The sequence below is a fragment of the Bifidobacterium phasiani genome (assembly GCF_019331775.1).
GTDB lineage: Bacteria > Actinomycetota > Actinomycetes > Actinomycetales > Bifidobacteriaceae > Bifidobacterium > Bifidobacterium phasiani.
Window position 1 is genome coordinate 57,672 of the sequence record NZ_JAHBBD010000003.1, and the last position, 115,343, is coordinate 173,014.

The window sequence follows — 115,343 nt, forward strand, 5'->3', positions numbered from 1 at the left end:
TCATCGTCTGCGGACTGATCTACGACCCGCTCACCATATGGGCCGACAGCGTCGAGAACGTCTCCAGCCTGCTGGTGCGGGCGTTGTACTACATCTGCTGTTCGGTGATGTTCGTCGCGATCCTGCGCTGCTGCACCAGACTGACATGGTTGGAGTCGCTGGTGACCGTGGTGGCCGGATACGCGGTCCAGCATCTTGCCGTCGATGTGTACGCGCTGATCGACGACACCGGCTGGGCGCAACGCAACCCGGACGGGCCGCTTGAGCGGTTCATGACGAAATTCCTCGGGGTGTTCATCATCGTGTATGCGCTGACCTACGCGTGCATCGGACGACGGCGCGTGGTCGACGACGGCAAGATCAGAAACCGACTCGTCTGGGTTCTCGTGTGCGCCGGCATTCTGCTGTTCGTCATCACGTTCAGCATGCTGGTCGTCGAGGACCGTTCCCTGGAAACGCGTCTCGTCGGACACATCTACGATGCGATCTGCGTGGCGCTGATGTTGGCCGTGCTGATGCTGGTCGCCGCCAACGACCGGCTGTACGGCGATCTGGCGGCGTTGCGGCAGACCGAGCAGCTGGCCCGCCAGCACTATGAGATCGCCCGCGAGAACATCGATCTGATCAACATCCGCTGCCATGACATCCGCAAATCCATCTCCCGGATGGCGGACAACCGCGCCGACACGACGACCGGGGACCTGCTGCGCCAGGTCGAGGGCAACATCCGCATCTACGACTCGATCTTCCACACGGGCAACGAATACCTGGACGTGCTGCTGACGGAGAAAGGGCTGTACTGCTCCGGCAACGCCATCACCTTCACATGCGTCGCGGACGGCCGCAGGCTTGGATTCATGGACGACACCGACGTGTTCGAGCTGTTCTCCAACATTCTCGACAACGCCATCGAAAGCGCCGCTCGGATGCAGGAACCCGGCAAACGCGTCGTGAACCTCGGCGTCGAGGCCAACGGCGGGCTGCTGGTCATCCGATCGGAGAACTACTACCCGGACACGGACGTCCCGAAATTCAGCGACGGCATGCCGGTCACCACGAAGACCGACCACCGCCAGCACGGGTTCGGCACGCGATCCATCGCATGGCAGGCCAGGAAATACAACGGCGAAGCCTCGTTCCAGGCCTCGGACGGCGTGTACACGGTAACGGTGGTGGTGCCGATTCCCTAACGCCGCGCAGTGACCTCTCGTGCCGCCACGGCGACCGCTCGTGCCAACGACGACGTGTGTGACCGCCGGGTCCCCGTATGGTCGGGGTGCAGGTTCGGCAAGGCGGCTGCTTGGAATGACGTTGTTCCCTGCGGGCGTCGACGCCGAAACACCAACGAGAGTTAGGAGATAGGCATGCTGGATATCAACATGTCCGACGTCCTCACCGTGCTCGGCTCGATCGCCCCGTATCTGGCGGCCATCGGTGTGGTGCTGGTGCTGGCGCTGATTGTGACATTCGCGGTGAACCGCAGGACCATCAAAGATGCCGCGGCCCGCAAACTCATTCATTCCGAATCGTGGCTCGTCTTTCTCGTCGCCGCCGTCGTGGCCGTGGCGATGATGCTGTTCGGCCCGCTCGCCACACTGCTGAACAACGCGACGGCGGACCGCCACATGCTCACCGACGACACCGTGGCCGCAGCCAACGAACTCGCCGAGGAGGTGCAGTCCGAGGCCGTCACGATGCTGAAAAACAACGACGGCAACCTGCCGCTCAAGGACACCAAGGTCAACGTGTTCGGCTGGGGTTCGACCAACCCGGTCTACGGCGGCACAGGCTCCGGCTCTATGTCCGCGCAGTATCCGACCGTGTCGCTGCTCGACGGCATGGCGCAGGCCGGTCTGGAAACCAACGAGGAGCTGTCCAAGCTGTACACCGACTACCGCGAGGACCGCCCCGAAGTCGGCATGTTCGCCGTCGACTGGACGCTGCCGGAGGTTCCGGCCGCCGACTACCCGCAGTCGCTGATCGACGACGCCAAGGCGTTCTCCGATGAGGCCGTCATCGTGATCACCCGCGTCGGCGGCGAAGGCGCCGACCTGCCGACCAACATGAAGGCCGAAGGCATCACCTACAACGACAACTCCACCGAATACGCCGACTTCGAAGCCGGGGAGCATTTCCTGCAGCTGTCGCAGACCGAGCAGGACATGGTCGACCTGGTGACCTCGAACTTCGACAACGTCACGCTGATCTACAACGGCGCGAACGCCTTCCAGTTCGATTTCCTGAACGACTACCCGCAGATCAAGTCGGTGCTGTGGTGCCCGCCGGCCGGCCAGACCGGATTCGCCGCGCTGGGCGACATCCTCGCCGGCACCACGAACCCGTCCGGCAAGACCTCGGACACCTTCGTGTACGACCTGACCTCGACCCCGACCTTCAACAACTTCGGCGACTTCGCCTATGACAACGTGGACGAGTTCACCATCACCAGCACGTTCGGCGGCGTCAGCTCCGATGTTTCACCGCATTTCGTGAACTACGTGGAGGGCATCTACGTGGGCTACAAGTTCTACGAGACCGCGGACGACGAGGGGCTGATCGACTATGACGCGACCGTGCAGTACCCGTTCGGCTACGGCCTGTCCTACACGACCTTCGACCAGGAGATGGGCGACGTGACCTACGCGGACGGCACCGTGAGCTTCGACGTGACCGTGACGAACACGGGCGACGTGGCGGGCAAGGACGTCGTCGAGGTCTATTACAACCCGCCGTATACCAACGGCGGCATCGAGAAGGCGTCCGCGAACTTGGTCGCGTTCGACAAGACGGACCTGCTGGAGCCGGGCGAGTCGCAGACCGTGACCATCGAGTTCGAGGACGACGACATGGCGTCCTACGACTACGAGGACGCGCAGGCGTGGGTGCTGGAGGCCGGCGACTACCAGGTCTCGATCAACGCCGACTCGCATACCGAAATCGCCTCGGCCACCGTGACCGTGCCCGAGACCATCACCTACGACACCGAGGACAACACGCACAACGGCGACCGGATCGTGGCCACGAACGTGTTCGACGACGCCAACGGCGGCCTGACCTACCTGTCTCGCGCCGACGGCTTCGCGAACTACGAGGAGGCCACCGCGGCCCCCGCCTCGATGTCGATGAGCGACGAGGCCAAGACCGAGTTCATCAACAACGGCAACTACGACCCCACCGCGCACAACGACGACTCGGACGAGATGCCGACCACCGGCGCCGACAACGGCGTCCGCCTGGCCGACCTGACCGGCAAGGACTACGACGACCCGCTGTGGGACGACCTGCTCGACGAGCTGACCGTCGAGGACATGGACAACCTGATCGCCAACGGCGGTTTCGGCAACGCGGCCGTCGATTCGATCGGCAAGGTCCAGCTCACCGACGCCGACGGTCCGGCCGCACTGAACAACAACTTCACCGGCGTCGGCTCGATCGGCTTCCCGAGCTCGACCGCGTTCGCCTGCACGTGGAACGTCGACCTCGCCCGCGCGTTCGGCGACATGATCGGCCAGATGGCGCATGACATGTACATCACCGGCTGGTATGCCCCGGCGGTGAACATCCATCGCTCGGCGTTCGCCGGCCGCAACTTCGAGTACTTCTCCGAGGACGCCACGCTCTCCGCGAGAATGGTCGCCGAAGAGGTCGCCGGCGCCCAGGACAGCGGCGTGTACGCCTTCGTCAAGCACTTCGCCCTGAACGACCAGGAGACGAACCGCAACAACATGCTGTGCACCTGGTCGAACGAGCAGGCGATCCGCGAGATCTACCTCAGGCCCTTCGAGTCCGCCGTCAAGGACGGCGGAGCCACCGCGATGATGAGCGGCTTCGATTACATCGGGCCGGTCTACGCCGGCGCCGACCCGAGCCTGCTCACCAACGTGCTCCGCGGCGAATGGGGCTTCGACGGCATGGTCGTCACCGACTACTTCGGCTGCTTTGAAACCTTCCAAAACGCCGATCAGATCATCCGAGCCGGAGGCAACATCATGCTGGCCACGCTGGACGTGACCAACCATGTCTCCGACACGGCCTCCGCCACCTCGGTGACGGCAATGAGGGAAGCCGTGCACGGCATCCTGTACTCCACCGCCAACAGCTGGCTGTACGCGGACGGCGAGCCGGACAGCAGCGCGCCGATCTGGCAGACCATCACCTATGTGGTGATCGGCCTGGCCGCAGTCGTGTTCGTCGTGCTCGAGACACTGGCCATCAAGCGCTACCTCGACCGCAGGAAGGCCGCCAAAGTGACCGTCAGCGGCAAGTAGCCGGCCCGGGGCGCACTGCCCAGCGCCCGCAGCCAAACCTGCACGCCCGCCAGGTACCCTTCTCCACCCGGCGAGCGTGCAACCCTCCTCATGGGGTGCGCGGAGCATCGTTCCGCGCACCCCATACCTTTATGAGTCCCGCGGGTCACGCCATACCCTCATGTCCCTCGGGTCATGCGGCGCGCGGCTCAGCACACGAATCCGGCGAGCGCCTTCATGAACGCATGGCGCCGCCGGCGCGACACCAGCACGTGGTCGCCGCCCTGCACCAGGCAGTCGTCCCGGTCCAGCGACCGCACGTAGCGCATGTTGACCAGGTACGCCGGCGAGCATAGGAAGAATCCCATCCCCTCCAGACGCTCGCGTAGGTCCTTCAACGCGCCGACAAACTCGTAGCGCGCGCCCAGCGCGTGCACGACGATCTTGTGCTTGCGGCTCTCCAGGTACGTCACCTCGTTCAGCGGCACGCGCGCGACGTTCGCCCCCACCGGCATCGTCAGCATCGCCGAGGAGTCGCGGCGACGCTTCTGCTGGATGCACAGATCCAGCTCACGCTCCAGCGCGAAGTACGAGACCGGCTTGACCAAGTAGCCCAGCGCCCCCACCTCGTACCCGTGGATCGCCAGCTGACCCATGTTCGTGGCGAATACGATGGTCACCTCGCCGTCCAGCGCGCGCACGGCCCGGGCGGTGTCGAACCCGTCGTCGCCGCCCAGCGCCACGTCCATCACGATGAGGTCGAACTGGGTGCGGAACCCGTCGAGCAGCGACCGCCCGTCGGCGTACTCGCTGATGTCGAACGCCATCTCATGGTTCAGGGCATACCGGTCGAAGCACGCCCTCAACATACGGCGGCTCTCCGCATCGTCATCGACCAACGCCACCGACATCACATCCGACATATCGCCACCGATCCTTTCCGGCGGCGGTACGGTCGTTGTCAATCGGTCGCCGCGGTGAAGCACATCGTAAGCGGGAAACCCGGTCCGCCGATAATGCACCACTCCGAGCACTTATGCACGCAACGCATACATGGTCGATCGGGGCGCACAATCGTCGGTGAGCAGCGCGCAGGTGCCACGGCAGACGTCACAGCAGGCCCACGGACGACGTCACAGCTATCCCCACGACCGGCATCACGGCAGACGTCACAGCAGACCGCGGCCGGCGCTACAGCGGCGCAGCATGATGGTGTCGCCAATCTTGCCGGCGTCACGGCAGACGTCGCGGTCAACCGCGGACGATGGACCTCTTCCGGCGTCGTTTCCGTAGCACTATCGGCCACAGCGGTGCTACCGAAACGACGCTGGGAATCCCCCAGCGTCAAGTAAAACGCACCCGCGCCTTTGTTTATCAGCCAAAACCGACGCTACACAGGAGCCGTAGCATGACACCTCAACCCCACTCCGCCCGGGTGGCCTTGCTTGCGTGCAAACGTTATGTGTCGCATCTTCATCCGGCCAACACCTTCCACCTGTCCATACCTCCACTCGGCCGCATCCCCACCTGACGTCGTTTCGGTAGCACCACCGGCCACAGCGGTGCTACCGAAACGACGCTGAGGAATCCCCAACGTCGGGTAAAACGCACCCGTGAGGCTGTTTATCAACCAAAACCGATGATACAAGCAGACCGCGGCACGACACCGCCCCACCTCCGCCCAGGCGGTCATGCTCTTACGCAGGTATCTGCCGGTGCCTCCGACCAGGTGGCCTTGTTTCACGCAGGTGTATATCACACCTCCGCTCAAAGTACGACCATGCCCGCGTTACGCACGGTCGAATCCCAGCTGCCGCCGGTCGCGACCACCGATGCATGGGCGCAACGGCCGCGATCGTCGCTCACGCCCAACGACCGGACGGGACCTCGTTCCACAACAGCATGCCGCCGGCAAGCGGAACACCCGCATCCACAAGCTTCGCCGTCAACGGCAGCCGCGCAGCGACCTCCTTGAAATCTGTGCGGATGATCTGCGTGACGCCGGCACGCCGCAGTACCGCCTCGCGCTCACGCTCCTCCGACACCACCGAACGGACGCTCTTGCCTTGGGTCATCGTCGGATCGACGTACTTGCCCTGCCCGTCGAACTCAAGGACGACGATACGACCGTCCGAGGTATGCCATACGAAGTCGGCGCGGTGCCGGATGCGCGCGTCACCGGGATCGACGAACTCATGCTGCAGCTGCGGCGCCTTGAACCCCTCCTCGATGATCGTCGCACGGCACAGCGACTCCCCTCCGTTCTCGCTTAGCGGACTGGCGTAGTGCAGCAGACGCAGCACGTGGCCGCAGTCGGCCTGCGTGCGGTCGCAGATCGCCACGACCTCATCGACAGTCACCAGCCGCCGACGTAGCGCGCTGTCGAACATCGGCAGCACGTCGACGAACCGATGCCGCAATCCGCAATCCACCAACGTCCGCGCCACGGATGCGACGCGAACGCCGTTGCGAACCGTCACCTTCCGCATGTCCTCCGTGGGGACGAACGAACGACGCAGCCTGGCATGCGTATGCATCGCCGAACCGCCGTCGCCGACGATGTAGACGACGCCGTCGTCGTGCAGGCTCCACGGATGCTCCAGCTCCCACACCGCCGCGGCGCTCGACCCGCCGAACGTCCACTGCGGATACCGCACCGCAAGCGCGCGAATGACATGCAGCACCCGCTCCGTGCCGTTCAGCCCACCCCAGTACCCGGCACGTGCGTACAAGGCACGGTACGGCGTCACCAGTTCGCCGGCACGGACCCGGCGGCGCATCGCCGCGCATTCGGCCTCGGTGGTGCCCTGAAAGCAACGGCGGCTGCGTTCCGCGGCGTCCGCCAGGCGTTCCACCGCTCTGTGTCGTTTCATACGTCATGACCGTATCGCCACACCCGCCGCCGCGCATCATCGGCCGGCCAATGTGGTCGAAGGCTTCCGCTGCACGACGGTTGTCCACATTCTTTGTGGACCGTTTGCCGTCGACTGGATCGAATGTGGACAATCCCGGCAGGTCGGTTGCGACGGCTTGGCGTCGGTTCGGTAGCACTGCCGGCTTTGGCCGTCCACGCGTCGTTTCCGTAGCACTATCGGCCACAGCAGTGCTACCGAAACGACGCTGAGGAATCTTCAGTGTCAGGTAAAACGCACCCGTAACGCTGTTTATCAACCAAAACCGACGCTGAGAGCCCAGTCCCCATGCGCGCACGTATGCAGAGACCTCGACCAGAGCGTCATGCTGACCCGCACCAGCCCCACGTACGCACGTATAAGCATCACACCCATGCGTGCAGCAGCCCGTCACGCACGCCATCCACCACCATCCGCCACATATGTGACCCGCTACCCACCGCACACATCATTCGCCATCACTGCCGTCACCAGTCATCCGCTCCGCACGTGCACGCCGCGGCGGGGGCAGGAACAGGAGCAGGACGTGATGGATACCGTCAGGGCATCCGCTCCGCACGCACACACGGCAGCGCACCTCGAACACGCTCGTCAGCCGCCCGTCGACCCCAAATCCACACGCCCACGTCACGGCGCAGCCCACCTGCCGACGTCCGCCCCACACGTCCGCGCCGAACAACGACAAGGCGGCACCCGCCGAAGCGGGTGCCGCCTTGAAATATCCTTCCTCCCGCCGGGACCGGCGGGCGGGCCTACGGCACCCGGGGACCGGCCCCCGGGCGCCTCACCTCATCAAGGTGATGCAGGCCCGCAGGGAAGGCTCACTTGCCGGCCTTGGCGGCCTTCTTGCGATCGAGGAAGCGCTTGATCGCGATGACCTCGAGCACGAGGAACACGATCGCCGCGACAGCCCAGACCACGTAGGTGATGGTCTGCCAGATCGGGGTGGCCACCTCGGGCTCGCCGTCCTCATACAGCCAGCTGTTCGCGGCCGTGTAGAGGATGTTGTGGCAGGCCGTGCGCATCGCCTGCAGCGAAGTCGCCGACTCGTCGGTGATGTGGTTGGTGATGTCGGTGGTCGCCAGCATCACGTCGGTGCCGCCGCGGATCGCGCGATCCGCCTGCATGTAGCCGTAGCCGCCGAAGTAGTCGGTCAGGACCATGCCGCGGAAGCCCCACTCGTCACGCAGGATCGTGTTGAGCAGGCCGGAGTGCGAGCCGGCCCATTCGATGCCGATGTAGTTGAAGGAGCTCATGACGGCGCCCGCGCCGCCCTCCTTCACCGAGGCCTCGAACGGCTTGAGGTAGATCTCGCGGATCGACTGCTCGGTCGCCCAGGTGCACAGCATGCTCAGACGGTTGGTCTCCTGGTCGTTGAGCGCGAAGTGCTTCATGAACGCGTACACGCCCTTCGACTGCGCGCCGGAGACCTGCTGCGAGGCCATGGCCGCGGAGAGCACGCCGTCCTCCGAGAAGTACTCGAAGTTACGGCCGGCGAACGCCGAGCGGTGGATGTTCATGGCCGGGGCGTACCAGCCGGCGACGTGCATGTCGTGGGCCATGTCGCCGATGCCCTCGCCGAAGCGGAGCGCCAGGTCCTTGTTCCAGGTGCAGGCCACCGAGGTGGACGACGGGAAGCCGATCGAGCCGACGCCGGTGAAGTTGTTGTTCAGCGAGGCCGGGCCGTCGACGTCGGTCAGCGAAATCTTGCCGATCGAATCGACCGCTCGGGTGCCGTAGCCGCCGTTGGCGATCAGGTCGTCCATCTCGTCGAAGGTCAGCTGGTCAAGCAGGTCGTCCCACTGCGGGTCGTCGTAGTCCTTGCCGGTCAGGTCGGCCAGGCGGACGCCGTTGTTGGCGCCGGTGGTCGGCATCTCGTCCGAGTCGTCGTTCGTCTCGGCCGGATCGTAGTTCGACTGGTTGCGGAACTGGGCCTTGTACTCGTCGGACAGCGTGAAGTTCGTCGGAGCAGCGGTGGCCTCCTCGTAGTTGGCGAAGCCGTCCGCACGGGACAGGAACGTCACGTCGCCCTCGGTGTCGAACACGTTGGTCGCGACGGTCTGGTCGCCGTTGTGGGTGTTGTCCTCCGTGTTGTAGACGATGTCCTCGTCCACGGTCACGGTCGCCTCGTCAATCACGGTGTGCGAATCCGAGTTGATCGAGACCTGGTAGTCGCCGGCCTCGAGCACCCACGCCTGGGCGTCGTTCTCGTCGTAGGACGCCATGTCGTCGTCATCGAAGGAGATCGACACGGTCTCGGACGCGCCCGGCTCCAGCAGGTCGGTCTTCTCGAAGGCGACCAGGTTGGCGGACGCCTTCTCGATGCCGCCGTTGGTGTAGGGCGGGTTGTAGTACACCTCGACGACGTCCTTGCCCGCCACGTCACCGGTGTTGGTCACCGTCACGTCGAACGACACCGTGCCGTCCGCGTAGGTCACGTCGCCCATCTCCTGCTCGAAGGTGGTGTAGCTCAGGCCGTAGCCGAACGGGTACTGCACGGCCTCGTCATAGTTGATCAGGCCCTCGTCATCGGCGGTCTCGTAGAACTTGTAGCCGACGTAGATGCCCTCGACGTAGTTCACGAACGCCGGGGAGGTCTCGCCCTCCTCGAAGTTCTCGGTCGGGAACTCGGTCATGTTCTCGTACTTGAAGTCGCCGCGGTTGTTGAACGACGGGGTCGAGGTCAGGTCGTACACGAAGGTGTCCGAGGTCTTGCCGGATGGGTTCGTGGTGCCGGCGAGGATGTCGCCCAGCGCCGAGAAGCCGGTCTGGCCGGCCGGCGGGCACCACAGCACGGACTTGATCTGCGGATAGTCGTTCACGAAGCCCAGCTCGAAAGCGTTCGCGCCGTTGTAGATCAGCGTGACGTTGTCGAAGTTCGAGGTCACCAGGTCGATCATGTCCTGCTCGGTCTGCGACAGCTGCAGGAAGTGGTCGCCGTCCTCGAAGTCCGCATACTCGGTGGAGTTGTCGTTGTAGGTGATGCCTTCGGCCTTCATGTTGGTCGGCAGGTCGGCGCCCTCGCCGCCGACGCGGCCGATGACGATGACGGCCTCATCGGAGAACGCCTTGGCGTCGTCGATCAGCGACTGCGGGTAGTCGGCGGCCGGAACCTCCGGCAGGGTCCAGTCCTGATCGGCCATCGCCACGACCGGCCGGTCGGCACGATAATCGGTGTACAGCTTGGACAGGTCCTCGTTGGTGGTCAGACCGGCCTCGGCCATGCCCTGCAGGATCGAGGTGGTCTCGTAGTTCGAGTTCATCGAGCCCGAACCGGTGCCGCCGTAGACCGGGTTGGTCGACGCCCAGCCGAACACGTTCACGTTCGTGTCGGCTAGCGGCAGGTTGCCGTCGTCGTTCTTCAGCATCGTGACGGCCTCGGACTGGATCTCCTTGGCCAGATCGTTCGCGTCGGAGATCGTCTGCTCCGAAAGCTCGTACTTGGTCGCGGTGGCGTTGTTGAGCAGCGTGGCCAGCGGGCCGAACAGCATCATCGACACGGCCACGACCGCGGCCACCAGGAACACCAGCCACGACTCGGAATGGATGAGCTTGCGCGTCGCCTGATCCTTGACCGTGCTCTTGTTCACGGCCACGGTCACGATGATCGCCAGCACCAGTACGACGCCGATGGCGATCAGCTGAGGCAGCACAGACATCACGACGTTCATCACGTCGCTCCAATTAATGCCCAGCATGAGCTATTTCCTCCTCCTTGTGTTCTCTTATTGGGAACAGCGGCACAACCGCGCCGACCGGAACGCATCCGGTCGCCGACGGCCCGCGAAACAGGACTGCCCTGCCCTTCTCGTGCGCCAGATGATGACTATTCGCTCCCCGTTGAGGATTGCAATGTCAGCACCTCGTTATGCCGATAATCCATCATCGCCAATTTTATCGGCCTTTCGTCGGCATGGCTCACAGCCTGTCGTTTCAAGCGCATAATTTGCACCGCGACATGCGGGGACCACCCCCGTCGCCGCCGCGCCCGCGCCCCGTTCCCCGGCACGACGCATCCCCTCCTGGACGCATGACGAACGGACCGCCGGGCGCCCGCGATCCGCGGCCGGCGACCGGCGCCCGCACTCCGTGCCCGGGGGCCGCGCCACAGGTCCGGGCGCCATGTCCCGCCCCGGGGGCGGAGGGCATGCCGTCCGGCTAGGATGGTGGGCATGAGCGAACTGAACTTGGAGCCGGGTCAGCTGGTGGGGGGCTATACGCTGATCTCACGGCTCGGCGCGGGTGCGATGGGCTCCGTCTGGCGCGTGCGCGACGACGGCGGCCAGGTCTATGCGATGAAGGTCCTGCGCGACTCGCTGTCCGAGGACGACATCGACCCGGCGAACCCGGACGACCCGGCGGTGCGCGAACGGCTGACGGCCCGCGAGCGCCTGCGCCGCGAGGCGATGGCGCTGCGCAAGGTGCGGCACCCGGGCGTCTGCCAGATCGTGGACATGGAATTGGACGACTCGCTGGCGTTCATCGTCACCGAGCTGATCGAGGGCAAGAACCTGCGCGACGACGTGGCCGCGAACGGCCGCTATGTGGCCGACGACCTGGAGCGCCTGGCGCGCAAGCTGATCGAGGCGGTGCGCGCCGTGCATGCGGCCGGCATCGTCCACCGCGACATCAAGCCGACGAACGTGATGGTGTCGGCCTCCGGCCCGGTGCTGGTGGACTTCGGCATCGCGATGGGCGAGGGCGAGAGCCACGTGACGCGCACCGGCCTGGTGATGGGCACGCCCGGCTTCATCGCCCCGGAGATCATCGACGGTGCGGAGTCGGACGAGCAGACCGACTGGTGGTCGCTGGCCTCGGTGCTCGCGTTCGCGGCGACCGGGGCGCCGGTGTTCGGTTCGAAGCCGATGATGGCGGTGCTGGAGCGCGCCGCCGCGGGCAACGCCAACCTCAACGGGCTGCCGGCCGGCACGATGGCGGCGTTCCGCGCCGCGCTCGACCCCGACCGTTCCAAGCGCTGCACGCCCGAGCAGCTGCTGCAGGCCATCGAGCTGGACGCGATGAACCCGTTCGCCTGGGAGGCGGCCCCGGGCGAGACCGGCGAGACGGAGGTGGTGCGCCCTTTTGACGGCGCCACCCCGGCCTCCGGGGGCCGGCCGGCCCTGGCACGGCTGGCGGGCACGGCCTACGCCACGACCGACGGCGACGATCCGCGCAACGTTCCGTCCCGCGACCGCTCCCTGCCGTGGGACGACGAGGAGCCCGGCATCGACAACCCGCGCACGCTGTGGCGGCCCGCGGCGACCGGCGAGGGCGCCATGCCGGCGACGATCGGCGCAATCGGCGCCGGCGGCACCGCCATCCTGCCTACGGGCGCGGCATCCGACGGCGGCACCGCCATATTGCCCGCGACAGCGATGAACGACGGCGGCACCACGGTATTGCCGGCATCCCCCGCCGCGACGGGCGGCAACGTCACCGGCGGCGGTGCCGGCACCGCCATCCTGCCTACGGCAGCGACGACGACCGACGACCGAACCGCCGTGATGGCAGCCGACGCCGATTCCGGCGAGCCGGCCACCCGCGTCATCGCCAGCACGCCGATCCACGCCGAGTCGCCCCTCGCCGAACCGGGCCGCCTCGACGCCGGCGGCGCGACCACCGTCATGCCGGCGACGGCCGTGCCGCAGGCCACATCCGTGCTGCCGGCCGGTGGCATGCCGCAGTCCACCACCGTGCCGCCGTCAGGCGCCGAGGACGCACGCACGACCGCGATGCCCGCATCGCCGGCCACAACACCCGCACAGCCGGCACCCGCCTACACTCCCATGCAAGCGCCCATGCAAACGACCGCCGCGCCGGCCCAGACGCCCGGCGCCCTCGGCACGGCGGCCTCCATGCAGGCACCCGCGCAACCCGGGCAACAGCCGCAGCCGCCGCAGCCCGCCATCGACCCGACCTGGCTCAAACACCGCGCCTACTATGACAAGGGCATGCCGCCCTGCCTGCTGCTCACGGCGCCGATCGCGCTGCTCGCCGCCTCCGCGCCGCTGATCGCCATGCTGCTCATGGCGGCACTGCTCTGGCTGATGCTCACCGCCGGACTCAGCACCGAGGCGCAGCTGCGGCGCGAGTCCCGGCACGGCGGCGAACGGCGCGGCGGCGACGTGCTGTGGCGGCTGGCGTCGCTGCCCTGGCATGCGCTCAAAGGTCTGGCGCTGACGCTGCCCCGCATGGCGGCGGCGCTGGTCGTGTTCCTGTGCGGCACCGCGCTGGCCATTCCGGTGGCGCAGCTGCCGACCGGCACGTTCGTGCTGCCGCTGGGGGCCGGCGGCTTCTCGCTGACGCTGCCCTCGGACGCGCCTGCCTCGGCGACCGGCGCGACGCTGGCGCTGTTCACGGCATGCGGCTGGCTGTTCGCGGCGATGGCCATATCCCCCGACACCGTGCGCATCGGCGCGGGCGCGCTCAGCGGGCTGGCGGACCTGGCGCTGCGGCGCGCCCCGCGAACGCCCGCTCCCGGCTACGCCCCGGGGGCGGCGCAGCCGCCGTATGCCGACGGCGAAACGGCGCCCCGGCTCACCCCGCACGCCGCCGTGGCGGCCGCGCTCTGGGCGGCGACGACGGTGGCCGCCTGCGCGCTGCTGGCGGCCGGGACCTTCGTCGACTGGTCGCCGCTGTTCGCCCTGTGACGGCGGCGCGGGGCGTTCACGTGAATTTCATGTACGGGCGGCCCCCGTGCGCGGCCCGTCCACTAGTATGGGCGGAAGCATACGAAACGAAAGGACGCCGATGGCGCAGAACAACAACAAGGCCGTCAAGAAGCAGACCCGGGCCGACCGGAGGGCCGCCGAGGCCGCCGCGCTGCGCGAGCAGGAGGAACGGGCGGCGAAGGAGCGCAGGCAGCAGACGATCATCGGCGCCATCGTCGCGGTGATCGTGGTCGTGCTGGTGGCGGTCGCCGGCGTCGCGATCTGGCGTTCGGTGCATCCGTCCGAGGACGGCGGCACCTCGTCCAACATCACCATCGACGAGGCGTACACGCAGCTGCAGCAGGTGGCGACCAAGCCGTCGCGCGCGGACGAGCAGGGCGGGATCGTCATCTCGAACGGCGGATACGGCACCAAAGCCGAGGGCGCGCCGACCGTCGCGATCTACATGGACTTCCTGTGCCCGGGCTGCGGCAGCCTGCACCGCGAGCTCGACGATACGCTGGTCGAGATGATGCAGGCCGGCCAGATCAACATCGAGCTGCACTTCATGGCGTTCATGGACCGCTACTCGACCGACGACTATTCGAGCCGCGCCGCCAACGCCGCGCTGTACATCACCGAGCACGACGACGACCCCGCGCATCTGCTCGCGTTCCTGCAGCGCATGTACGCCGAGGACTTCCAGCCCGAGGAGGGCTCCGCCTACGAGTCGGTGAGCGACGACCAGATCCGCGAGCAGGCGATCGCCGCCGGGGTCTCCGAGGACGTGGCCGACGGCATGTTCGGCGGCGAGTACTACGACTGGCTGGACGCCGTCGACCGGTACACCCCGATGCGCAGCGAGCTGTTCAACCAGTCCGGCAGCCTCAAGGGCTCGATGAGCACGCCGACGGTGACGATCAACGGCCACTTCTGGGACCTCAACGACCTGACGCTCGCCGACATGACCATGTACGACGGCCTGCTGATGTCGCTCGGCCTCGATGACGCCGACGTCGGCGTCGCCGGGGTCATGCCCTCGATCGGCGCGGACGGCGAGCCGATCTCGGTGACCACCGGCTCCTGACGCCACGGCACGGCGATGCCCCGGGCACGGCGATGCCCCGGGCACGGCGACGCGACGGGCATCGCCGGCGGCGGTCCATGGCACAGGGCCGCCGCCGCGCCGGGTGCGGCGTCCAAGGCGCCGCCGACGCCCCGCCTCAGGCGCGCGACACGCGGAAATGCGACCGTTTTGCGATGCGCGGTGTTCCGCGCCCGCATTTGACGGTTCGAGGGATACTGCTAAGCTAATCACTTGTTCGCAAGGCTTTTCAAGCGTTGCGGAATCCGCCTCCTTAGCTCAGATGGCCAGAGCGGCCGCCTTGTAAGCGGCAGGTCGTCGGTTCGATCCCGACAGGAGGCTCGAGACAGGAAAAAAACGTTGTACCATAGTTTTGTGCGGATGTTTTCCTGCACAGTGGTCTTACCTTGAGTAAGTATCCAGAAGCCTTCCCCCCCAACTACGGGCTTCTGGTGGACGGGCGGAGCGTCCCCCCAACCAGCTCTGCCCGCACTAGGGGGCGGGAACATCCCCTTCTCTCCCGCCCCCTTTTTCTTTATTCCCGCAACGATGCGTCCGCGCCCGCCCCGGGGCCGCCGTTGCGCGGCCATGCCGGACGGAGGGCCCCGCGCCGCGGCCCCGGGCCGCCCGACCGGGCAGGCTCCGGCCAAGCCCGTGCGTTCGGCCGAGCCCGCGTCGACGGACCGCCGCCCGGCCACGCGCCGGCGGTTGTGACGAATTGGCCGACAATACCCCCTACGTCGGCGACTCCCAAGGCTGCGACGATACAATGCAAGCCTGGACTGTCTTTTGCAAGGAGTGGCGGTATGGCAAGGCGTTGGACGCCGCACCGGTTCGTGGTCATGCGCCGTGTGCGCGTGGCCGTCTGCGCGGTCGCGGTGACGTTGGCTTCGGTGCTGGGGTGCGGGTTCGTCACCCGCAAGTCCATCGCGCTCGACATCAACGGGCAGACCACGACGGTGACCACCTACGCCACGACCGTCGCCCGCCTGCTGGAGGAGCAGGGGGTCACGGTGCGCAGCCACGACCAGATCACCACGACCTCCGGCGAGCTGCGCAACCACGACGTCGTCACCGTGCGCAGCGCCTACCAGACCACCATCACCATCAACGGCGAGGAGGTGCCGTTCTGGACGGTGGCCACCAGCGCCGAACAGCTGATCGGCTTCTTCGAGGCCAACGCGGACGCCGCCACCAAGGTCACCGTCGACATCGGCAACGTGTACAACCAGCTCACCGGCGGGCTGGTCATCAACGAGGACGGGCCGGTCACGGTCATCGCCGACGGGCAGAGCTCGGCCGCGCCCGACGGCAGGCTCCCCGCCGCCTCGATCCTCGATTCCAAGGGCATCACGCTGAACAAGGAGGACCGCGTCAGCGTCGAGAAGGACGGCGGCGAGACGATCCTGCGCGTGCGGCGCGTCACCCACGGCGAGCAGACACGCACCGAGGCCGTGCCGTTCTCCACGCAGACCGTCATCGACCCGTCGCTGGAGCCCGGCGAGACCGTCATCCGGCAGAACGGCGAGAACGGCGAGATTCAGCGGGTGTACGACGTCACCTACGTGGACGGCGAGCCGGAGAGCGAGACGCTGCTCTCGGAGACCACCACGAAGATCGCCATCGACCGGATCGTCGCCGTCGGCCCCGAGGTGGTCGAGGATCCGCAGGACACCAGCGGCGGCCAGGCGGACGCCGGCACGAACACCACGCCCGACGACCCGGCCTCCGACGGCCAGGACGATGCGTCGTCCTCCGGTTCGTCCGGCGCCGACGGGTCGGATGCCGGCTCGGGCACGGGGTCGGGATCGGACGGGTCGAGCGGCTCGAACGGCGGCGGCTCGGGCGACGCCGGATCCGGCGATACCGGCGGTTCGAACGGCAGCGGTTCGACCGACTCCGGCGGGTCGGGTTCGTCCGGCTCCGGGGACCCGGGGTCGTCGGACTCGGGAAACTCCGGGAATTCAGGGAACTCCGGGAACTCGGGAAGCTCGACGGCCCGGCTGTGGCACCCGACCGTCGCCCAGGCGCAGGCGTACGCCGCCGGCGCCGCCGCGCAGTACGGCTGGACCGGCGCCGAATGGGACGCGCTGGTCTGGCTGTGGAACCACGAATCCGGGTGGCTCTGGTACGCCGACAACCCCTGGTCGGACGCCTACGGCATCCCGCAGGCGCTGCCCGGCTCGAAGATGGGCGTCGGCTGGCAGGACGACGGCGCCGTGCAGATCGACTGGGGCCTGAGCTACATCGCGCAGCGGTACGGCAGCCCCACGCGGGCGGTCGCGTGGTGGCAGCAACATAATTGGTACTGATATCTCGTCCGGCGGCACCGTCGGGCGGTCCCGTCCAGGCAGAGAGGGGAACGAGGAAGGTGACGTACCAGAACGACGCAGCGGCGGGCGCGGGCGCCCCGCCGGCCGGCCGGCTGCTCGGCGCCGCCGACATCCGGCGCATCGCCGACGAGGCCGGCGTGAGCCCCACCAAGAAGTTCGGCCAGAACTTCGTCATCGACCCGGGCACGGTGCGCCGCATCGTCCGCGAGGCGGGCGTGCGGGCCGGCGACCACGTCATGGAGGTCGGCCCCGGCCTGGGTTCGCTGACGCTGGCGATCCTGGAGACCGGCGCGCGCGTCACCGCCGTGGAGATCGACCCGCCGCTGGCCCGGCGCCTGCCCGACACCGTCGCCGAGTTCATGCCGCAGGCGGCCGACCGGCTGCACGTCGTGGTCCGTGACGCGCTCGACGTCACCCCCGACAACCTCACCGACTTCGCCGGCGACGAGCGGTTCTCGCTGGTCGCCAACCTGCCGTACAACGTGGCGACCCCGATCCTGCTGACGCTGCTGGAGCGGTTCGACGCGCTCGACACCTTCCTGGTCATGGTGCAGAAGGAGGTCGCCGACCGGCTCGCGGCGACGCCCGGCAGCAAGATCTACGGCACGCCGAGCGTGAAGCTCGCCTGGTACGGCGAGGCGCAGCGGGTCGGCACGATCGGCCGCAACGTGTTCTGGCCGGCGCCGAACGTGGATTCGGCGCTGGTGCTGTTCCGCCGCTACCGCGAGCCGCGTTTCGAGGCGCGGGACCGCCGCGACGTGTTCGCGCTGATCGACGCGGCGTTCGGCCAGCGGCGCAAGACGCTGCACGCCGCGCTGCGGCGCATGGTCCCCGACGCGGCGTTCGCCGCCGCCGGCATCGACCCGGGCCGGCGCGGCGAGACGCTGACCGTCGGCGAATTCGCGGCGCTGGCCCGCGCGGCCAAGGAGGTGCGGGCATGACCCCGGTGTCCGTCAGCGTCGACTGCCCGGCGAAGACCAACCTCACGCTCCATGTCGGCCGGCCGCGCGCCGAATGGGGCGGGCGGCACGAGCTCGACACGTACTACTGCGCGGTCGGCGTCTACGACACGGTCACGGCCACCGCCAAGGCGCCGGGGGCCGGGTTCTCGCTGGACCTCTCCGGCACGCATCTGGGCGACCTGGCCGCCTCCGGCACGGACATGCGGCGCAACCACGCGGTGCTGGCGCTGTTCGCGCTGGCCGAGGCGTGCGGGCGCGAGCCGGACGTGTCGCTGACGATCGACAAGCGCATCCCCGTCGGCGCCGGGCTGGGCGGCGGCTCCGCGGACGCGGCCGCCACGCTGCTGGCGCTGAACGCGCTGTGGGGGCTGGACTGGCCGATGGACCGGCTGCGCACGGTCGCGGCCACGCTGGGCGCGGACATGCCGTTCTGCCTGACCGGCGGGTACGCGCACGGCACCGGGTTCGGCGAGCGGATCGAGACGCTGCCCCCGGACGGCGACGAGGCGCGCCGCCTGCGCGAGGCGGGCTTCCGCGGCACGGTGCTGATCGGCGCGTACCAGGCGGAGCTGCGCACGCCCGAGGTGTACGCGACGTTCGACGAGCTGGGCCCGGGCGAGGGCGACGAGAACCATCTGCAGCAGGCCGCGATCTCGCTGCACCCGCGCAGCGGCGACGCGATCGAGGCCGCGCTCGGGGCCGGCGCGGCCCATGCGTTCGTCTCCGGGTCGGGGCCGTCGGTGGTGGCGTTCGTGCCCGACGACGCGACGGCGAGGGCGGTCGTGGAGCGCTGGCGCGGCGGGGCCGCGGTGGACCGGATCATCGCGGCGCAGGCCCCGGCCGTCCCGCGGGTGTCCGTGCAGGGCTGAGGCGTGGGCGCCGGTCCGCGCCGGCGGGCGTCGTGCCGCGGCCCGGACCGCGGGCCCGGCGCGTCAGCATGTACCGGTAAGGTTGGTACCAGTCGTTTCTACGAAGGACGGGGACATGGCACAACCATACGATGAGCGCGAAGCCCGCAAGCAGTACGTACGCCAGCGTCAGCGCACGGTGTTCACCGTCACGGGCGCCGTGTTGGCCGTCGCGATGATCATCTCGCTCCTGTTCTTCTTCCACGTGTTCGGGCTGGGCCGCGTGGACACCCCGGCCACCGAGCCGAACTACGGCGTCGTCGCGCCGTGCGCGGTCGCCGGCGACGACGGCACCCCGGCCACGACGGTGGACAACCGCAGCGTCACCGTGCGCGTGCTCAACGGCACCTCGCACTCCGGCTTCGGCCAGGCCGTCGCCGACGCGCTGCAGAACCGCGAGTTCCTGCTGCAGGGCGACGCGGGCAACTACTCCAGCCAGAACGTCGAGCGCACCACGATCTACTTCGGACGCAACGCCATCAACGCGGCGTACACGGTGAACGCCAACTTCACCGACGCGGTCATGGTGATGGACGACCGCGAGGACACGCTGATCGACATCGTGCTCGGCGCCACGTTCCAGGATCTGACGGACACCGAGGACGTGCCGGCGGCCGGCTCGGCGATCGAGGACTTCGCGAACTGCCAGGCGGCCGACGCGATGACCGACCTGCCCGCGGCCATCGAGCACTGAGCGGATCCGCGGCACCGAGCAGACCTGCGGTACCAAGCAGATCCGTGGCACCAAGCGGAGCCCGGGTCATCGAGTATCAAGCGGAAGCGGACCCGAGTCGTCGAACGGCAGCGGTCCGACGCATTGCACGGCAGCGGTCCCACGCGTTGGACGGTCCGCCGGCACCGATGCGGGGCCGGCGCCGGCGGGCCGTGCGTCAGTCCTCCAGCGAACCGTACCAGCGCATCAGCTCGGCCACCGCCACGTCGTGGTCGACGGGACCGTGGTCGAGGCGGTACTCGAGCATGTGCCTGTAGGCGCGGCCGACCATCGGGCCGGGCTCGATGCCGAGCAGCTCCATGATCTCGTTGCCGTCGACGTCGGGGCGGATCGCCTCGAAGTCCTCCTTCTCCTTCAGGTCGCGCACGCGCTGCTCCATCTCGTCCATCGCCGACGAGAACACCATCGCCTTGCGCCGGTTCTGCGTGGTCGCGTCGGCGCGGGTCAGGCGGTTCAGCCGCTCGTACAGATGACCGGCGTCCTTGACGTACCGGCGCACCGCCGAATCGGTCCACGGCTCGTCCACGTAGCCGTGGAAGCGCAGGTGCAGGTTCACCAGCTCGGACACGTCGTCGACGATGTGGTGGTCGAAGTGCAGCGCCCGCAGCCGCTTGCGCGTCAGCTTGGCGCCCACCGCGTCGTGGTGGTGGAAGCTGACCTTGCCGCCGGGCTCGAAGCGGCGCGTCTTCGGCTTGCCGATGTCGTGCATGATCGCGGCCAGGCGCAGCGTCAGGTCGGGCGCAGGCACCGGGCCGTCCGGGCCGGTCTCCAGGGCCACGGCGCGGTCGAGCACGATCATCGTGTGCTCGAACACGTCCTTGTGTCGGTGGTGCTCGTCGATCTCCAGCTGCAGCGCGGGGATCTCCGGGAACACGATGTCGGCGAGGCCGGACTCCACCAGCGCCTCGACGCCGGCGCGCGGGCGGTCCGACAGCAGCAGTTTGGTCAGCTCGTCGCGCACGCGCTCGGCCGACACGATCCCGATGCGCTCGACCATGTCGCTGATCGCCTCGGCCGTCGCCGGCTCGATGCGGAAGCCCAGCTGCGCGACGAAGCGGACCGCGCGCATCATGCGCAGCGGGTCGTCATCGAAGGACTGGCGCGGGTCGACCGGGGTGCGCAGCACGCCCTTGGCCAGGTCGTTCGCGCCGCCGAACGGGTCGACGAACTCCAGCTCCGGCACGCGCAGCGCCATCGCGTTCACCGTGAAGTCGCGGCGGGACAGGTCGCCCTCCAGGCTGTCGCCGTAGTTCACCTCGGGCTTGCGGGAGTCCGGGTCGTACACGTCGGAACGGTAGGTGGTGACCTCCACCTGCACCTCGGTGCCGTCGTCGCGGCGGCGCATCGCGCCCAGCGTGCCGAACTTGCGGCCCATGTCCCAGAAGCCGTCGCGCCCCCATCGGCGCAGGATCGGCTCGAACTGCTCGGGACGCGCCGACGTGCAGAAATCCAGGTCGTGCGACGTGCGATGCAGCAGCATGTCGCGGACGGGACCGCCCACCAGCGCCAGCTCATACCCCTGAGCGGCGAACAAACGCCCCAGTTCAACGGCCTCCGGCCATACTTCGAAGTTCACGTGCACCCTTTCGGCAGACAGCAACAACGCGCTACCAGCATACCCGCCGGCCCGCCTATGGCGCCGCCGCGCCGCGACACCAGTTCACCCCCAGCGTGGCCGTCACCCCACCTGCACACAGACTTGAGTAAGGTGGGTTACATGATTACGCCCGCGGACCTTGCACGCATGCTCGCCCATGCCGCGGCCGATCATACCCAAAATCGGATGGAGCCCGACAAGCTGCTGTACACCTCCGAGTCGTCGCAGCGGCCCGCCGAGGCGCAGGACGCACCGCGAACGCCCCGCGTGCCCACGCCGGCGATGATGCCGCAGCGGCGCAGCGGCGACGGCCCCACCACGTTCGCGTCGCTGGACGCGCAGGAGCTGCCCGTCGTCCGCGAATACTCCGCCGGCGGGCTGATCTTCGACGAGCACGGCCGCGTGGCGATCATCGCAAGGCATTCCCGCAGCGGCCATCTGGAGTGGTGCCTGCCGAAGGGGCATATCGAGAAGGGCGAGACCCCGCAGCAGACCGCGGTGCGCGAGGTCCACGAGGAGACCGGCATCCTGGGCGAGGTCATCGAGTCGATCGCCACGATCGACTATTGGTTCACGGGCACGAACCAGCGCGTGCACAAGCTCGTCCACCATTTCGCGCTCCGCCGCATCTCCGGCGAGCTCACCGTCGAGGGCGACCCCGACCACGAGGCCGAGGACGCGATCTGGGTGGATTTCAAGGATCTTGACGACGTGCTCAGCTATCCTAACGAACGCAAAATCGCATGGCTCTACGCAAGGAAACGGAACCGGCAGGCATGACGCTACACCGAAGCACACGCAGCACACGTCGTTCGCCGCGCCGGCCAATCGCATGGTCGGCGCTTCTTGCCATGCTGCTCGCGCTGCTGTTCGCCGGGCTCGGGGCGCCGGTCCCGTTGGCGTCGGCGGACGAGCCGGCGGACGGCGCCGTGTCGATCGCCATCGACGAGTCGACTGCGGTGGTGACCGACGATTCGGGCTTCCGCATCGCGCTGAGCGTCACCAACGGCACCGACGCGCCACTGGAGGCCGGCACGATGACGCTGGCCACGAACACCGGCCATGTGTTCATGTCGCGCACCGACATCCAGGACTGGGCCCAGGGCGACAGCGGCATCCCGGCCGTCGACGTGCTCGGCACGGCCGAGGTGCCGCGGATCGACGCGGGCGCGACGGCCAGCGTGGCCATCGACGTGCCCGCCGACGACGCCGTGCTGCAGTCGTTCACGTCATGGGGCCCCAAGCCGCTGCTGCTCTCCCTGTCCTCGGGCGGCGCCGTCGTCGCGCGGGCGCACACGTTCCTGACCCGCTCGCAGGACGGGCTGAACGGCGAGCAGACGCCCGCGATGGGCATCACCGTGGCCATGCCGCTGACCGGCACCGCCAGAAGCGTCGACGAGGACGCCGTCGACGGCCTGCTGGACGGCGACGAGCAGACGACCTCATACACCGCGGCCGGCGACACGCAGACCGCGCAGCGGCAGGCGGCGCTGCTGGAGGCCCACCCCGGGCTGCAGGCCGTCGCCGACCCCGCGTACCTCGCCTCGCTGAGCACGCCGCTTCAGGCCGACGCCGTCATGCAACCGGCGGACTTCGACATCACCGCATACGCCGCGATCGACGACGCCGACGCCTATGCCGCGGCCGGCGTGGGCACCGAGGACTGGAGCGCCGATGCGGCGGCGACGCTCGCGGCGTCCGCATCCACGAACACGTCCACAAACGCGAACGCGGGCGACGCCGCCGCCGATGCCGCGGACCTCACGGCCGTCGCCTGGCAGGGCGCAGGGCGCTGGACCTCGCAGGCATTGACCGTGGCCCGGCAGCAGGGCTACGAGGTCGTCATCGCCGACGGCGGCTTCAACGACGACGGCAGCGGCACCGTGCACACCGGCAAGATCGAGGTCGACACCGACGCCGGCACCGTCACCGTGCTGTCCGCGCAGGACGTGCTCACCGGGCTGGCGCGGGGGCGGGCCACCAGCGAGTCCGCCGACGGCGAGCGGACCGAGGCGGGCCGGCTGGCGCGGTTCGTCGCCCAGAGCGCGTTCTACCAGATGGAGCAGCCGTACACCGCACGCAACCTGCTGGTCTGTCTGGACGCCGACACCGACCCGAAGACCGCGGACGCGCTGATGCGGCTCATCGAGCAGTCCTCCTGGCTGCAGATCACGGACCTGGGCACGCTGCTGGACGCCGACGCCTACGCCACCGGCACCGACGCCGACCTGCTGGTGCCGGACGACGCCGGACTGGCCGCGGAGCGCTCGGACGCGCTGCGCCAGGCGCTGGACTCGCTCGCCGCCGTCGACGCCACCGTCACGCGGCTGTCCTCCTCGATCCTGGTGGACGAGGGTTCGGCGGCCGCGGCGCAGAGCGAGCAGAACGCCGCCATCCCCGACCAGCGGCACGAGGACCTGTCCGGCTGGATCGACGCGCTGCATACGGCGTGCGGGGAGTTCGCGCTGCATGCGCTGGCCGATGACGACGCGCTGCGCGAACGGATGCTGGCGGGCGCGCAGGACCTGTCGAGCCGCCTGCTCGGCGCCGTGACGATCATGCCGCTGGAGACGATGACGGTGCTCAGCGAGACCGCGACGATGCCGGTGTCGGTGCGCAACGACCTGCCGTACGCCATCGCCGTGGACGTGTCCTCGATCACCGACTCCTCGCAGATCGTCACCTCGCGTCAGGCGGGCGTGACGGTCCCCTCCGGCGGCGAGGCGCAGGTCACGTTCACCATCCGCGTGGTCGCCTCGGGCAGCGCCACCGCCCATCTTTCCCTGCAGGACCGCGACGGCGCGACCTTCGGCGCCGGCCGGTCCACCACCATCACCAGCAGCCTGCGGATCAGCGACATGAGCGGCTTCGTCATCATCGTCATCGCCGTCGCGCTCGGCCTGCTCGGTCTGTGGCGCCAGTTCCACCGCAAGAAGGACCCGGACGAATGAGCTCTTCCGTAGGACGCAATTCGCTGATCATGGCCTCCGGCACCGCGGCATCGCGACTGACCGGGCAGATACGCACCATCCTGCTGGCCGCCGCCCTGGGCACCACGGGCATCGCCGCCAACGCCTACCAGGCCGGTTCGATGATCCCGCAGGTCCTGTACACGCTGGTCTCCGGCGGCATCTTCAACGCCGTGCTCGTGCCGCAGATCGTGCGCACGCTCAAGGAGAAGGACGCGCAGGACCGGCTCAACAAGCTCATCACCGTCGCGATCGCGATGCTGCTCGGCGTCACCGCGCTCATGGCGGCCGCCACCCCGCTGCTCACCGGCCTGTACGTCGATGGCGGCGAGGAGATGATGGCGCTGACCAGCGCGTTCACGCTGTGGTGCATGCCGCAGATCCTGTTCTACGGCCTGTACACCGTCATCGGACAGATCCTGGCCGCGCTGGACCATTTCGGCACCTACGCCTGGAGCTCGGTGGGCGCCAACGTCATCAGCTGCGCCGGGTTCGCCGCGTTCATCGCACTGTTCGGGCGCGCGGACCAGCAGCCGCTCGACTTCTGGACGCCGGACAAGATCATGCTCACCGCCGGCGCGTGGACGCTCGGCGTGGCCTTCCAGGCGCTGATCCTCTTCGTGCCGCTGCTGCGCGCCGGGTTCCGCTACCGGCCCTCCTGGGGGCTGCGCGGCATCGGCCTGCGGTCGATGGGACCGGTCGCCGTGTGGAGCATCGGCGTGGTGATCGTCAACCAGGTGGCGAACATCATCAACACGCGCATCACCACCAGCGCGCCGGACCAGGCGAGCCTGCTGTACGGGGCCAGCCAGTTCGACGTCGCCGGCAACGCCACCTACCAGAACGCCTACACGCTGTTCATGCTGCCTTACTCGCTGATCGCGGTGTCCGTGTCCACGGCCATGTTCCCGCGCATCTCGCAGGCAATCGCCGAGCGGCGCATCGGGGACGCGCGCACGCAGCTCAGCGCCGCGCTGCGCAACGTCGGGCTGCTGATGTTCTTCTTCTCGGTCGCGTTCCTGGTGATGCCGATGCCGATCACGCTGGCGCTGCTGCCGTCGGTCAGCGTCAAGGAGGCGATCCTGATCGCCGGGCCGCTGATGGGGCTGGGCTGCGGGCTGCCGCTGACCGCGGCCTATCTGATCATCCAACGCACGTTCTACGCCTTCGAGGACGGCCGGCACCCGTTCGTGTTCGCGGTGATGGCGTCCGGCGTCCAGGTGCTCGCCGTCACCCTCGCCTCGCATCTGCTGCCGCCCGAGTATTGGGTGGCCTCGCTGGGCGCCTCGATCACCATCGGCAACATGGTGTCGTTCCCGCTGCTGATCCGGATGCTGCGCCGGCGTTTCGGCGGGCGCATCGACGGCCGGCGCCTCGCCGCGACCTACGGCAAGGGGCTGCTAGCCGCCGCCGTGGCCGTGGCGGCGGGCCTCGCCGCCCTGAGGCCGATCTACGCGCTGGTCGGCGCGCAGGTGGGCTCCGACGACGGCACGATGAACTGGCTGCAGGCCGTGGGCGCCTGCGTGCTGGCGACGATCGTGATCACCGTGGCATATGTGGGGATGTTGTGGTTGTTACGCACCGACGAACTGACCTCGCTGGTGCGCATGGTGTCCGGCCGGCTGCACCGGGGAGGGGCCGCCGCGGCGGAACCGGACGCCGCGGGCGTATCGGACGCGGAACCGTCCGATACGCCGTCGTCGCTGGACGCCACCGAAACAAACGCTGAAAACGTAGGCGATTCCCCCACCGTCGTGCTGCCCGCCGTCGGCGCGGATCCGGCGGACGGCGACGGCGACGCGGGCACCGCAGCAGCGGAGCCGACGGACGGCGACCACGCGGCGGACCCCCTCGGAACGGGGTCGCCGCGGCCGGAAAGCCCTGCGGTTACGACCATCCCCACGGCTAGAATGGCACCAGCGCCACAGCCAGCGTTGATGCCATCGCATACGGGAGCCGAAGGAAGCATGAGACCTCAGTTGGGAGACACCGTCCTCAATCGTTACGTTCTGGTGTCGTCGTTGCGCCAGGAACGCGGCATCCAGGCATGGAAGGCCAGCGACCGCGCTTTGGCGCACGACTGCCAACTGTTCATCATCAACGACAAGCTGGCCGTGCCGCAGGTCAACGGCACCGCCTCCACGCTGGTGATGTCGCACAACTCGTACTGCCCGCGCGTGCTGCAGATGCGCCAGCATGGCGACGTCGCGGTCGTCATCACGCAGCTCGACGCCGGCGTGAGCCTCGCCGACTACCTGCGCGGACGCACCCGCAACGTGCTGTCGTACGACGCGATCCGGTCCATCATGGGCGAGACGGTCGGCGCCGTCATCGCGATGCAGCAGGAAGCGCTCCACCACCACGCGGTCGGGCTCGACACCATCCGCGTGACCACGAACGGCGTCCAGATAGCGGACATGCCGGTGAGCTCGATGCTCGCCGAGCCCGTGCCCGCGCCGCCGGACCTCAGCCCCGAACGCCATACGGTGTTCCAACTTGCCTATGTGCTGTATGCGCTGCTGACCCGCCCCCGCGATCCGCATGCGGCGTCGATGCCGGAGGATCTCGCCGGGCTGCCGGCGGATACGCCGCACGATCTGCGCGTCATCTGCCGGCGCGGACTCGACCTGCCGGACGGCGGCGTGCACGAGCCGCCGCTGGAGTCGCTGTCGGAATGCAACATGCTGCTCGACGACTGGTCGCCGCTCAACAAGCTCGGCGAGCACGACATCGTGCTGCCCAGTGTGGACGGCGAGGCCTCGATCGCCGAGGCGCCGATCATCTCCACCGCGGCCGAGGATGCGCTGGAGATCCCCGCCGATCTGGCCGTCGGTCCGCATCCGAACGGCTTCTCGTTCTCGATGTTCGGCGCCGCGGGCGACGATGAGGCCGCCGGCACGGCCGGCGACGCGCCGCACGGTCATGCCGGTCTGGCCGCAGGGGCAGCCGGGGCCGTCGGCATCGCCGGAGGCGTGGCGGCGGGCGCCGGGGCCGCGGGAGCCATGGGGGCGGTAGGGGCCGCCAAGACCGGGAACCAGCGGAAGTCCCTGTGGAGCAAGGGCAGGGAGTTGCTCAACGAGGGCATCGACGACGGCCACGACGACACGATGACCGATCAGGCCGACCTGTTCGACCCGTTCCCCGACGCCCAGGCCACCGCCGACGGCTCGCGTGCGACGCTGCCGATCAACGTCGCGTCCGTCCGGCTCGGCACACCCGACGCCGACGACGACGGCGACAACCAGTTCGAACAAACCAGCCGCATTCCGGTCATCGGCGCGGACGGCAACATCGTCGAGCCCGGCGCGGAGTCGCAGCGTGCGCTCGACGAGGAACGCGCGGCCATCGAGGCGGCCGAGCGGGCCGGCACCAACGTGGTGCCGCCGAGCTTCAATCCCGAGCAGAAGCCGAAACGGGCCGACGACGAGCTCGACAGCGTCGCCGACCAGTCGCTGTTCGGCCGGTTCACCACGAAGACCGTGGCCATCGTCGCCGTCGTCGTGCTGATCGTCGCAGCCGCCGGCATCGCGGTCTACAGCCTGACCAACGACAACGACAGCCCCGGCGTCTCGCAGAGCGGGAACGGCCTATGGCCCGAGATCGACGTCGACAGCGTGCCGTTCGGCGACGGCAACGGCGATCAGAACGACACCGCGCAAGACGACGGGCAGTCGGACGGAACCCAGTCGGATGGGCGGAACGACGGCCAGACGGACGGTCAGAACCAGGCCGACGATACGACCGACGACGCATCCGATGACCAGAACGACGCCGATGGCGCCCAGGACGACGCGGCGAACGACGAGCCGCATGAGGTCGTGACGGCGGACAAGAAGGCCGGCGCGGTGCCGGCGCCGGTCCACACGAACACGACGCCGTATCAGGTGGCGTCGCAGACCTTCCTGCAGTCGCCCGGCGGGCAGGACGGCTTCGCGTATGTCATCCGGCTGACCGAACCGCAGGACGTGTACCGCATGACGGTCTCGATCACCACGTCGGGCGGGCAGGGCTACGTCATCGCCAATACGACCAACGATCCGTCGGCCGGCCAGCAGGTGGCGCAGTTCGCCTTCGCCGAGGGCGGCACCACGAACGTGACGTTCAGCGAGGCGGTCGACACCGATACCATCATGCTGTGGATTCCGCGCGACAGCCTGCCCGGCGGGCAGATCTACGTCAACCAGATCCAGCTGTTCTGATGCGGGCTGCCGGGCAGGATACTGTGCGGCCTATCGAGCAGAGTGGTATGCCACGGTCCGTCGGGTTCGCGTCGGAGTCCGTCTCGTTGGATTGATTTCCGGCGGGTTGCCCCACCTGATGGCGGGTTGCCGTCTGACGGGTGGTGCGGTCTGTTCGGAGGAGGCATGGTCCGTTCGGGAAGGTTGCGGTCCGTTTGGAGAGCAGTCCATCCGGGTCATGGTCTGTTCGGCGGATTGTCGCTGTCCGAGTGGTCACTGCCGGTTTGAAAGGTCGTTCATCGATAACGTCGTAGTTCATTCGGAATATCGCAGTCCGTATGGAACGTCATAGTCCGACCGGAGTAGCTGATATCCGACCAACGGCGATGCGCGTGTGAGTTACCTAGGGCTGCCGTTATCTCGACCGGGATGGCTGGTTGCGATATTGGCCGGACAGGTTTGCGGCCGGTCGGGTGGGTTGCGGGGGGTGCAGCCCACCAGTTGGATGCGACCTACCCGGTGGGCTGTAATTTACCGACTGGCTTCGATCGGTGCGACCACCGCAGCCGCAGAACAGGGAACGCCTGACATCGTTCCTTGTTCTGAGCGAACACGGACATCGCGGGATTTGGCTATTGTGTAGTGCATGACAGATTTGCGTGACGTGATAATCATCGGTTCGGGCCCCGCCGGATACACCGCGGCCATCTACCTCGGGCGTGCCGGCTATCGCCCGCTGGTGATCGCGGGCGCCCTGACCCCCGGTGGCCAGTTGGTGAACACCACCGAGGTCGAGAACTTCCCCGGGTTCCCGGACGGCATTCTGGGACCGGATCTTATGGACGCCATGCAGCGGCAGGCCGAGAAGTTCGGCGCCGAGCTCGTGTGGGACGACGTCGTCAGCGTCGACCTGTCGGGCGACGAGAAGATCGTCACCTGCGATCAGGGTGACGTCTTCCGGGCCCGCGCCGTGGTGATCACCACCGGCTCGCAGGTGCGCAAGCTCGGCGTCCCCGGCGAGGAGGAATTCTCCGGCCGCGGCGTCTCGTACTGCGCGACCTGCGACGGGTTCTTCTTCCGCGGCAAGCCGATCGTGGTGGTCGGCGGCGGCGACAGCGCGTTCGAGGAGGCCAACTTCCTGACGCGGTTCGGCTCGTCGGTCACGCTGATTCATCGGCGCAGCGAGTTCCGCGCGTCGAAGATCATGGTCGAACGCGCCCAGGCCAACGACAAGATTCAGTTCATGCTGGATTCCGTGGTGGAGCGGGTCAATGGCTCTTCGGACAACGGCGCCGAGTCCGTGGTCGTGCGCAATGTACGCACCGGCGAAACCAGCGAGATTCCCGCTAACGGCATCTTCGTCGCCATCGGGCATACGCCGGCGACCGCGTTCCTCGGCTCCGCCGTCGAGCTCGATGAGGATGGCTACATCATCGTCGACGGCGCGTCGACACGTACGTCGACGCCCGGTGTGTTCGCGGCCGGTGATGTGGTCGACCGACAGTACCGTCAGGCGATTTCGGCCGCCGGCATGGGCTGCCGCGCCGCGCTCGACGCGCAGGAGTATCTGACGAAGCGGTCGTAACGCAACGGGCCGGCACTTGTATCGCGCCATTAACGATGACTGCGGCGCGCTATGCGCCGCCACAGGTGTGACGCATATCCGCCGGCCACCGACGAACGACCTCATCCATGACGTGACGGGGGCGGCCACCATATATCGGTGGCCGCCCCCGTCATATGTTTCACGTGGAACATCACCCCGGTCACCCATCGCAGAGCGACCAGCGCGATAATCTCACACCCACTGCGACGAATCGCTCGGGGTGTCCGGCATCAACAGCCCCAGAATGCGATCCATGTCTTCGGGCGACGAGAAGACGATTTCGATGCGCCCGTGCTTCGGCGTGCCCTTGATCGAGACCTTGGTGTCGAATCGATTCTCAAGATTCTGCTGAATCGGCGAACCGCTCCACGGGTTTGAAGTCTTGGCACGAGCCTTCTTCTGCTTCTCCCCTTCGTTGGCCTGCATCGCGACGATTTCCTCGGTGCTGCGCACCGAGAGCCCCTCGGCGATGATGCGATTGGCCAGCTTCTCCATATCCTCTTCGGACGACAGACCAAGCAACGCGCGCGCATGTCCGGCGGACAGCACTCCCGAAGCCACCTTCTTCTGCACGCCGGCGGGGAGGTTCAGCAGACGCAGCGTATTGGCGATCTGCGGACGGGACTTGGACACCGAGCGGGAAAGCTCAGCCTGCGTCAGTCCGAATTCCTCGATCATCTGCTGATACGCGGCAGCTTCTTCCAAGGGGTTGAGTGCCACGCGATGCAGATTCTCCAGCAACGCGTCGCGCAGCATATCGTCATCGGCGGTGGTTTTCACGATGGCCGGAATCGTCTCCATCCCAGCCAGCCTGGATGCACGCCAACGACGTTCACCCATAATCAGCTCATACTCACTCGCCTTCGCCGCCTCGTCGGACGGCTCCCCCGCGGACTGATTCGCAGGACGCTTGCGCACCACAATCGGCTGCAGTACACCGACCTCGCGAATCGAGTCGGACAGCTCACGCAGCTCATCCTCGTCGAAAATCGTACGCGGCTGATGCAGATTCGGCCCGATCTGATCAAGCTTGAGCTCAACCAGATACCCACCGGCGACCGGTTTCAGCTCATCCGACTGTGGCTCCACTGTTTCACGTGAAACAGTCGACTGATCATGCCGGGTATCCGACTCGGCCGGCTGCACCGGCTCCGCAGCCGGCACCGCCATAGTGGTGCCGAAGAACAAATCACTGGGATGGGCGATTTCGCTCAGTGCCGGCATGGCCGCGCGACGGGACGATTTACTCTTGGTTTCACGTGAAACATGAGTACCGTTGGATGACTCCGCGGTAGCGGCATGATGCTCGGCTGCATTGTCGCCTTGCTGGGCATCCGTATTGACGGTATCGACGGTCGTCTTGGACTGATGTCGCTTCGACGTATCGCTTGCCTTGGCGGCATGGGTCGCCCCGCTCCCCTGCGTGCGCGTCGCCGCCGAGGACTGCTTGGCGGACGCCTTGTCCGCAGCGGCATCAAGCGCGGGCTGCTCGGTCTCCTGCTCGGCCGGATCGCCCGGCAACGCAGGGAACAGTGCTCCAAGACCTTTTCCGAGTCGTGACTTCGTTGCCATAATCAGCCCTCATGCTTTCTATCGTCAATGATATGCAGAATCGCTTCCGACCGCTGCGCGATCTCCAAGGCGGCCTCCGCGTAGGACACCGCTCCCATGCCGTGCGGATCGTATGCAATAACACTACGCCCGAAGCTCGGCGCTTCGGAAATTTTGACGGTTCGCGGAATGGTGGCGTCAAGCACGATGTTCGGATAGTGGTTCTTCACTTCCTCGTAGACCTCACGGCTCAGCAGCGTCCGCTTGTCGAACATCGTGACCAGCATCGTCGACACGATCAGATCGGAGTTGAAGTTCTGCTGAATCAGTCCGATGGTGTTGATCAGCTGACCCAGACCTTCCAGCGCATAGTACTCGGCCTGAATCGGAATCATCATCTCCGTCACCGCGCACATCGCGTTGATGACCAGCAGGCCCAGGCTGGGCGGACAATCGATGATGACATAGTCATAGTGCTTGTCGCTCGACGCCAGATAGTTGTTGAGCGCCACCTTCAGCAGGTTGTTCCTGTTCGGCATATCGGCGATCTCGAGTTCGGCGCCGCTCAGATCGATGGATGCCGGCACCACTTCAAGGCTTGGGAAGTCCGGGCACTGACGCTTGACCTCCTGGATGCCGAGTCGGCCTTCCAGCACGTCATACACGGAGGGTTCGCCGGACGCATGAGGAATGCCCAACGCCGTCGAGGCATTGCCCTGGGGGTCCATGTCGATGACCAGTACGTTCGCCCCCGATTGAGCCAATGCAGCGGACACATTCACCGCGGTCGTGGTCTTCCCCACACCCCCCTTCTGATTCGCCACGGCTATCAGTCGGGTCCGCGACGGCTTCGGGAATGTCGTTTCATGAACGCGTCGATATCGCGTGGAGACGTTGGCCATCTCCGCCCCCAACGAGGAGTTCGATCCCCCGAAAATTCGGCGAATGGTGTCCTCGGCGGATTCAATGGGCCTGTCCGCGCTACTACTGGTTTGTTCCGCCATGAACAACTACTTCCTCCTATGGTCGACAACATAGTCCAGTCTCACCATCCGCATGGACAAGATTCACCCCAATCATGTCACTGTGCACAACTGTTAACAACTGTGGATAACATGTGGACAACTTTGTGGATTTACCCGAGTTATCCACCGAAAAACCGTTGCAATATCAACCTTTTGAAAACCCCAAATATTATCCACAATTATCCACATCGATTGTGGACAACTATGTGCATTACTTGCCCTACGGCTCATCCATTCGCCCGGAAGAACCGCCACCCCATCCCCGTATCGGCGGGTCCGCAATCGACGCGATCGATCCGAACGGGCGGTCGCCGCGCCGTCGATAGCCGCCGGGCACAGTCATGCCCCGACGCCGTCACGCACCGCTCGTCTCCATACCTCAATCCTCAATAGCGATCCGGATGCGACGACACACATCGGCCATGCTTGGCATCCGTCGCCCGATTGCTATGGAAGCGCCCGGGGCCGATACGGGAATGACCGCACACCCCATATGGATACGCGCAACCGGAAACACCCCGGTGTATGAACCGCCATGCATACCACATAGCCGCAATCCACGACCCGTCCCGAACACCACGCCGACATCGTCGACGGGGTCCGTCTTGGATCGGAGATAGCCACATCGTCACGCCGCCGCGATCACTCACACTTCTTCTTTCCTGCCGATACGGCATCGACGATGATGCCATGGCGTCAGAGGCTTCCCGTTCGATCATCATCCCGATGATTCCGTTTCACGTTCATGTCCGTTTCCGGCATCGGCACGGAAGACATTGGAACAGCCGCACCCTAGTTGTCCGTCAAGATGCCATGCAGCCCAGGCTCATCATTCATCAAAGCGTATGGTTCATCCCCTTCAATCAGACTGCAATCACCCATCTCACCCATCGATGTATGTCTGACCACGCCATGCAATCTCGGCATTGATCCCCGCAACCATTCCGACGCGTGTGGATTCGCGCCACAGCGGGAGTCGCCCATCACCATAACCGGTAAATCGACATCGTTCTGTAGTCACGCATCAAAAGCATCGATGAACCATCGAATATGGGATGAGGCAACACCACGGCTCCTTGCCACAATGCGACGAACTCCGATGGCGATGATGATATCGGGATATCCGATGGACCACCAACACGTCATTGGAAACATCCTTCACCAAGCAGGAGCCACGGTGGTATTGATGCCGCTATAAGCGACTACTTGCGATGCAATGACGTCAACCATCATCTCCCGCAAGCGATGACCGAGAACGTCAATCTGAAAACACGGAGCATGGAGGCAAGACCTATGGCACGGATAACCGGCAATCCGCTTGGACCATCGGCAAGCCGATTCGAGGTGCGCGCCGAGAATACATGTCGATCATCGTTATCCGATTCCCGTAATGCCCTGCAACATGGATCGACATCCCCCGTGCCAAACATCAAGTTTCACGTGAAACATCATCCACGAATACGTGGCTTCCACTCGTTCCCTCAGTATCCCTTGTTTGTTCAACAACATCATCCATGCGCACATGACTCTTTCCATACCCGCGCGATAATCACACCGGCCGACGTCGCCAAGGCACACTGCGATTGCCGACATCATGAGCATTCCAAGGCAATACATCAAAGATCCACGCCCACGAGTTCCACTCCCCGCGCATCAAACCGCAATCAGTCCGAGGGGCGCGCCTCCGGCGGCCAGGTATCCATTCCCCGCGCATCAAGCCGCAGTCGCACGACGTCCGACATCACTCATCGAACCAATTATCAAAATCGACGTCGGCCTTCGTCGTATCGATGTTTCACGTGAAACCGTATCACGCACTCCACTCGCATCCGCATACCACGACGCGCCAAACCACACCGTATTACCGCGCTCCGGAAAGACAGCGCAATCCTCCACTGAAGCAGGGATTGATCGAGTGGTCAACCGACCGCACCTCTCCACATGTACGCCGCCACATCCATTCCGACCAGAGCCGATGCTCCGCCTTGTCATACCCATACGTACGCCACCGTCCCCCTGGTTTGCGGAGCATCGTCACGAACGAATCGTTTCGCCGATGTTCTTTGCGCGGTAGCGACAACATCAACGACGTCGATAATCAATCGACTCGGGCGGGTAATCGTCTCCACTCATGGAACCAATTACCCGCCCGAGTCGATCCGCGGCCAAGCCGAACCGGCACGGCATCAGCATCAGTGAATCACACCGGCACCGTTCCACAGGCATTCCGAACGATCATTGCAGAAGGGCATGGCATCGGCGATATCCGAAAACGTCCATACCGTCGCATCACCGATGCCGACGGAATCATAAATCCCATCCCGTCATTGGCCTGCCCGGATGTTCTTCACGGTTCGTCGCTCGATGCTGAGATTCTCATACACCCGGACGCCGCCATTACCCACCGGGGCTTGCGCCAACAGCCCCACCTTGACCACGGGATCCACGGGAAGATGGAAATAGCGCATCATATAGAAATGGACTCCATCTACGGAATAGTGGAATCCGAAGTCATTGCCGACCCGGCAAACTTGCAACCACGCGGTGTTGCCCTCCAGATTGCACCCGTTGGCGTCGTCGGAATCCCCTTTCGTCACCACGCTTACCGCGGCATGCGTACCGAAGTCGGTAAGTTCGAAACAGCATTTCGCCCAACAGCTCTGATCTTTCATGACCATGACCGAAGCTGAATCGTAGGTGTCGCGGAAGTCATGGGAGACCTTCACTTTAAGAACAAAATCCCCTTCCACTTCCGTATAGTAATAGGGAGCGTTGCACAACGATTCGGGAAGAATCCCCTCCTGGCAATCATCGGCACTGCCGCAGAAGAAATCGGTCTGGGCCGGAGCCATGATCTCGATCCTATCCGCCGTCTGCTGGACCGAGCTTTCGTTCAACCACTTGAATTCCATGATGAATCAATCTCCTCTCATTCAGGGGATCGCCCGCACATAGCAATCAGCCCCTTCGGCAATGAAGGCGCCGTACGCATAATCATACGCACCTTTGGTCTCGTATACACGTGCCCCGGCGAGGCAACGCGGCGTCAATGATTGCGCGGACACCATGTCGTAGACATCCGATCGGCGCATACCAACGACCGTCCATAGAACCGACGTGCTCCTGCAGCAACCGGCACGACGCCAATCATCGGCAAAGTGCGGTATCCGAAATACACAAGGAAACAGCCTCGGACGGTATGCGAGGCGACGCCTCAGCCGACGCAACGGCATCGGCCCGCGGTCGGTTCATCACTCCATATCCGTATGGCGAGCCGTCAAGACGAATCATGGACATCGGGACCGTCATCGGACGTACCCGACGGCGTCGAACCGACCGCCGCCGGACCTATCGCTTGTCAACGACGACCACATGCGTGGATTCAAGCCCCGGACCGACCGCGGCATCACAGACGCGGGGGTTCACTCCCCCGACCTTGGCGATCTCCTTGGCGGCCTTGTCGATTTCAGCCTGAGCCGACCGACCCTTCAACGCGACCAACCGTCCGCGCGAACGCACCAGCGGCATCGTCCAGCCGGAGAGCTTGGTCATCGGAGCCACCGCGCGGCACGTCACCACGGCGAATGGCGACTCATGCCGCAGCGCTTCGACCGGAACGACGTGACTCAATTCCATAGACGCATCATCCGATGCCCGATCATCACGTTCCTGAGATCCGCGCGCGCCACGCGGCAGATCCCGTCCGCGACGATTCCGCGAGTTCTTCCTCGGGTTCATCGCCGCAATCGCCTCCTCGGCCCGCGCGCGAATGATGCGGACATTGCCGAGCCCCATCAGGTCGATGCACTCGTTCAGCCATTCCACACGACGCTCCATCGGCTCGATCAGCGTGAATGCATGGTCCGGCAGGCAGGCCGCCGCCACGATTCCCGGGAAACCACCACCGCTGCCGATGTCGGCCACCGTCGCCTTGCCGCCGACACGCGCGGTCGCCTCACGAACAAAAGGCACGATGGCCGCGGAATTCAGAATATGGCGCTCCCAGAGAATGTTCGTATCACGCGGACCGATGATGCCGCGAGGCTCCCCCTCCTGCCGAAGTTTCACGTGAAACTTCTTCAACGCCGGCAATGCGTCGCCGAGCACGGCTTCCAGCACCGGCGAACCGTCAAGCTCATCCATCACGATGTCATCCACCATGCCGTTTCCTTCCCTCACCGCCGCACATCGGCGTTATTGCCATATAACCTTATCATAGCGTCGTCTCACATACTGAGACAACTTCGTTGCGTACATCCACTGTTGCGACCAGCGCCCCAAGCCGGCGCCGTACGTCACGCGCCGTCACTCATCGCACCGGATGATTGCGACACCGCCCATCGTCCGAAGCCGACTTGAGTGCCTTGCCCGACGATGGCGGTCACCCGCGCACGGCATCAACCATCCACCAACCGCGCCCCGCGAACCGGACCGGCGGCATCGGACCGGCGGCCAGGTCCGACCGGCGCCGCGGCAAACGCCGATCCAACCGGTCCGACGGCCAACCCAACCTCCCCGGCACCGAAGGCGTCATCGAATCAAGTCGATGTCCGGACCGGGAATCCACAATCATTCCGAGCATCCGCGACCGAACCGGCAACCAAACCGACGGCCGAATCGAACCGATGACCGATCCAAATCGACGATGGCCGAACAGGCCACCAAGGACCCCGGACCACACCGCCGTACCGAACCGACACATGGAGAACCGGCGACCGAACGGGGGCGGGCCGAACCAGCGCCCAAGCGACCGGCATCCGAACCGGATGACGACGGACCGAACCGACGATTGAGAAACCGGCAACCGAGTCAAACGGCAATCAGACGAATCAGCAATCGGACTACACGGCAGTCAGTCGAACCAGCGGCCAAGCAGCGGCCAAGCAGTCGGCCGAACGACGGCTGATCGAAAGCCGGCACCCGCGGAAGAACCGGCGGCCGAATCGACGACCAAGCCAACGGCTAAACCGGCAACCGAACCGTCCGTCAGTCCTCGTACTCCTCGTCGTCCTCCTCGGTCGCCGACGCCTTGAGGTACACCGTCACGCAGCGGTGCGGCTCCTCGCCGTGGGAGCGGGAGCGCAGCCCCTCGTCACGGACCACGTCGTGCACGACCTTGCGCTCGAAGGAGTTCATCGGCTTGAGGCTCACGGGCTCGCCCGTCTCGCGCACCTCGTCGATCGCGTCCAGCGCGATGTCGCGCAGATGCTGGCGCTTGCGCTTGAGGAACCCGTCGACATCCAGGATCAGGTGCGACCGCTCGCCAGTCTTCTGCTGCACGGCAAGACGGGTCAGCTGCTGCAGCGCGTCGACGACCTCGCCGTTGCGGCCGATCAGATGCTTGATGTCGGTGTCGTCGTCGGCGACGATCTGCACCATCGGCCGGTTGTTGCGAACGCCCAGTTCGATGTCGCCCTCATAGTCGGCGATATCGAGCAGGCCCTCGAGGTAGTCCGCCGCGATGTCAGCCTCGTCGTTGAGCTGGTCGATCGTCTTCATGTCATCCTGCGCCATTTCACTACTCCTTATACGCGAGGGTCTGGTTTACAGTCTAAGCCCGGCGTCCCGCCTCGGCGCACAGGACCCGGGAACACGTGCGTCCCCATCCGACGGTCGCGGCAATGGGGACGCAGTGACGGCTATTTTTTCTTCTTGCGGTTCTTCCGCTGCGGCTGCTGACGCTGGTAGCCCTGCGTCTCGCGGCGTTCGGCCTCCTCCTTCGCCTTCTGCAGGGCCTCCTCCTCGAGCGAGGGCAGGCCCGCCCGGGCGCGGCGGGCGTTCTCGTGGTTGTGGTCGCGGATCTCCTTGCGCGCGGCCGCCGGGGAGCCCGGGGTCGGGAAGTTGTAGATCTGCCACATCGAGCGGCCGAGGTTGCAGATGTTGTTGGTCAGCCAGTACACGAGCACGGCGAACGGCATCGCGATGCCGGAGAAGATGTACATGATCGGGAAGACCCACAGCATCATCTTCTGCATCATCGCGGCCTGACCGACCATGGAGGCCTGGTTCATGTTGCGCTTCATGCTGTTGAACTGCATGAACCACATGCAGGCGCACATCAGCGCCACGAAGATGCCGATGACGATCTTGCCGCCGGTGTCCGCGGTCGTGAAGTTGTTGGTAACGCTGACGCCGAAGACCTCGGTCTGCGAGAACTCGGCCGCCGTCGCCTGGTCGAACGCGCCCAGCGCGGCGCGTTTGCCGTCGGCGATGTACGGGATGGCGGAGAGCACGTAGAACATGCACATGAACACCGGGCCCTGGACCAGCATCGGCAGGCACGATCCGGCGGGGTTCGCGTCGTTGTCCTGGTACAGCTTCATCATCTCGCGGCTCAGCGCTTCCTTGCTGGCCTGGTCGGTCTTGCCCTTGTACTTGTTCTGGATGTGCTGCATCTTGGGCTGCAGCGCCTGCATCTTGCGCATCGACTTCATCTGCCGGTAATACAGCGGGAAGATGCATGCGTGCACGACCAGCACCAGGAACACGATCGACAGCACCCACGAGAAGCCGACCGGGGACATGCCCAGCAGCTTGAGGAACTCGTGGAACAGGTTCATCACCTGCGTCATCAGCCATTCGATCGGGGTGAGGATCTTGTACAGCCAGCCGAAGAAGCTGGTGTCAAGCAGGAATTCTCCGGAGGTATTCATCGTCAGGCCGTCTCCTTAGTGTCCGAGGCCAATGGGGTCAGTCGCGGCTCCTCGTGAGCCTTCGACCAGGAAAATCTGTAGAACAGGGAATAGCGCTGCGGCACGTCATCGATCCCGCCCCGGCTCCACGGCCGGCATCGCAGCAAACGCAGCACGGCGAGCAGCCCGCCGCGGAACGCCCCGTACCGTTCCACCGCCTGAATGGCGTAGTTCGAACAGGAGGGGTAGTACTTGCAGCACGGCGGCGTGTTCGCGGAGATATGCCGCTGGTACCAACGCACGCCGCGAACCATCGCGGAGCCCACCTTGCCGGTCATCCCCGGCCCGTCTTCCGCGCGATGGCGTCGAACAGCTTCGAGGTCTGCTCGTCAAGCGACGAGAACGCCGCATGGGAGGCACTCGGCTTGGCCCGCAATACGATGTCGCAATGCGCGGGCAGACGGTCCTCGTACCTGCAGGCAAGTACGCGAAAACGCCGTTTCACGGTATTGCGCGTCACGGCGTTGCCCACCGCTTTCGATACCGCAAGCCCCAGGCGTCTCGCCGGCACCGTCGCAGCGCTGTCGTCCGAGGCATCGTCGCGTACCAGATAGTGCGCGACGATGTCGGTACTTGTGACCCTGCGGCGACCCTTGAGCACCGCGACGAAATCGCGATGGCTTCTCAGTCGCAACAATGTCCCACGCCGAAAAGGGTTCAGGCGGAGAGGGACTTGCGGCCCTTGGCGCGGCGACGGTTGATCACGGCGCGGCCAGAGCGGGTGCGCATGCGCAGGCGGAAGCCGTGCTTCATGTGGCGACGGCGGTTGTTCGGCTGGAATGTCCTCTTCATAGTCAATGCTCCCGGTTTTTAGCCATGCAAAGGCACGGCTCCTCATGAGTCAAGCTCTACTAACGTACTCTCACCCCTCCCCCAAGTCAAAACGCCGGGCATTTTCTTCCGTTCCGCGAGATGCCCCGGTTTGGGCCGCGCGACGCAAAAACGTTGAAATACTGCCGCGCAGAGGCGGAAAGTTATCCACAAACTACACGGATGTTATTCACATCCCAGTCTTTTCAACACGCAAGCCTGTGGATAACTTTCGAAAATCGGAGTAAATATTTACTGTCCGTTAATTTGTCTGTCGGCACACACGAGACCGGAGGAAAGGGGTCATGATGTCTGATAGGCCGCTTGACCCTGCAGCGGAGGCCGCCGCCATCTGGGCCGACGCGTTGTCGCTGCTGAAGCGCAACTCCTCGCTGACGGCCCGGGAGAAGGGCTGGCTCGAGGGCGTGGTCCCGGAGGCGGTGTTCGGTTCGACCATCGTGCTGTGCGTGACCAACACCTCGGCGCAGCAGGCGCTGCAGCACGACCTGAACGAGCCGCTGCTGTCGGCGCTCAGCCTGGTCGCCGGGCAGGAGATGTTCCCGGCGTTCAAGGTCGTGCCCCCGGCCAAGGACGAGCCGCGGCAGGAGACGCCGTCGCGCCGCCACCGCCGCGCCGAACGCGAACGCGCCGACGCGCGAACCGCGCCGACCATCGCCGACCTCGCGCAGGAATCCTACGTGCCGCCGCAGCCCTCGCCGGTCTCCATCCAGGGCCAGCTGCCCATCCCGGCGGCGATGCCGCCCACGTCCTTCCACGGCGGCCAGCACAAGCCGTCGCTGGACCCGGAGACGCACCTGAACAAGAACGCGACCTTCGACACCTTCGTGCCCGGCGACTCCAACCGGTTCGCCCGCACCGTCGCCCTCGCGGTCGCCGAGGGCTCGGGCCGCGACTTCAACCCCCTGTGCATCTACGGCGGCAGCGGGCTGGGCAAGACCCACCTGCTCAACGCCATCGGCAACTACGCGCTCGTCAAGGACCCCACGCTCAAGGTCCGCTACGTCACCTCCGAGGAATTCACCAACGAGTTCATCGAGGCCCTCCAGAACCCCAACCAGTCCCAGGGCCAGATCGCCGAGTTCAACCGCCGCTACCGCGAGGTCGACGTCCTGCTCATCGACGACATCCAGTTCCTCGGCGGCAAGGAGGCCACCCTCGAGCAGTTCTTCCACACCTTCAACAGCCTCTACCAGGCCAACAAGCGCATCGTCATCGCCAGCGACGTCGCGCCCAAGAACCTCAAGGGCTTCGAGGCCAGGCTCATCAGCCGCTTCGACGCCGGCCTGACCGTCGACGTCAAGCCGCCGGACCTCGAGACCCGCATCGCAATCCTGCGCATGATGTCCGAGATGAACGGCTCCAACGTCCCCAACGACGTCCTCGACCTGATCGCCGAACGCTTCACCGAGAACATCCGCGAGCTCGAAGGCGCCCTCACCCGCGTCACCGCCGTGGCCTCGCTGAGCAACCAGCCGGTCACGCGGTCGCTGGCCGAGCAGACGCTGCAGGACTTCTTCACCACCGACGTCGAGATCAAGCCGACCGACATCATCGGCCAGGTGGCGAAGTACTTCCACCTGACCTTCGACGACATCACCGGGCGCAGCCGCACCAAGAACGTCGCGCTGGCCCGGCAGATCGCGATGTACCTCGCGCGCGAGATGACCAGCATGAGCCTGATGGACATCGGCGAGGTGTTCGGCGGCCGCGACCACACCACGGTGATGCACGCCTACACCCGCATCAGCGACGAGATGCGCGAGAAGCAGGAGATCTACAACTACGTGATGGAGCTGACCGTCCGTCTCAAGCAGCGGTCCACGGACTGAGCACGCCATGCCCCGCCATCGGCGTGCGGCCGGCGGCGCGTCCATGACCCGGTCCGACATGCGGACGATCCCGGCGGGCGGCCCTTCGGGGCGGATATGCCCGGAGATTCGCCGCGCATCGGAAGACTTTCGCAACGGCCTTGGCGGGCCGGCACGAGACGCCACGCACCTGCCTCGACGCGCCCCGCGACCGCCGAAGACGGCTTCATGGCCGATTCGGATACGCCCGCACCGGATCCGGGGCGGCCCTGCGGCCGGCCTGGGCGGCCCTCACCGGATCCGGGCGACCGCTCACAGAATCCGGGCGACCGCTCACAGGATCCGAACGCTTCGACGACCGGTTCAAGCGATTCCGCGACCGATTCGGATGGCTCCGCGATCAATCCAAACGGAACCGCGCCCGACCCAAGCGGCTCCGCGGCCGGGGGCGGACGACCCGACCCCGGTCCGTCAACCGCCCATGCAGCCCGCCGACCAGCCCCGTTCGATGCGACTTATGCACGCCATGCATATCGGACGCCCACGGCGACGTCGCCCCTCGGCACCACGGAGACAAGCGGGCGCCGCGATGCGACGTAACGGTCGCAGGCACATCGAAGCGCGTCCGATCCGTCGAACCGGACGCCGCGACACTCCGATGGGGAACTTTTTTCGACCCCGAGTTATCCACATAGTTGTGCACAAATGTGGGTAAACTCGGTGAGTAAGTCGTGGATTACCCCGGTTTTCGCTGTGGATGCATCGTGGATTACTCGCCCCGGATTGTGAACAATTTCAAAGGCTTCGAGCACCGGTGGATAAGTCGGGCGGTTATCCACACGTTGTGCGAAAGTTATCCACAATCATCGAGTTGTCCACAATCGTTCGCGCGCAACGGCTCGCGGGAGTTATCCACACTATCCACAGGACTTATTACGACGACTATCTGATGTGCTTACGTATCATAGCCGTCGCGATAACCGCGCCGACCGCTTGGCGGAAACCGGGGAAGCCCGCGTCCGGCTAGAATGACCTGAAGTACCGAACACAACGAAGGGTCACCCATGAAAGTCGAAATTGATTCCGCGGCATTGGCCGATGCAGTCTCCTGGACCACCCGCGTCATCGACGCCCGTCCCGCCAACCCCATCCTCGCCGGCATCCAGCTCGAGGCGATCGACGGCACGCTTCAGCTTTCCGCCTTCAACTACGAGACCTCGGCCCGCCACCACATCGAGGCCGGGATCGACGAGTCCGGCACCGCATTGGTGCTGGGCAAGCTGCTCGCCGACATCACCAAGTCGCTGCCCGCCGAGAAGACCTACCTGTCCACCGACGGCTCGACGCTGACCATCAGCTCCGGCAAGTCCACGTTCACGATGCAGCTGATGCCGGAGGCCGAGTACCCCGATTTGCCCATCGTCCCGGCGAAGATCGGCCAGGTCGACGCCCCCACGTTCGTCCAGGCCGTCTCGCAGGCCAGCGTCGCGGTCTCCCGCGAGGAGAACCGCCCGGTGCTCACCGGCGTGCGCATCCAGTTCGAGGGGGACAAAGTGGTGATGACGGCGACCGACCGCTTCCGTCTGTCCCGCTCCAGCTTCTCCTGGACCCCGCAGGACCCGGCCATCGACACGACGACGCTGGTGCGCGGCTCGCTGCTGCGCGACGTCGCCCGTTCGCTGGACGAGCACCAGAACGTGCGCCTGGACTTCGACACCGAGAACCCCGCGCTGCTCGGCTTCGAGAACGCCGGCCGCGTCTCCACGTCGCAGATCATCGACGGCGAGTTCCCGGCGGTCGACCGCCTGTTCGCCGACGAGTACCCGATCCAGGCCGTCATCGACAAGCAGGCGCTGATCGGCGCCATCAAGCGCGTCGCGCTGGTCGCCGAGCGCAACGCCCCGATCCGCATGGTCTTCGAGGGCCAGGAGCTGACGCTGTCCGCCGGCGCGATGGACGAGGCGCAGGCCACCGAGACGCTGGACATCGACATGGACGGCGACGACATCACCGTCGCGTTCAACCCGTCGTACCTCATCGAGGGCCTGAGCGCGATCACCGAGCCGTACGTGCGCATGAAGATGACCACGCCGGTCAAGCCGGTCGAGTTCAACGGCCAGCAGGAGGCGGACTCCGACGAGTCGATGGACTACCGCTACCTGCTCGTGCCGATGCGCTTCAACAGCTGACGCCCCGCCGGGCGGCCGGACCGGACCGTCCGCCCGCCCCTATATACCCCACACGCATATCGCGGCCGGTCCCCGACCGCCGCGCCGATTCCGAGGATGCCGAGGTCATCGTGCACATCACCCGTCTGGCTCTGGACCACTTCCGCTCGTGGGAGCAGTGCGTCGTGGACTTCGAGCCGGGCGTGAACATCCTGCAGGGGGCCAACGGCCTGGGCAAGACCAACATCGTCGAGGCGGTGGAGTTCATCGCCACGGGCGGCAGCCACCGGGCGACCGGCTCGCTGCCGCTGATCGAACGCGGCGAGACGTCCGCCGTCATCCGCGTCAACGTCGCCGCCGACCCGGACGACGGCATGTACGGCGTGCGCGCCGCGACGCGGCCCGAAACGGCTGATGGCGGCGCGCCCCGCAGCGTTTCGGCCGGCGACGGGGCCGACCCCGCCGCGGAGCCGGAACCGGATCCGGACGGGGCATACGCCGGCTTGGACGGCGGGGATCCCGCCGCCGACACCGCCGCGTCTGCCGCGGGGTCCGAGGCACCCGCAGACGCTTCCGCAATCGACGCTGGCGCGACGGCCGTGCCCGCCGCCGCGGATGCTGCCGTTTCCCGCGCCCCGGCTCCGGCGACGTCGGACCGGCCGACCGCCGCCGGAGCCGGCGACGTGACCGTGACCACCTACGAGGCGACGATCGCGGCGCGCGGCGCGAACCGCGCGCGCGTCAACGGCGGCCCCTCCCGCTACATGCGGGACATCGCCGGCGCCATCCCGTGCATCGCGTTCACCCCCGAGGACCAGCGGCTCGTGGCGGGCGACCCCGCCTCCCGCCGCACGTTCCTCAACCAGGCCGGCGCGCTGCTGACGCCCGGCTACGCGGAGCGGCTGCAGGCGTGCACGCACATCGCCCGGCAGCGTTCCACGCTGCTCAAGCAGCTCGGGGCCCGCGACCACGCCGCCGGCGCCACGGACGCGGCGCTCGGCGGCCTGGAGATCTGGACCGGGCAGTTCATCGAGGCCGGCGTCGCGCTCACCCGGATGCGCGCCGACATCGTCGGCCGGCTGGCGGCCCCGTTCGCGCGGATCTACGGCGAGCTGGCCGGCGACGACCAGACCGCGGGGCTGGAGTACGACCCGTCGTTCGACGAGGTGCTGGCGTACGAGCGGCCGGAGCCCGAGATCAGCCGGCACTTCCAGCGGCTGTACCCCGGCGAGGTCGCGCGCGGGCAGAACCTCATCGGGCCGAACCGCGACGACCTGACGCTGACGCTGAACGGCATGCCGGCGCGGGAGTTCGCCTCGAACGGCGAGATGTGGACGCTGGCGCTGGCGCTGAAGATGGCGCTGTACGGGCTGGTCGCCGAGGACCGCGGCACGCAGCCGATCGTGATCCTCGACGACGTGTTCGCCCAGCTCGACGAGTCGCGCCGCGAACAGATCCTCGACTTCGCGCGGCGGCAGCGGCAGGTGCTCATCACCGTCGCCGCGGCGGGCGACGTCCCCGGGCTGGACGGCGACGGCACGGCGGCGCACGTCATCGACGTGGCCGGGCTCAAGGCGGCGCAGGAGCGCTACCTGCACCCCGAGCTGGCGTTGGCGGCGCTGATGGGCGGCGACGGGACGGCGCGGCGATGAGGCCGCCGATCGTGGAGATCCTCCGGCTCGACCAGCGCAAGCTGCCGGCCGAGGTGTTCCGTCGCGTGGCGTCGCGCGCCGGGCTGAGGCGCGACCGCCGGCGCCGCGCCGAGGACGCGTGGGAGAGCTTCGGCAAGCCGGGGCGCGACCCGTCGGCGTTCTCGGGGGTGCTCGGGGCGATCGTGCAGGGGGGAGGCTGGACGCCGCACCTCAAGGTCGCGAGGCTGGGCGCGCACTGGGACCAGGTGGTCGGCGACCTGATCGCCCAGCACTCCCAGGTGGCGGACTTCCGCGACGGGGTCCTGACGATACGGGCCGATTCGCCGGTCTGGGCCACGCAGCTGACCTATCTGGTCCCCCAGCTCAAGGACACGATCGGCCGCCGGCTCGACGGGCTGGAGGTCCGCGAGATCCGCGTGGCCGGACCGCCCCAGCAGGGCGGCCATCGCGGACGGTACGGCAGACGGTGCCGGTAAATCGTTTTCTGGGCGTAAAGTCCCCGTGAACTAGTAGAATTACGTACAGTATGGTTGAACGCCTAGAAGGCCCCGTTTTTTGCTTTCTAGGGCATAACGCCGGGTAAGGCGACCCCTCGTGCGAGGGTGAATGCAGGAAGGAAGCTCTGTGGCAGACCTTGAAGCGGATTCGCTGAAGGACCCCAACGACAACACGCAGGATGACCAGGTTCTGGACGACGGGCTCCAGGACGCCCAGCTGGACGACTCACTGGCCCCGGAGCACTACGACGCCAGCGATCTGAGGGTGCTCGAGGGCCTGGAGGCCGTGCGCATCCGACCGGGCATGTACATCGGCTCCACCGGCCCGCGCGGCCTGCACCACCTGGTCTACGAGATCGTCGACAACTCCGTCGACGAGGCGCTGGCCGGGTACGCCACGCACATCGAGGTGACGATCCTGCCCGACAACGGCATCCGCGTCGTGGACGACGGCCGCGGCATCCCGGTCGACGAGGTGCCCGGCGAGGGCGTCTCCGGCGTCGAGACCGTGATGACCAAGCTGCACGCCGGCGGCAAGTTCGGCGGCGGCGGCTACGCGGTGTCCGGCGGCCTGCACGGCGTCGGCATCTCCGTGGTGAACGCGCTGTCCACGCGCGTGGACATCGAGGTGCGCCGCCAGGGCCACCACTGGACGCAGACCTACATCGACCAGCACCCGACCGCGCCGCTGGCCCAGGGCGAGCCGATGGGCGAGGACGAGTCCACCGGCACCTCGGTGACCTTCTGGGCCGATCCGGCGATCTTCGAGACCACCGTCTACGACTTCGAGACGCTGAACAACCGCTTCCAGCAGATGGCGTTCCTGAACAAGGGGCTGCGCATCTCGCTGACCGACCTGCGCGAGCCCGACCGCGCCGGCGACGAGGTGGCCGGCGAGGGCGGCGACGACGAGCCGCAGCACCGCAGCGTCACCTACCGCTACGCCAACGGCATCAAGGACTACGTCGACTACCTGGTCAGGACGCGCAAGTCCACCCCGATCGAGGCCGACGTCATCGACTTCGAGTCCGAGGACCTCAAGATCGGCATCTCCGTCGAGATCGCGATGCAGTGGACGACCGCCTACTCCGAGTCCGTGCACACCTTCGCGAACACGATCTCGACCACCGAGGGCGGCACCCACGAGGAGGGCTTCCGCGCCGCGCTGACCTCGCTGGTCAACCGCTACGCCCGCGAGAAGAACATCCTCAAGGACAAGGACGAGAACCTCTCCGGCGACGACGTGCGCGAGGGCCTGACCGCCGTGGTCTCCGTCAAGCTGACCACCCCGCAGTTCGAGGGCCAGACCAAGACCAAGCTGGGCAACTCCGAGGCCAAGACCTTCGTCCAGCGCGTGATGACCGACAAGCTCGGCGACTGGTTCGACGCCCACCCGAACGAGGCCAAGGCCATCATCCAGAAGGCCATCGAGGCCTCCCGCGCCCGCATCGCCGCCAAGAAGGCCCGCGAGAACACGCGCCGCAAGTCGATCTTCGAGACCGCCGGCATGCCGGACAAGCTCAAGGACTGCCAGTCCAACGACCCGAGCGAGTGCGAGCTGTTCATCGTCGAGGGCGACTCGGCAGGCGGCTCCGCGATCCAGGGCCGCAACCCGATCACGCAGGCCATCCTGCCGCTGCGAGGCAAGATCCTGAATACCGAGCGCGCCTCGATCGACCGCATGATGAAGTCCGACACCATCGAGTCGCTGATCACCGCGATCGGCGGCGGCTACGGCGAGGACTTCGACATCTCGAAGGTGCGCTACCACAAGGTCATCATCATGGCCGACGCCGACGTCGACGGCGCGCACATCGCCACGCTGAACCTGACGCTGTTCTTCCGCTACATGCGGCCGATGATCACCGCCGGGTACGTGTACGTGGCCATGCCGCCGCTGTACCGCATCAAGTGGACCAAGGGGCCGCACGACTTCGTGTACACCGACAAGGAGCGCGACCGCGTGCTCTCCGAGGGCCGCGCCGCCGGCCGCCAGCTGCCCAAGGGCGAGGGCATCCAGCGCTACAAGGGCCTGGGCGAGATGACCTACCAGGAGCTGTGGGAGACCACGATGGACCCCGAGCACCGCATCCTCAAGCAGATCCACATCGAGGACGCGGCCCAGGCCGACGAGACCTTCTCGATGCTCATGGGCGACGAGGTCGAGCCGCGCCGCCTGTTCATCCAGCGCAACGCGCACGACGTGCGCTTCATCGACGCCTGAGCACGACGCGGCCGGCGCCGCCGCGGACCGGACGGACGGTCCGCTGACGCGGGCCGCGGCACCATAACACGACGCCGGGGCGGCGCATCCCGCCCCGTCCGGCACCACCGGAAGCCCCGCCGCCCGGGGCACAGCATGGAGGAAACATACCGTGGCAGACGAAACCAACAACACTGACGGCGCCGGCGAGCAGCACCTGCCCGACGGCTCGATGGAGCCGCTGAGCCCGCAGGAGGCCGACGACACCGACTACGGCCTGATGACCGGCGAACGCATCCAGCCGGTCGACCTGCAGAGGGAGATGAAGGACTCGTACCTGTCGTACGCGCTGTCCGTCATCGTGGAGCGCGCGCTGCCGGACGTGCGCGACGGCATGAAGCCGGTGCACCGCCGCGTCATCTACGCGATGTACGACGGCGGCTACCGCCCCGACCGCGGCTACAACAAGTGCTCGCGCGTCGTCGGCGACGTCATGGGCAAGTACCACCCGCACGGCGACGCCGCGATCTACGACACGCTCGTGCGCCTGGCCCAGCCGTGGGCGATGCGCTACCTGCTCGTCGACGGCCAGGGCAACTTCGGCTCCCCCGGCGACGACCCGGCCGCCGCCATGCGATACACCGAGTGCCGCATGGCGCCGCTGGCGATGGAGATGGTGCGCGACATCGACAAGGACACCGTCGACTTCGTGCCCAACTACGACGGCAAGACGCAGGAGCCGACCGTGCTGCCCTCGCGCTTCCCGAACCTGCTGGTCAACGGCTCGTCCGGCATCGCCGTCGGCATGGCGACCAACATCCCGCCGCACAACATGCGCGAGGTCGCCGACGGCGTGCACTGGGCGCTCGACCATCCGGACGCCAGCCGCGAGGAGCTGCTCGACGCGCTGATCGCCCGCATCAAGGGCCCGGACTTCCCCACCGGCGCGACGATCCTGGGGCACAAGGGCATCGAGCAGGCGTACCGCACCGGCCGCGGCCTGATCACGATGCGCGCCGTCGTCAACACCGAGGAGATCAAGGGCCGCATGTGCCTGGTCGTCACCGAGCTGCCGTACCAGGTCAACCCCGACCGCCTGGCCGCCTCGATCCGCGAGGCCGTGCGCGACGGCAAGATCCAGGGCATCGCCGACATGCGCGACGAGACCTCCGGCCGCACCGGCCAGCGCCTCGTGCTCGTGCTCAAGCGCGACGCCGTGCCGAAGGTCGTGCTCAACAACCTGTACAAGCACTCCCAGCTGCAGCAGACGTTCGGCGCCAACATGCTGGCGCTGGTCGACGGCGTGCCGCGCACGCTCTCGCTCGACGCGTTCGTGCGCCACTGGGTCGCCCACCAGCTCGACGTCGTCGAGCGCCGCACCCGCTACCTCAAGCGCGAGGCCGAGGAGCGCGACCACATCCTGCAGGGCTACCTCAAGGCCCTCGACATGATCGACGAGGTCATCGCCCTCATCCGCTCCTCGCGCGACGTGGACAGCGCCCGCAGCGGCCTGATGGAGCTGCTCGACGTGGACGAGGTCCAGGCCGACGCCATCCTGGCGATGCAGCTGCGCCGTCTCGCCGCCCTCGAGCGCCAGAAGATCCTCGACGAGCACGAGGAGCTGATGCGCCGGATCGCCGACTACGAGGACATCCTCGCCAAGCCGGAGCGCCAGCGCCGGATCGTCGGCGACGAGCTGGACGAGATCGTCGCCAAGTACGGCGACGAGCGCCGCACCCGCATCCTGCCGTACTCGGGCGAGATGAACGTCGAGGACCTGATCGCCGAGGAGAACGTGGTCGTCACCGTGACGCACTCCGGCTTCATCAAGCGCACCAAGGCCGACGAGTACCGCGCCCAGCACCGCGGCGGCAAGGGCGTCAAGGGCGCCAAGCTGCGCGAGGACGACGTGGTCGACCACTTCTTCCTGACATCGACGCACAACTGGCTGCTGTTCTTCACCAACAAGGGCCGCGTGTACCGCCTCAAGGCGTACGAGCTGCCCGAGGGCTCGCGCGACTCCAAGGGCCAGCACGTGGCGAACCTGCTGCAGTTCGCGCCCGGCGAGACGATCCAGACCGTGCTGTCGATCCCGAACTACGAGGTGGCCAAGTACCTGGTGCTCGCCACGCGGTCGGGCAAGGTCAAGAAGACCGCGCTGTCGGAGTACGACTCCCCGCGCCAGGGCGGCCTGATCGCCGTGCGCCTGATGGCCGACGAGAACGGCGAGACCGCCGACGAGCTGATCGGCGCCCAGCTGTGCAACGCGGACGACGACATCATCCTCGTCTCCCGGCAGGGCATGAGCCTGAAGTTCAAGGCCGACGACGCGCAGCTGCGCCCGATGGGCCGGCAGACCTCCGGCGTGCAGGGCATGAAGTTCCGCGACGGCGACGAGCTGCTCGCGATGGACGTGGTCTGGGGCCAGACCGACAAGGACCTGCTGGTCGTGACCAACGAGGGCTTCGCCAAGCGCACCGCCATCGGCGAATACCGCCTGCAGGGGCGCAACGGCTACGGCGTCAAGGCCGTGCAGCTGACCGAGGAGCGCGGCTCGCTCGTCGGCGCGCTCGTGGTCGACGAGGGCGACCAGGTGATGGCCATCATGCGCTCGGGCAAGGTCATCCGCTCCGACGTGGCCGAGGTCAAGCGCACCGGCCGTACCACGCAGGGCGTGACGCTCGCCAAGCCGGACAAGGGCGACGAGATCATCTCCATCGCGCGCAACGCGGAGCAGGAGGACGAGGATCCCGCCGCCGAGGCGCAGGCCGGCGCCGCGGCCCCGACGGACGAGCCGGGGTCGGCGCAATCCGCTGAGAATGTGCAGACGCCGGAATCCGCCGAATAATCGTCATAGAAAGCTGGTAGCCTCACCTCTAGAAGAGGTTCGACACCCAAGGAGCAACGATGAGCGAGAATCCTGAAGATCAGGAGCTGCAGGACGTCGGTTCCGACGTCGAGCACGGCGCCGGGGACCTAATGGATCGGCACGAGGAGGAACCGCACCAGGATTCGCAGGAGCATGCGCCCCGCGTGGCGCGCTCCGCCTCCAACCAGCCGCTGATCAGCGAGGCGCAGGCGCGCGAGCACGCCGGCGGCTCCCCGATCAAGACCCGCCCGGTCAAGCGCGCGCCGCGCGCCCGCCGCATGAGCCTGTCGCTCACGCGGCTGGACGCCTGGTCGGTGGCCAAGGTCTCGTTCATGCTGTCGGTCGCCGGCGGCCTGATCCAAATCGTCGCGGTCGGCGTGCTGTGGGGCGTGCTGTCGGTGGTCGGCGTGTTCGACCAGCTGACGCAGATCTTCTCCTCGACCGGCCTCGACGCCGGCAGCATCAACCTGACCGACATCTTCTCGCTGAGCACGGTGCTGTCCGCGGTGACGATCTTCTCGGTCGTGGAGGTCGTGCTGTTCACGCTGCTGTTCACGATCATCGCGCTGCTGTACAACGTGGTGAGCTCGCTCGTCGGCGGCGTGCACATGACGCTCGGCGACGACTGATCGTCGGCGAATCCAGGCTTGCGAGGCCCCGCGTCCCTTTTCGGACGCGGGGCCTCGCCGCGTTCTTGTGGTGGTTGGCGTCGGCGGGGCGTCTTGGCGTCGGTGCGGCCGTGTGGGTGCGGGTCTTGTATGCGGGGTGGGCTTGTGCGTGCGGTGGGCTTGTGTACGGGGCGGTTGTATGTCGGGACATTCGGGAAGGGCGATTTTGCATGGGGATCGTGTATGGATGAGATTGTGTATGGGCCGACTGTGTGGGGCATCCGTGTGGAGCAGCTGAGCGCGTGGGGCGGTTGAGCGCGCGTGGTAGTTGAGCGTGCGGTGCGGCTGAGGTGTGGAGCGGCTGAGAAGTGGGGTGGTTGAGCGTGGGTTGAGTGTGGGAACGGACCGGTACGGCGTGTGGTTCTTGCTTGGTGTCGGTATTGGTGCAGCCAGGCGGGTGTGCTGTGCTACGGAACCGACGCTGGCGTGGGCTCAGTGTCAGGTAAAACGCAGAGGCGACTGTGTTTATCAACCAAAACCGACGCTGGGATGATGAGCCGCGGATGGGATGATGTTGGCGGGCCGGATGACGTGCTGGATTGGGGTGATGCGTCGGATTGGGTGATGCGCTGAGCCTGGGTGATGCGCTGAGCTTGGATGACGTGCCGGGCCTGGATGACGTGCCGGGCTGGATGATGTGTGCCAGGTTTGGACGGTGTACTGGGCTTGGATGGTGTGATGGGTCTGGATGATGTGACGGGTAAGGATGGATGCGCAGGGCAGGATGACGCGCTGGGTCTGGACGATGCGCCGAGTCCAGGTGATGTGACGGGCCCAGGTGATGTGCCAGGCCTGGGTGATGGCGTCGGACCGCGGTGCTGCCTGTGGGATTGGTGGTATCTCGATAAGGTGTAGCGGATTTTTGGGGCTGCAACCATCCATCTGCGTTAGGTGAGGCAGGCTGGCGGGGAGACGCCGGGTATGAGTGGCGGTATGTCGCGGATCGTACTCCGGGTGGACGCGTGAGGGCGCCTCACGTAATGCAGTTGGATGGTTGCAGGGCCTCAAATCCGCTACAGATAAAACAAATATCCTCAGTAAAAGAGCCGAATGGCCCTGTCGGATCGGTGCAGATTGGCATATGACGGTGCCTCTGCGGGATTACTGGGAGTCGGCTGGGCGACGGTGGGACCGGCGGGCCGGTGGATTGACGGGACGGCGTGACGGCGGTGCGATGAAGCCGGGAATGAAGGTCGGGAATGGTGCGGGCGGTGGAGTGACGAGTATGGGCCGGTGACGTGACGTGAACGGCGGAATGATGTGAATGGCGGAATGATGTGAACGGTAGAGTGACGGGAACGATCTGGCGGGTTGATGGCGACGTGAGTGATAGGAGGACCGGTGGATTGATAGGGCGACGCGGGAGCGGCGGGTTGGTGGACTGGCAGTTGATGCGGCGACGCGGGGTTGACGGGTCAGTGGGTTGGCGGGTTGGCGGGTTAATGGGTCAGTGGGTTGATGGGTTGATGGGCTGGTGGGTTGATGGACCGGCGTCGGCGGAATCGACGGCAACTCGACGGCAGCTCAACGGCAAAGGGGCGAGCGGCGCAACAGCGTCGCCCACCCCTTTGCGGATGGAATGACTGTCGGCGGTGCCGCCGGGCGTCAGCAGACGCCCTGGGCGACCATCGCGTCGGCGACCTTGACGAAGCCCGCGATGTTCGCGCCGGCCATCAGATCGCCCTCCATGCCGTACTCCTTGGCGGCGGCGAGCGAGTTGGCCACGATCTCCTTCATGATGGACTGCAGCTTCGCGTCGGTCTCCTCGAAGGTCCACGACAGGCGGTACGAGTTCTGGCTCATCTCCAGGCCGGAGACGGCCACGCCGCCGGCGTTCGCGGCCTTGGCCGGGCCGTACAGGACGTTGCCGGCCTTGTAGACCTCGATGGCCTCCGGGGTGGACGGCATGTTCGCGCCCTCGCACACCACGGTGCAGCCGTTGGCCACCAGGGTCCTGGCGGCCTCCTCGTCGATCTCGTTCTGGTGGGCGCACGGCAGCGCGATGTCGCACGGCACGGCCCACACGTTGTCGACGCCCTCGTGGAACTCGGAGCCCTCGACGCGCTCGACGTACTCCTTGATGCTGCCGCGGTGCGCCTTGATGTCCTTGAGCACGTCCAGCCGGATGCCGTTCGGATCGTAGACGTAGCCGGCGCGGCCGGAGATCGTCACGCACTTGGCGCCCATCTCGGTGGCCTTCTCGATCGCGTAGGTGGCCACGTTGCCCGAGCCGGAGACCACGACGGTCTTGCCCGCGAAGGAGTCGTCGCGCAGCACGCGCAGCGCCTCCTGGGTGTAGTAGCACAGGCCGTAGCCGGTGGCCTCGGTGCGCGCCAGCGAGCCGCTGTACTCCAGGCCCTTGCCGGTGAGCACGCCGGTGTACTCGTTGCGGATGCGCTTGTACTGGCCGTACAGGTAGCCGATCTCGCGGGCGCCGACGTTGATGTCGCCGGCCGGGACGTCGGTGAACTGGCCGATGTGGCGCTGCAGCTCGGTCATGAACGCCTGGCAGAAGCGCATGACCTCGGCGTCGGACTTGCCCTGCGGGTCGAAGTCGGAGCCGCCCTTGCCGCCGCCCATCGGCAGCGTGGTCAGCGAGTTCTTGAGAATCTGCTCGAAGCCGAGGAACTTGATGACGGACTCGGTCACGGACGGGTCGAAGCGCAGGCCGCCCTTGTACGGGCCGATCGCGGAGTTGAACTGCACGCGGTAGCCGCGGTTGACCTGCACCTTGCCCTCGTCGTCGGTCCAGGCGACGCGGAACTTGACGATGCGCTCCGGCTCGACCAGGCGCTCCAGCACGCCGTTGGCCTCGTACTCCGGGTGACGCTCGACGACCGGCTGCAGGCTTTCGAGCACCTCGCGCACGGCCTGCAGGAACTCGGGCTGGTCGCCGTCACGCTGCTCGACCTGGGCGTAGACGCGCTTCACGTACTCATCTGTGAGCATGGTTCTCCCTTACGATAGTGATATTCAAGACGGCTTCATTCTAGATGCGCGCCCTATGGCGTTCAAGAGTGCGTTCATAATGCGGGAGTGCCCCGCGCGGGCGCGAAGGCCGTCGGCCGCAACGTGAGGGACAATGGGAGCTATGAGCAGAACACGAACGAATCGCCAGCCGAGCATGGGGGACGTCGCGGCGGCCGTGGGGGTGTCGAAGACCACGATCTCGCGGTATCTGCACGGCGAGTTCGGCTATATGTCCGAGGAGACGCGGGAGCGGATCGCGGCCGTCATCGACGAGCTCGGCTACCGGCCGAACAAGATGGCGCAGGGGCTGAAGGCGACCGTGAGCCATATGGTCGGCGTGACGATCGCGGATATCGGCAACCCGTTCAGCTCGCTGCTGCTCAAGGGCATCCAGCAGGTGTGCCGCTCGCGCGACGTCCAGCTGCTGGTCAGCGATTCGAACAACCAGGTCGCGCTGGAGCGGACGAACATCGAGTCGCTGCTCGACGCGCAGGTCGACGGGCTGATCGTGAACACGGTGGGCGGCGACGACGCGTGGCTGGCCGACTACTGCGCGTCCGCCGACCACCGGCCGATGGTGCTGCTGGACCGCATCGTCGAGCCGATCGACTGCGACTGCGTGTCCACCGACAACCGCGCCGGGGTGGCGATGATGCTCGACCATCTGCTGGAGCGCGGCTATGGCGCGGTGGTGTTCGTGACCGGTCCCGCGGAGGGCGTCAGCACGCGAACCGCGCGCATCGAGGGCGTGGAGTCGTATCTGCGGGACGGGCGGATCGACGGCGAGGTGCTGGTGTACGAGGACGCCGCGACGCTGCCGTCGACGCTGCCGGGGGTGCTGGGGCGGTACGCGGGCCGCCGGGTGTGCCTGTTCGCGAACAACGACGAGACCATGCGCGACCTGCTGGAGACGCTGCCCGAATCGGCGCGCGGCGTGGTCGGCCTGTGCGCCTTCGCCGACGAGCGGTGGGCGCGCTACAGCGGCGAGGGCATCACATGCCTGGACCAGAACCCGGTGGCGATGGGGCGCGCGGCGGCGACGGCGCTGATATCGCGCGCGTACGACGGCGCCGACGGGCCGTACGAGGTGACGCGGATGCCGGCGCGGTTGTGCGTGTTCGCCTCGACGCGCGGGTGATGGCGGGCATTCCGGCGCGCGGGTTCGCCATGCCGTGGTTCGTAATGTCGGGGACGTGATGTCGGGGTTCGCCTCGACTTGCGGGTGAGGTGACGCGGCGCACATTGTGCATATGGCGCGTGCGGATTGGGGCGCGATGCATATGGTTGTGGCGCATATGGCTCATGCAGGTGGTGCACTGGTGCGATTGATGGCGTGGCGCACATTGTGCGATGGCCGACGGTGCAATGGCTTGAAGGCACAGCGGCGTAGTGGATCGACGTACACATTGTGCGTGTGGGGATGACGCGGCGCATATGGGTGGGGCGTATATGGCTGATTCACGCGATATGCCGGCGTGATGCGGTGGCGTGATACACATTGTGCGATGGGTGGCGCATATGGATGATTGGATGTTCGGGGGGCGATGGTTGCGGTGTGATGGTTGCGGTGGTCGTGATGGGGCGATGGGCGGCGCGATGGGCGCGGTGCGATAGGTAATGGGCGGTGCGATGGGACGGTGGGCGGGCGCTGCTGCCTGCTTGATGCGGGCCTGTTCGGATAAGCCTGGGAATTGGCGGCGCGCCAAGCGCGACACGCCGTAGTTAACCGGTACACAACAATGGGTCTATCATGTTGTTTACCGATTAACGTTAACCGATAAACGAAATCGGTACACACATCGTATCGACAACATCGCATCGTCGGCGCCACCGCCGACATCACTCAGGGAGGAGTGAACGTGATTATCTGGATCATGGGCATACTGCTCATCGCATCCTTCGTGTGCTTCGTGGTGTACGCGATGCGCGGAGGCAATCTCACGGTCGGGTTCTTCATCCTGACCATCGTCTGGCTGCTCATCTACTTCCTCGGCGTGCCCTTCGGCGTGGGCGAGCCGTTCGACGTGATCGACGACATCTTCGCCCAGCCGGCGCTGACCTACGGCTCGACGATCATCCAGATCATCTGCGGCGCCTGGTTCGGTCGCGTGCTCGTCGACACCGGCATCGCCGCCTCGATCTCGTACCGCACCGCCAAGATCGGCGAGAAAAGCCCGGTCCTGGCCACCATCGCGGTGGCGCTCGTCACCTGCCTGATCTTCACCAGCGCGTACGGCGTCGGCTCCGCCATCGCCATCGGCGTGATCCTGTTCCCGATCCTGGGCCATCTGGGCGTGCCCAAGCGCGTGTCCGTCCCGGTGTTCACGCTGTCGATCGGCGCCGCGATGTGGATCAACAGCGTCATGTTCGCCCAGTTCGCCGCCTTCTACCAGAACTACGACTCCCCCGACGGCCAGGTCGTCGAATGGGGCACGCACTACCTGAGCTTCGGCATCCCCGCGATGGTCATCCAGATGGCGGCCGTCATCATCTTCATCCTCATCAACGCGAAGGCGATCAGGAACGGCACCCCGTACGAGGTGGGCAGCACCGAGGACCGCGCCGCCGAGATCCCCGACGTGCCGATCTGGACCTACGTGCTGCCGATCGTGCCGGTGGCGCTGAGCATCCTGTTCCAGTGGGATTCGGTCCCCGCGCTGTTCCTCGCCTCGATCCTCGCCTTCCTGGGCACCGGCCACATGCGGACGTACAAGGGCTTCGTCGCCATCCTCAACTCCACGGCCAAAACCGCCATCGGCGACATCGGCAGCCTGATCATCATGCTGCTCGTGCTGCGCTTCTTCCAGCAGACCGCCGTCACCGTCATGGCCGACTTCGGCCCGGCGCTGACCTCGATCGTGCCGAACAGCGAGCTGATCCTCGGCCTCGCGGTGTGCATCCTCGCGCCGCTGGCCCTGTTCCGCGGTCCGCTGGAGCTGTACGGCGCGGGCTCCGCGGTGATCGGCATCCTCATGGGCATGGGCATCTTCGACGTGTGGTTCCTGTACGCGATGCTCGTCGTCCCGTCGATGACCTGCATCTCCAGCTGCGTCACCCAGTCGTGGAACATGTGGGCCGTCGAGTACAACCGGCTCGAACCCAAGACCTTCCTCAAGAACGGCGTCCCGGTCTACTGGCTGTGCACCTTCCCGATCATGGGACTGGCCTCGCTGCTGCTGTTCTGACCGCCCCGCACCACCCACCACCAACCAGCCAAGGAGCAACCATCATGACCACCATCGGCATCAATCTGCTCGTCTGCATGGACGAACTCAACGGCGGCACCCCGCAGTCCGCGCTGCTGCCGGCCATCGCCGGCCACGGCGTGACCCTCGCCGAGGTCCGGCGCGAGTACATCGCCGACGACGCCGAATACGATCGCATCGCCGAAGCCGCCCGCGAGCACGGCCTCGACCTGTTCTACTCGGTCCCCGAACCGCTGGTCGTCGGCGGCGCCGTGCACCCCGGGTTCGGGACCTTCCTCGACGAGGCGGTCCGCATGGGCGTGCGGAACGTCAAGTTCAACCAGGGCGACGTCAGGGACGCGTCGGCCGCCGTCATCGCGGCGATCGACGACGCGGCCGCGGAACGCGGGCTGACGCTGAGCGTCGAGAACGACCAGACCCCCGAGAACGGCACGCTGGCCTGCACCGCGGCCTCGCTCGCCCGCATCCGCGAGGTCGGCGGGTCGATCGGCTACACCTTCGACCTGGGCAACTGGTTCTGGCGCGGCGAGGACGCCGGCGAGGCGTTCGAGCGGCTGCTGCCGTACATCACGGTGTTCCACCTCAAGAACGTCAACGGCGCCGCCGACCGCGCGCGGCTGGCCACCACGATGCTGGAGGACGGCGTCATCGACTGGCGGTCGATGCTGCCGCGGCTCGGCGGCGACGTGCCCGTGTTCCTGGAGTTCCCGATCCCCGCGGACCGCGTGGCCGGGCAGCTCGCCGCCGTCCGCGCCGCCGTCGGCTGACCCGCCGCCCCGGCTCCCCTCCTCCTTCGCCCGCGCCGCCCGGCACGGGCGCCATGTCACCGACCATCCACATATCCGAAAGAAGCGCATCATGTCAGAAGTCATGACCATCGGAGAGCCGATGGTGAACCTCATCGCCGACTCGCCCGAGACCTTCCTCGAGGCCCGCACGCTGCCCCGGCAGATGGCCGGGGCCGAGTTCAACGTCGCCATCGGCGTGAACCGCCAGGGCCATTCGATCAGCTACGTCACCCAGCTGGGCGACGACTGGCAGGGCGACCTCATCGTCGACTACATGGACCGGACCGGCATCGACACCTCCGCGATCCGCCGCGTCTCCGGCGCCGCGACCGGCTTCCAGCTCAAGGTGCCGGGCGAGGGCGCGCCCAAGGTGATCTACTTCCGCGCGGGCTCCGCGGCCTCGCGGACCACGCCGGACATCGTCGACGGGCTGGACTTCGACGGCGTGCGCATCCTGCACGTCACCGGCATCTTCTCGGCGCTCACCGAGGGGACGTACGCGACGGTCGACGCGCTGGTCGACGCGGCGAAGGCGCACGGCGTGCTCGTGACCTTCGACCCGAACCCGAGGCCCACGCTGTGGCCGAGCCGGCAGGCGATGATCGACGCGACCAACCGCCTGGCCGCCAAGTGCGACGTGTTCCTGCCCGGACTGTCCGAGGGGCGGATGTTCTCCGGCCTCGACGACCCGCGCGCCATCGCCGACCACTACCTGGACATGGGCGTGGGCAAGGTCGTCATCAAGCTCGGCGACAGCGGCTCCGCGGCCTTCCGGCGCGATGCGGACGGCGCGCGCGTCGAGACGGTCGTGCCCAGCTTCGTGGTCGACGTGGTCGACACCGTCGGCGCCGGCGACGGCTTCGCCTCCGGCGTGATCACCGGCCTGCTCGAGGGTCTCGACGACAAGCGGCTGCTCGAGCGCGCGAACGCCGTCGGCGCGATCCAGGTGACCAGCGTCTCCGATTCGGAGGACCTGCCGACCGCCGAACAGCTGCGCCGGTTCATCGCCGAAACGCCGCGCAAGGAGGTCTCGCTGTGAAGCTGCAGGTGGCCATCGACCGCGTGGACATCCCGCGCGCCGAAGCGATCATCCGCCAGGTCGCCGGCGCCGCCGACATCGTCGAGATCGGCACGTCTCTGACCAAGGAGTACGGGCTGCGGGCCCTGGCCGGGCTGACCGGCGGGCCGGGGCCGGCCCTGCTCGCCGACATCAAGACCTGCGACGAGGGCGCCTACGAGTTCGACCTCGGCTACGCGTGCGGGTTCGTGTACCTGACCGTGATGGGCTCGTCGTCGCTGGGCACGCTGGAGGCGTGCGCGGCCTCGGCCGCCGCGCACGGCGGCGTGATGATGATCGACCTGCTGGAATGCGACGAGGCGCGCATCGAGCGGATCGCCGGGTTCCCCGACGCCGTCTACTGCCTGCACACCTCGGTCGACTCCGGGGCGACCGCCGCCCCGGTGGGCCAGGTGCGCGCGTTCCGCGAACGCTTCCCGCGGATCCGGCGGATCGCCGTCGCCGGCGGCATCACGCGCGGGCAGCTCGCCGGGCTGCGCGAGGCCGGCGTCGAGATCGCCATCATGGGCTCGGCGATCACCAAGGCCGACGACATCGCCGCCGCGGCGCGCGACTGCAAGGCCGCGATGGGCTGAGCCGCGACGGCCTGCGTCGGGCTGACCTGAGACGGACCGCCCCGCGCCCGGCCGCCGCGCCGCGCAACGGGTCGGGCGGTGGCACCCGGCCGCACACGCACCCCTACGGATAATGAATATCGACACGAAGCAACGAAGGAGAACACCATGACCGAAACCACCGAACCGCGCATCCTCGACCAGATCCTCGGCGAGATCGCCGGGGTCGTCGACCGGATGGACGAGGGCGATCTGACCCGCGCGATGGGCGTGATCGACCGGGGCGCGCGCGTGTACGCGACCGGCGAGGGCCGCTCCGGATTTCAGGCGCGCGGCTTCGCGATGCGCATGATGCACATCGGCTACACGAGCTACATGATGGGCGAGACCATCTGCCCGTCGATGCACGAGGGCGACGTGCTGGTCGCCATCTCCGGCTCGGGCACGACCAGGCGCACCGTCGAGGACGCCGAGGCGGCGCATGGGCTGGGCGTGAAGGTGATCGCCGTCACCTCCAAGCCGCAGTCGCCGTTGGCCGCGACCGCCGACGCCGTGATCGTGGTGCCGGGGCGCGTCAAGGGCGAGGCGGGCGGCTCGATCCAGCTGCTGAGCTCGCTGTTCGACCAGAGCGTGCACATCGCGCTGGACGCGCTGTGCCTGATGATCTCGCGCCGCGACGAGGTGTCCGACGCCGACGCGAACGCCAACCACGCCAACGTCGAGTAGCGGCCCGCGCACCCTGCTTCCGCTCCTGCCCCGCCCGGCGCCGCCGGGCCTTCCGCGCTCCCGATTGATATACGCGAACGCCGCGGACCGATTCCGGTTCCGCGGCGTTCGCGTACCCGGCGCGCCGCGCCCGATGCGGATTCGGATTTCGGCGGTCGAGCCATTCGGATTATTGTCGTTGGAACATTCGGATTTTGGTAGTTTGAATCCTCGGATTATTGTAGTTGATAGTGTCGGATTTTTGTCGTTGGCGATTGGCGACCGACGGCACGGACACGACGGCGAAAGGAGGCGGCGATGCCGGAGCGTCGGGCGTCATCGGTCAGGCCGCGGGGGTATCGCCCGCGCATCGTGGACCGGCAGATCGAACGGTACATGCGCATCTTCGGGGCCGTGGAGATCGCCGGCACCAAGTGGTGCGGCAAGACATGGTCGGCGCGCGAGCACGCCGCCAGCATCACCTACGTCGACCGCGACAACAACCGGGACGCGGCGCGGGCCGATCCGTCGCTGATGCTGCTGGGCGAGCGCCCGCACGTCGTCGACGAATGGCAACTCGTTCCCGCGATCTGGGACGAGGTGCGCCACCGTGTGGACGACGAGCCCGGCGCCAAGGGGCAATGGCTGCTCACCGGCTCGTCCACGCCGCTTGGCGACGAACGTCCGCAGCACAGCGGTTCGGGTCGCATCGGCCGTGTGCGCATGAACCCGATGAGCCTTGCGGAAAGCGGCGGCTCGTCCGGCGAGGTCAGCCTGGCCGGTCTGTTCGAGGGACGGTTCGAGCCGGTCAGGGTCGACGTTCCGACGATGGAGCTGCTCGAGATGGTGTGCCGCGGAGGGTGGCCCGAGGCGCAGTCGATGCCGGTGTCCGACGCGCAGGTCCTGATCCGCGAGTACATGCGGCTGACCCTCGACGAGGGCGTCGCCGGGCGGGGGCGCAACCCCGACGTGGCCAGGCGCCTGCTGCGGTCGCTTGCCCGCAACGTCGGCCAGTCCGTGACCTACCGGACGCTGATGCAGGACATGTACGGCGCCGAAGCGGACGGCGGGGGCGACGTGGAGGAATTCGTTTCGGCGCGCACCGTGTCCGAATACGTCGGTCTGCTCACCGGCATGTTCGTCATCGACGAGGTGCCCGGTTGGGTGCCTCCGATGCGCTCCCCGAAACGCCTGCAGACCAAGTCGCGGCGGTACTTCGCCGATCCGTCCATCGCGGCCGCGGTGCTCGGCATGAACCCCCGCGCGCTGGTCGAGGACTGGCAGACCTTCGGCTTCGTCTTCGAGAACCTGTGCATGCGCGACCTGCTCGTGTATGCCCGCGCGCTGCCCGACGCCGGCGACGTGCCGGTGCGCTACTACCGCGACGACGCCGGCCTGGAGTGCGACGCCATCATCGAGACGATGGACGGGCGCTGGGCCGGCATCGAGATCAAGACCAGCCACGACAAGGTCGACGAGGCCGCCGCGAACCTGCTTCGCCTGCGCGCGAAGCTGACCGGGAACCCGCGCGCCCGGGCGCGGCGGCCCGAGTTCCTGGCGGTGCTCGTCGGCATCGGCGACTTCGCGTACCGGCGGCCCGACGGCGTGCTCGTCATCCCGGTCGCCGCGCTGGGCGCGTAGCCGGGATGCGGCAGCGCCGTGGCAACGTCGTGGTGCGCTTCGGTACGCCGCACCGCCGCCACGGCGCGTTATTCGTCGCGGTCGGCGCCGCCGCGAGGTAACCCATGCCCGTCGGGCGTCCGCGCCCGGCATCCCCTCCTCAACAATCAGGACGGCCGTGCCCTCGGCCGTCTTTTTTCGTTGCCGCCGGTGCCGGTGTCGGTGCCGGCGGTCGCTGCCGTTGCCTTCGCTGTCGTCGGCCGGTGCTGTCGCCGTCATCGTCGCCGTCGTCTCCGTTGCCTTCGCCGCGCCGTCCTCGGTCGTTCGTCGGGTCGCCCCGCTCCGGAAATCTGATCGCGGGATGCGCCACGCCGGCGACGCCGCCGGCGGCGGGTGGTCGGGGGGTGCGCGACGGGGACCGCGGAACCGCGGCGGATGGGGCGGTATGAGTCGGAAATCACTAGATGTAGTGCTGTGCTGTGATGTATATCACTAGCGATAGTGGTGCCGTCCCGCGTCGTTCGGGGTATCGTGAGGGAGCACATCAACCGATGAGTTCCAGTGACGAACCGAGGATACCGCCATGACCGTGACCGTCTACAGCACCCCGCGCTGCCCGCAGTGCAACGCCACCAAGCGCCAGCTCGACCGCATGGGCGTCGCCTACCGCGAGATCGACGTCTCGTCGGACCCGGAGGCTCTGGCGATGCTGCACGCGGCCGGCTACCGCCAGGCGCCGGTCGTCGTGGCCGACGGCCAGGCCTGGACCGGCTACCGCCCGGACCTGCTGCGCGAGCTCGGCGCACGCGTCCCGGCCGAGGCGACGGCGTGAGCGCCGGGGCTGCGACCGCCGCGGACCGGGCCGCCGACGGCCGCGAGGGCCGTTCCGTGGACGGCATCGGCGCGCTCGTCTACTTCTCGTCCGTCTCCGAGAACACCGCGCGCTTCGTGGCCCGGTGCCGCTTCGAGGACGAGGGCGTCGCCGTGCACCGCATCCCGCTGCGCGCCGACGAGCCCGCCCTCGCCGTGCGCGAGCCCTACGTCCTGATGGTGCCGACCTACGGCGGCGGCGACCCGCGCAAGGCCGTGCCCGTCCAGGTCAAGCGCTTCCTGAACGATCCGGCCAACCGCGCGTGGATCCGCGGCGTCATCGCGGCCGGCAACACCAACTTCGGCGAGGCGTACTGCGCGGCCGGCGACATCATCGCCGCCAAATGCGGCGTGCCGTACCTGTACCGCTTCGAGCTGATGGGCACCCCGGAGGACGAGGCCGCGGTGCGCCGCGGCGTCGCGGAGTTCCTGGCCGCGCTCCCCCGATGACGCGCCTCCGGCGGCACGCCCGCGGCGGCGTGCGCCCAACGGGGCCCGTTCCCGGCGCCACGTCGCCGACGACGCATCCCCGATTGCATATCCCCGACCGCGTATCCGACCGCGCGTTTCCGACCACGCATCCCCGACCACGAAAGGCAAGTGACATGGGCATCAACGACAGCACCGCGCTGCGACTCGACAACACCGCCGACGACGCGCCGGCGTACGACCGCGAGCACGACCACCACGCGCTCAACGCCATGCTGAACCTGTACGACGCCGACGGGCGGATCCAGTTCGACAAGGACAAGGCCGCCGAACGCGAGTACGTGAACGGCCATGTGGCCGCGCACACCATCGCGTTCCCGTCCACCGCGCAGCGGCTCGACTACCTGATCCGCAACCGCTACTACGACGGCGAGGTGTTCGCGCGCTACACCCCGGAGTTCCTCGACGCGTTCTACGCGCACGTCGAATCCTCCGGATTCGAGTTCGGCACGTTCCTCGGCGCGTTCAAGTTCTACTCGTCGTACGCGCTCAAGACCTTCGACGGCACGCGCTACCTCGAGGACTTCCCGCAGCGCGCCGCCGCCGTGGCGCTCGAGCTGGCCGACGGCGACGAGGCGATGGCGACGCGCATCGCCGACGAGATCATCGCCGGGCGCTTCCAGCCCGCCACGCCCACGTTCCTCAACCTGGGCAAGGCGCAGCGCGGCGAGGCCGTCAGCTGCTTCCTGATCCGCATCGAGGACAACATGGAGTCGATCTCGCGCGGCATCAACGCGGCCCTGCAGCTGAGCAAGCGCGGCGGCGGCGTGGCGCTGCAGCTGACCAACCTGCGCGAGACCGGCGCGCCGATCAAGCACATCGAGCACCAGTCCAGCGGCGTGATCCCCGTCATGAAGCTGCTCGAGGACTCGTTCTCCTACGCCAACCAGCTCGGCGCGCGGCAGGGCGCCGGCGCGGTGTACCTCAACGCGCACCACCCCGACATCATGCGGTTCCTGGACACCAAGCGCGAGAACGCCGACGAGAAGATCCGCATCAAGTCGCTGGCGCTGGGCGTGGTCATCCCCGACATCACCTTCGAGCTGGCCAAGCGCAAGGAGCCGATGGCGCTGTTCAGCCCCTACGACGTGGAGCGCGTGTACGGCAGGCCGTTCAGCGACATCAGCGTCACCGAGGAGTACGAGCGCATGCTGGCCGACGACCGCATCCGCAAGACCACGATCGACGCGCGGCAGTTCTTCATGACGCTCGCCGAGCTGCAGTTCGAATCCGGCTACCCGTACATCATGTTCGAGGACACCGTCAACCGCGCCAACCCGATCGAAGGGCGCGTGACGATGTCGAACCTGTGCTCGGAGATCCTGCAGGTGCAGGAGGCCAGCACCTACGACGAGGACCTGGGCTACCGGCACGTCGGGCGCGACGTGTCCTGCAACCTGGGGTCGCTCAACATCGCCGCGACGATGGACGGCGACCTCGCGGCGAGCGTCGAGACCGCGATCCGCGCGCTCACCGCCGTCTCCGAGCACACGTCGATGGACTGCGTGCCGTCGGTGCGCCGCGCCAACGAGGAGGGCCACGCGATCGGGCTGGGGCAGATGAACCTGCACGGCTTCCTGGCGCGCGAGCGGATCCACTACGGCAGCGAGGAGGGCCTGGACTTCACGGACATGTACTTCATGACCGTGGCCTACCACGCGTACCGCACCTCGCACGCGCTGGCCGTGGAGCGCGGGCGCGCGTTCGCCGGCTTCCCCGCCTCCGCGTACGCCAGGCCGGCCGGCCAGGGCAACTACTTCGACAAGTACACCGACGGCAGCCGCTCGCTGGAGCCGCGCACCGAACGCGTGCGCCGCCTGTTCGCCGAGCACGGCGTGCGCATCCCCACCGCGGACGACTGGGCCCGGCTGCGCGACGCCATCCTGCGCGACGGCATCTACAACCAGAACCTGCAGGCCGTGCCGCCCACCGGCTCGATCAGCTACATCAACCACTCCACCAGCTCGATCCACCCGATCGCCTCGAAGATCGAGATCCGCAAGGAGGGCAGGATCGGGCGCGTGTACTACCCGGCCGCCTACATGACCAACGACAACCTCGAGTACTACGAGGACGCCTACGAGATCGGGTGGCGCAAGATCGTCGACACCTACGCCGAGGCGACCCGGCACGTGGACCAGGGGCTGAGCCTGACGCTGTTCTTCCCCGACACCGCCACCACGCGCGACATCAACCAGGCGCAGATCTACGCCTGGCGCAAGGGCATCAAGACGCTGTACTACATCCGCATACGCCAGCAGGCGCTGGAGGGCACCGAGGTGCAGGGCTGCGTCAGCTGCATGCTGTGACGCGGGCGGCGCGGGGCGTGGCCCGCAACCGCGCCGCCGCCACAGGAACGCCAACCATCACGAACACCGACCACCACGAAAGGAACCCCGCATGGCCCCGATCTCCATTCCCCGCCAGCCGCTCAAGCTCATCGACCGCGTCACCGCGATCAACTGGAACCGCCTGGAGGACGAGAAGGACCTTGAGGTGTGGGACCGCCTCACCGGCAACTTCTGGCTGCCGGAGAAGGTCCCCGTCTCCAACGACCTGCCGGTCTGGCAGCGCATGAGCGAGGCCGAGCACACGCTGACGATGCGCGTGTTCACCGGCCTGACGCTGCTCGACACCATCCAGGGCACCGTCGGCGCGGTCTCGCTGATCCCGGACGCGCTGACCCCGCACGAGGAGGCCGTGTACACGAACATCGCGTTCATGGAGTCCGTGCACGCCAAGTCGTACTCGTCGATCTTCTCGACGCTGTGCTCGACCGCCGAGATCGACGCGGCCTTCGCGTGGAGCGAGGAGAACGAGCACCTGCAGCGCAAGGCGCAGATCGTGCTCGACTACTACGAGGGCGACAACCCGCTCAAGCGCAAGGTCGCCTCGACGCTGCTCGAGTCGTTCCTGTTCTACTCCGGGTTCTACCTGCCGATGTACTTCTCCGCGCACGCGAAGCTGACGAACACGGCCGACGTGATCCGCCTGATCATCCGCGACGAGGCCGTGCACGGCTACTACATCGGCTACAAGTACCAGCGCGGCCTCGAGGCGGTGTCGCAGGCCGAGCGCGAGGCGATGGAGGACTACACCTACGACCTGCTCAACGAGCTGTACGACAACGAGGTGGAGTACACCCGCTCGCTGTACGACGCGGTCGGGCTGACCGAGGACGTCGAGAAGTTCCTGCGCTACAACGGCAACAAGGCGCTGATGAACCTCGGCTACCCGGCGCTGTTCCCCGCCGAGATCTGCGACGTCAACCCGTCGATCCTCGCGGCGCTCTCCCCCAACGCCGACGAGAACCACGACTTCTTCTCCGGTTCCGGCAGCTCCTACGTGATGGGCAAGGCCGTCGAGACCGATGACGACGACTGGGACTTCTGACATCCGCCTGCCCCGCGCCCCGCGACGGCGGCCCGATGGGCTCGCCGCGGCGGGGCGCGATGCCGTATCATGAGACCACCGGATTGGATCGACGCGGATCGGAACGGGGGCGACGATGGGCAGACAGGCGTGGCGTTACGTGATGTTGGCGGCGGCCGGCGGCGCGGTCGGCGTCGGCATGCAGCTGCTGCCCCATCTGCCGGGGCAGTGGGGGCAGAACGTCATGTCGTATATGTCGACCGACCTGGGGAGCTGGGCGGTGATCACCGTCGTGATCGCGACCTACGCGCCGGGCATGCTGCACGCCGGCGGCCGGTGCTTCGCGTTCATGATGGCGATGGTGGCCGGCTACTACCTGCTGTACCCGGTGAGCGCCGCCTGGAACCTGCGATGGTTCGCCCTGGCGGTGCTGATGTTCCCCATCGGGATGGTCGTCTTCCTGTATCGGGACCGGCTGTGGGTGTTCGTCGCGCTGGAGGTCGCGATGGCGGTCTTCCTGGCGTGTGACGTGTTCGTCTTGGCGGGCAAGGTGGCGGGCGGCGAGATGATCGTGTACAACGAGCTCGGCGAGAGCATCATCGTGCGGGAGACGGCGTTCTCGCTGGGGAACTACGTGCTGCTGCCGCTGGCGGTCATATGGTGCATGTGGTTCATGTGGCGCCGCCGCCGCGACCGGGTCCGGGCCCCGGCCGCCGGCCGGTCCGACGGGGAGTGATGGAGTGATACGGAAAATCCCTCGGAATCTCATGGTTCCGAGGGATTCTGCCTGGGTGGAGCATACCGGACTCGAACCGGTGACCCTCTGCTTGCAAAGCAGATGCGCTACCAGCTGCGCTAATGCCCCGTCACGGTAAAAATAAAGCGGCCTCGAAAGCCGCCTTAGTTTTCCGCGTGGGCCCGGGAGGACTTGAACCTCCGACCTCATCCTTATCAGGGATGCGCTCTAACCGGCTGAGCTACGGGCCCGTTCCATGCGATTGGAAAATCACACAATCGACTAGTTTAGCGTGAAGTTGGAATATGTCCAGTCAGCGTGTCGCGCGTGTCGCGGATTGCCGCTTCGCTCATCCAGTGCCGGCGCGAGAATGGCGTCATGCCGTCGTTCCGTGATTCCGACCGTAATCCCGACCGCGCCGTCGAGCCGCGCCCCCGCGTCTCCGAGGCCGCACCCCCCCGCGCCGCCTCCGCCGTGCACGTCATCGACGTCGACGGCCTGGCCGTCCGGGTGGCCCGCAAGCCGATCAAGAACATGTACCTGCGCGTCACGCCGCCGTCCGGCGACGTCGTCGTCTCCGCGCCGACGCGCATCGCCGACGCGCAGATCGAGGCGTTCGTCCGCCAGCGCCGCGACTGGGTCGTCCGCCAGCGCCGGCGGATCGCCGAGGCGCGCGGGACGACGGCCTCTGGCCCCGGCGACCCTTCGGCGGAGGTCTGGACGCCCGAGCGCCGCCGTGCCGCGGCCGACGCCATCAACGCGCAGCTGCCCGCGCTGCTGGCGCATTGGGGGCCGATCATCGGCCGCACGCCGACGCACATCACGCTGCGCACGATGACCACGCGCTGGGGCTCATGCACCCCGCGCACCGGCCGCATCCGGCTGAATCTGCAACTGGGGCTGATGGAGCCGCGGTTCCTGGAGTACGTGCTCGTCCACGAGATGACGCATCTGTGGGCGAGCGGGCACGGCGTGGAGTTCCAACGCCGCATGTCGCGCTACCTGCCGCAGTGGCGGCAGCTGCGCCGCGAGCTGAACCGCCGCGCGGCGGTGTAGGGCGGGCGGCTTCGGGGCGGCCTTGGAAACGCGGACGGGCGGCGCCGGCGAACAACGGCACCGCCCGTCGGAAACGTCGCGTCGGCGCGTCGCATCCCTGCGCCGGCCCGACGATGCGTCACGCCAGATGGCTGCGCATGAACCACTGGAACTTCTCCAGCTCCTGCACGTGGTCCTGGATGATGTTGGAACTGACGAAGTCGAGCTCGTCAAGCTCGGCGACGGCCTTGCGGTCGTCGGCGATGAACGCGTCGTAGTACTCGATCAGCGCCTTGAGGTATTCCTCGGTCGACCGGCGGCCCTCCACGTCGAACGGCTTCCACGTGCGGTTGCGGGCGATGGCGTCCGCGCGCCCGTCGGGGGTGCCGCCCAGAGTGGCGATGCGCTCGGCCGTCTCGTCGGCCTGCGCGAGCACGACCTCGACCTGCGGGTCGAGCATCTCGTGCACGGCGATGAAGTTCGGTCCGGTCACGTTCCAATGCGCGTGCTTGAGCACGAGCGCCGCCTCCTGCTCCTGGCTGAGGCGGTTCTGCAAGATTGCGATGGCCTTCTCAGAAGCGGCTTCGTCGAGTCCGGGGACCACGAATGCGAGTGTCATGATATCCTGCCTTTCCTAGAAGGGTTGGGGGTATCTCCAGTCTACGTTCGTTCCCCGGGCGACAGGTGGGTGACGGGGGTGATATGCATCACGCGCGTCACGCCGCTGCGGACTCGCCCCCGTTCCGGCCGTCGGCCGCGCCGTCGCCGTCCTGTGTCCGCCGGCGCACCTCGATCGTCTCGATGCGGCGGCCGTCCACCTTGGTCACGACCATGTCGTAGCCGTCGTCGGAGTGCAGCACGTCGCCCTCGGCGCCCATCCTGCCGGTCTGCGCCAGGAAGTACCCGGCTACCGTCTCGTACGGCCCGTCGTCCAGCTCGATGCCGGTCAGGTCCTCGAAGTCCTCCAGCGTGGTGCCGCCCTCGATGGTGGCCACGCCGTCCACGAACACGGTGCGGTCGGTGCGTTCGCCGCCCTTCTCCTCGGGCAGGTCGTACTCGTCGCGGATGTCGCCCACCAGCTCCTCGGTCATGTCCTCCAGCGTGACGATGCCGTCGGTGCCGCCGTACTCGTCGATGACGACGGCCAGGTGGATGCCGCGCTTGCGCAGCAGCTCCAGGCTCGGCAGCAGCCGCGAGGTGCCGGGCAGCGAGATGCCCTCGCGGGTCACGTCGGCCACGACCTTGGCGTTCGGGTCGCGCACGTCGAGCAGGTCGCGCACGTGCACGAAGCCGAGCACGTCGTCGAAGTCCTTGCCAGTGACCGGGTAGCGCGAATACGGCATCTCGCGCACGTACGCGGCGGCCTCCTCGATCGGCTGGTCGCCGTCCAGGAACACGACGTCGGCGCGCGGCCGCATGACCTCGGCCACGATCGTCTCGGAGGCGTCGAACACGTCGTCGAGGATCATGCGCTCGTCCTTGCTGAGGTTCGTGTTCGTGTTGACGAGCACGCGCAGCTCCTCGTCGGAGACCTCGCTTTCGGTCTCGTTCGGGTCGAAGCCCAGCAGCCGCACGATGCCGTTGGTGTTCTTGCCGATCAGCCAGATGATCGGCTTGCACACCTTGGCGAACGTGTCGATGGCGGGCACGACGGCGCGCGCGATCTGCTCGGACTTCTGCATCGCGATGCGCTTGGGCACCATCTCGGAGATGACGATCGAGCAGTAGGAGATGACCAGCGTCAGCACGACGGTGACCAGCGGGTTGGCCACCGCGGGGGGCACCCCCCATCCCTCGACGACGGGCACGATGAACGGCGCGATCGACGAGGCGCCGAACGATGCGGACAGGAAGCCGGACAGCGTCACGCCGATCTGCACGGTGGAAAGGAAGGTGTTCGGGTCGCGGGCGATTTTGGCAACGCGGGCTCCTCGCGCGTCGGTTTGCTCCATCTGCTCGATCTGGGAGCTGCGCAGCGAGACCAGCGCCAGCTCGGTGCCGGCGAACACCGCGCCGACAAGCAGGAACACAAAGATGAGCAGAATGTTCAAGCCAAGTGACATAGGGACCACACTAAGGCAACGGCACGTCAATTCGCCCGGTGCGCCGCGCGGGCGCACCGCTTCGGCGGGCGCCTCCCCCTCGGCGGGCACCCGTCGCCGGCCGCCTTGCGGCCCGGACGTCTGCGCCGCGTCGTCGGGACCCGGGTCAATCGGCTCATGGATGTCCAGGACAACGACAGGTCTGCGCCGTGTCGTCGGGACCCGGGCGAGGCGGCGTCCCGCGGTAGGCCGTTGCGCGCCATCGGGTGGCGGCCGCCGCCGTTTCGGTAGGCACATCTCCCCTTCAGTAGGCACCCGTCGCCGGGGTCGTTGCGCCGGGAAGGCCGTGATTCCGCGGTTTGCCGTTCCGGCTTTCGCCGGGCATGTGCCTACGCGGCCGCCGAAGTGCCTACTGAACCGCGACCGACTACGATGGATGGCGATTCCGGGCCTTGGGCCGCCGCACGGGACCGCTGCGCGGGGCCGCCGCGCCGCTCCGCCGCATGGTGCGCGGCGTGCGCGCGACGCATGGGTCCGGCGGGGAACCGGATTCGACAAGGAGGACGGATGGTCGAGACGATGCGCATCGCGAACGCGCGGCTGGTCGGGACGGACGGCGGGGATCCGCGGCGCGGCGGGGACGGTCTGGTCGACATCGACATCGCCGACGGCATGGTCGCGGCGGTGGAGCCGGCCGGCGCCGCCGCGCCCGGCGCGGATCCGGGGCAGGTCGTCGACGCGGAGGGCCGTTGGGTCATCCCCGGCCTGTGGGACTGGCACACGCACTTCACCCAGTGGGCCAAGACGCTGGGCCGCCTCGACCTGATCGACGCGCGCAGCGCCGACGAGGCGATGGCGATGCTGCGCCGCCACCTCGACGAGCGCCGCGCCGCCGGCACCCTGAACCCGGATGCGTTCGTCGTCGGCATGCGGTTCCGCCACTCGCTGTGGGCGGACGACGCGCAGCCGACGCTCGCCGCCATCGACGCGGTGAGCGGCGACCAGCCGGTCGCGCTGTCGAGCGCCGACATGCACTGCGGGTGGATCAACTCGGCCGCCGCGCGCCGGCTCGGCGTGAGCGTGGACGGCAGCGGCCTGCTGGGCGAGCTCGCATGGTTCGACGCCTACGTGGAGTTCGACAAGGCGCCCGGCGCCGCCGAGGAGACCGCGCGCCTGGTGCGCGAGGCCGAGGCGGACGCGGCGCGCAAGGGCGTGGTGGGCATCCGCGACTACGAGATGGCCGACAACATCGCCTCCTGGATCGGCCGATTCGCCGACGGCGTCGACGGGCTGCGCGTGGAGGCGGGCGTGTACCCGGAGCGCCTGCAGGCCGCCATCGACGACGGCTGGCACACGGGCGACGAGCTGCCCGGCAGCCGCGGGCTCGGGCACGTCGGCGCGATGAAGATGATCGCCGACGGCTCGCTGAACACGCGCTCGGCGTACTGCTCGACGCCGTACTCCGGCGTCACGCCGCCGACGTGCGGCGTGCTGAGCTACACGCCCGAACAGATCGAGGACTACATGCGGCTTGCCACCGAGCACGGCTTCACGATCGCCTGCCACGCCATCGGCGACGAGGCGAACACGATCGTGCTGGACAAGGCGGCGATCACCCGCGCCCGCGGCTCGATCGAGCACGCGCAGATGCTCAAGCCCGCCGACCTGCCGCGCTTCGCCGAACTGGGGCTGGTCGCCAGCGTGCAGCCGCAGCATGCGGTGGACGACCGCGACGTGATCGGCAGGTTCTGGGCCGAACCGGCGGGCATCCCATACGCGTTCCGCTCGCTGCTCGACGCGGGCGCGACGCTGCGGCTGGGCTCGGACGCCCCGGTCGCGCCGCTCGACCCGTGGATGGCGATCTCGGCGGCGGTGTTCGGCACCGAAAGCTCCGCGCGCGAGCCGTTCCAGCCGGAGCAGTGCATCGACGCGCGCACGGCGTTGCGCGCGTCGACGAACATTGGCCGGGACCGCCTGCGCGCCGGCGACCACGCCGACCTGGTGCTGTTGGACGCCGACCCGTATGCGGCCGCCACGCCGGAGGCGATGCGCGCGATGCCGGGCCACGTCGTCGCGACGATGCTCGGTGGGCGCTGGACGTACCGCGCGTAGCGGCCAGGCGCGGGTTGCGTCGTCCCGCCGGGCGTCGTTTCGAATGGTCGGTTTGCCTCGTACCGGTGCGCTGCCGTCGCCGTCGCGCGGGCGCGGCGGGAGCGCCGGCGGGTGGGCGTGTGCCCGGCCTCGGCCGCGATCGCACGGGTGGGTCCGCGCCCGCGTCTGCGCAGCCGGCGGGCCTTCGGCCGTGGGCATTTGGGCGGGCGGAACGCCGCGCCGGCCGTGGGCGTGTGGGCAAGCTCACAGCGGAACACGGGGGTCGGTGGTGGTCGCGCCACGGGGCCGCGGATAGGATGGGAGCCAAGAGGCGCAGGACGCGGCCGGCAGACCGGCGCCGCCGGCGGCCGCGAGGAGGCGAAGCGCCCCGTCGAAAGGAATGATCATGACCCTTCTGCAGCATGAGCTCGCTGATTTCACCGTGAACGCGTACCAGAACGACGCGTTCCACGAGGTGACCAAGGCCGACGTGCTCGGCCACTGGTCGGTGTTCTTCTTCTACCCCGCCGACTTCACGTTCGTGTGTCCGACCGAGCTGGAGGACCTGTCCGCGAAGTACGAGGACTTCAAGGCCATCGGCTGCGAGATCTACTCGGTGTCCTGCGACACGCACTTCGTGCACAAGGCGTGGCACGACGCGAACGAGAAGATCGCGAAGATCCAGTACCCGATGCTCGCCGATCCGACCGGCGCCCTCGCCCGCGACCTCGACACCTACAACGAGGAGCTGGGCCAGGCCGAGCGCGGCGACTTCATCGTCAACCCCGAGGGCAAGGTCGTGGCCTACGAGGTGATCTCCTCGAACGTCGGCCGCAACGCCGACGAGCTGCTGCGCCGCGTCCAGGCCTCGCAGTTCGTCTACGAGCACGGCGACCAGGTGTGCCCGGCCAAGTGGGAGCCCGGCGACGACACGATCGAGCCGACCCTCGACCTGGTCGGCCAGCTCTGATCGGGGTCGGATCGGGACGATATGACCCAGGACAAGGATCTGTATGACGTCGTCGTCATCGGCGGCGGCCCGGCCGGCCTGACCGCGGGGCTGTACCTGGCCCGCGCGCGCTACCGCGTGCTGATCGTGGAGAAGGCCGACTTCGGCGGCCAGATCACGATCACCGACGAGGTGGTGAACTATCCGGGCGTCGGCACGACCAGCGGCAAGGCGCTGACCGCCACGATGCGCCGGCAGGCGCAGGACTTCGGCGCCGAATTCCTCAGCGCCGAGGTCACCGGCCTCGACGTGGACGGCGACGTGAAGACCGTGCATACCTCGCGCGGCGACCTGCGCGCCTTCGGCGTGCTGCTGGCGACCGGCGCGAGCCCTCGCAGGCTGGGCTTCGCCGGCGAGGACGAGTACGCGGGCCGCGGCGTGGCCTACTGCGCCACCTGCGACGGCGAGTTCTTCACCGGGCGCGAGGTGCTGGTCGTCGGCGGCGGGTTCGCGGCCGCCGAGGAGTCCGTGTTCCTCACCAAGTACGCCAGCAAGGTGACGATCCTGGTGCGCGAGGACGACTTCACCTGCGACGCGGCCGTGGCGGCCGAGGCGAAGGGCAACCCGAAGATCGAGGTGCGGTACCACACCGTGCTCGACGGCGTCGCCGCCGGGCAGGGCGGGCTGACCGAGGCGACCATCCGCGATGCGTCGTCCGGCGCGGTCGAGACCTGGCGTCCGGCGGACGGCGGCACCTTCGGCGTGTTCGTGTTCGCCGGCTACGTGCCCGCCACCGACCTGGTGCGCGGCGTCGTCGAGCTCGACGACCAGGGCTACGTGGTCACGCACGGCTACTTGGAGACCTCGGTGCCCGGCGTGTACGCGGCGGGCGACCTGCGCGTCAAGAACCTGCGCCAGGTGGTCACGGCGACGGCCGACGGCGCGATCGCCGCGGTCGAGCTGGAGCGGTACGCCTCGCAGATGAGCGAGCGGACCGGTCTGACGCCGCCGCGCCCCACCGAGACGGCGTACCAGCAGGAGGAGCGCCGAGCGGCCGCCGATGCCGCGAAGTCCGGCACCTCCCCCGCCCCGGCCGCGGCCCGCGGCGCGTCGGCGGGCGGGGCGAAGTCGTCCGGGTTCTTCGGCGACGCGGTCCGCAAGCAGCTCGATGTGGTCTTCGGCCGGATGGCGCGCCCGCTGGTGCTGCGGGTGGAGACGGACGATTCGGCGCTGTCGGGGCAGCTCGAAGGGTTCATCGGCGAGCTGTGCGCGCTCAGCGGCGGACGGCTGACGATGCAGACCGTCGCGGGCGACGCCGGCGCGTCCGGTGCCGCGCGTGACGGCGTGGTGCCCGGCGGGGTCGATGCCGGCTCGATGCCGGCCCTGCGCCCGTGCGTGCGGATGTGCACGGTCGGCGACGACGGGACGGTCACGCCGACCGGGCTGGCCTTCCACGGCGTGCCGACCGGCCACGAGTTCAACTCCTTCGTGCTGGGGCTGTACAACGCCGCCGGTCCGGGGCAGGCCGTGGACGCCGACGCCGCCGCGCGCATCGCGTCGATCGCGGAGCCGGTGGACGTGATGCTGCTGGTCTCGCTGACCTGCACAATGTGCCCGGACACGGTGCTCGCCGCGCAGCGCATCGCGGCGGCGAACCCGAACGTGCGTGCCGAGGCCTATGACGTGGCGCACTTCCCGGCGCTGAAGGACCGGTTCAACGTGATGAGCGTGCCGTGCATCGTCATCACGCGGGCCGACGGGTCGCAGTCCGTGGAATTCGGCAAGAAGAACGTCGCGCAGATGCTCGACCTGCTCGGCGTCTGACCTGCGGGTTGGGCGACAAGGCCGTGCGCTCCGGGATGCCGGGGCGCACGGCCCTTCGTGTTTGTGGGGGCGCATGGCCTTGTCTATTTTGGATGGGCGTAATGGAGCTCTTCCGGTTTTCGTGTGTGCGGTTGGGTGTGGGAGGCCATGGAGCATCATGGTTTTCGGGACCAGGGGTCGGAATGCGGTCTCATGCGGACGTGTCGTGCGCGCCAAAGCCGTCTTCCGTTCCGGCGTCGGTTCGGTAGCACTCGCGGCGGCACCTGTGCTACCGAACCGACACTGGGCATCGCCCAGCGTCGGGTAAAACGCAGTCGCACCGTTGTTTACCAACCAAAACCGACGCCAGTGGCGCCGGACCGAGGGTCCAGCAGCGTTATATGCAATGGTTTGTGGTTGTGCTTTGGGTGGGTGTGTGACCTTGTTTGTGTTTGTGAGGTGCGGGTGTTGGCGTGCTGGATCTTGAGTGTTGGGTGTGCGGGTGTGTTGGTGCGTCGGCGTGCTGAGCGCGGGGGTGAGATGGGTGTGATGATGTGTCGGGTGTGCGGTGTGTGAATGCGTCGGGGGTACGGTACCGTGCCCCGTAAGCGTCTTTTGCGGTGTTCCGTACCGTACCGTGGTACGGAAGCCGATCAGGAATGGCGGATTTCCAAGGCTCGTGATTCCGTACCGTACCACGGTACGGTACTGTGCGGTCTAGGGCGGCTCGTGGCGGTTGCGTACCACGGTACGGTATGGTCCGAGGCGGCTTATGGCGGCCACGCACTATGCGCGGTGCGATGCCCGGGGTATTGAGCGAATACTCTACGGCATGCAGGCGGCCACGCAGCATGGCGCGGTGCGATGCCCGGGGCGTTGTGGGACGCAACGCCAAGGATGAAGACAGTGAGGCACCTATGAAGACAGTAGGGCGTCTACGAAGGCAGTGGCGCCTATGAAGGTGGTGGCGCCTATGAAGGCAGTGGTACCTATGAAGGTGGTGAGACGCCTGAAAGCCGGGCGCCTCGACCTTCAGAAGCTGAGCACCTCGACCTTGCCGGATTCCAGCTGGTAGCGGGCGCCGACGATCATCAGCCGGTCGTTCGCCAGCGCGTCCTGCACAATGTGCGAACGGGTGACCAGCTCCTCGATGGTGTGCGCGATGTGCACGCGCTCGTAGTCGTCAGGGTTCTCCAGCTCCGCCTCGCGGGCCTGCCACACCGAGAACCCGGCCTGCCGCAGGATGATCGAATCCGCCTGCAGGATGCGTTCGGCGAGGTCCTCCATGCCGTCGGCCGCGGACACCGACTCCTCGGTCGCCTTGCCGGCGCGGCCCATCAGCTCGTCCAGCGCGTCGATCGCCATGCTGATCGCGCCGCAGCCCTCGTGCCCGAGCACGACGATCAGGCTGACGTGCAGCTTGTCCACCGCGTATTCCAGCGACGCCAGCGTCGCGTCGTCGACCATCTCGCCGGCGTTGCGGATCGTGAACAGGTCGCCCAGCCCGGCGTCGAAGACGATCTCCGGCGGCACGCGGGAATCCGCGCAGGCGAGCACGGCCGCGTCCGGCGTCTGCCGTTCCAGCAGCGACTCGCGCGTCTCCCGGTCCTGCCAGGGATGCTCGGCGTTGCCCTCGGCGAAGCGCCGGTTGCCGGCGAGCATGCGGCTCCACGTCGCGTTCGCGGTCGATTCCCTGATGGCGCCCTGTGCGTCCTCGCCCTGCATGTGATCGCCCTGCATGTCCATGTCGTGCCCCTTGGTGGCGGATGCCGCCGTCGTGCGTGCGCGGCCCGGTTCCGGCCGCGTTTTCCGGTTCACGGTGCGATAGTACCCGCCGCGCCCGATGTTCGGCCGGATGCCACGTGTTCCGGCGCGTTGCCGCCGTGCGGCGGCGGTGCGTTGTCGACGACGTTGAGCGCGCACCTGAGCGTTGGTTGCCGGTGCGTGCCGGTGACGGTGCATTGGGGCTGGCGGCATGAGTGGTGCGGCGATGGCGCATTGCCGTGGTGCTCCGGCGGCGCACGTCGGCGTGCGGCGCGTATGGTATGCGGTGCGTGACGTGCTGTATTGCCGTGCGTCGGCGGTGCGGCGCGCGGGCACAATGTGTATGGATTCGGGCCTTGCGGATCCACCGGTCTCGTCCCATACGCGAACGCGGCCCGATCCCCAACCGGAACCGGGCCGCGTTCGCATGGAGCCGGGCCGAATCGCGCTACGCGAACTGGCTGTTGTACAGCTTGGCGTAGGCGCCGTCGGCGGCGAGCAGCTCGCTGTGCGTGCCCTGCTCGATGATCGTGCCGTGGTCCATCACCAGGATGAGGTCCGCGTCCACGATCGTGGACAGGCGGTGCGCGATCACGAAGCTCGTGCGGCCGTGCATCAGCGTGTCCATCGCCTTGCCGATCTCCTTCTCGGTGTGCGTGTCCACGGAGGACGTCGCCTCGTCGAGGATCAGGATCTTCGGGTCGCACAGGATCACGCGGGCGATGGTCAGCAGCTGGCGCTGCCCCTGGCTGATGTTCTCCGCGTCGTTCGACAGGCGGGTGTCGTAGCCGTCGGGCAGCGTGCGCACGAAGTAGTCGACGCGGGCCATCTTGGCGGCCGCGACGATCTCCTCGCGGGTCGCGTCCGGGCGGCCGTAGGCGATGTTCTCGGCGATCGTGCCGTCGAACAGCCACGCGTCCTGCAGCACCATGCCGAAGTGCCGGCGCAGGTCCGCGCGGTCCATCCGGTGCGTGTCCACGCCGTCGAGGCGGATGTGGCCGCCGTCGATCTCGTAGAAGCGCATCAGCAGGTTGATCAGCGTCGTCTTGCCGGCGCCGGTCGCGCCGACGATGGCCGTGCGGTGGCCGGACTCGGCGGTGAACGACACGTCCTTCATCAGCAGGCGGTCGGGGTCGTAGCCGAACCTGACGTGCTCGAAGTCCACGCGGCCGTGGATCGGCTCGTCGACGTGCTCGGGCTCGGCCGGCTCGGGCTCGATCTCCTCCTCGTCCAGGATGTCGAAGACGCGCTCGACCGACGCCAGCGCCGACTGCAGGCTGTTGATCATGAACGACATCTCGGTCAGCGGCTCCGAGGCCTGGTTGATGTACTGGAAGAAGGCCTGGAACGTGCCGATCGTCAGCGAGCCGGTCAGCATGAAGAAGCCGCCGAGCACCGCGATGATGACCTGCGAGATGCGCACGATCAGGCGGATCGCCGGGTTGATCGCGTTGGTCATGAAGTCGGCGCGGCGCGAGGCGTCGGCCAGGTCCTGCGCGGCCTCGTGGATGCGCCGCGAGCTGGCGTCCTCCTGGTTGAACGCGCGGATGATCGTGCGTCCGGAGTACGCCTCCTCGACGTGGCCGGTCAGGATGCCGACGCTGCGCTGCCGTTCCGCGGCGAGCACCAGCGTCTTGTGCGCCACGAACTTGGTGACGAACGTCGTGCTGGCGGCGAACACCAGGAAGATCAGCGTGAGCCACGGGTTGATCACGAACATCATGACGAACGCGCCGATGACGTTGCCGACCGCCGTCAGCAGGCGCAGCAGACCGGTCTGCAGCACCTCGCTGGTCTTGTCGAGGTCGTTGGTCACGCGGCTGATGATGCGGCCGGGCTGGTGGGCGTCGTAGTACTTCAGCGGCAGTTTGGTGAGCTTGACGCCCACCTGGTTGCGCAGCTTGAGGTTCAGACGCTCGGCGAAGCTCGCCATCACGAAGGTCTGCGTCGAGTAGAACGCCCACTGCACGGTGTACAGCAGCAGCAGACCCATGATCTGGATGCCGCCGTCCGTCCAGGTGATCGCGAACTGCTCGCCGCCGTTCCACGCCGCCTGGATCTTGTCCCACAGCAGGTCGATCAGGTAGGCGGTGTAGATCGGGCCGGCCAGCGTCAGGATCACGTAGAACACCAGCGCCGCGGCGACGACGTACAGCCGCCAGTGCTGCTCGCGCGCGGAGTCCCACAGACGGCGGATCGTCGCCTTGAGGTCGCGCGGGACCTCAAGCTCCTCCTCGTCCGCGGCGAGGTCCGACTGGACGACCGGATCGTTCGGGGTGTCGGTGGCCGAGCCGTCGGGGTTGGCGGGGCGGGTCTCGTCCTGTTCCGTGGTCTGCTTCATCGGGTCTCCTCCTTTCCGGCGGACTGGTCGGTGGGTTGGTCGGTGGTCTGTCCGGCGGTCCGGTCGCCGGACAGGGCGGCAGGCCGCGCGTCGTCGAACTCGGCGAGGTCCTCGGCGCGCATCTGCGAGCGGGCGATGTCCTGGTAGGTCGGGCAGGTGCGCATGAGCTCCTCGTGCGTGCCGCGGCCGCGCAGGTGACCGTCCTCCAGCACGATGATCTGGTCGGCGTGCACGATCGTGCTCACGCGCTGCGCGATGATCAGCATCGCGGCGTCCTTGACCTCGATGGCCAGCGCGCGCCGCAGGGCCGCGTCGGTGGCGAAGTCGAGCGCCGAGAAGCTGTCGTCGAAGATGTACAGGTCGGCCTTCTTCGTCAGCGCGCGGGCGATGGCCAGGCGCTGGCGCTGTCCGCCCGAGAAGTTCGTGCCGCCCTGGGCCACGCGGGTGTTCAGGCCGAGCGGCAGCTCCCTGACGAAGCCGGACTGCGCGACCTCCAGCGCGTGCCACATCTCCTCCTCGGTCGCCTCCGGGTTGCCGTAGCGCAGGTTGTCGGCGATGGTGCCGGAGAACAGCCACGCCTTCTGCGGCACGTAGGCGATGTGCTCGCGCAGCTCGTGCTGGGTCATGTCCTTGACGTTCCGCCCGTGCAGCAGCACGCGGCCGTCGGTGGCGTCGAGCAGGCGCAGCATCAGACGCGCCACGGTCGACTTGCCGGAGCCGGTCGGGCCGATGATCGCCGTGGTCTGGCCGCGGCGGCACGAGAACGTCAGGTCGTGCAGCGTGTCCTCCTCGGCGTCCGGGAAGCGGAACGAGAGGTGGTTGAAGCAGGCGACCTTCGGGTTCGGGTCGTCGGCGGCGCGGGCCCGGGCCATCTCCTCCAGCGTCATCGCGGCGCCGGTCGCGGCGTCGGGCTGCGGCGCGATCTCGCGGCCGTCGTCGGTCTGGCCGACCCACGCCCGCGTCGCCTCGCGGGTCGAGGCCTCGGTCGGCCGGCCGTCGCGGATGCTCGGCGTCTTCTCGACGACGGCGCGCACGCGGCCGATGCAGATCATGGCGCGCGGCACCATCAGCGCGACGAACTGGGCCATCATGATGTAGAAGAGCACCATCATCGCGTACTCGATGAGCGCGGTGATGTCGCCGATCTGCATCGCGTGCACGCCGACGCGGTCGCCGCCCATCCAGATGACGAGCACGATGGCGATGTTCATCAGGAAGAACGTGAAGCTGTCGAGTCCTGCGAACAGGTAGTTGACGCGGATCGCGTTGTTCGCGTAGTCGGAGAACGACTTGTCGAGACGCCCGATCTCGTGGCGGTCGCGGCCGAAGGCGCGGATGACGCGCACGCCGGTGATGTTCTCGCGCAGCACCACGTTCATGCGGTCGATGAAGCTCTGCAGCTTCTCGAAGATGCCGGCCGCCTTCCACACGATGACCGCGGCGAGGGCCGACACCACGACGACGATGCCCAGCAGCAGCCAGCCCATCTGCACGTCGATCGAGAACGCCAGCGCCACGCTCATCACGAACATGATCGGCACGGGCAGCAGGATCTGCAGGCCCATCATCAGCGTCTGCTGGATCACGTTGACGTCGTTGAGCGTGCGGGTGATCATCGAGCCGGTGCCGAACTCCTTGAAGTCGCCGTCCGAGAAGCCCAGCGAGGCGTCGTAGAGCGCGTCGCGGATGTCGCGGCCCACGTTCGCGCACAGCTTCGCGCACAGCCAGCTGCCGGCCAGCGCGCCCGCGCCGGACAGCACGGTGATGGCGAGCATGACCCCGCCGTAGGTGATGATATGGTCGAGGCCGCCGTTCGTGGCGCCGACGTTGATCATCTCCGCGAGGATCGTGGGGATGAGCAGCGCGCCGGCCACATCCAGCAGCAGTGCGATGATCGTCGCCGCCAGCAGGCCCTTGTAGGGTTTGAGGAACCGTAGCAGCAGTCTCATGCGGATGTCGCTCCTTTCTTGTCTTTCTCGACTCGTTCTGCGCGGATGTCGTGGGTGCCTACGCGTGCCGTTCCGCGGGCGGCAGCGAGGCGCAGCGGTCGTCCACCGCCTGGTTGAGCAGGGCGGCGTAGCGGTTGATGACCCGCGGCAGCGTATCGCTGTCGTCCGGGCCGAGCGCGGTCAGCGCCTGCTTCTCGGCGGCCATGGCCGGCTCGATGTAGGTGTCGGTGAACCGCATGCCCTGCTCGGTCAGCGCGATCTCCTTGTCGCGCCGACTGCCGGAGGCGTAGCGCACGTCGACCAGCCCGCGTTCCTCGAGCTGGCGCAGCGTGGATGACACGGTCTGCCGGCTGTACAGCCATACCTGCGAGAGATCGTTCTGCAGCATGGGGGCGCGTGCGTCCTTCAGCGCGTACAGGATCCAGAACGCGCAGTCGGACAGCCCGCTGCGGCGGGCGATCTCGTGGTAGACGCGGTCGATTTCCTTCCAAGAGCGGTTGAACCGCTCAAGCAGCAACGAAGCGTTGTCGTCCATCGTCGTTCTCCTGTTCAGTTATGAAGCCGCCGAACCTGGCTTGGACGCACAGCACGCCGCGGTGCCTTGAGGCCGCCGCGGCGTGCTGGTTTGTCAAAGTTCGGATAATCCTTATCCATGATAATCCGGTTTCGGATAATCGCAACAGCGCGTGTGGCGCGGGGTGATTGGTCGTGTGGCGCAGACTGTGGCGGACGGGGTGAGCGTTGGTCTCGGGTCGTCGTGGCGGTGGTTGTAATCGTGTGGGCGTGGGGCGTGGTTGTGGTCGGGGCGGGGGCGTGGCGGCGATTGGGTGTGTGGTGTGGGTTGTGATGGCTGGGGCGGCGCGGATCTCGGGTCGTGGTCGGGTGCGTGGGTCGCGGTCGGGCGCGTGCCGCAGACTTTGGGGGATGGTCTGCGGAGAACGGCGCCAAATCACCAAAGCCCGCGGACCATCCCCCAAAGTCTGCGACCCCCAAACACACATTGTGCATGTGGTAATGCTGGGGATCGTGCGCTCGGAGGCGTTGCGATGGCGTCGTCGGTCTCCCAAAGACACATTGTGCATGTGGTGGTGCTGCCGGGATCGGTCGCGCTCGGCGGCACCGCAATGGCGCCGGAATCGTCCCGCCCTCGCGCTCAACACCCGCAGGAGTGGCGCACGACGAGCTCGGCGGGGATGAGGCGCAGGTCGGGTTCGGAGTCCGGGTCGATGGCGGCGTTGACGGCGTGCCTGGCGAGCGCCGCGATGTCCTGGCGCATCGTTGTGAGCTGGGGCCAGGAGTACAGCGTCTCCTCGGTGCCGTCGAACGAGACGAGCGCGATGTCCTCGGGCACGCGCAGCCCGTGCTCGTGGATCGCGCGCAGCGCGCCGATGGCCTCGAGGTCGGATGCGGCGAATACGGCGTCCGGGCGCGCGTCGGCGTCGTCGAGCAGGCGTGACGTGGCCCGGTAGGCGTCCTCTCGGGTGAAGAACGACTGGACGATCCTCCCGGTCGGCAGGCCGGCCTCCTGGTGCGCCGCGTTCCACCCCTGGAGTCGTGGGTCGGGGCTGTCGGCGGCGTCGCCGAAGAGCATGACCATGCGGCGGTAGCCGTGGCCGAGCAGGTGGGCGGTCATCGTCCGGGTGGCGTCCGCGAAGTCGGTGACCACGCTTTTCAGTCCGGGCATCGGGTAGATGCGATCCAGTGCGACGATCCGGCGGCCCTGCCGGATGAGGTCGCCGAGTTCGGCGTCGGTCTGCGCCGGGGAGAAGAACAGCGCGTCCACGCCGCGGTCGAACAGCTGGTTCACGCGGTCGCGTTCGGTGGCCGCGTCGCTGTGCGACAGGTTGAGGACCAGCGTGCGGTCGCGGCGCATGGCCTCGGCCTCGATCGCGTTGATCAGTTCGGCGAAGTGCGGATTGGTGATCTCCGGGATGATCATGCCCAGCATCTTGAGCGATCCGGTCTTCAGCGCGCGGGCGATGGTGTTGGGGCGGTAGTCGAGCTTGGCCGCGGCCTCGCGGACGCGGGCGGCCGTCGCGTCGGAGACCTTACGGTCGTTGCCGTTGAGCACGTAGCTGACGACCGCGTCCGAGACGCCGGCCAGTCTGGCGACGTCCGCGCGGGTCGATCGGCCGCCTCGTCTGTTCGTCGTGGTCGATGCCATCGTCCCTCCTCGCTGTCCGTCCGCCGTCGTCCGCCGCATCGCTGCGCGGCGGACGTGTCTGTTCGCCATCCTAGTCGCCGCCTGCGCCGCGTGGCCGTGCCGCGCGTCCGCCTGGCGGCCGGGCGCAGTGCCGTCCGGTCGCGTCTTGCCTGCCGGGCTTCTCGTCCGTCTGGTGGCCGATGCCCGACGCCGGTTCGAAATCGACGCGACGACGGTAGTTACTCCAGTAAAACAAAATATTCCCTACGGTAAAGTGCGTTACGTGCAAAACCGCTGTAAAACCAAGGAATAAAGTACAACACGCCGAAGTTGTACACAAGTAAGTTACTGGAGTAACTTATAGATACCGGGCCGCAATGATGTGGCCGGTCGGAAGCGCGGACGCTTCCGAATCATCACGAGAAAGAGGCAGCGAATGAAACGAACCCCGACGCGGATCGCCGCGGGCGTGCTCTGCTGCACGCTGGCGGTGTCCGCACTGTCGAGCTGCGGTTCCTCGGACGATCCCAACACGCTTGAGGTGATGACGGGCATGTCCACCGGCAGCGCGCAGCTGGAGGCCATGCAGACCCTCGCCGACCGCTTCGAGGAGGAGCATCCCGGCGTCACCATCAACCTGCTGCCGGGCACCACCTCCTACGAGCAGGACCTGCGCGTGCGCCTGGCCGGCAGGAACCCGCCGGACATCTGGAACACCCACGGCTGGTCGCGCGACCGGTACGCGAACTTCCTGGAACCGCTGCAGGACCGCGCGTGGGCCGACCGGCTCAACGACGTCATGGACACCTCGATGCGCGACGAGGACGGCGCGTTCTACGCCCTGCCGCTCGACATCGCGGTGACCGGCATCATCTACAACAAGGACGTGCTGCAGGAGGCCGGCGTCGACCCGCTCGCCATCGACGGCTGGGACGACTTCTCCGACGCCTGCGCGGCGGTCGCCGCCCTGGGCAAGACCTGCATCGGCGCCTCCGGCAAGGAGACCTGGACCGGCGGCAACGTCATCGACTACGCGGCGCCCGGCGTCTACACCGATGACGAGCTCGAACGGCTGCAGGACGGCGAGTTTCCCGCCGAGCCGTTCACCCAGCTCGCCGAGATGATCGCCGACTGGCGCGAGGCCGGCTACTTCAACGTCGACTACACCTCCGCCACCTCCGACGACATCGCCCGGCTCATGGCCACCGACGACCTGGCCTTCGCGTTCCAGACCAACGGCATGACCCAGACCGTGCAGCAGTACGATCCGGACGCCAACCTGGGCTTCATCGCCTTCCCGTCCCAGACCGGCGAACCGTATCTGGTCACCGGCGAGGACTACGCGCTCGGCGTCTCCAACACCAGCGCCAGCAAGGACCTCGCGCTCGAGTTCATCGACTTCGTCGCCCAGCCCGAGAACATGGCGGTATTCGCGCCGGTCGTCAACAACGCCTCGGCCTTCGACGACGTCGAGCCGTCGCTGGGCGTGGTCGCCGACAGCTACGACTACTGGGTGAACGAACGGCAGACCCGCACGATCCCGATCTTCGACCGCGTCTACCTGCCCAACGGCATGTGGAACACGATGACCACCACGGCCGACGGCCTGATCACCGGCCAGATCGACCCCGAGGGCGCCACCGAGCAGATGGAGACCTCGTTCATCAGCCTCTACCGCAAGACCGCCTGAGCGCTGCGGACATCCACGAAAGGAGCGTGACCCTATGTCATCACGGTCATCGAGCGCGACCGCCGGCCGCAAGACGCTGAGGCAGCGCCTCGCCGGCACATCCATCAACCTGTTCTACCTGCCCGCGATCATCCTGCTGGTGCTGTTCCTGCTGTACCCGCTGATCTCCGGCTTCGCCATCTCGCTGTACAGCTGGGACGGCTACAACCCGGAGAAGATCTTCGTCGGGCTCACCAACTACATGACGATCCTGCGCGACAGGAACTTCCTGACCACGCTGATCAACACGCTGATCTACGGCATCGGCTCCACGATTCTGCAGCAGGTGCTCGGCCTCGGCCTGGCGCTCATGCTCAACGCGAGGATCAAGGGCCGCAACCTGATGCGCGCGATCATCTACCTGCCCGCGCTGATCTCCGCGGTCATCATGGGCACGATGTACTACTTCATCTTCCAGTACCAGCAGGGCGCGCTCAACGCGATCCTCGTGTGGCTGGGCCTCGACCGCGTGGTGTGGTTCGAGAACTCGACGAACGCGGTGATCATCATCCTGCTGGTCAACTCGCTGCAGTACGTCGGCACGTCGATGATCATCTACCTGGCCGGCCTGCAGGGCATGGACCAGTCGGTCGTCGAGGCCGCGAGTCTGGACGGCGCCAGCGGCTGGAAGATGTTCTGGAACATCACGATGCCCGGCCTGGCCCCGGCGTTCACCACCAGCGTGGTCCTCAACCTCATCGGCGGCCTCAAGCTGTTCGATGTCATCAAGGTGCTGACCGGCGGCGGTCCGGGCTACTCGACCAACTCGGTGTCCACGTACATCAGCATCCAGTACTTCGACAATCAGAACGCGGGCTACGCGTCGGCCATCGGCGTCGTGCTGTTCGTCCTCATCGCCATCGTGACGACGCTGATGAACAAGGGCCTCGACAAGCTCAACTGGGAATCCTGAGAGGAAGCGATCGAAATGAGCACATCCAAGAACGCCGCCGCGGCCGACGGCGTGACGATCGTCGGCCGGAAGACGCGCACCCGCGGGCACTGGGCCATCTACCTGTGCCTGATCGTGTTCTGCCTCATCCAGCTCGTGCCGTTCTGGCTGGCCATCTGCCAGTCGACGAAACCCTCCGACGACATGTCGGCGACCCTCATCCCGAGGTTCAACGACATCCAGTGGAGCAACTTCACCGATGCGATCACCCAGGGCGGCGTCTTCCGCGCCATGCTCAACAGCGCCATCGTGACGCTGTTCACCACGGTGCTGGTCTGCCTGCTCGGCGCCGCCGCGGCCTACCCGCTGGCCCGCCGCCAGACCCGGGGCAACAAGCTGGTCTCCTCGGGCATCCTGGCCCTGATGATGATCCCCTCGCTGTCCATCCTGGTGCCGCTGTACTCGTTCCTTGTGCAGATCGGCGGCGTGAACTCGTACTGGGGCGTCATCCTGGTGCTCACCGCGAGCAACCTGCCGCTGTCGATCTTCCTGTACCAGGCGTTCATCAAATCCATCCCGCCCTCGATCGACGAGGCCGGCATGGTCGACGGCGCCAACAGGTTCACGGTCTTCTTCCGGCTCATCCTCCCGCTGCTCAAGCCGGTGACGGCGACCGTCGTCATCATGACCAGCGTGGGCGTGTGGAACGAATACGCGCTGTCCAGCTACCTGCTCACCGACCAGTCGATGCAGACGATCGCCCCGCGCGTCGCCTCCTTCTTCTCGGCGAACTCCAGCAACCTGGGCGTCGGCGCCGCCGCGGCGCTGATCTGCGCCCTGCCGATCGTGATCCTGTACCTGTTCCTGCAGCGGTACTTCATCGAAGGCATGGTCGCGGGCTCCGTGAAGTGACGTTCGCAGCCCGCGACCAGTGCGGATCACCGCACGGGGACCAGACGGACGGCCGTGACTCTCCCTTTCTTGCACGGCCGTCCGTCCGAGCCCACCATACGACGCCCGCGTGATAACCCGCCGGATGCGCGGCGTCGCCTCCCCTTCCGACACCAAGGAGCCACCATGCTGTTCCCCGCAACCCCCACCGCGGAGCCGACGACGCGCATCGTCCTCGCCGACGCCCGCCGCGGCGACGGTCTGCCCGCCGTCCTCGCCATCGCCCCCTGCGCCGACCCCGCGCGGCTCGCGGCGCTTCCCGTGCAGTCGCCGCGCCGCACCACGCTGCTGCCCGAGCACGCGACCGGCCGCTACGGCCGCCCTGCGCTGCGCGGCCACCGCATCCTCGCCGGCGGCCCGGGCTCCCCCGCCGCCGGACTCGACTGGACGACCCGGTTCGTCCTCGACGCCGACCCGACCGTCGACGGCGACGCGCTGACCATCCGGGCCGGCGACGCCGACGCCGGGCTGGCGCTGTGCACCCGCATCGAGGCGATGCCGGGCGGCGCCCTGCGCATCCGCCACAGCCTGACCAACACCGCCGCCGGCGACTATCTGCTCGAGGGGCTGGAGGTGGCCGTGCCGCTGCGCGACGACCAGACCGAATTCATCGACTTCACCGGCCGCCACGAGAACGAGCGGCAGCCGCAGCGCCACCGCGTCGCCGACGGGACCTGGCTGCGCGAGGGCCGCCGCGGCAAGACCGGGTTCGAGGGCGCCGAACTGATCGCCGGAACGCCGGGGTTCTCGTTCGGCTCGGGCTCCGTCATCGACGTGCAGCCGGCCTTCAGTGGCAACACGGTGCTGGGCGTCGACCGGATCGCCGAGGACGGCGCCGTCGTGTTCGCCGGCGAGCTGCTGCTGCCCGGCGAGGTCCTGCTCGCGCCGGGCGAGACCTACACGATGCCGTGGGTCGTCGTCACGGCCTCCGATCGCGGCATGGACGGGGCGATGCAGGTCCTGCACGCCTGGGAGCGGTCGCTGCCCGCGCACCCCGCCGAACAGCCGGTCACGCTCAACGTGTGGGAGGCGCTGTACTTCGACCAGCGGCCCGACGTGGTGCTTGACCTGGTCGAGCGCGCCGCGCGCCTGGGCATCGAACGCTTCGTGCTCGACGACGGGTGGTTCCACCTGCGCCGCAGCGACCACGCCGGCCTGGGCGACTGGTGGGTGGACCGCGACGTGTGGCCCGACGGTCTGCGCCCGCTCGCCGACGCCGTGCACGCGCACGGCATGCAGTTCGGCCTGTGGTTCGAACCCGAGATGGTCAACCCCGACTCCGACCTGTGCCGCGCGCACCCGGACTGGGTGCTGCGGCCGGACGGCCGGATGCCGCTGCCCTACCGACACCAGCAGGTGCTGGACCTGACCAACCCCGACGCGTTCGCGCACGTGTTCGAGGCGATCAGCGCCGTGCTCGGGGAGTGCGGCGTCGACTACGTCAAATGGGACCACAATCGCGACCTGCTCGAGGCCGGCAGCACGCCGCGCGGCGGCGCGCCCGCCGTGCACGACCATACGGTCGGCTACTACCGGCTGCTCGACGCGCTGCGCGAGCGGTTCCCCCGCATCGCCTGGGAGTCGTGCGCCTCGGGCGGCGGGCGCGTCGACCTCGGCGTCGTCGAGCACGTCTCGCGCGTGTGGACCTCCGACATGACCGACGCGCTGAGCCGGCAGCGCATCCAGCGCGGCATGGTGCAGAGCGTCGCGCCCGAATACCTCGGCGCGCACGTCTCCGCGACCACGTCGCACCAGACCGGGCGTACCTATACGCTGGCGTTCCGCGCGGCCACCGCCGTGTTCGGGGCGTTCGGCATCGAATGGGACATCCGTCAGGCCGATGCGGCCGACCTCGACGAGCTGGCGCAATGGATCGCCTGGTACAAGGCCGAGCGTGGATTCCTCCACTCCGGGCGCGTGGTGCGGCTCGACGTCGCCGACCCGGCGGTGCTCGCCCACGGCGTGGTCGCCGCGGACCGGTCGCGCGCGATCGTCGCGCATGTGCAGTACGAGGAGTCGTCGTCGAACCGCGGCGTGTGGCTGCGCGTGCCCGGCCTCGACCCCGATGCGCGGTACGCGTTGCGCTGGGCCGGGCCGCACCCCGCCGGCGACGCCTCGCGCCCCGACTGGGATCCGATCCTGCCGGGCGGGCCGCTCGGCGACGATTTCTCCACCACGATGACCGGCGCCGCGCTGGCGACCATCGGCGTGCGCATCCCCCGGTGCAGGCCCGAAACGATCCGTCTCATCGAATTCAGCCGGGTCTGATCCGATCGGCTTTGATCATCCGGGCATGGTCCGTCCGGAGCCGGCAATTCGGGCGTGGTTTGTCCGAAGCCGGCTCGTCCGGGTTTGGTTTGCCCGGGTCCGACCTGCCTGAGTCCGACCTGCCCGGGCGTGGTCCGCCCGAACGCCCCGACCGGGCGCGGCAGGTCCGCCCACCACACCAACGCATCACAAGGAGCAACCATGAACGAACCGAACGCACTGCCCGTCCGTCTGGGCGACCCCGCACGGGTCACCGTCGTCACCGAGCGCGGCACGGAACGGCTCGCCTACCACCCCGATCGCGGCGCGCGCACCACCGAAGGCGTGCACGTCGCCGTCCGCCAATCCGCCGACGGCATGCACATCGTCCTGACGGCGCCGTCCGCGGCCGTGAAATACGTTCGCGTGCGCTGGGCGCGCCCGATGCCGGTCCGCGGCCGCTACCTGGCCGACGACTGGGAGCGCAGCTACGGCACGCTCGGCTTCGAAGGCATGCGGCCGAACCGGATCATGCCGTGGTACTTCCTCGTCGCGGATGACGGCGGTGCGGACGCCGGTGTCGCGGCGGGCGACGGCGCTGCATGCGCCGGTATCGCGGGTGATATTGCCGGTGCTGACGATGCCGTCGTCGCTGTCGCCAGTGCCGGCGCGGCGGGCGCGGCCATCGTCGACGATGCCGACGGTATCGGCACCTCCGGCCGGCGCACCCCGGTCGTCGCCGGCTACGGCGTGCGGGTCCGTCCGAACGCGCTGTGCTTCTGGCAGGCCGACAGCGCCGGTCTGAGCCTCGAGATGGACGTGCGCAACGGCGGCGCCGGCGTGCGGCTGGGCGACGAACCGCTGGATCTCGCCGTCGTCGTGGCCCGTGCATACCGCGGCATCGGCACCTTCGAGGCCGCGCGCCGGTTCTGCCGGGTGATGTGCGACGATCCGCTGCTGCCCGGCGAACCGGTGTATGGCAGCAACAACTGGTATTACGCGTACGGCGTCAGCAGCGCCGACGACATCGTGCGCGACGCCGCCTACCTCGCCGCGCTGACCGAGGGCAACGCGGTCCGCCCGTATATGGTCATCGACGACGGCTGGCAGTCGAACCACCGGCTCGACGAGTACAACGGCGGGCCGTGGCGCGCCGGCAACGCGAAGTTCCCCGACATGGCCGAGCTGGCCGGGCGCATCGCCGAACAGGGCGTGCGGCCCGGCATCTGGGTGCGGCTGCTGCTCAACGAGGACCCGGCGATACCCGGGGACTGGCGGCTGCCGAACGGCTGCCTCGACCCCACGCATCCCGGCGCGCTCGCGTACATTCGCGAGGACATCGACACATTGTGCCAATGGGGGTACCGGCTGATCAAGCACGATTTCTCCACCTACGACCTGTTCGGCCGCTGGGGCTTCCAGATGAACCCGTGGATGACCGCCGAATCCGACTGGCACTACCACGACCGCTCGCTCACCGCCGCGCAGGTGGTCAAGCGGCTGTACGAGGCGATCCTGGAGGCCGCGCGACCGTACGGCGCGCTGATCCTCGGATGCAACACCATCGGCCACCTCGGCGCCGGGCTCATGCACATCGCCCGCACCGGCGACGACACCAGCGGCCTGGACTGGGAGCGCACCCGCAGGAACGGCGTCAACACCCTGGCCTTCCGGCTGCCGCAGCACAACACGTTCTTCGAGCTCGACGCCGACTGCGTGGGCGTCTCGGAGCGCATCGACTGGCGGTTCAACCGGCAGTGGGCGGATCTGGTGGCCCGCACCGGGACCTCGTTCTTCTTCTCCGCCGCGCCGCATACGATGCCCGACGCCGAGGAGCGCGACCTCATCGCCGCGCTGCGCGTCGCCGCCGAGCGGCCGTCGCGCCTGCGCCCGCTGGACTGGGAATGGACCGATTGCCCCGAGACCTGGGGCGAGGACCCGTCGGAGTCGGATGCGGACGGTGCGGTGACGGTTCACTACGACTGGTACGACGACTGCGGCATCAACTACACGACCACGCCCAAGCGCTACGCCAGTTACCTCGCCTTCGACGAGTGATCGGGAGCGTGTGTCCGGCGTCTGGGCCGCGCTGAGTGCGCCCGGTCTTCGCCGGGCGGGTGTCGGGGATGTGCCGTGGCATGGTCGCGCCACGGCACATTGTGTGGTGGCCGTCGTAAGCGTCGTGCCAGACATGCCCCGGGCAAGTCCGGATGTGTCCGACCGTGCCCGACCGTGCCCGGGAACTCATGACTGAGAAGCCCATCGCTAGGGACATGCCCGACTGGGTCCGCAGACTTTGGGGGATGGTCTGCGGAGAACGGTGCCAAGTCGCCAAAGCCCGCAGACCATCCCCCAAAGTCTGCGACCCCCAAACACACATTGTGCATGCGGGCGATGGCGTGGGCCGCCCCGCGGTGATTCGGGGCATCACCAATCTCCAAATACACATTGTGCATGATGGAAGATCAATGTTCTCGTGGTGTGGCAAGGGTATCGTCGATTTACGTCAAGGCACATTGTGCGCGTAGGGACGGCCTGCCGCTCTCGCGTCACCCCCGCCGCGTCATTCCTCCGCACCATCATGCCATCCCGTCACCGCGTCGACGCGACGGATGGTGCCGCGATTCCTGCCGATCGTGCCGCCCACCCGGCGCATCCTGACCGTTTCCGGTGAAATGGCTCTATCGACGCTGATTCGTGCCTCGACCGGTGCGCGCGCCGCGCGGCTGCGACGCCCGCCGTTCGCTTCGACCGTATCGGTGCCGGAACCCGATGATTCACAGGACAGAAGGAGGATTCGCTATGCGGTATGGCAAAGCGATCATCGTGCCGGCGTGCTGGAACGCCGATCGGCGCGCTGCACGGAAGGAGCGGGGATGAAACGATTCGTCCGTCCGATCAGCAAGAAATTCGGCGTGCTCGGCCTGGTGCTCACCGTGCTGCTCACGATCGTGCTGATCGTGGCCAACGTGGCCCTGAACCGGTACTCGAGCACCATCTCGTCCACACTCGACCTGAACGCGCAGATCGCCGACGGCGGCGATGACGAGGTCTACCAGTCGGCCCGCGACATCACCCAGGAGATCGCCGGCGAGGGCGCCACGCTGCTCAAGAACGAGAACGGCTCGCTGCCGCTCGACACCAACCAGGTCAACGTGTTTGGCTACGCCAGCGTGAACCTGGTGTACGGCGGCTCCGGCTCCGGTTCGACGTCCGGCGCGTCCTACAACGACACGCTCAAGGAGTCCTTCGAGGCCGAGGGCCTGGAGATCAACGAGGACCTGTGGGACTTCTACACCGAGAAGTCGCAGGACAGCGCCTCGTGGAACGTGTTCTCCCCCAACGGCGGCGACTACAACATCTACGACGCCAACTGCACCGAGGTCCTCGACATGATGGACTCGGCGCGCGAGTACAGCGACACGGCCGTCGTCATCTTCTCCCGCGCCGGCGGCGAGGGCGGCGACCTGCCGATGGACATGGGCGTGACCGACGAGGAGACCGGCGCCGGTCTGGTCGGCGGCGACGCGGGCAAGAGCTACCTCGAGCTGCAGGACGTGGAGCTGGAGCTGCTCGACGCCGTCGAGGAGAACTTCGACAACGTGATCGTGCTCATCAACTCCTCGCATGCGATGGAGCTGGGCTTCCTGGAGGACGACGGCGTGGACGCCGCGCTCCAGATCGCGGGTCCGGGCGCCACCGGCATGCGCGGCGTCGCCGACATCCTGCTCGGCGAGACCAACCCGAGCGGCCACCTCGTCGACACCTACGCCTACGACGTCAAGAGCGCCCCCTCCTACTACAACATGGGCGACTGCACGTACAGCGACTACGAGCAGGAGATGTCGGACAGCTACTTCTACTACGAGGAGAACATCTACACCGGCTACCGCTGGTACGAGACCGCGGCCGCCGAGAACGCCGTGGTCACGGCCGCCGACGGCACCGTCTACGACTACGCCGACTACGACTCCATCGTGCAGTATCCGTTCGGCTACGGTCTGAGCTACACGACCTTCGACTGGGATCTCGCCGACTACCGGGTCGACGGGCAGGGCGGCGAGGTCACCGCGACCGTCACCGTCACCAACACCGGCGACGTGGCGGGCAAGGACGTCGTCCAGCTGTACTACAGCGCCCCCTACATCGAGGGCGGCATCGAGAAGTCGGCGGTCAACCTCGGCGCGTTCGCCAAGACCGACCTGCTGGAGCCGGGCGAGTCGCAGGACGTCGAGCTCACGATGACCTTCGACGACATGGCCTCGTTCGACTGGGACGGCGTCGGCGCGTACGTCATGGACACGGGCACGTACACCTTCACCCTGCGGACGGACTCGCACACCGTCAAGAACGACGGCGGCACGTTCACCTACGAGCTGGCCGACACGATCATCTACAACGACGAGAACGACGGCAAGCGCTCCACCGACGAGGTCGCCGCGGTCAGCCAGCAGGAGTTCGCCGACGCGGGCACGCTGGAGACCAACATGACCTACCTGTCGCGCGCCGACTTCGCCGGCACCTTCCCGAAGGTCGAGCGCCGGCTGAACCCGACCGAGATCCCCGACGAGGTGCGTGCGCGCCTCGAGGCCAACGGCCCGGGCTCCACCGTCCTCGAGACCGTCGACACCGACGTGGACACGCCGGTCACCGACGCGGACAACGGCCTGAGCGTCGACGACCTGGCCGGCGTCGACTACGACGACGAGCAGTGGGACCTGCTGGTGCAGCAGATGAGCGTCGACGAGCTGATCGAGCTGACCGGCAACGCCGGCTGGCAGACCTCCGCCATCGAGTCGGTCGGCAAGAAGGCCACCACCGACATCGACGGCCCGCAGGGCCTCAACGGCTTCAACTTCAGCGGCACCAAGATGAACAGCTACGCCTCCGAGGTGCTCATGGGCATGACGTGGAACTGCGACCTGGTCAACGAGATGGGCTCCATCTACGCGCAGGAGGCGCTCTCCTGGGGCGTGGTGGGCCTCTACGCCCCGGCCATGAACACGCACCGCTCCCCGTTCGGCGGCCGCAACTTCGAGTACTTCGCCGAGGATCCGACGCTCGCCGGCCTGCTGGCGGCGGCCGAGGTCGGCGGCATGCAGGGCGAGGGCGTGTACGTCTACGCCAAGCACTACCTGCTCAACACGCAGGACACGAACCGCGACGGCGCCGCCAACTGGTGCAACGAGCAGGCCCTGCGCGAGATCTACGCCCGCCCGTTCGAGCTGGCCATCAAGCTGGCCGACTGCACCGGCCTGATGACCGAGCTGAGCCGCATCGGCACCTCCTGGAGCTCCGCCACCTACGCGCTGTGCACCGAGATGCCGCGCGAGGAATGGGGCTTCACCGGCAAGATCATCACCGACGGCGTGGGCCCCGGCGGTGACTACTACATGCTGCCGGACTACGCGATCGCGGCCGGCAACGACATGATGCTGACCCGCGCCAGCGGCGACTGCGGCTACACCGACATCACGCTCGACAGCGACTACGGCATCGCCCAGATGCAGAAGGCCGCGAAGAACATCCTGTACGTGTACGCCAACAGCAAGGCCTCCGAGGTGAGCGGCATGTACGACGTGAACTGGGAGTGGGCGTGGGTCGCCGGCGACATCGTGCTCGTCGCGCTCGCCGTGCTCCTGTTCGTCGCCCTGCCGGTCCGCGCCTGGTGCGTGCCCGCCAAGAACAACACGGAAAGGTCCGGACGATGAACACGACGTATCAGCGACTCAAGGAATCCCCGGTCATCAACCTCGTCTGGCTGCTGCTGATCGTGGCCAGCGCCTCGATCGGCATCGTCACCGGCGTCATCTACGTGCTCGCCGCGACGAACGTGCAGATCCTGAGCTGGTCGATCGGCTACATCCTGACCTCCGGGACGAACGAGGCCATCATGGGCCCCTGCCTGGCGGCGTTCGTCGTCAGCCTGGTGGTGTTCGTGCTCTGCATGTGCAAGAACGTCCTGCTCCGGGCGCTGTCGAAGTGACCCGGTAGCCGGCGACCCGGGCCGGTCCCGTCCGCGCGAGCCATCCGCGGCCGGCGGGGCCGGACCCGGCCCACCGCACGCGGGGCGGGCCTGATGCCCAGGGCCCGCCCTCCGCCAGGGCGTCGATGCGATCGGTCCGGCACCTCCTCCTCATCCGCCGCCGTCCGGTCGATGCCCGTTCTGTCATGGGGCGGTCCCGCGCAGGGACCGCCCCATCGTCGTACCCGGGCCTCCCGCCGGGCGCGCGGTCACGCCGCGGACGCGACCGGGATCAGCACCTGCAGCGTGAACGACTCGTCGGCGACGCGGATATCCATCGTGCCGCCGTACTTCTCGGCGGTGTACCGGATGCCGCGCAGCCCGTAGCCGTGGTAGCCGCGGTCCTGGGTCTTGGTGGTGACGGGCAGCCCGTCTACCAGCTCGACCGGCCGGTCGCAGTAGTTGCGCACGCCGATGATCAGAAACCCCCGCTCCTGGCGCACCGACACCTGGATGATGCGCTTGTCCTCGTCCTCCTGCCGCATCACGCTTTCGATGGCGTTGTCGAGCGCGTTGCCGAACAGCGCGTACAGATCGGTCTGCTCGATGAACCCCAGCCCCGAGCCGTCCGCCATGCACGTCATCGTGATGTGGTGCGCTTCGCAGTACAGGCTTTTCTCGGTCAGCACCACGTCCAACACCTGGTTGCCGGTCTTGACGGCGGAGTCGTAGATCATCACCGAGCGCTCGACCTCGCCGAGCCGGCGGTCGATTTCCGCGTCGTCGTGCATCATGCGGAAGGCCGCCAGCTGGTACTTGAGGTCATGGCATTTGCGGTTGATGATCTCGATGGTCTCCTTGGCCACCTCGTACTGGCCCTGCTTGCTGCGCCATAGCTGGCGGACCGTGTCGAGCTCCATCTGCGTGCGCTGCCGTCGTTCGATGTCGTTCTGCAGGTACAGCGTCAGCAGGCTCAGCGCGCCGATGAGCAGGCGGAACGTCGGGACCATGTACGAATGGCCGCTGGAACCGATGAGCAGGAAGATCAGCTGGTAGTTCGACAGCAGCAGAAAGATCGCCCCGACGCAGACCGCAAACACGAGCTTGCGCCGGCCGATGCGATGGGATCCCGTGGTCTGCAGCCAAGGCCCGAGCCTGCGCCGGCAGAGGGCGTACGCCGCCGCGCACACGGCGGCGGTCAGCGCCAGCCGGCAGATGACGCGCCACGGGTCGGGCAGGAGCATCGTCGCCAGGTCGACGAGCTCCGACAGCATCGACGCGCCGATCTGCGCCCATATCGCCGCGTAGATCCCCGGGGCCGGCGCCATGCGGCAGACCGTCAGCGCGAACACGGCGACCATCAGCTGGGACAGCGGCGCCTCCACCGCCGTGGAGGCGGTGTCGAAGTCCACGATCAGCATGTCGATGGCGCAGGCGACGGCCAGCATCACGGCCGCCGTCGCCATGGCGGCCGCGATGCGGCCCCGCGAGGGCCGCCGGTCCGAGACGCCCAGCGCCGCCACCATGACCAGGCCGCACGCCAGCATCATGGGCATGTTCAGCGTCTCACTCATCGGTTGCCTCCGTAGTATGCGGACAGTGCGGCCATGAACTCCTTGTACCGCTGCCTGCTGATGGGCACGCGGTCGTCGCCGACGACGGCCTCGCGCTCTTCGGTGATGCCGCCGACGTGGGCGAGGTTGACCAGATAGCTGACGTTGCACCGCACGAAGGCCGGGTCGTCGATCATCGCCTCGATGCCGTTCATCGAGGACCGGAAGCGCAGCACGCCGGTGATCGTGTGGACGAGGATGTTGTGCCGTCGGCTCTCCACGTAGCGGATGTCCGCCAACGGGACCCGCGCGGTGCCGCCGCCGTCGGGGAGCAGCACCGCGCGGCCGGTCCGCGCGCGGCTGCGGCCGATCTGCTCGATGGCGCTCTGCAGCTCCAGCGACAGTCCGTAGTAGTTGACGGGCTTGAGCACGTAGGCGCGGGCGTGCACGGTGTACCCCTGCAGCGCGTACTGCGCCATGTTGGTGATGAAGATGATGACGACGTCGGCGTCGGTCCTGCGGATGCTCCGCGCCGCCGTAATGCCGTCCATGTCGGGCATCTCGATGTCCAGGAGGATGATGTCGTAGCGTGGCGTGTAATGCTCGGCTATCGCGGCGCCGTCGCCGAACGTCTCGTACTCGATCCGGACGCCATGCTCGCTTGAGAAGCGGTCGAGGCATCGAGCGATCGACTGCGCGCACTCCGCGTCGTCCTCGACTATCGCTATCCGAACCACGCCATCATGGTACCAGCCGCGGATTGGAGAGATGCGCGGCCCGCGGAACCGCCACATGGCCCGAAACGGGAACGCCGCGCACCCGAGCGCGGGTGCGCGGCGTTCCCGATGAGCGGAAGGCGCGGATCAGCCGGTGTTCTGCAGGCCGGCCGCGACGCCGGACACGGTGCACAGGATCAGGTAGATGAACCCGGCCTGCTGGCTCTGGCTCAGCTCCTCCTTGTCCACGCGGCGGCGCAGCGACTTGAGCGCGAGCACCTGTGTGACCGACAGCGCGTCCACGTACGGCGAACGGATGCGGATCGCCTGGCCGAGCACGTGGCGGTGCTCCAGCGGCCACTTGTCGCCGACGATGTCGAGCACCCACTTGCGGGTGAGCTCCATCTCGCCGAGCACCTTCTCGTTGAGGTCTTCGCGGTCGTCCAGCGCCAGGTACATCCTGGCGATGCGCTCGTCGGTCTTGGCGATCGACATCTCGATGTTGTCGATGAACGTCGAGAACAGCGGCCACTCCCGGTACGCCTGGCGCAGCGTGTCCAGGTCGCCGAACTGCTCGCAGGCGGTGCCCAGGCCGTACCAGGCGGCCAGGTTGATGCGCGCCTGCGCCCAGGCGAACACCCACGGGATGGTGCGCAGGTCGTCGAGCGACTTGGCGCCCAGGCCGCGCTTCGCCGGGCGCGAGCCGATCGGCAGCAGGCCCACCTCGGTCAGCGGCGTGACGATCGAGAACCACGGGGCGAACCCGTCGGTGTGGATCAGGTCGAGGAAGCGCTCGTGCGAGGAGTCGTTGAGCTGCGCGGTCATGTCCGCGTACTTCTCGGTCATCTCGGTGTTCGTCTTCTCGATGCTCGGCGCGGACTGCAGCAGCGTGGCGGCCGCGACCGACTCGATGTGGCGGATCGCCAGCACCGGGTTGCCGTACCGGGCGAAGATGACCTCGCCCTGCTCGGTGAGCTTGAAACGGCAGTTGACGGAGCCCTTCGGCTGGGCGAGCACCGCGCGGTTCGCGGGGCCGCCGCCGCGGCCGACTGCGCCGCCGCGGCCGTGGAACAGCGTCAGGTCGATGTTGTTCTCCTCCGCCCACGCCACGATGTTCATCTCGGCCTGGTGCAGCGCGAAGATCGACGAGGTCGGGCCGGCGTCCTTCGAGGAGTCGGAGTAGCCGAGCATGACCTCCATCTTGCCGCCGGTGGCCTTGAGGCGTTCCTGCATCTCCGGGATCTTGATGATCTCGTCGAGCACGTTCACCGAGTTCTGCAGGTCCTCGAGCTGCTCGAACAGCGGGATCACGTCGATGACGGGCACGTCCTTCGGGTTCGAGAACGCGAGGCGGTTCAGCTCGTACACGTCGCGCACGTTCTGCGCCGACTTGGTGAACGAGATGATGTACCGGCCGGCGGCCTTCAGGCCGTTGCGCTTCTGGATCGAGCCGAGGGCGCGGAAGGTGTCGAGCACCTCCTGGGTCATCGGCTGCAGCGGGCCGCGCTCGCCGTGCAGGCCGTGCTGGCGGATGTCCTCCAGCGCGCGCGAATGCACGACCGAATGCTGGCGGAACTCCATCTCGACCATGTGGAAGCCGAAGGTCTCGGCCTGCCAGATCAGGTCCTGCAGCGGGCCGTACGCGGAGCGCGCGGCGCCCGCGGCGGCCAGCGACCGCTGGACGACCTTGAGGTCGGCGATGAAGTCGTCGCAGCTGTGGTACATGAGGTCCGCGTCGCGGGCGATCGTGTAGTGCAGGCGGTCGGCCATCACCAGCATGACGGCGCGGTGCGGCTCCTTGGCCGACAGCAGGTCGGCCTGGTCGGTCAGCCGCTCGCTCATCTCCTTCTGGCGCGTCCACAGGTGCTTGAGCTCCTCGCTCGGCGGGGTGGACTGCGTGTCCATCGTCAGGTTGCGGCCGACGGTGCGCGTCGCCCCCTCGAGCGCGGCGATCACGTGGTCGCTGAAGTTGCGCGCCACCTGGCGGCTCACCTTGGCGGTGACGTTCGGGTTGCCGTCGCGGTCGGAGCCGATCCAGCTGCCCGGGTGGAAGAACGCGGGGCAGGCCGGCTCCACGAGCCCGGCCTTGTCGCCCAGCAGCCAGTCGTCGAAGCGGCGGTAGACCTGCGGGATGGCGTGGAACAGCGTGTTGTCGAAGATGTCGAGGATCGTGTTCGCCTCCTCGACCGGCGTCGGCTTGCGGTGCTCGATCGGCGAGGTGCGGAACAGGGCGTCGATCTCGTTGAACAGGCGGCGGTAGTTCTCGCGCTTCTCCGAGCCGCCGAGGTGGTCGTGCACGCTCAGCAGGTCGGCGATGCGGCGGATCTTGCCTTCGACGGCCTTGCGGCGGGCCTCGGTCGGGTGCGCGGTGAACACCGGGTGGAACTCCAGCTTGTCCAGCAGCGCCTTGGCCTTGGCCGGGCCCATCTCGGTGATCAGCTGGTGGTACGCGACCGTCAGCTCGTTGACCGGGTCGACCGCCTGGTTCTCGTCGACCTCGGACTCGCGCTGGCGCAGCACGGAGACGCGGTAGTTCTCCTCGCACAGGTTCGCCAGGTGGAAGTAGGTGGTGAACGCGCGCGACAACAGCTGGGCGTCGTTCAGGTTCATGTTGTCGATGACCTCGACCGCCTTCTGCAGCCCGTCGTTCTCCGGGTCGGGGTCGGTCATCGCGCCGGCGAAGTGCTCCGCGCTGGCCTCCACGGCGTAGGTGCGCACCGTGTCGAAGGTGGCGAGCAGCTTGGGGTCGAACTCGTCGAGCACCTCGCGCAGGATCTGCAGGCACAGCTCCATGTTGTGCTCCAGCGAGGTCGGCATGGTCTGCTGGCCTTCGCCGGCGCCCGTCGGCGTGGCCTGCACGGCCCCGTCGGCGGCGTTGCTTTCGTGTTGTATTGTCACATCAACCTCCTCTGCCGGTCTGCACGGTTGCTCGGTCATTCCGTCATCCGCGGCTCCTCCGCGGTTGTGTTGACGGAAAGTTGCGAACCCAAAGCCGTCGGATCCGGCGGTTGTCCCGATTATTCTACGACCTGTATGTGCGCGTATGTTACGAACGGGCCGCATATCGTACGGCATGGCGGGCGGTGTCGCGTGGCGGCGGCGGCCGGCCGGCGCGCCGTCGCCGCTGCGGCATGGATGATGATGAAACGTTGCGGCACGCGGAACCATGCGGTTTCCCGCGGCCCGGCGGCGGTCCGGGGCAGGCCGTGCGGTACTACTGGAAGGGTGAGATTCGGCCGAAAGCAGAACGACGGCACCGCCACCGCCGTCACCAAGTACCATACCCACTCCATCCCGCTGGATATGGAGGACATCGAACGCGATTGGGACAAACCGATTCTCGAGGCGGGCATCGCGGCGAAGTCCAGCGTCATCGTGCGCGTCGGCATGCTCGACCTGAGCGCGGGCACCGGAAGCTTCCGCGTGCGCGAGATGATGCACCGCATCGCCTATCCGCTGGGCGTGCACGTGCGCGCCGACGTGAACCTCACCGACATCGCCGCCGCGTGCACCGACGGCAAGGAGCGCATCACCGAGGTCATCGACCTGCCGACCACGGGCGTGAACACCGAACGCATCTGGCTGCTGGAGCATTTCGCCGACTGGTTCAACACGAACCTCGGCAAGGGGTCGATGTACCACGCCACGGCGGCCGTCTCGGAGGAGGTCGTCGAGCATCTGGACGCGCCGGGGGCCGACGCCTCGGTGCTGCGCGCCGTCGAGCGCGACCTCGAGCGCGAGATGGGGCATGAGACGCCGCTTGGGCCGGGCGACGCATCGAACCAGGACGCGACGCCCGGCGTCGGCCGTGCACGCGACGATGTGGACGGCGCGCAGCGGGACGACGCGCGTGATGCGGTCCGGAACGCCGCGCAGGCCCATGCGGGCGAGGGGTCGCAGGACGGCGCGCGTCGCGCCGCGCGTCCCGCCTGCCCGAGGCGTCGCCGTCGCATGCGCATGCCGCTGTCCGACCGCTACGCCGTGCACTTCGCGCATATGGCCGGCGCCTCCGTGCCCGGCGGCATCGGCCCGGGCCTGACCGTCAAGCAGGTGCATGAGCGTCTGGATCTCATCGAGCACCGCGCCCCCCTGTACCCGGCGTGGTTCTCCGGGCTGTGCGCCGCGCTGGCGTGCGCCTCGTTCGTGTTCCTGCTCGGCGGCGGCGTGTACGACATGGTCGGCGCGTTCTTCGGCGCCGGCATCGGCCAATGGCTGCGTCGGCGGCTGCTGGCCAAGCATCTCAACCAGTTCTTCGTCACCTTCGTGTGCGTGTGCGTGGCCGCGCTGATCTGCGTCGGGGCGCTGCGTCTGATCGGGCTGGTCGATCCGGTGGCCCTGCAGCACGACACCGCCTACATCGGCGCGATCCTGTTCGTGATCCCCGGATTCCCGCTGATCACCGGCGGGCTGGACCTGGCGAAGATCGACTTCCCGTCGGGCATCCAACGCCTCGCCTACACCCTGACCATCATTCTGATGGCCACGCTGGCGGCCTGGATGGTGGCGTCCACCGTGCAGCTGCATCCGGAGGGGTTCGAGCCGCTCGGCCTCGATCCGGCGGTGAACAACTGCCTGCGCTTCGTCGCCGCCTTCGTGGGCGTGTGGGGGTTCTCGGTGCTGTTCAACTCCCCGCAGCGCATGTGCTTCGTCGCCGCGCTGATCGGCGCCGCCACGGACACGCTGCGTCTGATCGCGGTGGATTACGGTCTGTCGGCGGAGCTCGGCGCCTTCCTCGGCGCGTTGCTGGCCGGGCTGCTCGCCTCGGCCTGGCGCTCGTCGGTGCGCCGCGGCTGGCTGCCGCCGCATCTGGACTATCCGCGCATCTGCCTGACCGTGCCGTCGATCGTCATCATGGTGCCGGGTATGTATATGTATCAGGCCATGTTCTACCTGGGGCAGTTCGATACGCAGCTCGCCCTCGACTGGGTGTTCCGGGCGTTCATGGTGATCGTCTGCCTGCCCATCGGACTGGCGATGGCGCGCGTTATCACGGACAAGTCCTGGCGCTACGACGTCTGATCCCCGGGCGCCGCCATACGGCGCTGCGCCGGGCCTGGTCCTGTGGGGCGGGTCTGATCCTGCGAGGCCCGGGCCGCGGCCGGCGAGACCGATATCGTACGCCCGGGCCGGTGTGGTGCCGCCGCAAGTATGATTGACGGAATAATCATCAATGCGTGTGCCCGGGCAGGTGTGATGCCGTCGCATCAGGGGGCATTGCACAATGTGCGTTGCGGCGACAGCGGCCAGATTTCATCGGCGGTGTTTGTGCAGTCGCGTCGGTGCATTGCACAATGTGCGTCGCGGCTGGGGCGCTACGGCTGGGGTGTGGCGGCCGGCGCAACCCATGACGGTGATGGACCGGTTCGAGAACCAGCTGCATCGGTGTGCTGGAGGCCAATTCGATTAGTTGTAGCGGATTGGGGGCCTTGCAGACATCTATCTGCGTTAGGTGGGGCACCCAGACGGCGAGAGCCCGGGTATGGATGGCGGAATACCGCCATCCATACCCGCCGGCATCCGCCAAGGATGCCTCACTTAGTGCAGATGGATGTCCGCAGCTCCCCGAATCCACTACACATAGTCAAGATGGTGTCACGCGATGCCCGCCAGCGGGTCGGATTCCTCCGGTTCAGGCAGCGACGCATCGCCGTCGATCAGCCCTAACCGGTTCGATCCGGTGCCGTCCGCCGGAACCGCCTGATTCGCGCCGCCGTCCGCCGGAACCAACAGTCCCTCGCCATCGCCGCCGAGCGCCGCGCGTTCCCACAACGGTCGGCGTCGTGTCGTGCGCCCATCGCAGACCTGCCGGATCGTGCGCCGTTCGGTGAGCGGCATGGGCACCCCGACGATCTGCGCCATCTTGTCCGCCACGCGCCGGGCCAGCCGCTCCTCGGCCCGCTCGTCGACGAGGTCGAGCTCGGTGACCTGCACGTACGCCCATCCGGCCTCCTCCAACGCGGCTCGCCGCGCCGCATCGCCGAGCCACTGCGAGGCGTGGTGCGCCCCGTCGTATTCGATGGCGAGCCGAAGCTCTGGGTACGCCATGTCCAGCAGCACCTTCGATCCGCGCGCGTCCTTCACCATGTGGTTGACCGCGGGGCAGTCCAGCCCGTAGCGCATCAACGCGATGCGCGTGCGCGTCTCCTGCGATGAGTCGGTGTTCTCCCGCATGATCCGCAGCGCGCGCCGGCAGTTGCCGATGCCTCGGAAGTTCCGCTTCCGCGCCTCGTCGCCGTCCAGCCATTCCCGCATCTCGTCCAGGAACGCGGCGAACTCGTCGCGGCGGACCCGCTTCAGGCGCCTGTCGCGACGCATCATGGCGTCGCCGAGCACGATGAGCTCCTCGAGCGGCAGTCGCGTGGCGTACATTGCCCATGTGCAGATCGGGTCGATGCACTCGAACCGGCGGTCGACGGTCACGGTCCGCCAGGGCGCCGGCCAGACGGCGAAGCGCACGCCGCGGATCCGCGAGCGGTCCCTCGTCCGGTGCACGGCCACGTGGGTGAGTCCGGTGAACCGGTCGTCGCGCGGCAGCCGGGGTTTCTCGATGGACTGCAGCTCCAGCGCCGCGGCCAGGGCGTACGGGTGCCGCTGCCGGGTGTGCGATTCGATGCCGTCGCACAGGCGCATGCGGCCGCGTTTGATTTCGGTCAGCGATTGCAGGGTGAATGATGGTGTAGCCATACCGCGACCATAGAAATAAGGTCCGCGTTTCTCCATTACCCGAGGCAAAGTTGTGGATAAGTGGATAAACGGCTCCGAAAACGCCGAGGGCGGCCACCCTCCCAAGAAGGTGGCCGCCCTCGCGATACGGTTTGTCGGTATGCCGTCGGTGCGCCGCCGGACCGTCATCAACACGCCGCCGGCATGCGCCGGTTCGGGGGCTTCGCCAAGCCGCTCAGTACGTCATGCCCATCGCGGCGCGCACCTCGTCGAGCGTCTCCTCGGCGATGGCGTTGGCGCGCTTGTTGCCGTCGTGCAGGATATCGCGGATCGCGTCCATGTCCTTGGCGAGTTCGGCGCGGCGCTCGCGGTGCGGGGCCAGGAACTCGTTCACCGACTCGGTCACGTACTTCTTGAGCGCGCCGGCACCCGAGTCGCCGATCTCCTCGGCGATGTCCTTCGGGTCGCGGCCGGTGACGAGCCCGGCGGTGGTCAGCAGCGCGGAGACCTGCGGGCGGGCGATCGGATCGAAGGTGATGCGGCGCTCGGAGTCGGTCGGGCTCTTCTTGATGAGCTTGGCGGTCTCCTCGGCGGTGGCGCCGAGCATGATCGAGTTGCCGTACGACTTGCTCATCTTGCGGCCGTCGAGGCCCGGGATCTCCGGCGCTTCGGACAGGATGGCGGCCGGCTCGGGGAACACCGGGCGCCTCTTCGCGTAGCGCTCGTTGAACCGGCGCGCGATCGTGCGGGTGATCTCGACGTGCGGCAGGTTGTCCTTGCCGATCGGCACGACGTTCGCCTTGCAGAACAGGATGTCGCAGGCCTGGTGCACCGGGTAGGTGAGCAGCAGGCCGGTCAGCGCGTGGCCGGAGGCCTCCATCTCCGACTTGACGGTCGGGTTGCGGTGCAGCTCGGCCTCGGTGACCAGCGACAGGAACGGCAGCATCAGCTGGTTCTCGGCCGGCACGGCGGAGTGCGTGAAGATCATGGTCCTGTTCGGGTCGATGCCCGCGGCCAGGTAGTCGAGCACGAGGTTGAGCACGTTGTCCTCGATGTGCTCGGTGGTGTCGCGGTCGGTGATGACCTGGTAGTCGGCGATGATGATGTTCGTGTTCACGCCGCGCTCCTGCATGGCGACGCGTTCGCGGATCGAGCCGAAGTAGTGGCCGAGGTGCAGCCGGCCGGTGGGACGGTCGCCGGTGAGCATCGTGAACTTGCCGGGATTCGCCTCCAGCGCCGCCATCGTCTCGTCGGAGCGCTTCTTCGCCGCCAGGAAGCTGGCGCTAACCTCGTTGCCAGCCGCGGTGATCGCTGGTTCCTGCGTCTCGTTCGTCATCATTGCCCCTTTGGTGTTCGGACCGTTGCCGGGCCGTCGGATGGTCGTTTTCATCGTAAAAGTCTGAGCCGACAACGAAACCGGAAAACTAGTGGTACGCTCTTATGTGATGAATTGAAAGCACAGCAGTATTCAGGGGGTCAGATGGGCCGCGGACGACAGAAAGCCAAGCAGCAGAAGATAGCCCGGAAGCTCAAGTATCTGACCACCGATACTGACTACGACGAGCTTGCCAAGGAGCTGAGCGCGCAGGAGCCCGGCACCGGCTCCGTCGATCCGTTCTCCCACGACGAGGCGCAGTACATCCATGACGCGGATACCGACGACGGCGACGAGGGCGAGTACGCCGACATCGCCGCGGCGGACGGCGTGGACGACGATCTGGACGAGTACGCCAAGTGGGCCGCCGAGGCCGCCGCGAAGGCGACCAGCGGCGAGATGCCGGCCGTCAAGGCCGCCCCGAAGCCGCGCAAGCCGATTCCGATGCCCAAGCCCAGCGCGTTCAAGCCGCGTCCGGCCGTCAAGTAGGCCGACCGGCCCGTGCGGGCGTTTTGACGGTATATGTGTTTTCCGCATTGATGCCGTATCGTTGCGTTCATTGTGTGATACGGCATTGTGACGGCGTTGATTTTCACCGTTGTGTGTGGCTGAATTGTCGTTGCCTTACCGCGACGGTGTCATCGATGTGGAGCCGCGGCGTCGAACGTGTCCGTAAAGAAACCACGCAGATTGGCAGTGTGTTTCTTTACGGCGCTTACGTTGAGACGGCGAAGTGCGGCATCGCTGGGTGCTGCGACATGCGCATAACCGTCATGCGCGATAATTTGATTGAGAGTTGAGAGGACTGCCGCGCAGTGAGCGAGGGGAGGGCCATGGGTACCGATGAATGGTATTCGGTCAGTTTTGTCGAGAAATGCACCATCGACGAGGCGCGCAATTGCACGCGCGTTCTGTATTCCGACGTGCGCGAGTATTACCCGGTCTGGAAAGGAAATACGCTTGTATTGACCCCGAGGCCCAATTGCGACGTGCCCACGGTCGTAGTGGATTTTGTCCAAGATGACGAAGGCAAAAAACAACACATCACCGTCAAGGTCTCGCCGAAGCGTTATGGGGTGAAGACCTACAACGAGTTCCGAAAAAAGCTGCGTAAGGGGTTGAAGGAGCAGGCGCGGGGAAAGAAGAAACTTGAGACGGTTTCCGCTCGCACGGTGCCGGAACGTACGGAAATCGAGACAGCGGACGGTGTCGACGTGAACGTCCACAATATCGCCAACATGTTCAAGCCGCGATCTCGTAGAAATTCCGCGGACACAGTCGCTGATTCTCGCCAGGAAGAGCTGTCGGCGCAACGGTCAGAATTCCCGCAGGGCGATGCACCTGCATCTGCGGAACCGACGGCAACGCAGGAAACGGTTGAAATCGTGCCTAATTCCGGCATGCCCGTGGTGCGGGCGATGCGTCATGTCAAAGATGCATACGCTGCGTATGTGCCATTGCGTGTCATCACGATTATGCTAATCGTTTCGTTGCTGGTGATCAGTCTTTTGACGTACGGGTTCGTTGCCCGTGGTAATACGATCGACCAGCTGAACCAAACGGTAGCCAACCGTGATGAAACCATTGCGGAACTTTCCAATGAGAAGGATTCGCTGCAGGCCAGTCTTGATGCCGTGGAACCGCAAAGAAAGGCGAATGAAGCCGAGGACAAGCGTCTGCAGGAGCTGTCCGACCAGTTGCAGAGCCAGAAGACGCAGCAGGATCAAAAGCAGCAGGAACAAGATCAGAGGCAGAGCGATCTCGACACGAGGCAGTCCGAGCTCGATGCTCGCGAACAGAGCCTTGCCGCGCGGGAACAGGCCGTGGCGCAAAGCGAGGCACAGTCGTACTACGGCTCTTCGTCGACTGGAAGTTCGTCGTCTGGCGGTTCGGCGTACTACAAGAACTGCGCTGCCGCACGCGCCGCCGGCGCGGCGCCGTTGTACCGCGGCGATCCGGGATACCGCTCGAAGCTGGATGCCGATGGCGACGGCATCGCATGCGAGTGAGAACAATTGGCTGGTAGGCGTCTGTCTGTGTCCGAAGGTCCGGCGCTGCGACGACCCCGCGCTCCTAGACCAGCGGCAGCAGCCCGCTCAGGTCGTCGCGCTCGCCCACCGCGCTGATGCGCCCGGCGGCCTTCTCCTCGTCCCACGCCGTGATGCCGACGGCCAGCCGCAGCCACACCTCGGGCCGCAGCTCGATGACGTCCGGCGGCGTGAGGTTATGCGGATCGGAGGCCGGGCCGTCGAGAATCTTGACGGCGCCCCACGGCGCCACGCGCACCTCCACGCCGGGGCCGGGCGCGCGCCGTTCGAGCAGGAACAGCGAATAGCGCACCGCCATCGCCCACGTCGGTCGCGGCAGCGTCGGCCTGAGCGCCAGCCGGGTCGCGGCCGGCGCGTCCGCCGCCCCGGCGAGCATCGCCCGCGCCGCGTCGCGCCACTGCGCGAACGCCGCCGCGCCTTTGTCCAGATCCTGTTCCCGTATCACAGCCATATGTCGGTATTGTGCCCGGTCGCCCCGACGGCTCGGGGAATGGCCGGCCCGGCCGGGCGCCGCCGGGACCCGCCGCCCCGACGGGGGCATCGCCCGTCGGGCTCATGGGCGGAGGATGTAAGCATTGCAGCGCCTGCGCGGACAAGCGCAGTAGGGGTCATGATAGGCTCGGAGTGAAAACGTATGCAAGACGTCACCGGCCGTTCATGAAGGATGTGTGCGGAGCGACCGCGACCACGGCATAATGTTTCTCGGAGTACTATCCGTCAGAGGGAGTCAGATAATGACCGAAATTACCGCACCGAAGTCCCCCGTCACGACTGCGGAGTTCGCGGATGAGATTCGCGAGCAGCTCAAGTACACGCAGGGCGTGACCGTCGAGCAGGCCACTCCTGCGGACGTGTACGTCGCCGCTTCCGCGGCAGTGCGCCGTCATCTCATGGATTCCTGGATGAAGACGCAGCAGGACATGGTCAACGGCAACACCAAGGCCGTTGGATACCTGAGCGCCGAGTTCCTGATGGGCAAGCAGCTGCGCAACGCCCTGTTGAGCAGCGGCCTGACCCAGCAGTTCGACGAGGCCGTCGAACAGCTCGGCTTCAACTACCAGGACGTCGTCGACGCCGAATACGAGCCGGCCCTCGGCAACGGCGGCCTCGGCCGTCTCGCCGCCTGCTTCATCGACTCGCTGGCCTCGCTCGGCGTGCCCGCGTTCGGCTACGGCATCCAGTACAAGTACGGCATCTTCAAGCAGGAGTTCGACGACCAGGGCCGCCAGGTGGAGACCCCGGAGTACTGGCTCGCGAACGAGGAGCCGTGGGGCCACGTCGACTACAACCGCTCGCAGCGCGTCAACTTCGGCGGCTACGTCGCCGACGAGGACGGCAAGCGCGTGTGGCACCCGGCCTGGGCCGTCCGCGCCGTGCCGGTCGACTACATGGTCCCGGGCTACGCCTCCGGCCGCGTGAACACGCTGCGCCTGTGGAGCGCCAAGAGCTACGACGAGTTCGACCTGCTCACCTTCAACAAGTCCGATTACCTCAACGCCGTCCGCCCGCAGGTCGACGCCGAGAACATCTCCAAGATCCTCTACCCGGAGGATTCCACCCCGCAGGGCAAGTCCCTGCGCCTGCAGCAGCAGTACTTCTTCGTCTCCGCGTCGATCCACGACGCGATCCGCGTGTTCTACCCCGGCCAGGACAAGCCGGACCTGACCACGTTCCCGGACAAGATCACGTTCCAGCTCAACGACACGCACCCGGTGATCGGCATCCCCGAGCTCATGCGCGTGCTGATCGACGAGTACGGCTACGACTGGGACACCGCGTGGGACATCACCACCCGCACCTTCAACTACACCTGCCACACGCTGCTGCCGGAGGCGCTCGAGGTGTGGCCGGCCCGCCTGATCGGCGAGCTGCTGCCGCGCCACATGGAGATCATCTACCAGATCAACGACCACTTCCTGGCCGAGCTGTCCGGCAAGACCCGCGACAAGGAGAAGATCGAGCGCATGCGCATCGTCACCCAGGGCGACGATCCGCAGGTGCGCATGGCCTACCTCGCCGTCGCCGGCGGCTCGCACGTCAACGGCGTGGCCGAGCTGCACTCGCAGCTGCTCAAGGACATCACGCTCAAGGACTTCTCCGACCTGTACGGCGAGAAGTTCACGAACGTGACCAACGGCGTGACCCCGCGCCGCTTCATCAAGCTCGCCAACCCGCGCCTGTCCGACCTGATCACCGAGGGCCTGGGCACCGACAAGTGGCTGAGCGACCTCGAGCTGCTCAAGGGCCTCGAGCCGCTCGCCCAGGACGACGAGTTCGTCAAGAAGTTCGCTGAGGTCAAGCGCGCCAACAAGGTCGACTTCGCGAACTACGCGAAGCGCGAGTACGGCTTCGAGATGAACCCGGACACGATGTTCAACTCGATGATCAAGCGTCTGCACGAGTACAAGCGCCAGAGCCTGAAGATCCTGGCCCTGATCGCGCGCTACGCCGACATCAAGAACGGCAACATGTCGGCCGACGACGTGCTGCCGCGCACCGTGATCTTCGGCGCCAAGTCCGCCCCGGGCTACTACATGGCCAAGCTGACGATCCAGCTGATCAACAACGTGGCCCGCGTCGTGAACAACGACCCGGACGTCAAGGGCGCGCTGAGCGTGTACTTCCCGTGGAACTACAACGTGCGCCTCGCCCAGCACCTGATCCCGGCCACCGACCTCGACGAGCAGATCTCGCAGGCCGGCAAGGAGGCCTCCGGCACCGGCAACATGAAGTTCGCCCTCAACGGCGCGCTGACCGTCGGCACCCTCGACGGCGCGAACGTCGAGATCCGCGAGCGTGTGGGCGCCGAGAACTTCTTCCTCTTCGGCATGACCGTCGACGAGGTCGAGGACCTCTACGCGAAGGGCTACGGCCCGGCCGCCTACTACGAGGCCGATCCGCGCCTGAAGCAGGCCATCGACATGATCTCCGACGGCACCTTCTCCAACGGCGACCGCAACACCTTCGCGCCGCTCGTCGCGGACTGGCTGACCAAGGACTACTTCATGACCCTGGCCGACTTCCACTCCTACACCGCGATCCAGGCCGACATCGAGGCGCTGTACCGCACGCCGCTCGAGTGGCACCGCAAGGCGCTGATCAACGTGGCGAACTCCGGCTACTTCAGCTCGGACCGCTCGATCGAGGACTACCTGGAGCGCATCTGGATGACCGGCCCGATGGACTGATCCCCGACCGGCACCGGCCCGCCGCCGCATCGGCGTCATCGTGACGCCGGCGGGGCGGCGTCGGTCCGGCCCGACGGCTTCGGGCGGATGCGGCCGCTGCGCCGCCCGCCCGGAGCCTGGCACGCGAAAGTCCCGCACCCAATCGTTGAGTGCGGGACTTTTTGCATGGTGGCGGGTGCGGCGGGTGCCGCGGTGCGGTGACATGGCAGGCGGGTGTTCCGTCTCGGCGTCGGTTGCGGTGCGTCGGGCGGGTGTGCCGTGCTACGGAACCGACATTGGGCCGGCGGCAGTGTCGGTTCCGTGGCAGGGTTGTCGTCGCTGGCGCTACGGAACCGACGCCGGGGGCGTGCGGCAAGGATGGGATGGCGGTGTGGCGTGGTGATGGCGTGGTGTGCGGACATGGCGCGGTGCGACGTGGCGGTGCGGTGTGACATGGTGGGGTGTGATGCGACGGTGTGCGGTGCCGCGGTGCGGTGAATGGCAGGCGGGTGTTCCGTCTCGGCGTCGGTTGCGGTGCGTCGGGCGGGTGTGCCGTGCTACGGAACCGACATTGGGCCGGCGGCAGTGTCGGTTCCGTAGCACAGCTGCTGTCGCTGGTGCTACGTAACCGACGCCGGGGTGGGACGTGCGGCAGGAGAGGCGTATGTGGCGGGATGCGGTGGATGTGTGCGGGGTGGCGGCGCATGCCGCGCATGCACAGGGACGGCCGCGCGGGCCGATACGCGGAGCGCCCGCACTCCGCGGAACCTGCGGGATACGGGCGCTCATGATGATGCCGGGCGGTCCGCCCGGCATCGACGATCGGAAATCAGGCCTCAGCGGCCTCCGCCTCCGGGGCGGTCTCGGCATCGTCATCGGCGACGGCCTCGACGGCTTCCGGTTCGTCGGTCTCCTTGGCGAGCCCCAGATCGACCGGCGAGGAGCTGTTCTCCCACGGCTCCTCCCACGGGTCGTAGTCCGGGTTCTGCTGCTTGTAGATGTACAGACCGACAACCGCTGCGAGCAGGGCGCCGAAGAGCAAAGCGAAGAACTTCCAACCGTTGGACTTACGTTCCATAACGGCCTCCTTTCCCGTAATGTGGCCTGCTCATCCAAGCCAACTCTGCATACCATCTTAATTCGATGTTTGTAACGATTGGGTGGAATTCTGCACATTGAGAACCCGCGGCCGCGCCATGCCGCCACGGTTCGCCGCGGCGTCCGCGCCCGTCCGCGCGCCGGGCGGCTCGTTTGCGGCAATCGGTAGAGTGGACGCATGGCTTATCGACGTTTCAGTTTGTTCCCCGAATCCCCGACCCTGCGCGACATGTTCTCCAAACGCGCGATTCGGTACCAGTGGCGCGACAACGGCCCGGTGTTCGTCTCCGCGATCCTGATCGTCTGCGTGGCGGTGTGGCTGGTCGAGCTCGTGCTGTGGGCGGTGTCCCCCTATGCGCTGAACGCGATGGTGGACTTCGGCGCGTTCCGGCCCCTGCTGGCGATGCACCGGCCGTGGACGTTCGTCACCTCGATGTTCATGCACCAGCCGTCCTCGATCCTGCACATCCTGTTCAACATGCTCACGCTGTGGTCCATCGGCCCGGTGCTCGAACGCATGATGGGGCACTGGCCGTTCCTGGCGCTGTACGTGCTTTCGGGCCTCGGCGGCAACCTGGGCATGATGGTGTGGGCCGCGGTGTCGCCGTACGACTCCGGCTGGCTCACGGCGGCGTACGGCGCCTCGGGCGCGCTGTTCGGCCTGTTCGCCGCGGTGCTGGTCGTGTACCGCCGTGTGGGCATCGACATCACCTCGATGCTGGTGTGGATGGTGATCAACTTCCTGCTGCCGGTCGTGGTGTCGAACGTCGCCTGGCAGGCGCACGTCGGCGGTTTCGTGGTCGGCGGCGCGATGACGCTGCTGCTGGTGTCCGGCCCGCACGCCCTGCGCGGCAAGAGCCTGGCCTACCGCACGGTGGTGTACGGCGTCGGCGTGTTCGCGGTGCTGGTGATCGGCGTGCTGCTGTGCAATCTCGACAACCCGCTCGGCATGCTCGGGCTGGTCATGTAGCCGACGATCTCTCGTTGAGAAGGCCGCGGTCCCGGTGTACGGGGCCGCGGCCTTTTCGGTGGCGGTTGGCGGCGACGTGCGGCCGGTGGCGGCGTCGCGTCGGCGCCGGTGACGATGGTGCGTGGCGGTTGGCGGCGACGTGCGGCCGGTGGCGGCGTCGCGTCGGCGCCGGTGACGATGGTGCGTGGCCGTTGCCGCGACATGCGGCTGGCGATGGGGCGACCGATGGCAGGGCGACGGGCGGTGCCGGCGGGGCGTCGGGTGACGGCGCCGCGTTGGGCGACTGTGGGCTGGTGCGGCGGTGGGCTGGTGTGACTGTGGACCGGTGTGACGGTGGGCTGGTGTGACTGTGGGCTGGTGCGGCGGTGGGCTGGTGCGGCGGTGGGCTGGTGCGGCGGTGGGCTGGTGTGACTGTGGACTGGTGTGACTGTGGACTGGTGTGACTGTGGACTGGTGTGACTGTGGGCCGGTGTGACTGTGGGCCGGTGTGACTGTGGGCCGGTGTGACGGTGGGCCGACGGCGCCACGGACGGAGGATACGGGGCGTTCGGCGTGGCGGTGCGGTGACGTGCGGCGAATTATGCGGATGGCGTTCGGCGGCGTCCGGCGTGGATGTGGGCGACGTGGACGGGACGGACGGGGGTATGTGGAATGACATGGATGTAGTTTTCCACATTTGTGGAAAAGGGTGTGGATAACTTGGGGATAATGTGGGTATAACTGGTGGACAAACAACGGGGTTATCCACAAAGATGTGCACAAATCCACATATATCAACGATTGCGCACTGTGGATAGTTGTGGAGCAAAGTTATCCACAATATTGTGCAAATCGGGGACCGTCGCCCACCCGCGGCGATGCCGAACGGTGGCATGGAGACTTCGATGCGGGATGGGCCGCCGTCCGCCCACGGGCGACGCTCGCGGCTCGTATACCGGCGGCCGGGCCGCACGGGGCGCCATGTCCGCATGCCGTTGTCCCTCTCCCGTCGTCGATTGATGGCTGCGGCCGTGCGGCGGCGCGTGTGGCCGTTGCCGCGCGTGCGGAGCCGTTGCGTGAATCGTGGGCCGGTCGCGCGTGATGGTGTGCGTCCGCGGTCCGTGACCATGGAACCATAGAATGGGACGGTGGAGATCAATCAGCAGACGGCGGCGTTCGTGCGCGCGCACCGCACCGAGGACGTACGGGACCTGGCGCTGCACGCCAGGCGCGACGACGGCATCGACGTGCCGTGGGCGCTCGACCAGATCGCGGGCTGGCAGATCGCGCGCCGCAAGCTGCCGCAGTGGGCGGCGTGCGACGGCATCGTATACCCGCCGCA

Annotated in this window: 75 protein-coding genes, 3 tRNA genes and 3 pseudogenes (2 of these 81 cut by a window edge); 51 read left to right on the forward strand and 30 right to left on the reverse strand. The window is 67.3% G+C overall.

The window, feature by feature from the left end:
- Positions 1-1,190, forward strand: partial view of a sensor histidine kinase gene (locus tag KIH73_RS02105; protein ID WP_219080067.1) — the 3' portion only. The gene continues 109 nt to the left of window position 1, outside the view; only the last 1,190 of its 1,299 coding nucleotides appear in the window; its start codon lies beyond the left edge, outside the window; its stop codon occupies positions 1,188-1,190.
- A 174-nt stretch (positions 1,191-1,364) separates the two neighbouring features.
- Positions 1,365-4,268, forward strand: coding sequence for a glycoside hydrolase family 3 N-terminal domain-containing protein (locus KIH73_RS02110; protein ID WP_219080070.1), 2,904 nt, complete (start codon positions 1,365-1,367; stop codon positions 4,266-4,268).
- A 188-nt stretch (positions 4,269-4,456) separates the two neighbouring features.
- Here KIH73_RS02110 and KIH73_RS02115 read toward each other — a convergent pair whose 3' ends face one another.
- The 3 genes from KIH73_RS02115 to KIH73_RS02125 form a co-directional block, all read right to left on the reverse strand.
- Positions 4,457-5,170: a LytR/AlgR family response regulator transcription factor gene (locus KIH73_RS02115; protein ID WP_219080072.1), complete on the reverse strand. Its 714-nt coding sequence runs from the start codon at positions 5,168-5,170 to the stop codon at positions 4,457-4,459.
- 939 nt (positions 5,171-6,109) lie between these two features.
- The gene (locus tag KIH73_RS02120) at positions 6,110-7,102 is read right to left on the reverse strand and encodes a CTP synthase (RefSeq protein ID WP_338023928.1); all 993 of its coding nucleotides are present in this window, start codon (positions 7,100-7,102) and stop codon (positions 6,110-6,112) included.
- A gap of 878 nt (positions 7,103-7,980) precedes the next feature.
- The gene (locus KIH73_RS02125) at positions 7,981-10,857 is read right to left on the reverse strand and encodes a glycoside hydrolase family 3 N-terminal domain-containing protein (protein ID WP_219080074.1); all 2,877 of its coding nucleotides are present in this window, start codon (positions 10,855-10,857) and stop codon (positions 7,981-7,983) included.
- Positions 10,858-11,322: 465 nt separating this feature from the next.
- Between KIH73_RS02125 and KIH73_RS02130 the strand changes: the two genes are divergently transcribed.
- From KIH73_RS02130 to KIH73_RS02160, 7 genes are all read left to right on the forward strand, one after another.
- Entirely contained in the window at positions 11,323-13,809 is a 2,487-nt protein-coding gene (locus KIH73_RS02130; protein WP_219080076.1) for a serine/threonine-protein kinase, read from the forward strand.
- 100 nt (positions 13,810-13,909) lie between these two features.
- A complete protein-coding gene (locus KIH73_RS02135) occupies positions 13,910-14,896 on the forward strand; it encodes a DsbA family protein (protein ID WP_219080078.1) in 987 nt (328 codons plus the stop codon).
- 265 nt (positions 14,897-15,161) lie between these two features.
- A tRNA-Thr gene (locus KIH73_RS02140) sits at positions 15,162-15,235 on the forward strand.
- Positions 15,236-15,699: 464 nt separating this feature from the next.
- A complete protein-coding gene (locus tag KIH73_RS02145) occupies positions 15,700-17,205 on the forward strand; it encodes an aggregation-promoting factor C-terminal-like domain-containing protein (RefSeq protein WP_219080080.1) in 1,506 nt (501 codons plus the stop codon).
- Positions 17,206-17,264: 59 nt separating this feature from the next.
- Positions 17,265-18,167, forward strand: a complete 903-nt coding sequence (rsmA, locus tag KIH73_RS02150) for a 16S rRNA (adenine(1518)-N(6)/adenine(1519)-N(6))-dimethyltransferase RsmA (RefSeq protein ID WP_338023929.1) — start codon at positions 17,265-17,267, stop codon at positions 18,165-18,167.
- Positions 18,164-19,057, forward strand: a complete 894-nt coding sequence (locus tag KIH73_RS02155; RefSeq protein ID WP_219080082.1) for a 4-(cytidine 5'-diphospho)-2-C-methyl-D-erythritol kinase — start codon at positions 18,164-18,166, stop codon at positions 19,055-19,057. The genes rsmA and KIH73_RS02155 overlap by 4 nt, the downstream gene beginning before the upstream one ends.
- A gap of 115 nt (positions 19,058-19,172) precedes the next feature.
- On the forward strand, positions 19,173-19,790 hold the full coding sequence (locus tag KIH73_RS02160) for a LytR C-terminal domain-containing protein (RefSeq protein ID WP_219080084.1): 618 nt from the start codon (positions 19,173-19,175) through the stop codon (positions 19,788-19,790).
- 196 nt (positions 19,791-19,986) lie between these two features.
- Here KIH73_RS02160 and KIH73_RS02165 read toward each other — a convergent pair whose 3' ends face one another.
- Complete coding sequence (locus KIH73_RS02165) at positions 19,987-21,405, reverse strand: CCA tRNA nucleotidyltransferase (protein ID WP_219080086.1); 1,419 nt, start codon at positions 21,403-21,405, stop codon at positions 19,987-19,989.
- Positions 21,406-21,546: 141 nt separating this feature from the next.
- Between KIH73_RS02165 and KIH73_RS02170 the strand changes: the two genes are divergently transcribed.
- The 4 genes from KIH73_RS02170 to trxB all read left to right on the forward strand — a co-directional run bounded on the left by KIH73_RS02170 (position 21,547) and on the right by trxB (position 30,158).
- The gene (locus KIH73_RS02170) at positions 21,547-22,206 is read left to right on the forward strand and encodes an NUDIX hydrolase (RefSeq protein WP_219080087.1); all 660 of its coding nucleotides are present in this window, start codon (positions 21,547-21,549) and stop codon (positions 22,204-22,206) included.
- Between the two features lie 71 nt (positions 22,207-22,277).
- The gene (locus KIH73_RS02175; RefSeq protein ID WP_236022522.1) at positions 22,278-24,377 is read left to right on the forward strand and encodes a DUF6049 family protein; all 2,100 of its coding nucleotides are present in this window, start codon (positions 22,278-22,280) and stop codon (positions 24,375-24,377) included.
- Positions 24,374-28,594, forward strand: coding sequence for a murein biosynthesis integral membrane protein MurJ (locus tag KIH73_RS02180; RefSeq protein WP_219080091.1), 4,221 nt, complete (start codon positions 24,374-24,376; stop codon positions 28,592-28,594). Before KIH73_RS02175 ends, KIH73_RS02180 begins: the two co-directional genes overlap by 4 nt.
- 625 nt (positions 28,595-29,219) lie before the next feature.
- Entirely contained in the window at positions 29,220-30,158 is a 939-nt protein-coding gene (gene trxB, locus KIH73_RS02185) for a thioredoxin-disulfide reductase (RefSeq protein ID WP_219080092.1), read from the forward strand.
- Positions 30,159-30,371: 213 nt separating this feature from the next.
- Here trxB and KIH73_RS02190 read toward each other — a convergent pair whose 3' ends face one another.
- Positions 30,372-31,751, reverse strand: coding sequence for a ParB/RepB/Spo0J family partition protein (locus KIH73_RS02190; RefSeq protein WP_219080095.1), 1,380 nt, complete (start codon positions 31,749-31,751; stop codon positions 30,372-30,374).
- Between the two features lie 2 nt (positions 31,752-31,753).
- Complete coding sequence (locus KIH73_RS02195; RefSeq protein WP_219080098.1) at positions 31,754-32,734, reverse strand: ParA family protein; 981 nt, start codon at positions 32,732-32,734, stop codon at positions 31,754-31,756.
- Between the two features lie 113 nt (positions 32,735-32,847).
- On the opposite strand from KIH73_RS02195, the gene KIH73_RS02200 reads away from it, so the two are divergent.
- On the forward strand, positions 32,848-33,081 hold the full coding sequence (locus KIH73_RS02200) for a hypothetical protein (RefSeq protein WP_219080100.1): 234 nt from the start codon (positions 32,848-32,850) through the stop codon (positions 33,079-33,081).
- 1,998 nt (positions 33,082-35,079) lie between these two features.
- On the opposite strand, the gene KIH73_RS02205 is transcribed toward KIH73_RS02200, so the two are convergent.
- From KIH73_RS02205 to rpmH, 7 genes are all read right to left on the reverse strand, one after another.
- Positions 35,080-35,667, reverse strand: coding sequence for a DUF1349 domain-containing protein (locus KIH73_RS02205; protein ID WP_219080103.1), 588 nt, complete (start codon positions 35,665-35,667; stop codon positions 35,080-35,082).
- 436 nt (positions 35,668-36,103) lie between these two features.
- Positions 36,104-36,916 carry a 16S rRNA (guanine(527)-N(7))-methyltransferase RsmG gene (locus tag KIH73_RS02210; RefSeq protein ID WP_219080105.1) on the reverse strand — a complete coding sequence of 271 codons (813 nt, stop codon included), beginning with the start codon at positions 36,914-36,916 and terminating at the stop codon, positions 36,104-36,106.
- Positions 36,917-37,741: 825 nt separating this feature from the next.
- The gene (locus tag KIH73_RS02215) at positions 37,742-38,269 is read right to left on the reverse strand and encodes a Jag family protein (protein ID WP_219080106.1); all 528 of its coding nucleotides are present in this window, start codon (positions 38,267-38,269) and stop codon (positions 37,742-37,744) included.
- A 125-nt stretch (positions 38,270-38,394) separates the two neighbouring features.
- Complete coding sequence (gene yidC / locus KIH73_RS02220) at positions 38,395-39,408, reverse strand: membrane protein insertase YidC (RefSeq protein WP_219080108.1); 1,014 nt, start codon at positions 39,406-39,408, stop codon at positions 38,395-38,397.
- A 2-nt stretch (positions 39,409-39,410) separates the two neighbouring features.
- Entirely contained in the window at positions 39,411-39,701 is a 291-nt protein-coding gene (gene yidD, locus KIH73_RS02225) for a membrane protein insertion efficiency factor YidD (protein WP_219080201.1), read from the reverse strand.
- Between the two features lie 20 nt (positions 39,702-39,721).
- Complete coding sequence (gene rnpA, locus KIH73_RS02230; RefSeq protein ID WP_219080110.1) at positions 39,722-40,084, reverse strand: ribonuclease P protein component; 363 nt, start codon at positions 40,082-40,084, stop codon at positions 39,722-39,724.
- Between the two features lie 20 nt (positions 40,085-40,104).
- Positions 40,105-40,239, reverse strand: a complete 135-nt coding sequence (gene rpmH / locus KIH73_RS02235; protein WP_007054596.1) for a 50S ribosomal protein L34 — start codon at positions 40,237-40,239, stop codon at positions 40,105-40,107.
- Between the two features lie 326 nt (positions 40,240-40,565).
- On the opposite strand from rpmH, the gene dnaA reads away from it, so the two are divergent.
- The 8 genes and pseudogenes from dnaA to KIH73_RS02275 all read left to right on the forward strand — a co-directional run bounded on the left by dnaA (position 40,566) and on the right by KIH73_RS02275 (position 52,104).
- Positions 40,566-42,107 carry a chromosomal replication initiator protein DnaA gene (gene dnaA / locus KIH73_RS02240; protein ID WP_219080203.1) on the forward strand — a complete coding sequence of 514 codons (1,542 nt, stop codon included), beginning with the start codon at positions 40,566-40,568 and terminating at the stop codon, positions 42,105-42,107.
- Between the two features lie 1,043 nt (positions 42,108-43,150).
- Positions 43,151-44,275 carry a DNA polymerase III subunit beta gene (gene dnaN, locus KIH73_RS02245; protein WP_219080112.1) on the forward strand — a complete coding sequence of 375 codons (1,125 nt, stop codon included), beginning with the start codon at positions 43,151-43,153 and terminating at the stop codon, positions 44,273-44,275.
- Between the two features lie 110 nt (positions 44,276-44,385).
- A pseudogene (locus KIH73_RS11170) lies at positions 44,386-44,538 on the forward strand (AAA family ATPase); the annotation flags it as partial.
- A 219-nt stretch (positions 44,539-44,757) separates the two neighbouring features.
- Entirely contained in the window at positions 44,758-45,906 is a 1,149-nt protein-coding gene (gene recF, locus KIH73_RS02255; RefSeq protein WP_420830209.1) for a DNA replication/repair protein RecF, read from the forward strand.
- The gene (locus tag KIH73_RS02260; protein ID WP_219080114.1) at positions 45,903-46,382 is read left to right on the forward strand and encodes a DciA family protein; all 480 of its coding nucleotides are present in this window, start codon (positions 45,903-45,905) and stop codon (positions 46,380-46,382) included. Before recF ends, KIH73_RS02260 begins: the two co-directional genes overlap by 4 nt.
- A 130-nt stretch (positions 46,383-46,512) precedes the next feature.
- On the forward strand, positions 46,513-48,627 hold the full coding sequence (gyrB, locus tag KIH73_RS02265; protein WP_236022524.1) for a DNA topoisomerase (ATP-hydrolyzing) subunit B: 2,115 nt from the start codon (positions 46,513-46,515) through the stop codon (positions 48,625-48,627).
- Positions 48,628-48,778: 151 nt separating this feature from the next.
- Positions 48,779-51,454 (forward strand): DNA gyrase subunit A, encoded by a 2,676-nt coding sequence (gyrA, locus tag KIH73_RS02270; RefSeq protein ID WP_420830207.1) that lies wholly within the window; start codon positions 48,779-48,781, stop codon positions 51,452-51,454.
- 59 nt (positions 51,455-51,513) lie between these two features.
- A complete protein-coding gene (locus KIH73_RS02275; RefSeq protein ID WP_219080116.1) occupies positions 51,514-52,104 on the forward strand; it encodes a DUF3566 domain-containing protein in 591 nt (196 codons plus the stop codon).
- 1,644 nt (positions 52,105-53,748) lie between these two features.
- Here KIH73_RS02275 and gdhA read toward each other — a convergent pair.
- Positions 53,749-55,092, reverse strand: coding sequence for an NADP-specific glutamate dehydrogenase (gdhA, locus tag KIH73_RS02280; protein WP_219080118.1), 1,344 nt, complete (start codon positions 55,090-55,092; stop codon positions 53,749-53,751).
- Between the two features lie 142 nt (positions 55,093-55,234).
- Here gdhA and KIH73_RS02285 point away from each other — a divergent pair, with 142 nt between their 5' ends.
- From KIH73_RS02285 to KIH73_RS02340, 12 genes are all read left to right on the forward strand, one after another.
- Positions 55,235-56,251, forward strand: coding sequence for a LacI family DNA-binding transcriptional regulator (locus tag KIH73_RS02285; protein ID WP_236022525.1), 1,017 nt, complete (start codon positions 55,235-55,237; stop codon positions 56,249-56,251).
- Positions 56,252-56,972: 721 nt separating this feature from the next.
- Positions 56,973-58,298, forward strand: coding sequence for a gluconate:proton symporter (locus KIH73_RS02290; RefSeq protein WP_219080122.1), 1,326 nt, complete (start codon positions 56,973-56,975; stop codon positions 58,296-58,298).
- A gap of 44 nt (positions 58,299-58,342) precedes the next feature.
- A complete protein-coding gene (locus KIH73_RS02295; protein ID WP_219080124.1) occupies positions 58,343-59,086 on the forward strand; it encodes a sugar phosphate isomerase/epimerase family protein in 744 nt (247 codons plus the stop codon).
- A 91-nt stretch (positions 59,087-59,177) separates the two neighbouring features.
- Positions 59,178-60,146, forward strand: a complete 969-nt coding sequence (locus tag KIH73_RS02300; protein WP_219080126.1) for a sugar kinase — start codon at positions 59,178-59,180, stop codon at positions 60,144-60,146.
- Complete coding sequence (locus KIH73_RS02305; protein ID WP_219080128.1) at positions 60,143-60,760, forward strand: orotidine 5'-phosphate decarboxylase / HUMPS family protein; 618 nt, start codon at positions 60,143-60,145, stop codon at positions 60,758-60,760. The genes KIH73_RS02300 and KIH73_RS02305 overlap by 4 nt, the downstream gene beginning before the upstream one ends.
- Positions 60,761-60,907: 147 nt before the next feature.
- Positions 60,908-61,465, forward strand: coding sequence for a 6-phospho-3-hexuloisomerase (gene hxlB, locus KIH73_RS02310; RefSeq protein ID WP_219080130.1), 558 nt, complete (start codon positions 60,908-60,910; stop codon positions 61,463-61,465).
- 297 nt (positions 61,466-61,762) lie between these two features.
- Complete coding sequence (locus KIH73_RS02315; protein WP_219080132.1) at positions 61,763-63,085, forward strand: ATP-binding protein; 1,323 nt, start codon at positions 61,763-61,765, stop codon at positions 63,083-63,085.
- 562 nt (positions 63,086-63,647) lie between these two features.
- Entirely contained in the window at positions 63,648-63,896 is a 249-nt protein-coding gene (locus KIH73_RS02320; protein ID WP_219080134.1) for a glutaredoxin family protein, read from the forward strand.
- A gap of 56 nt (positions 63,897-63,952) precedes the next feature.
- Entirely contained in the window at positions 63,953-64,384 is a 432-nt protein-coding gene (gene nrdI / locus KIH73_RS02325; RefSeq protein ID WP_338023935.1) for a class Ib ribonucleoside-diphosphate reductase assembly flavoprotein NrdI, read from the forward strand.
- A 155-nt stretch (positions 64,385-64,539) separates the two neighbouring features.
- A complete protein-coding gene (gene nrdE, locus KIH73_RS02330) occupies positions 64,540-66,732 on the forward strand; it encodes a class 1b ribonucleoside-diphosphate reductase subunit alpha (protein ID WP_219080138.1) in 2,193 nt (730 codons plus the stop codon).
- 91 nt (positions 66,733-66,823) lie between these two features.
- Entirely contained in the window at positions 66,824-67,816 is a 993-nt protein-coding gene (gene nrdF, locus KIH73_RS02335; protein ID WP_219080140.1) for a class 1b ribonucleoside-diphosphate reductase subunit beta, read from the forward strand.
- 115 nt (positions 67,817-67,931) lie between these two features.
- A complete protein-coding gene (locus tag KIH73_RS02340; protein ID WP_219080142.1) occupies positions 67,932-68,531 on the forward strand; it encodes a hypothetical protein in 600 nt (199 codons plus the stop codon).
- Between the two features lie 56 nt (positions 68,532-68,587).
- Here KIH73_RS02340 and KIH73_RS02345 read toward each other — a convergent pair.
- A tRNA-Ala gene (locus KIH73_RS02345) sits at positions 68,588-68,660 on the reverse strand.
- Positions 68,661-68,708: 48 nt separating this feature from the next.
- Positions 68,709-68,782: transfer RNA gene (locus KIH73_RS02350), tRNA-Ile, on the reverse strand.
- Positions 68,783-69,014: 232 nt separating this feature from the next.
- Here KIH73_RS02350 and KIH73_RS02355 point away from each other — a divergent pair.
- The gene (locus tag KIH73_RS02355; RefSeq protein WP_338023936.1) at positions 69,015-69,587 is read left to right on the forward strand and encodes a M48 family metallopeptidase; all 573 of its coding nucleotides are present in this window, start codon (positions 69,015-69,017) and stop codon (positions 69,585-69,587) included.
- A gap of 118 nt (positions 69,588-69,705) precedes the next feature.
- Here KIH73_RS02355 and KIH73_RS02360 read toward each other — a convergent pair whose 3' ends face one another.
- Positions 69,706-70,185 (reverse strand): Dps family protein, encoded by a 480-nt coding sequence (locus KIH73_RS02360; RefSeq protein WP_219080146.1) that lies wholly within the window; start codon positions 70,183-70,185, stop codon positions 69,706-69,708.
- Positions 70,186-70,282: 97 nt separating this feature from the next.
- Positions 70,283-71,629: a hemolysin family protein gene (locus KIH73_RS02365; protein WP_219080147.1), complete on the reverse strand. Its 1,347-nt coding sequence runs from the start codon at positions 71,627-71,629 to the stop codon at positions 70,283-70,285.
- A 546-nt stretch (positions 71,630-72,175) separates the two neighbouring features.
- Between KIH73_RS02365 and KIH73_RS02370 the strand changes: the two genes are divergently transcribed.
- From KIH73_RS02370 to KIH73_RS02380, 3 genes are all read left to right on the forward strand, one after another.
- Entirely contained in the window at positions 72,176-73,720 is a 1,545-nt protein-coding gene (locus KIH73_RS02370; RefSeq protein ID WP_420830208.1) for an amidohydrolase, read from the forward strand.
- Positions 73,721-74,105: 385 nt separating this feature from the next.
- Entirely contained in the window at positions 74,106-74,669 is a 564-nt protein-coding gene (ahpC, locus tag KIH73_RS02375) for an alkyl hydroperoxide reductase subunit C (RefSeq protein WP_219080149.1), read from the forward strand.
- Positions 74,670-74,690: 21 nt separating this feature from the next.
- Positions 74,691-76,472 (forward strand): FAD-dependent oxidoreductase, encoded by a 1,782-nt coding sequence (locus KIH73_RS02380; RefSeq protein ID WP_219080152.1) that lies wholly within the window; start codon positions 74,691-74,693, stop codon positions 76,470-76,472.
- A gap of 1,011 nt (positions 76,473-77,483) precedes the next feature.
- Here the strand turns inward: KIH73_RS02380 and KIH73_RS02385 are convergent.
- The 5 genes from KIH73_RS02385 to KIH73_RS02405 form a co-directional block, all read right to left on the reverse strand.
- Positions 77,484-78,191, reverse strand: coding sequence for a carbonic anhydrase (locus tag KIH73_RS02385; protein ID WP_338023937.1), 708 nt, complete (start codon positions 78,189-78,191; stop codon positions 77,484-77,486).
- Between the two features lie 472 nt (positions 78,192-78,663).
- The gene (locus KIH73_RS02390) at positions 78,664-80,556 is read right to left on the reverse strand and encodes an ABC transporter ATP-binding protein (protein WP_219080154.1); all 1,893 of its coding nucleotides are present in this window, start codon (positions 80,554-80,556) and stop codon (positions 78,664-78,666) included.
- Positions 80,553-82,505, reverse strand: a complete 1,953-nt coding sequence (locus KIH73_RS02395; protein ID WP_219080156.1) for an ABC transporter ATP-binding protein — start codon at positions 82,503-82,505, stop codon at positions 80,553-80,555. Before KIH73_RS02395 ends, KIH73_RS02390 begins: the two co-directional genes overlap by 4 nt.
- Positions 82,506-82,563: 58 nt before the next feature.
- Positions 82,564-83,040: a MarR family winged helix-turn-helix transcriptional regulator gene (locus KIH73_RS02400; protein ID WP_219080158.1), complete on the reverse strand. Its 477-nt coding sequence runs from the start codon at positions 83,038-83,040 to the stop codon at positions 82,564-82,566.
- Positions 83,041-83,658: 618 nt separating this feature from the next.
- On the reverse strand, positions 83,659-84,669 hold the full coding sequence (locus tag KIH73_RS02405) for a LacI family DNA-binding transcriptional regulator (protein ID WP_219080160.1): 1,011 nt from the start codon (positions 84,667-84,669) through the stop codon (positions 83,659-83,661).
- A gap of 415 nt (positions 84,670-85,084) precedes the next feature.
- On the opposite strand from KIH73_RS02405, the gene KIH73_RS02410 reads away from it, so the two are divergent.
- From KIH73_RS02410 to KIH73_RS02440, 7 genes are all read left to right on the forward strand, one after another.
- Positions 85,085-86,338 carry an ABC transporter substrate-binding protein gene (locus KIH73_RS02410; RefSeq protein WP_219080162.1) on the forward strand — a complete coding sequence of 418 codons (1,254 nt, stop codon included), beginning with the start codon at positions 85,085-85,087 and terminating at the stop codon, positions 86,336-86,338.
- Positions 86,339-86,372: 34 nt separating this feature from the next.
- Positions 86,373-87,290, forward strand: coding sequence for a carbohydrate ABC transporter permease (locus tag KIH73_RS02415; RefSeq protein WP_219080164.1), 918 nt, complete (start codon positions 86,373-86,375; stop codon positions 87,288-87,290).
- A 15-nt stretch (positions 87,291-87,305) separates the two neighbouring features.
- Positions 87,306-88,181, forward strand: a complete 876-nt coding sequence (locus tag KIH73_RS02420; RefSeq protein ID WP_219080166.1) for a carbohydrate ABC transporter permease — start codon at positions 87,306-87,308, stop codon at positions 88,179-88,181.
- A gap of 165 nt (positions 88,182-88,346) precedes the next feature.
- On the forward strand, positions 88,347-90,488 hold the full coding sequence (locus KIH73_RS02425; RefSeq protein WP_219080168.1) for an alpha-galactosidase: 2,142 nt from the start codon (positions 88,347-88,349) through the stop codon (positions 90,486-90,488).
- A 201-nt stretch (positions 90,489-90,689) separates the two neighbouring features.
- On the forward strand, positions 90,690-92,525 hold the full coding sequence (locus KIH73_RS02430; RefSeq protein WP_219080170.1) for a glycoside hydrolase family 36 protein: 1,836 nt from the start codon (positions 90,690-90,692) through the stop codon (positions 92,523-92,525).
- Positions 92,526-93,343: 818 nt separating this feature from the next.
- Complete coding sequence (locus tag KIH73_RS02435; RefSeq protein WP_219080172.1) at positions 93,344-96,178, forward strand: beta-glucosidase; 2,835 nt, start codon at positions 93,344-93,346, stop codon at positions 96,176-96,178.
- Positions 96,175-96,453: a hypothetical protein gene (locus tag KIH73_RS02440; RefSeq protein WP_219080174.1), complete on the forward strand. Its 279-nt coding sequence runs from the start codon at positions 96,175-96,177 to the stop codon at positions 96,451-96,453. Before KIH73_RS02435 ends, KIH73_RS02440 begins: the two co-directional genes overlap by 4 nt.
- Before the next feature lie 248 nt (positions 96,454-96,701).
- On the opposite strand, the gene KIH73_RS02445 is transcribed toward KIH73_RS02440, so the two are convergent.
- From KIH73_RS02445 to KIH73_RS02455, 3 genes and pseudogenes are all read right to left on the reverse strand, one after another.
- Positions 96,702-98,006 carry an ATP-binding protein gene (locus KIH73_RS02445; RefSeq protein WP_219080176.1) on the reverse strand — a complete coding sequence of 435 codons (1,305 nt, stop codon included), beginning with the start codon at positions 98,004-98,006 and terminating at the stop codon, positions 96,702-96,704.
- A complete protein-coding gene (locus KIH73_RS02450) occupies positions 98,003-98,722 on the reverse strand; it encodes a LytR/AlgR family response regulator transcription factor (RefSeq protein ID WP_338023930.1) in 720 nt (239 codons plus the stop codon). Before KIH73_RS02450 ends, KIH73_RS02445 begins: the two co-directional genes overlap by 4 nt.
- 126 nt (positions 98,723-98,848) lie before the next feature.
- Positions 98,849-101,515: pseudogene (locus KIH73_RS02455) on the reverse strand (phosphoenolpyruvate carboxylase); the annotation flags it as partial.
- Between the two features lie 411 nt (positions 101,516-101,926).
- Here KIH73_RS02455 and KIH73_RS02460 point away from each other — a divergent pair.
- The gene (locus tag KIH73_RS02460; protein ID WP_338023931.1) at positions 101,927-103,720 is read left to right on the forward strand and encodes a threonine/serine exporter family protein; all 1,794 of its coding nucleotides are present in this window, start codon (positions 101,927-101,929) and stop codon (positions 103,718-103,720) included.
- A gap of 573 nt (positions 103,721-104,293) precedes the next feature.
- Here KIH73_RS02460 and KIH73_RS02465 read toward each other — a convergent pair.
- Together KIH73_RS02465 and trpS are read right to left on the reverse strand one after the other, a co-directional pair.
- Positions 104,294-105,385 carry a hypothetical protein gene (locus KIH73_RS02465; protein ID WP_219080182.1) on the reverse strand — a complete coding sequence of 364 codons (1,092 nt, stop codon included), beginning with the start codon at positions 105,383-105,385 and terminating at the stop codon, positions 104,294-104,296.
- Between the two features lie 214 nt (positions 105,386-105,599).
- Entirely contained in the window at positions 105,600-106,700 is a 1,101-nt protein-coding gene (gene trpS / locus KIH73_RS02470) for a tryptophan--tRNA ligase (RefSeq protein WP_219080215.1), read from the reverse strand.
- Positions 106,701-106,844: 144 nt separating this feature from the next.
- Here trpS and KIH73_RS02475 point away from each other — a divergent pair, with 144 nt between their 5' ends.
- On the forward strand, positions 106,845-107,228 hold the full coding sequence (locus KIH73_RS02475) for a DUF3073 domain-containing protein (RefSeq protein ID WP_219080184.1): 384 nt from the start codon (positions 106,845-106,847) through the stop codon (positions 107,226-107,228).
- Between the two features lie 344 nt (positions 107,229-107,572).
- Positions 107,573-108,748 (forward strand): excalibur calcium-binding domain-containing protein, encoded by a 1,176-nt coding sequence (locus tag KIH73_RS10830; protein ID WP_236022527.1) that lies wholly within the window; start codon positions 107,573-107,575, stop codon positions 108,746-108,748.
- A gap of 64 nt (positions 108,749-108,812) precedes the next feature.
- Here the strand turns inward: KIH73_RS10830 and KIH73_RS02485 are convergent, their stop codons facing one another.
- Positions 108,813-109,238 (reverse strand): sterol carrier family protein, encoded by a 426-nt coding sequence (locus tag KIH73_RS02485; protein ID WP_219080186.1) that lies wholly within the window; start codon positions 109,236-109,238, stop codon positions 108,813-108,815.
- A 283-nt stretch (positions 109,239-109,521) separates the two neighbouring features.
- Between KIH73_RS02485 and KIH73_RS02490 the strand changes: the two genes are divergently transcribed.
- A complete protein-coding gene (locus tag KIH73_RS02490; protein WP_219080187.1) occupies positions 109,522-111,975 on the forward strand; it encodes a glycogen/starch/alpha-glucan phosphorylase in 2,454 nt (817 codons plus the stop codon).
- An 808-nt stretch (positions 111,976-112,783) separates the two neighbouring features.
- Here the strand turns inward: KIH73_RS02490 and KIH73_RS02495 are convergent.
- Positions 112,784-113,032, reverse strand: a complete 249-nt coding sequence (locus KIH73_RS02495; protein WP_219080189.1) for a hypothetical protein — start codon at positions 113,030-113,032, stop codon at positions 112,784-112,786.
- A 198-nt stretch (positions 113,033-113,230) separates the two neighbouring features.
- Between KIH73_RS02495 and KIH73_RS02500 the strand changes: the two genes are divergently transcribed.
- A complete protein-coding gene (locus tag KIH73_RS02500) occupies positions 113,231-114,022 on the forward strand; it encodes a rhomboid family intramembrane serine protease (protein ID WP_219080191.1) in 792 nt (263 codons plus the stop codon).
- Positions 114,023-115,149: 1,127 nt separating this feature from the next.
- Positions 115,150-115,343: pseudogene (locus KIH73_RS11175) on the forward strand (SAM-dependent methyltransferase); its annotated part runs 73 nt beyond the window's last position; the annotation flags it as partial.

Excerpts from the sequence above, each read along its gene's own strand:
- KIH73_RS02390 (WP_219080154.1), bottom strand. The coding sequence starts at position 80,556 with ATGAAGCAGACCACGGAACAGGACGAGACCCGCCCCGCCAACCCCGAC.
- KIH73_RS02360 (WP_219080146.1), bottom strand. The coding sequence starts at position 70,185 with ATGACACTCGCATTCGTGGTCCCCGGACTCGACGAAGCCGCTTCTGAG.
- KIH73_RS02190 (WP_219080095.1), bottom strand. The coding sequence starts at position 31,751 with ATGGCAACGAAGTCACGACTCGGAAAAGGTCTTGGAGCACTGTTCCCT.
- KIH73_RS02410 (WP_219080162.1), top strand. The coding sequence starts at position 85,085 with ATGAAACGAACCCCGACGCGGATCGCCGCGGGCGTGCTCTGCTGCACG.
- KIH73_RS02295 (WP_219080124.1), top strand. The coding sequence starts at position 58,343 with ATGACCACCATCGGCATCAATCTGCTCGTCTGCATGGACGAACTCAAC.
- KIH73_RS02475 (WP_219080184.1), top strand. The coding sequence starts at position 106,845 with ATGGGCCGCGGACGACAGAAAGCCAAGCAGCAGAAGATAGCCCGGAAG.
- KIH73_RS02260 (WP_219080114.1), top strand. The coding sequence starts at position 45,903 with ATGAGGCCGCCGATCGTGGAGATCCTCCGGCTCGACCAGCGCAAGCTG.
- KIH73_RS02380 (WP_219080152.1), top strand. The coding sequence starts at position 74,691 with ATGACCCAGGACAAGGATCTGTATGACGTCGTCGTCATCGGCGGCGGC.
- KIH73_RS02285 (WP_236022525.1), top strand. The coding sequence starts at position 55,235 with ATGAGCAGAACACGAACGAATCGCCAGCCGAGCATGGGGGACGTCGCG.
- KIH73_RS02435 (WP_219080172.1), top strand. The coding sequence starts at position 93,344 with ATGAAACGATTCGTCCGTCCGATCAGCAAGAAATTCGGCGTGCTCGGC.
- KIH73_RS02115 (WP_219080072.1), bottom strand. The coding sequence starts at position 5,170 with ATGTCGGATGTGATGTCGGTGGCGTTGGTCGATGACGATGCGGAGAGC.
- nrdE (WP_219080138.1), top strand. The coding sequence starts at position 64,540 with ATGGGCATCAACGACAGCACCGCGCTGCGACTCGACAACACCGCCGAC.
- KIH73_RS02430 (WP_219080170.1), top strand. The coding sequence starts at position 90,690 with ATGAACGAACCGAACGCACTGCCCGTCCGTCTGGGCGACCCCGCACGG.
- KIH73_RS02275 (WP_219080116.1), top strand. The coding sequence starts at position 51,514 with ATGAGCGAGAATCCTGAAGATCAGGAGCTGCAGGACGTCGGTTCCGAC.
- KIH73_RS02135 (WP_219080078.1), top strand. The coding sequence starts at position 13,910 with ATGGCGCAGAACAACAACAAGGCCGTCAAGAAGCAGACCCGGGCCGAC.
- gdhA (WP_219080118.1), bottom strand. The coding sequence starts at position 55,092 with ATGCTCACAGATGAGTACGTGAAGCGCGTCTACGCCCAGGTCGAGCAG.
- KIH73_RS02125 (WP_219080074.1), bottom strand. The coding sequence starts at position 10,857 with ATGCTGGGCATTAATTGGAGCGACGTGATGAACGTCGTGATGTCTGTG.
- trxB (WP_219080092.1), top strand. The coding sequence starts at position 29,220 with ATGACAGATTTGCGTGACGTGATAATCATCGGTTCGGGCCCCGCCGGA.
- KIH73_RS02425 (WP_219080168.1), top strand. The coding sequence starts at position 88,347 with ATGCTGTTCCCCGCAACCCCCACCGCGGAGCCGACGACGCGCATCGTC.
- KIH73_RS02440 (WP_219080174.1), top strand. The coding sequence starts at position 96,175 with ATGAACACGACGTATCAGCGACTCAAGGAATCCCCGGTCATCAACCTC.
- KIH73_RS02365 (WP_219080147.1), bottom strand. The coding sequence starts at position 71,629 with ATGTCACTTGGCTTGAACATTCTGCTCATCTTTGTGTTCCTGCTTGTC.
- rpmH (WP_007054596.1), bottom strand. The coding sequence starts at position 40,239 with ATGAAGAGGACATTCCAGCCGAACAACCGCCGTCGCCACATGAAGCAC.
- dnaA (WP_219080203.1), top strand. The coding sequence starts at position 40,566 with ATGTCTGATAGGCCGCTTGACCCTGCAGCGGAGGCCGCCGCCATCTGG.
- KIH73_RS02205 (WP_219080103.1), bottom strand. The coding sequence starts at position 35,667 with ATGGAATTCAAGTGGTTGAACGAAAGCTCGGTCCAGCAGACGGCGGAT.
- hxlB (WP_219080130.1), top strand. The coding sequence starts at position 60,908 with ATGACCGAAACCACCGAACCGCGCATCCTCGACCAGATCCTCGGCGAG.
- KIH73_RS02405 (WP_219080160.1), bottom strand. The coding sequence starts at position 84,669 with ATGGCATCGACCACGACGAACAGACGAGGCGGCCGATCGACCCGCGCG.
- yidC (WP_219080108.1), bottom strand. The coding sequence starts at position 39,408 with ATGAATACCTCCGGAGAATTCCTGCTTGACACCAGCTTCTTCGGCTGG.
- KIH73_RS02155 (WP_219080082.1), top strand. The coding sequence starts at position 18,164 with ATGACCCCGGTGTCCGTCAGCGTCGACTGCCCGGCGAAGACCAACCTC.
- KIH73_RS02175 (WP_236022522.1), top strand. The coding sequence starts at position 22,278 with ATGCTGCTCGCGCTGCTGTTCGCCGGGCTCGGGGCGCCGGTCCCGTTG.
- KIH73_RS02490 (WP_219080187.1), top strand. The coding sequence starts at position 109,522 with ATGACCGAAATTACCGCACCGAAGTCCCCCGTCACGACTGCGGAGTTC.
- KIH73_RS02370 (WP_420830208.1), top strand. The coding sequence starts at position 72,176 with ATGGTCGAGACGATGCGCATCGCGAACGCGCGGCTGGTCGGGACGGAC.
- KIH73_RS02500 (WP_219080191.1), top strand. The coding sequence starts at position 113,231 with ATGGCTTATCGACGTTTCAGTTTGTTCCCCGAATCCCCGACCCTGCGC.
- KIH73_RS02485 (WP_219080186.1), bottom strand. The coding sequence starts at position 109,238 with ATGGCTGTGATACGGGAACAGGATCTGGACAAAGGCGCGGCGGCGTTC.
- KIH73_RS02465 (WP_219080182.1), bottom strand. The coding sequence starts at position 105,385 with ATGGCTACACCATCATTCACCCTGCAATCGCTGACCGAAATCAAACGC.
- KIH73_RS02195 (WP_219080098.1), bottom strand. The coding sequence starts at position 32,734 with ATGGCGGAACAAACCAGTAGTAGCGCGGACAGGCCCATTGAATCCGCC.
- KIH73_RS02170 (WP_219080087.1), top strand. The coding sequence starts at position 21,547 with ATGATTACGCCCGCGGACCTTGCACGCATGCTCGCCCATGCCGCGGCC.
- KIH73_RS02210 (WP_219080105.1), bottom strand. The coding sequence starts at position 36,916 with ATGGTGGATGACATCGTGATGGATGAGCTTGACGGTTCGCCGGTGCTG.
- KIH73_RS02415 (WP_219080164.1), top strand. The coding sequence starts at position 86,373 with ATGTCATCACGGTCATCGAGCGCGACCGCCGGCCGCAAGACGCTGAGG.
- KIH73_RS02445 (WP_219080176.1), bottom strand. The coding sequence starts at position 98,006 with ATGAGTGAGACGCTGAACATGCCCATGATGCTGGCGTGCGGCCTGGTC.
- KIH73_RS02395 (WP_219080156.1), bottom strand. The coding sequence starts at position 82,505 with ATGAGACTGCTGCTACGGTTCCTCAAACCCTACAAGGGCCTGCTGGCG.
- KIH73_RS02110 (WP_219080070.1), top strand. The coding sequence starts at position 1,365 with ATGCTGGATATCAACATGTCCGACGTCCTCACCGTGCTCGGCTCGATC.
- KIH73_RS02160 (WP_219080084.1), top strand. The coding sequence starts at position 19,173 with ATGGCACAACCATACGATGAGCGCGAAGCCCGCAAGCAGTACGTACGC.
- KIH73_RS02400 (WP_219080158.1), bottom strand. The coding sequence starts at position 83,040 with ATGGACGACAACGCTTCGTTGCTGCTTGAGCGGTTCAACCGCTCTTGG.
- gyrB (WP_236022524.1), top strand. The coding sequence starts at position 46,513 with ATGCAGGAAGGAAGCTCTGTGGCAGACCTTGAAGCGGATTCGCTGAAG.
- dnaN (WP_219080112.1), top strand. The coding sequence starts at position 43,151 with ATGAAAGTCGAAATTGATTCCGCGGCATTGGCCGATGCAGTCTCCTGG.
- yidD (WP_219080201.1), bottom strand. The coding sequence starts at position 39,701 with ATGGTTCGCGGCGTGCGTTGGTACCAGCGGCATATCTCCGCGAACACG.
- KIH73_RS02315 (WP_219080132.1), top strand. The coding sequence starts at position 61,763 with ATGCCGGAGCGTCGGGCGTCATCGGTCAGGCCGCGGGGGTATCGCCCG.
- KIH73_RS02180 (WP_219080091.1), top strand. The coding sequence starts at position 24,374 with ATGAGCTCTTCCGTAGGACGCAATTCGCTGATCATGGCCTCCGGCACC.
- KIH73_RS02130 (WP_219080076.1), top strand. The coding sequence starts at position 11,323 with ATGGTGGGCATGAGCGAACTGAACTTGGAGCCGGGTCAGCTGGTGGGG.
- ahpC (WP_219080149.1), top strand. The coding sequence starts at position 74,106 with ATGACCCTTCTGCAGCATGAGCTCGCTGATTTCACCGTGAACGCGTAC.
- KIH73_RS02300 (WP_219080126.1), top strand. The coding sequence starts at position 59,178 with ATGTCAGAAGTCATGACCATCGGAGAGCCGATGGTGAACCTCATCGCC.
- KIH73_RS02340 (WP_219080142.1), top strand. The coding sequence starts at position 67,932 with ATGGGCAGACAGGCGTGGCGTTACGTGATGTTGGCGGCGGCCGGCGGC.
- KIH73_RS02385 (WP_338023937.1), bottom strand. The coding sequence starts at position 78,191 with ATGCAGGGCGATCACATGCAGGGCGAGGACGCACAGGGCGCCATCAGG.
- trpS (WP_219080215.1), bottom strand. The coding sequence starts at position 106,700 with ATGACGAACGAGACGCAGGAACCAGCGATCACCGCGGCTGGCAACGAG.
- KIH73_RS02145 (WP_219080080.1), top strand. The coding sequence starts at position 15,700 with ATGGCAAGGCGTTGGACGCCGCACCGGTTCGTGGTCATGCGCCGTGTG.
- KIH73_RS10830 (WP_236022527.1), top strand. The coding sequence starts at position 107,573 with ATGGGTACCGATGAATGGTATTCGGTCAGTTTTGTCGAGAAATGCACC.
- KIH73_RS02320 (WP_219080134.1), top strand. The coding sequence starts at position 63,648 with ATGACCGTGACCGTCTACAGCACCCCGCGCTGCCCGCAGTGCAACGCC.
- nrdF (WP_219080140.1), top strand. The coding sequence starts at position 66,824 with ATGGCCCCGATCTCCATTCCCCGCCAGCCGCTCAAGCTCATCGACCGC.
- KIH73_RS02420 (WP_219080166.1), top strand. The coding sequence starts at position 87,306 with ATGAGCACATCCAAGAACGCCGCCGCGGCCGACGGCGTGACGATCGTC.
- KIH73_RS02495 (WP_219080189.1), bottom strand. The coding sequence starts at position 113,032 with ATGGAACGTAAGTCCAACGGTTGGAAGTTCTTCGCTTTGCTCTTCGGC.
- KIH73_RS02215 (WP_219080106.1), bottom strand. The coding sequence starts at position 38,269 with ATGGCGCAGGATGACATGAAGACGATCGACCAGCTCAACGACGAGGCT.